Origin of the sequence: Parasphingorhabdus sp., from assembly GCF_048267785.1 — a bacterium.
In the GTDB taxonomy this organism is placed as follows: domain Bacteria; phylum Pseudomonadota; class Alphaproteobacteria; order Sphingomonadales; family Sphingomonadaceae; genus Parasphingorhabdus.
This window is the reverse complement of sequence record NZ_JBLWWU010000001.1, coordinates 171973-285617: the sequence shown is the minus strand read 5'-3', so window position 1 is coordinate 285617 and position 113645 is coordinate 171973. Positions and strand designations below refer to the sequence as shown.

The following is a 113645-nucleotide window of genomic DNA, read 5'->3' as shown; positions in this document are numbered from 1 at the left end:
GGAAACAACCCGGATCGACGATTTGACGGTTATGGCGGATCCGGTCCGGGTGGACCAAATTCTGGGTCATCTGATACAAAATGCCATCGATGCCAGCCCGGAAGGCGAGCCGATATTCATCAATGCGCGTCGCCGCGATCTCAGCGTTGCGATCGAGGTGCGGGATCAGGGTACGGGCATGTCAAGCGAGTTTATCCGCAGCCAGCTTTTCAAACCATTTGCCTCGAGCAAAAAAGGCGGGTTCGGCATTGGTGCCTATGAAGCCAGGGAGCTTGCCCGGGCGATGAACGGTCGTCTGGAGGTTGAGAGCAAGGAAGGTAGCGGAAGCCGGTTCACGCTAATCCTGCCGCTCGCCAAGCGATTGTCGGACGAAACTTCAGTAGACGAAAGGGCCGCATGATGCCGCACAAGGATCAACCAAAAAAAGAGAAGCTGCTGATTGTTGAAGATGACCCGGGTCTGCAAAAACAGCTCAAATGGGCCTATGATGACTTTGACGTCGTTGTTGCGGGCGACCGGGAATCGGCGATCGAAATGCTGCGAGCGGAAGAGCCGGATGTGGTGACGCTTGATCTTGGATTGCCACCAGACCCCGATGGTACGACCGAAGGTTTTGCGACGATGGATGCCATATTGAGCCTGAAGCCGGATACCAAGGTCATCGTTGCTTCGGGTCATGGCGAAAAAGCGAGTGCCTTGCGTGCAATTTCCGGCGGTGCCTGGGACTTTTACCAAAAGCCGGTTGATATTGATGAGCTCGGCCTGATTGTCCGGCGCGCCTTTCATGTGCGTAAACTGGAGCAGGAAAATGCCAGTCTTGCAGCGCGGAGCAACGGCGAGGGCCATATTCTCGGCCAGATTATTACCGGTGCTCCCGAAATGCTGAAAATAGCACAGATGATTGAGCGGGTGGCGAACACCAATGCATCGGTAATGCTGCTGGGAGCAAGCGGGACTGGCAAGGAATTGCTCGCCAAAGGCCTGCATGAGTCGAGCGACCGCAGCGAGAAGGCCTTTGTCGCAATAAACTGCGCGGCGATTCCGGAAAATCTGCTCGAGTCCGAATTGTTCGGACATGAAAAAGGAGCCTTTACCGGCGCGATCAAGACTACCGAAGGAAAAATCGAGCAAGCCGATGGCGGGACGCTATTCCTCGATGAAGTCGGCGATATTCCCCTGCCACTGCAGGTAAAGCTGCTGCGCTTTTTGCAGGAACGGGTGATCGAGAGGATCGGTGGGCGCAAGGCAATTGCCGTCGACACACGGATCGTATGTGCGACCCACCAGAATCTGGAAAATATGATCAAGGACAATTCGTTCCGTGAAGATCTTTACTATCGCCTGGCGGAAATCGTGATCAAGATTCCGCCGCTGTCCGGTCGTTCGGGTGATGCCAGTCTTCTCGCCCGGCATTTTCAGAAGAAATATGCTGCAGAGATCAATCCGGCGGTGAAGGGGCTCGCCCCGGATGCGCTTGCGGCGCTCGAAGCCTGGCACTGGCCCGGCAATGTCCGAGAACTGGAAAACCGGATCAAACGCGCCGTGATCATGGCCGATGGCAAGATGATTGGCGCAAAGGATCTGGATCTCGATGTGGATGAAAATGCCGCCACTGATTTGCTCAACCTGAAAGCTGCGCGTGAGGCCGCCGACCGTTCGGCAATCCTGCGGGCGATTTCGCAGACCAGCGGCAATATTTCCAATGCGGCGAAATTGCTCGGGATCAGCCGCCCGACGCTGTATGACCTGCTGAAGCAATATAAGTTGCAACAGGTCAGTTGAGCCATGGTGTTGCGCTTCGTCCAGAAATTGCGTGTTCGCAGCAAGCCGGTCATTCTCGCGGCTGGGCTTGGGCTCGGTGTGATTGGCGTTCCGACGGCAATTTATGCTGCCAGCGAAGGCAATAGTGATGCGCGGGAGGCCTTTGCAAATGCCGAGAAATTTCGGGCTAACCATGATGTGAGATCCGCCCGGATCGAACTGATGAATGCGATCAAGGCCGATCCGGAATGGATTGATGCGCGGGTGGCGCAAGCAGAAGTCTTGCTCGACCTCCACGACGGAATTGGCGCAGAGGCGGAGCTCGACCATGCGGTGGATATAGGTCTTGATCCGGCGGCGGTACGGCATCTCTATGGCCATGCCTTGTCGTTGCAGGGCAAGGCACAAAAGGCGCGTGATCAATTGCTGGCGGACGATATCCCGGCACAGCATCAAGGCTATGCAGCGCGTATCATGGGCAGGGTTGCCCTGCAAATGGGCGATGAACAGCTCGCCGGCCAGTCTTTCAACCGGGCGATGCAACTCGATCCGCGCAATCCGGACCTGTGGGTCGACATCGCCCGTTTCCGAGCCGATGCAGGGGATCAGGCGGGCGCAACAAACGCGGTCGACAAGGCTGTCAAGCTGGACCCGGACAATCTGCGCGCGCTGCAATATCGCGGCGAACTGCTGCGTTTCCAATTCGGCCTGGGCGCTGCGCTGCCCTGGTTCGAGCGTGCACTGGAGATTGATCCCAATGATGTACCATTGTTGACGGAATATGCCGCGACGCTGGGCGATATGGGACGGATGACGAAAATGCTCACGGTCGCCCGGAAAATCATCGCCCTGGATGGCCGTAACCCCCGTGCGTTTTTTATGCAGGCGGTGCTGGCAGCGCGAGCGGGGCAATATGGCCTGGCAAGAAGATTGATGCTTCAAACCGAAGGCAGGATTGACAATGTTCCGGCTGTATTGCTGGTGCAGGGCATTATCGAACATGGCGAAGGCAATTATAACGCTGCGGCGGACAAGTTTCGGCGACTGTTATCCGTCCAGCCTGATAATCGGCAGGCGCAAAATCTGCTGGCGCGTTCGCTCTATCTTGCCGGAAGTGCATTTGATGCCGTGGAAGTGCTGAAACCGCAAGTCAATCGCAGCGGAGCCGACCCTTACACCCTGTGGCTGACCGGTCGTGCGCTTGAGGCGATTGATGAGCGGGAGCAGGCAGCAGGCGTTATGAACCGTGCCGCCGTCCATGATACCGGCCAGGCAGCCGCGATTGCCGGAGAAACACCGCTTGCTGTATTGTCTGCCGAAGCACGGCGAAATGCGAATGATGCACGAGCGGTGGTTCCCTATATTCGGGCGCTCTACAACGCGGGAGATTATGCTGCTGCCTTCACCGAAGCAAAGCGGCTGCAACTGGATAATCCGGGCGCGAGCGCCGCGCATCTGTTGGTGGCCGATGTTGCTAACGCGATGGGCGATTTTGACGAGGCGCTGGATGCGTTGGAAAAAGCCCGCAGCATCCGGTTTTCCGAGCCGGTCATGTTGCGTCTGATCGAAGTATTGCGGTCCCGTGGATCGATGCAGCAGTCAGCCGAGGTTCTGGCCCAGTATCTCAACTATAATCCGAGCAATATCGCCGGGCTTCGCTGGATGGCTTATGCGCATCTCGAGACCGGGAACTGGTCGGTTGCGGCCCGTCTGCTTGAAAAACTGCGTCAGCGGATTGGCGAGAATGATGCACTGATCCTGGCCGGTTTGACACAGGCCTATACCGGCATGGGGCAGACAGAAAAAGCCATCAGCGCAGGAAGGGCCGCCTATCGCGTGCAACCATCGAGCCCGGTGGTGTCGCATTTATATGGGCTGGCCTTGATGGCGGATGGCAAGCGCGCACAAGATGCGATAGCGCTACTCGAAAAAGCGGTTGCGATCATGCCTGAGAATCCCGCCTATCGGCAAAGTCTGAAACGCGCCCGCGCTAGCCTTGGGGCAAGCCGGAGCAAGGTCACAAGCTGAAGTCCGTCAGGCTTCGCTTTTCAGCAGATCATCGATCGACAAATCCAGCCGCTTCATCTGTCGTTCTATCGGGGGCCAGACATTCTTGATGAAATCTTCCCGCTGCGACCGGCGCAGGCGATCTCTCGCGCCCGTTGCAACGAACATGCCGACGCCGCGCTTCACCGTGACCAGTCCATCCTCCTGAAAGCCCTGATAGGCTTTTGCCACGGTCAGGGGATTGGCGCCCTGATCAGCCGCAAAAACACGGACCGAAGGCAGCATGTCGCCTTCGCGATATATGCCATCCAGAATCGATTCGGAAATAATGTCTCGCAATTTCAGATAGACGGGTTTTGTTGCAATATTCATACTGCATCACTGCCATAATACAGTTATGCAGGCAAGGCAGAAGTTTGGCTTTTTCCAATATTTACAACGGTGGAAGCGCTTTTACGATTTGTCGTCGGCGTTCCATTAGGATTTGTCGTTACAATGGGCGAAAATAGCAGAAATCTGCAATAAAAAGTTGCCGCAATAGTTCTCATGCAAGAGAGATGGGTTCCCAATCAAAAAGCCGTGAAAACTGCGACGGAGTTTTTACAATTTGTCGCTTTGGGAACTTTTTGGGAACCTCAGTGCCTAAACACACGGATATGGTCTGCATTGCGAGCTATGAACATGGATGGGATCAACAAATCGCAAATTGCTTCGGTCGTTATTTCTGCCTCATCGGCACAAACTGAATACATTCGATCAATCAAAAACTGGGACAATGATAGCAAGCCCGGCATCGAGTTAGCTACTGCCAGCGCTCCCTTTTCTCCAATGTCGTATGGATCTCCGTTAGTCCGTTCCAAGAGCCTTAGGAAAGCAATTCGAGCTTCTAGTTCTGTTCGTGGCCAAGTCCTATTATAACTTACGATTTTCTCGACTAGCGTGGTTTTGAACCACTCCTGATTTTCTTCAGGGATGCTATTGCGACGCTTCCAATTTGCAATAGTTGCTGGAGTAACCCCCATAGTATCGGCGACAACCCTGTCTTTTGCTGAAGATAGTGCTTTAGCGACGGTTGCGATAAACATCGAAACACTTTCATCTTTCGCGGGCACCATAAGCGACATTAAAGATTGCAAATTAATGTTATTCATGTCATCACCCGTCATGTTTAGTAATCTCTTTAGGATGGCGACATGGTAAAAAGCAACTCTGATACAAATCATGTTGATGCTCAGATCATTGACATGAAGCGGAAAGCCAGATGCGAAACCGACAAAGAACTAGCTAAGTTTCTTGGTAAAAAACAATCTACAATCTCCCAATGGCGTCGACGTAATTCAATACCCGAAAGCGCCAAGATGCGATTAGAATTTCGTTTGGTTGCTTCGTAATGCAATCAGCAAAACACTGGCTTTCGAGTGCGGAGTTCGCGGACTTAGTTGGATATACACGGCAATCCGCAAACCGAATATTGAGAAAGGCTCTGGCCGGAAAAACTTGGAACGGCGCGAACCTCATAGTTCGAACCACAGTTGGCCGAGGCGGAGTTTCTGGAAAGCAATATGAAGTGCTTCTTAGCAGTCTCCCATGGGCCTATCAGAAGCTTCTTATCGCCCCCTCACAATCGACTGAATTGGTCGAATATACGCGCCCAGTCCCGGCATCGGACCAAGGCGAGATTATCCAGCGGCGCCTGGAAATGATTGATGAGGCGCTCGATTATCCGCCACGCTCGCCGGAACGCAAACATGAGCTGGAGCGTGCAGCCAAAAAATATCGGACGACCGTTCGCACCTTGCAGCGCTATATTCAGCGGCTGGAGGAAAGCGGTGGTGATGCAAATGCACTAGCCAACCAACGTCCTTCAAATTCAGGAGCAAAGCGCGTCCATGTATCGCGAACATTTGACCAGGCATTCGTAAAAGCCGGATATGCCAATCTGTCAAATGCCGACCTCGCCATGGTTATCCAGGCACGCGGGATATCGGACAAATCCGCTATCGCGGCGATAGTTGATTTCTTCTCACAGTCCCGTGTGAAACGAGATTTGCGGCAAGTGAACCACACTATCCGGAAATGTCAACTCTATGCGGACGGTGCGCCGGTTACCGCCGAAATCGTGAAAGATACGATCAATTCATAATCGGCAAGAAAGGTATAAGAATGTTGAATGATAAACAGAATTTTCCGGCCACTGATAACTTTGATGGGCTTTGGAATACTCTAAACGAGCTGCAAATGTCTGTTTCAGACGTACAATCACTTTCCGAGCTATGTCATCTTTTCATAATGGAACGAGACCTGTCGGAAGAGCAAAAAGCAGCATTGAGCCAAGCGATTAGTGACAAGGCTCTAGTCAGTTGGAAATTGACGAGCGACGCGTTCAAAGGTTTGTCAGATCTTCGAGAAGAAATACGTAAATCGCAAGAGGCTAAAGCCGAACCTTCCGCGCGTGCAGTGCGACCCGACCCGCAAAAGACGGCAGGCGAGATTGCCCAAGCGCAATCCCATTTGATGCAAGTGAGAACAGCAATCAATTCCATAATTCAGTTGGCCGATACGGACGAGAGCGAATTGTCATTTCAGATCACGATGCTTGCCGAACTCGTGAAAGTTGAGAACCTCAGTGCAGAGGAGCAACTTGCGGCGCTAGAAACTTCGCTATTTTCGCTCAACCAAGATGAGAAATCGGAAGTTGCGGTCGAACCGAAACAACAGACGACTTTTATCGAAAACCGCATCGCCAAAATTGAAAAGCGGGGTCAAGGCACGGGAAGAGGCAAGCCATGAACTGGAAGAAGCGCATCCAGCTCGTTCAGGTCGCCAAGCGTAAGCTTGGTTTGCCTGACGACCAATATCGGGCTGCGCTTCGTGAGTATGCCGGTGTCGAAAGTTCCACACAAATGGACGACACCGGCTTTGATCGCCTCATGGACCATTTTCGTTCGCTCGGCTTTGTCAGTGATAAGCGCAAAGCCAGTTTCAGTTCTAATGACCGGATCGGGATGGCAACCGCAGGACAGGTTAATCTCATCCGTGAATTATGGGATGAAGTTTCGGAGGGTGGAAGCGAGGCATCGCTAAATAAATGGATATCTCGTTTCGGAGTTTCGGCATTGCGATTCCTAGACGACAAGACAGCGCCAAAAGTGATTGCCGGATTAAAGGGCTGGAAGGCGCGTTTAGAAGAGCAAGGCGCCTGTGACACCTAAATCAACGGTGCCCCACCTCTTAGACCCTCTTAAAACGCTCTGAGGCAGCATTCACTGTTGTGTTGACCTATTGTGATCCGGGCTACGACAAAATCGAACAATATTTTCAACATTCGCTCGGTTCGGGAACATGTTCCCGACTGTGTCGGGAACTATTCCTGATATTTGAGTGAAATGGATTTCGACGACCTACAGGATATTTCAGACGCGCCGGTTGATGTTATCCGCCTTTGCTGCGGCGATGAACTTGCGGATACTGTCTTTGCAGAATTGCAAGGTCAGCAGGTCTATATTCCCATGCCAGACCACATCACCACCGAATGCAGGTTAGTTGGTCTGTTCGGATTTGAGAACGCCAAATCCATCAGCAAATATTTGGGTGGGGGGAGTGTTGAGTTTCCAATGCTTCGGGAAAATGCCGCAAGCCAGAGAAGGCAGCTTATCAAAATGCTCTATTTGGCTGGGACTGGGCAAAATCTAATTGCAAAGTTGGCTTCCTGTTCGCGCCGGAATGTTTCGCGGGTTATCAAATCCCTCAAACAAACTGGCGAAATTGCGGCCAACGTCAAGCCCGAAACCACCAATCGAAAATCAAAAAAAGGTAACTCCAACCATGAAACTTTCTAACGCAACTCTTCAAGCCGCAAACACTGGTTTTAACGCGGTTTTTAATAATGGCTTTGCCGCTGCGAAAACGGTGTATCAAGATATCGTGATGCAGACCAAATCGTCAGGTTCAGAGGAAGTCTATGGTTGGCTTGGCCAATTGCCAGAAATACGCGAATGGCTTGGCGACCGAGTTATCAGAAGTCTCGAATTACATGGCTTCAAAATCAAAAACCGTGAGTTTGAAAGCACGATTTCGGTAAAGCGCACCGATATGGAAGATGATAAGATCGGTGTGCTCGCGCCGCTATTCAAACATATGGGCCGAAATACCGCCGAGCATCCAGATAAATTGCTCGCTGAATTAATCGAGGCTGGTTTTACCGACAAATGCTATGATGGTCAGTATTTCTTCGACACTGACCATCCGATCAGAATTGATGAAGTTGAAACTTCCGCATCGAACTTTCAGGCGGGTTCCAGCCCAGCTTGGTTTTTGCTGGACCTTAGCCGGGATGTGCGTCCTTTTATTTACCAAGAGCGCCTTCCATTCGAAATGCAAGCTTTGGACAACTCGAATGACGAGAATGTCTTCAAGCGTGACGAATATCTCTATGGCGTCCGAGGTCGATGCAATGTCGGATTTGGTCTTTGGCAAATGGCCTATGCCTCGAAGGCAGAGCTGAACGAAGATAATTACGAACTGGCTCGAACAGCCATGGCGACGCTCCGTGGTAACAATAACAAGCTGCTGGGGGTTAAAGGCACGCATCTCCTTGTTCCGCCAGCACTGGAAGGAAAAGGCCGCAAGCTTCTTGTAAATGCGCTAGCTGAAGCCGGTGCAAGCAACAGTTGGACGGGTAGCGCCGAACTGATCGTATCGCCTTGGCTATCCTAAATTTGAAAGGTTAAAACCATGAATATCACACTACTGTTGAAAAACCCCATCACGTCCAAAAAGACCTCTGGTGGCAAACATCAAACTTTGAAGGTTTCGGCGTTCGAAGCTCGCAAGCTTGAGCCGATGGACGATAAGCCTAGTTACGATCTTGTAATGTCGGTTTCCAAGGCTTGCACGGATATCAATGGCAATTCGTTATCGCCGGAACTGCTGGCCAATTTTGATTTGGCAGAAGGGTTACGCGAAACCGTCCGCCCGTTCTTCGGGAGCTTGATCTAAGATGGCCGACACCGAGTACGTCCTGCTGCACCCTGTGACTGTCACCTTCAAAAATCAACAAGGCGAACGTGAGGAGAGCATTGATAAAGTCTCAATTCGCGAACCACGCGGCAAAGATATGCGAGCGCTAAACAACGTCCATGGGGATATAGCTATGTCGATGGAAATGGTCGAACGGCTGACCAACCTTGACCGAGTTTTTGTGGACGAAATGCACGCTGCCGACCTTGCTGGGATTGGAGAGATTATCGAGGGTTTTATGGTTCCTGGAAAGCTAACTGGCTAGATCAGGTCGGCGATATTGCCGCAGTTTTCCATTTTCCGCCAACTCAGCTTTGGAAAATGACGGCAGCCGATATCAACTATTGGCACGAACAAGCGAGAAGAATTGGGAATGACGCTCAAACTTAGTCTAGTATTGAAAGCAATCGACCAAATGAGCGGCCCGACAAAGAAAGCGGCTGGTGCTGTTTCTGGTTTGGGTAAAGTTTCAGATAGCACCACCGGAAAAATGACAAATTTAACAAAAAGTGTCAACAAATCGAACCGGTCAATTCGTTTGCTGAAAGTTTTGGCAAAGCGCCCTTCCACATTCATAGTTAGGGGCAAAATAGATCAAGGCCGATTAATCAAGCAAGCCGAGCGAGTTGGGAAGTTCGCCGGAAAGGTCATCGGAGCTGGGCTCATGGTTGGTTTGGCGGCAGTGACTGCGATTCCTGTTTTGTTTACTGGCTTGGTCAAATCAATCATTACGGCGGGTGTAGATCTGGACAAAGGATTTGGAAGAAAATTCAAAAGTCTGACTTCCAAGCTATCCAGTCAGTGGTCCGGATTTCTTCTCACTATTGGACAATCCGGCGTCTTTGATTTCGTCATTGCCAAGCTCGAGCAATTCACAAAATGGATCGACAAGCTGAAGACCAGTGGCAAACTGGATGAATGGGCGAAGCAGATTGGTGATAGCCTCGTTTCTGTGGGCGAGTGGATTGCCGGAATAAAGTGGGATGAGGTAGGTTCGCAGCTTTTGAAAATCGCCAGTGGATTGGCAGCGGTCGCCGCAATTATGAGCAAGGTCGATTTTGGAACCGTAATCGATATCGCTGTAGTGTCTGTGATCGGTAAAATTAGTTTTGGCCTCTATGGCCTCGCCACTGCTTTGGGCGTGGTATCAATTGCAGGTGCGCCAATATGGGTGGTCGTAGCAGTGATCGCTGCCGTCGCTGCAGGTGCGTATCTGGTTTACAGTAATTGGAGCAAAATAAGCGCTTGGTTTGGCGGCTTGTGGAAGTCGTTCGGGGCAAAGGTTAAGTCGGGCCTTGACGCAATTCTCGAGCATCTAAAAGGTATGTGGGAAAACGCTAAGAGGGTCTTTTCCGATAGCGTTTCGGCAATATGGAACATGTTGCCTGGTTGGATGCGTAAAGTGCTTAATGGCGGCACCTTTAGTTTCCGCGTTTTGGGAAATCTTTTTTCCGGTCAATCTTTGAGTAAATCGGTTGGTGATGCAGCTCGCGATTCCGGATTTATGAATTCTAAAAGAGCGGCACCAACGGCACGCAAATTTGCACCAGCAGTCAATAGCAACTCGAAGTATCTTTCCGGGATCGGTGCGCAAACGAAGGTCGGAGGGAAAATTGAAGTCGATATTCGAACAGATCGCGGCACGAAAGCCAGGGTCAGGCGAGTGAGAGGAACTAACAATGATGTAAGTTTAGCTGTTACATCGGGGAAATCTCTTTCGCTTGCGAGTTAGCTTTTTCTTTCGCTTCGGTTTGTCGAAAGGTCCGGTGACACGGGCCTATTGAGGCACTATGTGTTTTGTCAAAATTGGGCATAGTGCCGGATTGATCGGTGGACGGTTTCTTCATAGGCTGTCCGCCGATCATCTTTTGAAGAATTGAATTAAAATCCAGTGTACAGCCCAGCGCATAAGTGGGTTTCATCCCACGTTATCCCGGCTTATGTCACGATATCCCGGCGACAAAGTCTAATGGTAATGTCAGAATGTAAGGTCATATCTAACGGAAACAAATGCTCACTCCGGAGGTGCTGTCCAAGACGACAATATGTTTTTGAGTTCCGGTCTGGGGCGTTCGGTCAATTCTGTGCTGGATGTCCCGAGATAGAGGAAGCCTGCAATTTTTTCCGGAGCAGCGCCAAACAGATCGCGCACGTCATCGTTGAAGGCAGGCCAGCCGGTAATCCAGCCACCGACAAAACCCATGGCATGGGTGGCGTGAAGAAGGTTCATCACAAAGGCGCCGCAACTCAGTTCCTGTTCCCAGAGGGGAATCTTGGTCGATTTGACCGGAGAATATATCACAACAAGCAGGGCTGGTGCGAGGCAGGCCATGGACTCCAGCGATTCAAGTTCCAACCGACCTGCTTCCGGTCGTTCTTTCAGATAGGCATCGTGAATGCCCTTCGCGAGACGGCTACGCTGATCATCGCCAACCGCGATCACGCGCCATGGGGCTAGCTTGCCATGGTCCGGCGTGCGCAGGGCAAGGGTGACAATCTCTTCAATCTGCGCCTTGCTGGGCCCGGGTTCGATCATGTCGCGCGGTCGACCGGAACGGCGGGAGGACAGATAGGCCGCAGGGCTGCTCAGATCGTTAAATGGGTTTTCGCTCATGTTCGTCACTTTGGAATTCACGCGACCGAATGCAAGCAGATTTCGCGATAATCCGGTCTCGCTTGTAACAATCTGCTTCACTTGCGCACTTTTTCCATTAGGGTGCGATGCAACAGGGGCGTCCAGGACGGCCCAGACCAATATATCGGGGAGTTAATTTATGTCGGGTGGTTATGCAGAATCGGGTGATGCGAGAGGAACATTCCTCGGTCACCCCAAAGGTCTTTTTGTTCTGTTCTTTGCCGAAATGTGGGAGCGTTTTTCCTATTACGGCATGCGCGCGCTGCTTATTTTCTATCTAACCAAGCACTGGCTCTTTTCCGATAGCGAATCCGGCATTATTTACGGTGCCTACACGGCGCTCGTCTATATTACCCCCGTCGTCGGCGGTTATCTGGCTGACAAATATCTCGGGCAGCGAAAGGCCGTGCTGTTCGGAGCGGTGCTGCTTACATTGGGCCATTTTTTCATGGCGTTCGAAGGCGATGCCGGGGTCGGCCATGTCGACAATCCGATCATCAGTATATTCTGGTTGGCGCTCGCACTAATCATCGTCGGTTCAGGCTTTTTGAAAGCCAATATCTCGGTCATCGTCGGGCAGCTCTATCCCCGTACCGATGTACGACGCGATGGCGCCTATACTATCTTCTACATGGGCATCAATCTTGGCGCCGCTTTGGGGTCGCTGCTCTGCGGCTATATTGGTGAAACCTATGGTTGGGCATATGGTTTCGGCCTGGCCGGCATCGGCATGCTGCTCGGTCTGGTCGTCTTCATCTGGGGAAAACCGCTGTTGCTCGGTCGCGGCGAAGCCAAGGATCCGGAACTTTTGAAAAAGCCTGTTGGCGGGCTAAAGGTAGAATGGTGGATGTATATCATCGGTCTGCTATTGGTCGGAATTTGCTGGCTGGCCATTCAATTTCAGGACATGGTCGGCTATGTGCTCGGCCTTTTTGGCGGGGCACTCGTTCTCTATGTGCTGGTCACCGCCGTTACGAAATTGGCATCTGATGAACGGGATCGCATCTTTGCGGCGATGTTCCTGATCCTGACTTCGATCATATTCTGGGCTCTGTTCGAGCAGGCTGGTTCCTCGCTGAACTTGTTCACCGACCGGCATGTCGACCGGGCGGGTGTTCCGGCCTCGACCTTCCAGTCGATAAACGCAATTTACATCATCCTGCTGGCGCCCGTATTTGCCACGCTTTGGACTGTGATGGGGCGCAAGGGGATCGAACCATCCGCACCGTTTAAATTTGGTCTTGGTGTTGTCCAGGTTGGCCTCGGCTTTCTTGTTCTGGTCTGGGGCGCCCAGTCTGCGGGACTTGAAAATGCGACGCCTGTGATCTTCATTTTCCTGATCTACCTGCTGCACACAACTGGTGAACTTTGCCTGTCGCCAGTCGGTTTGTCGGCGATGAATCGTCTGGCCCCCGCGCATATGGCGAGCCTGATCATGGGAACATGGTTCTTCGCATCGGCAACGGGCAATTTTGCTGCAGGACTTATCGCTTCGGCCACTGGCGCTGAGGGTGTCGGCGAGGAAGCCGGCAAGCAGGTGGTGCTGGATGTCTATTCCACCGTCGGTTGGGTGGCGATTGCTGTCGGCATCGGCGTTCTTGTCATTTCGCCACTGATCAGAAATCTTATGCATCTTGACACGCTGAAGGACGACAATGTTGGCGATGATCTGGAAGGCCAGCGGGAAGTGGGCGAGCCGCAGGCTGCTGGTGTTCATCCAACAATCAAGCCGTGATATAAGGGGGCAAGTTATGAAATTTCGGGCTTTGCTGGCACTGTTGGCCGGCGGATCACTTATGGCCGGATGTGCGGCCACTGCAGCGGATACGAAATCCGCTAGCGCCGCTGCACCGGTCAAATCGAGCAAGTCGTCGAGAACCGCTTTTCCGTCCACTTATAAAGCCTATCCGTCCGTTCCGACTGCGGTCACGGGTGTGACTATCTTCGACGGTGAAGGCGGACGGATCGACAATGGCACGGTCTTCATGGCGAGCGGGAAAATCATCTCTGTCGGTGGCAGCGATACCGCTATCCCGGCCGACGCCACCATTGTTGACGGATCCGGCAAATATATCACGCCGGGTATTATTGATGTGCACAGCCATCTCGGTGATTATCCGACCCCGAGCGTGTCCGCGCACAGCGATGGCAATGAAGCGACCTCTCCGGTGACAGCAGAAGTCTGGGCAGAACATAGCGTATGGCCGCAGGACCCCGGCTTCTCGCGAGCAATGGCCAATGGTGGCATTACCGCGCTGCAAATCCTACCTGGTTCGGCCAATCTCTTCGGTGGCCGTTCGGTCACCCTGAAAAATGTTCCCGCCCGAACCGTGCAGGCGATGAAATTCCCGGGCGCGCCTTATGGTATGAAAATGGCCTGCGGCGAGAATCCGAAGCGCGTCTATGGCGGCCGTAACCGCATGCCATCGACCCGCATGGGCAGTCTGGCGCTCAATCGGCAAACCTGGATCGATGCGGAGGAATATCGCAGCAAGATGAAGGACGCCAAGCCACCAAAGCGCGATCTCGGCAAGGAAACGCTGGCGGGTGTTCTCGATGGCGAAATTCTCGTGCATAACCACTGTTACCGCGCCGATGAACTGAACCAGATCATCGATATGTCGAAGGAATTCGGCTATAAGGTCACCGCATTTCACCATGCGGTCGAAGCGTATAAAATTGCGGATATACTGGCCAAGGAAGAGATCTGCTCGGCTATCTGGGCCGACTGGTGGGGCTTCAAGATGGAAGCCTATGATGCGATTCCGGAAAATGCGGCGCTGCTGCAAAAGGCCGGTGCCTGTGTGATTATCCATAGCGATGATGAAAACCAGATCCAGCGGCTCAATCAGGAAGCAGCCAAGGCGCTTGCCGATGGCCGTGCAATGGGAATCGAAATCAGCGACGCCGAAGCGATTCGCTGGATCACGCTCAATCCGGCGAAAGCGATGGGCATAGATGCTATGACCGGCAGCCTGAAATCCGGCAAGATGGCTGATCTCGTGCTGTGGAACGGCAACCCGCTCAGCGTGTATTCGCGGCCCGAAAAAGTCTGGATCGATGGGGCATTGCTGTTCGACAGCGGTGATCCAAGCCGTCGACCGGTCAGTGATTTCGAACTCGGCCAGCCCGGTGAAGGAGACGTGAAATGAAGCGCTTTGCCCAATTGCTTGCCTCCGCTGCAGCCCTGATCACGGCACCTCTTGCTGCGCAGCCCATTGCGATTACCGGTGGCAAGGTCGTGATCGGTGATGGCAGTGCGCCCATTGAAGGCGGGACAGTAGTGATCAATAATGATCGCGTCGTCGCCGCCGGCGCCAATATCCCAATTCCATTTAATGCGCAGCGGATAGACGCGACTGGTAAATGGGTCACCCCGGGTATTTTTGCCGGGTTCAGCCGGATCGGTCTCGTCGAGGTCGGCGCGGTTACCCAGACCAATGACATGAACGCCAGCGGTTCGCCTTTCTCGGCGGCCCTCGATGTTCAATATGCGGTCAATCCCTTTGCATCGCCGGTGGCGGTAAATCGCGCGGCAGGGGTCACGCGGGCGGTTGTCTCCCCGAGCACTTCCCGTTCCATTTTCGGTGGCTATGGCGCTGTCGTCGATCTCGGACAGGATGAAAATCCGATCACCAAGGCGCGCGCTTTCCAGTTTGTCGAACTGGGAGAAACCGGCCACAGCCGGGCAGGGGGCAGTCGTTCTGCTTCCCATATCCATTTTCGGGCGCTGCTCAATGAAGCGCGCACCTATGCGCGCAACCCCGCTGCCTTTGACAGCGATCTGCTCAAGGCGTCCGATGCAAAGGCGTTGTTGCCGGTGATCAACGGCAGCACCAAGCTGCTCGTTCACGTCGAAAGCGCCAATGATATTTTGAAGGTTCTCGACCTGCGCAAGGATTTTCCGGCGCTGAAACTGGTCCTGGTCGGTGCCAATGAAGGCTGGCGGGTTGCCAATCATATTGCAGCAGCAAGGGTACCCGTGCTGGCCTCGGCATTGAGTGACTTGCCTTATGGATTTGAAGACCTGTCTGCCACCCAGTCGAATATTGGCAGGATGAAAGATGCGGGCGTCAAGGTCGCGATTGGTATGATCAATGACCGTGACGCGCATCAGTTGCGCTATTCGGTGCAATATGCCGGCAATCTTGTCGCTCTTAACAAGGTCCCGCGCGCTTCCGGTCTGACCTGGGATGAGGCTTTTGCCGCGATCAGTTCTGTGCCTGCCGAGATCATGGGCATGGGCGGGCAACTGGGTTCGCTGAAGGCCGGTCGTCAGGCGGACGTCGTGATCTGGACGGCGGATCCGCTGGAGCTTTCGACACAGGTCGAGACGGTGATTATCGACGGCGTCGACCAGTCGCTGAGCAATCGGCAGATGCGGCTCAGGGATCGATACCGTGATCCGGCGCCCGGCGCGTTGCCAAAGGCTTATGATCGCTAGTCGCTAGAGGCGCACCATCGACATCATCCGGTCGCCGTAGCGGAGTCCGGCGGTGCCGCCAACGGGCGCGGCTGCCTCCAGCTCGTCGAGATCTGCTTCGTTCAGTTCGATGTCGACGGCGGCCATGCTGTCTTCCAGAGTGGCCCGTCGTTTCGAACCGGGAATAGGCACGATAAAGTCGCCCTGGGCCATGAGCCAGGCGAGGGCGATTTGTGCCGGCGAGCAGTGATGCCGTTCGGCTACGATTTTTACCACGTCGACCAGTTTCATGTTCAGAGCGAAATTCTCTTCCGAATAGCGCGGGTCATTGCGGCGATAATCATCTTCCGGCAGATCGTCCCTGCTGCTGATCTGGCCGGTCAGAAAGCCCCGGCCGAGCGGGCTGTAGGGAACAAAGCCGATGCCGAGGTCCTGACAGACCGGCAGGATATCCTCCTCGATACCGCGCTCCCACAGGGAATATTCGGACTGCAAGGCGGCAATCGGATGGGTTGCGTGCGCCTTTTTCAACGTTCCGGCTCCGGCTTCCGAAAGGCCGAGATAGCGGACCTTGCCTTCTGTCACCAGTTCAGCCATCGCGCCGACCGTATCCTCGATCGGGACATTGGGATCGACGCGGTGCTGGTAGAACAGATCGATGGTATCGATACCCAGCCGGAGCAAGGATCCCTCGCAGGCCCGGCGCACATTGGCCGGGCTGGAATCGACGCCGGTCACTTGTCCGTCCTTGAAAGCAAATCCGAATTTGGTCGCGATGACCAGTCGCTCGCGACGTCCGCGGATCGCCTGTCCCAGCAATTCTTCGTTGATGAGCGGGCCATAGACTTCGGCCGTATCGAAAAAGGTCACGCCCAGTTCGATCGCCCGGTCAATCGTCGCGAGGCTTTCGGCCATGCTGGCTTCACCATACATGCCTTTGCCAATCCCGGCCATCGGCATACAGCCAAGGCCCAGTGCAGAAACTTCCAGTTCGGCACCGAGTTTGCGATATTTCATGCCATATCTCCTTCGCTTCTGGCGATTGTCGCCGTCACGGCCATATTCATGCTGACATTGGCAACCGTCCGCATGATATCAGGAAAAGTCTCTATTGCCAAAAGCAGCACCAGCGGTTCGATCGGAACGCCCATGGCGATGCAAATCGGCGCGATCGACGTGATGAAGCTGATCGAGCCGGGCAGGCTGACCGCTCCCATGGTGGTAATCGCTGCCACGACCACTCCGATTGCCAAAGCGCCGACCGACAGTTCAATACCCATCAGATGGGCCACGTAAACGGCAACCGCGAGGTTCATGCAGGGGCCAGTCGCGCGGAACAGGGCGACCGCGATCGGCAGGACAACATCGGCCGAGCGGTCACCGACACCCATGGCTTTGACGCCGTTGACCATCGCTGGCAGAGAAGCGAGCGAGCTTTGCGTGGAGATCGCGACGGCCTGAGCCCTTGCCGATGCTTTGAAAAATGCAACGGGGCCGCGCTTGCCGCCGATATAGGTAAGCACATAGCTGAACAGCCAGACCAGCGCGCCGATGCTGCTGACGATCAGGACATAGTGGAGCAAGGCGCCAAAGGCCGCCAGTCCTGCGTTGGCGCCGACGCCAAGCGCGAGAGCAAAAACGCCCAGCGGTGCCAGCGCCAATACCCACTGGATCAGGATCAGCAGGGCATCGGCAACAGCATTGAAAAACTGGTCGAGCATCACTCTTTGCCCCTCGGGCAGGCGGGTGATTGCAAAGGCAAATGCCAGGGCGAAAACCATCAACGGCAGCACGGCGTCTTCTGCGGCAGAGGCAATGGCATTGGTCGGAATGAGCGCGCGGAGGAATTCGCTGAACGGAGGCACCTCACCCGGTGGCGCTGCGCTTCCCAGCGCAGACCGCAATGCTGCCGCAGCGTCTCCGTCAAGCGGGAAGAGTTCGAGCAAGGCGGGCGTCACCAGGGCGGCCATGGCCGAAGAGCACCAGAGGATGAAAATCATGAACAATATGGCGCGAGCGGTCATCCGCCCGGCGCGGGCCATGGACGCTGCCTTGCCGATGCCGACGATCAGCAGGGTGAAAACCAGCGGAATGACGGTCATGCGCAAGGCGTTGAGCCACATATTGCCGATCACATCAGCCGCTTCGACGAGCAGCGCGTTCCTGGTGCCGACAAATAATCCGGCCAATATGCCGAGAACCAGAGCAAGCAATATGATCAATGCTTTTTTCAATATCTCAGTCCCCAGGCATGTTCCAACCCATCATCAACCATGGCGGCCAGCATCTGGCAAGCGATGATTATCGGTAAATTTCGGAATTCAGTTCATTCCTGCTTGGTTTCCGGCGGTTTGATGGGCTAGAGACGTGCCGAACAGGGCCTGACCATTTTGGAATTAAGTTTGATATGACCAAGAAATTTTTCGGTACCGATGGCATTCGCGGCCTGACCAACAAGCACCCGATGACGGCTGAAATCGCGATGAAAGTCGGGCAAGCCGCCGGACGGCATTTCCTGCGCGGAGACCACAAACATCGCGTTGTGATCGGCAAGGACACCAGGCTTTCGGGCTATATGATGGAAAATGCGCTGGTTGCCGGTTTTACCAGTGTCGGCATGGATGTCGTGCAGGTTGGACCTATGCCGACCCCTGCAGTTGCCTTGCTTACAAGGTCGATGCGCGCCGATCTCGGGGTGATGATATCGGCCAGTCATAACCCTTATCAGGACAATGGTATAAAATTATTTGGCCCCGACGGGTTCAAGCTGTCGGATGAAGACGAATTGAAAATCGAGGCCTATCTTGAGGAAGAGACCATATTGGCCCCCGCGGCTGATATTGGCCGTGCAAAGAGATTTGAAGACGCGCGCGGCCGTTATATCCACGCCGTCAAAATGTCATTGCCCGACCATATCCGTCTCGATGGGCTGAAGATCGTCTGTGATTGCGCCAATGGTGCCGCCTATCAGGTCGCGCCCTCAGCGTTCTGGGAATTGGGTGCCGAGGTGGTGTCGCTGGGGATCAGTCCCAATGGATTGAATATAAATGACAGATGTGGCTCGACCGATCTTGCGACTTTGCAGGAAACGGTCGTCGCTTCGGGCGCCGATATCGGCGTTGCACTGGACGGAGATGCCGACCGGCTGATCGTTGTCGATGAAAAAGGGCAGGTTGTTGATGGCGATCAGTTGATGGCCTTGATCGGATCGAGCTGGAATCGGGATGGTCTGCTGCGCGGGAACGGGATAGTCGCCACGGTTATGTCCAATCTCGGACTGGAACGGTTTCTGAAATCCCAGAATCTTGATCTGCTGCGGGCGAATGTCGGTGATCGCTATGTCCTCGAAGAGATGAAAAAGGGCGGTTATAATGTTGGCGGTGAGCAATCTGGGCATATGATCCTGCTGGACCACGGCACCACCGGCGATGGTACGGTCGCCGCCTTGCAGGTGTTGGGGCAGCTGGTCGAGAGCGGCAAACCGGCCAGCGAACTGCTGCACCAGTTCGATCCGGTTCCGCAATTGCTCAAGAATGTGCGATATAGTGGCGGCCAGCCGCTCGAAAGCGAAAAGGTCAAGGCTGTGATCGCTGAAGCGGAAAAGGAACTGGACGGTTCCGGTCGTCTTCTGATCCGCAAATCGGGAACCGAACCGCTGATAAGAGTGATGGCAGAGGGTGATGACGAAGTTCAGGTCAACGCTGTCGTCGACCGGATTTGCGCCGTTGTCGAGCAAGTGGCTGGCTGATGCTCGAGATGCGTCCCGATTGTGAAAGCTGTGGCAAGGATTTACCAGCCGAACAGGCGGGCGCGCTGATCTGCAGTTTTGAATGCACTTTTTGTGAAAGCTGCAACAGCGACAAATTCGACAATATATGCCCCAATTGCAGTGGCGTGTTGAAACCCCGGCCGACGCGTTCCGCAGCACTGCCGGCAAAATATCCTGCTTCTACCGAACGGAAATTTACATGTTGAGCTTTCTCGATGCGATGGATGCCCGGACGATTGTCGCGATGGGGCTGACCTTGCCGGTCCTGTTCACGCTGGTCCTGTTCTTTTTCGCGCGCGGCTTCTTCCGACGCTTCTGGATTCCGATCCTCCTGCTTGCGGGGGCGCTCGAATGGTTCCTGATCGTGCAGGTCGGGCCGCTGTTCCTGTGACCGGAAAATGTCCACGGATATTGTCGATCGCCGGTTCCGACAGCGGCGGCGGCGCGGGCATACAGGCAGATATCAAGACGATCACCATGCTGGGCGGCCACGCGATGACGGCGATCACTGCTATTACCGCGCAGAATACGCTGGGGGTTCAGGGGGTTCATCAAATACCCACCGCGATGATATTGGAGCAGATTGAATCGGTGGTCAGCGACATCGGCGTCGACGCGGTCAAGATCGGCATGATCGGCAGCGCCGAAGCGGCGCGGGCGGTGGCGCAATATCTCGACAAGCTCAGCATAGCGGTCGTATTCGATCCGGTGATGGTCGCGACCAGTGGCAGTACATTGGCCGATGTCGACACGATCGCCGCTTTTGGCGAATTGATGGACATTGCCTCTGTCGTCACGCCCAATTTGCCCGAACTGGCTGCACTGGGGGGCAAGGACGAGGTTCTGGGACATGGCTGTCATCTTGTCATCAAGGGTGGCCATGGCGAGGGGGATGTCGTTGTCGATGAATTATATTCGCCGACCGGCCTGATCAGACGGGTCGAGGGCAAGAGGCTCGATACCAGCGAGACCCATGGCACCGGCTGTACCTTTGCCAGCGCACTGGCTTGCGGACTGGGCGGCGGACTGGATCTGACGGCAGCCTTCGAACAGGCCATTTCCTTCACTCGCATAGCGATATTGGAAGCACCGGGGCTCGGCCACGGCAGTGGCCCGCTCGGCCATCAATTTGTTACCGACTTCCGGGATGATGATCGATGATCGCCGGGGTTGATGAAGTGGGCAGGGGGCCGCTCGCTGGTCCGGTCGTCGCCGCTGCGGTTATCCTCCCCGATGATCATGGCATAGCCGGGCTGGATGACAGCAAGAAACTGACGGCCAAAAAACGTGCCCGGCTGGAACTGGAAATCCTGGAATGTGGTCGCATTTCGGTAGCGCAATGTTCCGAGGTCGAGATTGATGATATCAACATATTGCAGGCGACCATGCTGGCGATGACCAGAGCGGTAGAAGGTCTGGATGTCGTGCCCCGTCACGTTCTCGTCGATGGTAACCGCTTGCCGAAATGGTCTTATTCAGCCGAAGCGGTGATTGGCGGGGACGCGCTGCATCCCTGCATTTCGGCCGCGTCCATTCTCGCCAAGGAATTTCGCGACCGGTTGATGATCGCCGCCGCCGAACAATATCCGCAATATGGCTGGGAGCGGAACAAGGGCTATGGCACGGCAGAACATCTCACGGCGCTCAGGCAATATGGTCCGACGCCACTGCACCGGAGAAGCTTTGCTCCGGTGTCGCAGATGGAATTGCTCTAGGCTTCGGCTTTCGCAGGTTTTTGCGCGATCTTGCGCTCTGCGAGAACCCATTCGCCGCTTTCGCTTTTGATATATTTGGGCTGGCGGGTGACATTCCAGACCAGTCCCATCTTCTCCAGCAACAGCAGGAGATAGCCGGCTATGTCGATTTCCCACCAGGCCATGCCCTGAAAGCTGGCACGCGGGTGCTTGTGATGGTTGTTGTGCCAGCCTTCGCCAAAGGTCAGCAGCGAGAAGATGAAGCTGTTCTTTGACGTGCCCACGCCTTTGGTATGACGCTGTGACCCGACAACATGGGCATAGCTGGAAATGCCCAGCGTGATCTGGAGGACAATGAATGTCCGGAAATAGCCGCCGATCAGGATCGTGCCGATGACATGGTCCCAGCCGCCGAAGACAAGGCCCCAGATACCGGGAAAGATAATCAGCGAGAAGACCAGCCAATACCAGCGGGTCTTGTGCAGCCAGAGCACGACATCATTGTCGGCCAGCCCCTTGCCATAGATGCTGGTGTCGGTGACGCAATCGTCCATGAACCAGCCGAAATGCGAGTGGAACATGCCTTTCAGCCTGCTGGTCGGACGACCCCGACCATCGACCCAGGGGCTGTGCACATCGCCGATTTCATCGGTATGGGCGTGGTGACGTCGGTGGTCGGTGGCCCAGCGCAATACCGAGGACTGGACAGACATTTGCGCCATCACTCCGAGTATATATTGCATCGGTACCGATGTTTCGAACGCCTTGTGCGAATAATAGCGGTGGAAACCGAGCACGATGCCGAGCATCAATATGATATATCCGGCAATGAAGGCCGACCATTCGACCCAGCCGGTATCATAGGTGAACATCCACCAGACGGCCGCGATCGAACCAAAAATCTTTGATCCGAAAACAATCGCATATTCCCGGCGTTTTTCGCGTCCGGCCTCGCCGTTGACGATCACGCCGGGATGGGGACGGGGTTCATCACTCTGCTGGGAAATGCCGTTTTCCTGCTGATATTTATCGCGAAAATTACGTGCCATCTGTTCACCGACCCCCGGACTGTTGCGCTTTGGATCTTTACTACTGATTAAGCATATAGTCCGAATGCGGCTTTTTGTGAACCAAATTTGAATTTCGATAATTTCCCGATTTTGAACAAATAAATTTTCCAAACGAGTCTTTTTCGCCACACCACTAGGGATTGAGTCTGGCTCTCCGCCATTGACTCCATATCTGGTGACGGACTCGTTTCGTTCTTTTACGCCGAGTCGCGTTAACCATTACGATACGCCTTTAACCTATATTAACGGCCTTGACCGCCGGCCATTTCGGACTCACCGTTAATGCCGTTGGAAAAAGGAATAGAGTTTCATGGGGATTATCGAGCGCATTCAGGCGCCCAAAACACGCACCGCCAAAAAAGCGGTCGAACTGCCATTGGGGCAGATATTGAAGATGGATTGCATCGAAGCGATGGCGTCACTACCCGATGCGTCAGTCGACATGGTCTTTGCCGATCCACCGTATAATCTGCAGCTTGGCGGTGATTTATACCGTCCCGAAGGTGGACAGGTGGATGCTGTGGATGATGCCTGGGACCATTTTGACAATTTTGCGGCTTATGACGCGTTCACTCGCGCCTGGCTGGCCGAAGCGCGCCGCATTCTCAAGCCCGATGGTTCGCTCTGGGTTATCGGTAGCTATCACAATATTTTCCGGGTTGGCGCTTCGCTGCAGGATCTCGGCTACTGGATCCTCAACGACATCATCTGGCGCAAGGCCAATCCGATGCCGAATTTCAAGGGAACGCGCTTCACCAATGCGCATGAGACCCTGATCTGGGCATCGAAGTCGGAGAAGGCGAAATATACGTTCAACTATCGGGCGATGAAAAATCTCAACGACGAATTGCAGATGCGCAGCGACTGGGTCATGCCGATTTGCGGCGGTCAGGAACGGCTGAAACGCAACGGCAGCAAGGCGCATCCGACGCAAAAGCCGGAAGCATTGCTCTACCGGATCATGCTGGCGACGACCAATCCCGGCGATGTCGTGCTCGATCCTTTCTTCGGCACCGGTACCACCGGAGCGGTCGCAAAGCGTTTGGGTCGCGAATGGATCGGGTGCGAGAAAGAGGACAGCTATTGCGAAGTTGCGGAACAGCGGATTGCCGAAGCATTGCCGCTCGATGAAAGCGCGCTCAAGACCATGCAGTCGCCCAAATCCAAGCCACGGGTTGCCTTTGGAACGCTGGTCGAAACCGGCTATCTGAAGCCCGGTGACGAATTGTGCAGCAAGAACCGCAAGTATAAAGTCAAAGTGCGGGCCGATGGTTCGGTGGTGTGGGATGGACAGGAAGGCTCGATCCACAAAATCGGAGCCACCGTGCAGGATGCGCCGAGCTGCAATGGCTGGACCTACTGGTATTACAAGGATGGCAAGGACCTGAAACCGATCGACAATCTGCGGCAGACCTATTTGCTCGCCACCGAACCCTGATAAGGGGGAAGGCATGGGACAATTGGAAGAATTGGAAGCATGTGGGGCGGATGCCAGGCTTTATCTGAAGCCTGTTGGACTGGTTGACTCTCCGCAATGGCACGATGGAAAAAATCAACGTTTAAACAATAGCTTAACTTGGTTTTCCCAGGTTGAATATCTGATTGTAGAAACGGGAAGGCCGAACCTCAGGGGCTTGGTAAACGTCACCCAGTGGCCGGAATGGTCAAAATCCCTTTCGGGGCCATTGGCGCAGCGGGCGGAGGAGCAATTTGCCAATCTGGTCCGCCATCACGAACCGCTGCAATGCGGAGAGCGTATCATCCGGTTCGACCAGCCGCATGTCATGGGCATATTGAATATCACGCCGGATAGTTTTTCCGACGGTGGCAAGCTTCAGGATGATCCGGAGAAGGCGGCCGAAGCGGGCCTCTCGATGGCGGTCGCCGGTGCGTCTATCCTCGATATCGGCGGGGAAAGCACCCGGCCCGGCGCGAACCCGGTATGGGAAGGCGACGAGATCAAGCGCGTGGTGCCGGTGATCGAAAGACTGGCCCATTGCGGCGCCGTACTATCGATCGACACGCGCAAGGCGGCGGTGATGGAAGCGGCGATTGCCGCCGGCGCGCATTTGATCAACGATGTTTCGGCCCTGTTGCACGACAAACGGTCGCTCGAAGTGGCCGGTGTTTCCGGCCGTCCGGTTGTGCTCATGCACGCGCCATCAAGTGGCAAAAACCCGCATAAAAGTGACGGATACGGCAATATCGTCACCGATACGCTCAATTGGCTCGAAAAAAGGATCGCCGACGTCGTCGCTGCGGGTTTCGAGCGGGAGAAGATCATCATCGATCCCGGTCTCGGCTTCGGCAAGTCGCTGGCCGACAATCTCGCCCTGATGAACAATATCGCGATGTTCCATGCATTGGGGCAGCCGCTGCTGATCGGTGCCAGTCGCAAGCGGATGATCGGGGCGTTGTCAAAGGAAGCGCCGGTCGACAAGCGCCTGGGTGGTTCGATCGCATTCGCCCATCACGCTGTCCAGCAGGGCGCGCAGATCGTCCGGGTGCACGATGTACCGGAAACGGTGCAGGCGCTGCAAATCTGGCGCGGTATGCGCGATGCTGGGGTTACCGCAACCGTTTAGACTAGACCGCGCAATATCCGGCAATCGGGCAGCGGCTTTGATTTTGTTGGATGCCTGCAATTGGGTGGGCAACGGTCATTCAAAGAGGAATTTTGCTTTATTCCTCTGCTACCGTATTATTATCGAATGGGCGCCAGCTGTGTATAAACAATCGGGGATCGGCCATACCGCCTCGCGAACCCCGGCTGAGCTCTGCTCTAATTTCTATCGGGCGATCGCGCGGGAGATTGAGACCATCGGCAAAACCGTTGACTAACGCGGTTCCACCCCAATCGAGTTTGAAGTGCAGTCCGTCAACACCTTCAGACAGCACGCCTGAATAAGTGGATAGTTCGGGACGGGTAGCGGGCGGCGAGATGCTGGCCGCTTCCTCGCGATCAAGTTCGCGCCAATCGTATATCTCGAGCAGTTCGTCGTCGTTGAACACAGCCTTGACCTCCACGAGCTGGCCCATCGGCACCCATCCGATCGTGTCATCCGGTACAACCGGGGCGTAGCGCGCGCCTTCGGTGGTTTCGAAGGTGACAGCGCGTCCGTCATGAATTTCAATCATCCGTCCGACAAAGGTCGCGAGAGGACTGACGTTGCGCAGAACCCAGCCTTCGACAGCATAAGTCCGGCCGTATTTTTTGAGCGGGCCGCGCAGATTGAAATCGGCGAGGCGGTTTTCGGCCGGTGCATCGCTTCCTTCACCAAGCTCGATATCGTAACTGCCATCAACCGTGTAAACTCTGGGGACGCCATCGTTGCGATCCAACACACCGACGACGTCGAACTGAGGAGGTTCGTATTCTGCAGAAAGGGAAGGTTCGCTTCCCACAAACCGAGGCGCTGTACTGGCCTGAGGCCGACCTCCCGCAAAGGCCGACGAGAATTCTTTAGAAAACGGACCAGCACTTTCCATTGCGAGCGATTGCAACTTTGCTGCCGCAGGCATAGCGCTGCGTTCGACGAAAAATTCTTCTTGCGAAGTGCGGAAGCCGCAGCGGGCGGCGCCGCTTTCGATGCAGGCCTTCGCAGTCTCTGTGGCGAAGAAGCCGTCACTGTCTTCCTTGAGGATATTGGCCGCGCTGAGCGCTAGCGCTGCAAGCGCGATCGTTGAACTCGTGGCCTGGTCGCGCAGAATGACCATAAGGCGGGTGCTGAAACTACCGCGTCCGAGATGGACGATTTCAATAGCTTCGAGCTCTCCCTCCGCAAATTGCGCTTCAATAAAGCGGACGAACTCGGTGCCCAGCGCAAGCGCCCGCTCTGCGCTGAGCCGACCGTTTGTCTCAATGAAAAGTTCGATCTCGGCGTCGGAAAAGGGCTGCATGGTCTCAATGTGAGCGAAAGTATCGCCACGGGCAAGGTTTTTCCTGACCCGCATTACTTATCTCGACGCCGCATTGGCGGGTGACCGGCCTTACCGTGACAGTGCGCCAATTCATTGCACCGCTTAGAATCAAATACCGGGCCGCTGCCCCATTGTTTCGCCGAGACGCACCGATCTCTCCGGTGCCCAGTCGGCTGAAAATGCGATGCTGTTCGGGCGGAACAGCATGACTACCGTAGAACCGAGCAGGAAACGTCCCATCTCCTCGCCCTTTTCGAGCGCGATATTCTGGTCGGCATAGGTCCACTGCCTAATCTTGTTCGCGGGCTTTGGCTTGACGAGGCCGTGCCAGACGGTTGCCATGCTGCCGACGATGGTCGCGCCGACCAGGACCATCGCGAATGGGCCATGCTCCGGTGATTCAAACACGCATATTACCCGCTCGTTGCGGGCGAAAAGATTGGGCACGCCGCGCGCCGTGGCGGGGTTAACGGAAAAAAGCGCGCCCGGCACGTAGCTCATGCTCTTAAGCCTGCCGTCACAAGGCATATGGATGCGATGATAATCCCTGGGCGACAGATAGACATTGGCAAAGCTGCCGTTCCGAAATTCTGCTGCCAGCGCTGTATCGCCGCCCAGCAACGCGGTTGTCGTAAACAGATGGCCCTTTGCCTGCACGATATGGTGGTCATCGATCGCCCCAAGCTGACTGATCGCGCCATCCACCGGGCAGGCGAAATCCGCTTTTGTTATCGGTCGCGCGCCAGCTTTAAGCGGGCGGGTGAAGAAGGCGTTGAAGCTGTTATAGCTGGCGATGTCCGGATTTCCGGCCTCGCTCATATCGACCACATATTTTCCAACAAACCAGCGTATCAGCCGGGTCGTCCGCGCGCCTCGTTCCGCCTCGGCAATGCGGCCTGCAAAGCTGGTAAGGCCCCGCTTCGGCAGGATGTACTGGGACGCGACTTTCAAACGTTCGAACAATTTTTCACCCGCATCAATCGCTCAATCGGCCAGTTCGACCTGCCGGACATCGTAGCCGGACTTGTTGAGCTCGGCGATCAGGCCTTCCAGCTGTTCGCGGTCCTTGGCTTCGCATTCGATATCGGTGATCAGTCCCTTGGCCGGCAGGTTGGTGAACACCCGCTGGTGATAGACTTCGATGATATTGACTTCATGCTCGGCAAATTGCTTCACGACATTGTAGAGCGCGCCGGGCTGGTCGCGCAGATGCAGGCGGAGGCGCGCGAGACGGCCCGAGCGGGCGAGATCGCGCAGCAGGACGTTGGCCAGCAGGCGGGTGTCGATATTGCCACCGCACAGGACCAGGCCGACTTTCTCGCCCCTGAATTTATCCTTGTTGCTCAGCAACGCGGCAAGACCGGCAGCGCCGGCGCCCTCGACGACTGTCTTTTCGATCTGCAGCAGCAGGCTGACCGCGCCTTCGAGCTGCGCTTCGCTGACCAGCAGAATCTCGTCGACATATTTGCGGATGATCCCGGCGGTGAATTCGGACGGATTGCGTACGGCGATGCCCTCGGCCAGCGTGTCGCCGCCGGCGGAGACAGTCTTGCCGGTCAGCTTGCCATACATGCTGGGATAGAGCGCGGCCTGCACGCCGGTCATCTTGATCCCCGGTTTGATCGCAGCCGCTGCGGTTGCCATGCCGGAAAATAATCCACCGCCACCGATCGGTATGATCAGCCGGTCGAGATCGGGCACGGCTGCGAGCATCTCGATAGCCACCGTACCCTGACCGGCCGCAACATGCGGATCATCAAAGGCGTGGATATAGGTAAGACCGCGCTGTTCGGCGAGGAGCAGCGCATGCGCATAAGCTTCATCATAATTGCCACCGAAGATGACGATTTCAGCGCCATGGCCGCGGGTCTGCTCGACCTTCACCATAGGGGTGGTGCCGGGCATGACGATTGTGGCCGGAATATCAAGATTTTTGGCGTTATAGGCGAGGCCCTGCGCATGATTGCCGGCGGAAGCGGCAATAACGCCGGCCTTGCGTTTGCTCTCGTCCATCAGCAGCAGAGCATTGAGCGCGCCGCGTTCCTTATAGGCTGCGGTAAATTGCAAATTCTCGAATTTGAGAAAAACTTCCGCTCCGCTGAGTTCTGACAGGGTGATGCTTTTCAGCGTCGGGGTGTGGACGATCCGGCCGGTGATCCGGTCGTGTGCGGCCTTCACGTCATCATAGTCGAAGGAGGGAAGGGTGGATGTCTGGTTATCGTTCATATCGTTTGTGCCCCTAACGCATCTGGTCATCAAGGGAAACAATGATTATGGCCGTTCAACTGGTTAGGGAAATCTATGGCGAATATAGCATTTATCGGGATTGGCGTGATGGGTGGGCCCATTGCAGGACATCTGGCGAAGGCGGGGCACGAACTTACCGTATATAACCGGACACGATCGAAGGCCGAAGACTGGGTGACGGAACATGGCGGGTTTGTTGCCGAAAATCCCGCCAAGGCGGCAAAAGACAAGACGATCGTAATCACCTGCGTCGGCAATGATGACGATCTGGCCTCTGTCACGATGGGGCGAGACGGCGCTTTTTCTACGATGGCGCCGGGAGCATTATTCATCGATCACACCACTGTATCCGCGCGGATTGCGCGACAATTGTCGGTCGAGGCGGAAGGCCGCGACATCGACGTTGTCGATGCTCCGGTCTCCGGTGGTCAGGCCGGGGCGGAAAACGGTACATTGTCGATCATGTGCGGCGGCAGCGAAAAGGCCTTTGCCGCGGCCGAACAGATCATGTCCGCTTATGCCGGGCGCATCGTCCATGTTGGGCAATGCGGTGCCGGGCAGACCACCAAGATGTGCAATCAAATTGCGATTGCCGGAGTATTGGAAGGTCTGTCGGAAGCGCTGCGCTTTGCCCAGGCCAGCCAGCTGGATCTGGACAAAGTCCACGAGGCGATCTCGGGCGGTGCGGCGCAAAGCTGGCAGATGGACAACCGCTGGGCGACGATGGCGCAGGATAAATTTGATTTCGGCTTTGCCGTCGACTGGATGCGCAAGGATTTGGGGCTGGCTATTGAAGAGGCCCGGACCAATGGTGCAACCCTTCCGGTGGCTGCGCTGGTCGACCAGTTTTATGCAGAAGTGCAAGCTGCAGGTGGCGGACGCAATGACACGAGTTCATTGGTCTCGCGTCTTCCGAAAAGAAAATAATCAAAGGTGGGCTATATGGTTTGTTGGACGAAAAATCGTAGCGTTGCTCTGACCGCCATCACCATGGCCTTGTTGTCCACGTCTTTTGCGGCGCGTGCCGATAGTCTCATCGAGAATGTCAACGGGATGACGCTGGACAGCGAAGGCAAGGTCATCCGCTTTGCCGCGATGGTGGTTGATGATGACGGCAGGGTTAAAAAATTGCTGGACCGGCGGGACAAACGACCGAAGGATGTCGATTTCCAGTTTGACGGCAAGGGCAAGACGCTCATTCCGGGATTTTTTGACGCCCATGGGCACGTCATGGAAATGGGCTTTGCAGCGCTGACGCTGGACCTGTCCGACACCCGAACGCTGGCCGAGGCGCTCGCAAAAATCGCACAATATGCTGCGGATAATCCGAACCGGCCATGGATACTCGGCAACGGCTGGAATCAGGAAACATGGGGGCTGGGCCGTTTCCCAACCGCTGCGGAAATTGATGCCGTGGTTCCGGATCGTCCGGTATATCTTGCGCGGGTGGACGGTCATGCGGTCTGGGTCAATGGCGCGGCGATGACCGCGGCTGGAATTTCGGCAGCGACCAAGTCACCGAGCGGTGGAACCATCGAGAAAGTTGGTGGCAAGCCGACCGGTATTTTTGTCGATGCTGCTATCGGTCTGTTCGAGCAGGCAATTCCGGTGCCGAGACCGGTGGAAAGAGATATCGCGCTGAGCAAGGCGCAGGAAATATTGTTAGCTAACGGGGTCACGTCTATTGCCGATATGGGCACTTCGATGGACGATTGGCAAAGCTTTCGCAGGGCGGGAGACAAGGGGCAGTTGAAAATCCGGATTGTTTCCTATGCCTCGGGGATTGACGAAATGATCGCCATCGGCGGCCCTGGTCCATCACCATGGCTGTATGATGATCGTCTCAAGCTGGCCGGCGTGAAGCTTTATATCGACGGTGCGTTGGGATCGCGCGGGGCGCTGCTGAAGCGGCCCTATGCCGACAAATCTGGTGAAAGCGGACTGGCCATGTTGTCTCCGGCGCAGCTCAAGAACAAGATGAGCCGGGCGGCCATGGACGGATTTCAGATTGCGGTGCATGCGATTGGAGACAAGGCGAATGATGAAGCCCTTTCTGCGGTCGAGGAATTGCGGGAGACCTATAAAGGGGATCGTCGATGGCGGGTGGAGCATGCCCAGATTATCGATCCTGCCGACCTCAACCGCTTTGCGGCATCCGGAATCATTGCGTCAATGCAACCGGTGCACCAGACGTCCGACCGGCTAATGGCAGAGGCTCGCCTTGGTCCGGACCGTTTGCGAGGGGCCTATGCTTGGAAATCCATGCTGGATTCGGGTGCAAAAGTTGCGTTCGGCACCGATGTTCCGGTCGAATCGTCCAATCCCTTTGCCGGGCTTAGCACTGCCGTTACCCGTGAAGATGCTGACGGGCAGCCATTTGGCGGATGGATGCCAGAGGAACGGCTCAACCGCGAGCAAGCCTGGCAGGCTTATACCAATGGAGCAGCTTACGCTGCTTTTGCCGAAGATCGTCTCGGTAGTCTCGAGCCCGGAAAAAGAGCGGATTTCCTGATTATTGACGGGGATATCCTTCTCGCTACACCCTCGCAAATCCGGAATGTGCAAGTTCTCCAGACCTGGCTCGCGGGCCGCCCGGTGTTTGTTCAACAGCCATAAAACTCGGTTAAATGGCTCGAAAATAAGGCAAGATGAGAATTTAAATTGGCTTGGCAGTTGTAAACTAAGATGATTTGGGTTAAGCTTATCCAGCAGAAAAGACGGATGTAATGAAGATTTTCCGCAAGACGCAAGGGTATATGAAAGATTGGTCGTCGAGCTTTCAGCCTTTGTAAATTGAATAATTGGAGTGTAATTATGAATTTTGGTAAACTGGCTGCTGGCGTTGCCGCAGTGTCTTTGATCGCGGCTCCTGTCGCGGCTCAAGCTGCAAATAGCGTAGCACCTGCTGTTGAGCGTATCGGTGGCGTTTCTTCTTCGGAAGAAAAGCTTGAAGGTAGCAATGGCATTCTGATTGCTGTTCTGGCAGCAGCAGCGGTTATCGCTGGCATCATCATCATCGCTGACGATGATGACGATCCAACAAGCCCCTGAGCTTTGACGAAACTAATTTGAAAACGGGGCGATTTTCGCCCCGTTTTTTTATAAATATGGCCTGGCCGTGCCAATATGGAAATACGTGGTAAATCACCTTTTCATTTAGTTCCCTGCATTGCATATTGCCTCTGTTGATTCTTGAAAATGTAACAAAAGGCTGGCCTTGTGACTGCACCCGTTCGCTTCCCGCGATTTTTTGTAACCAATCCCAGCCCGTGCCCTTATTTGCCGGGCAAAAGCGAACGCAAGGTCTTTACCGAACTCAACGGCCCGCATACCGAAGAATTAAATGATGCGCTCGGCCGGATCGGTTTCCGGCGGAGCCAGAATGTAGCCTATCGCCCCAGCTGTCTGGATTGCAAGGCCTGCGTCTCGGTTCGCGTTCTCGCTGACGAATTTCGCCCCAACGGAACGCAGAGAAAGCTCATTCGGCGCAATCAGGATCTGGTTGTCGAAGCCTGCGAGCCATGGGCGACAGAAGAACAATATCAACTGCTTCGCGATTATCTCGCCAAACGCCATCCCGGCGGCGGCATGGCTGAAATGGACGAGATGGACTATTCCGACATGGTCGAGCAATCGCCGGTCAAAAGCTTTGTGATTGAATATCGGGAGCCGACGCAGGACGGTAGCAAGGGGCGTCTGGTCGGCGCCTGTCTGACCGATCAGCAAGGCGATGGTCTGTCGATGATCTACAGCTTTTTCGATGCCGAGCATGGCGAACGGACCGGTCTGGGCAATTATATCATCATGGATCATATTATGCGCTCAAAGGCCGCCGGACTGCCCTATGTCTATCTGGGCTACTGGGTCGATGGATCGCCGCAGATGGAATATAAAGTCAGATATAGGCCGATAGAACAGCTTGGTCCGGACGGTTGGCAAAGATATGAACCAACCGGGCAGCTCAAGACTAAATCTCCAGTCTGACAGAATTTTCCATAAACCAAACGAAAAAAGCCTGCTGACCAAATGGGGTCAGCAGGCTTTTCTCATCTGTGATATTGTCAGTCGTACATGCAGCGTGATTGCTGGCAGCCCTTTAACGGCGCAGCTTTCGGTGCCGGTTTCCAGACTTTTTTCGCGGCCGGTTTCCACTGCTTCTTGTAGGTCGGCTTGGAATAGACGACTTCCTCTTCGATATAGGTCGTTGTCGTGGTGGTCGTAACCGGGGCGGATTGGATGACAATCGTGGTCACCACGGGTTGTGCCTGCGGATAATAATAAGTCGGAGCATATTGACCGTTCCAGCCGCTGGGATAGGCCGGATAGGTCTGCGGCGGTTGTGGTCGATGATGGTGGACCGGCGGGTGCGCAGGATATCGCGCCATATCCCGCTGGTCATAACCGTGTTGCTTGAGCAATTTGCGGCAACGATCGCTTCCCTGATCGATTGCCGCTCCGGCAACCGCGCCAAGGCTGCCGCCAATTAATGATCCACCCAAACGGTTTCCGCTGCCCGCAATACGGTTGCCGGCAAAGGCGCCAATCGCACCGCCGACAATGGCGCCGCCAATGCCGCTGCTTTTCTTGCACTGCTCGAGATAGGCCAGTTCTTCGGAGCGTTCCTGCTCAACTCTGCGATCATTCGGATAGGGAGCATAATGTTCGGGACGGGAATCCTGATCCGCGCGTGCGCCCCAATGGGGAGCCATATTCGCATCGCCGATAAATGTGCCGGAATATTCGCCCTGATAGACCCGGCCCTCGGCATCACGGTAGGTGCCTTGCCAGTCGCCCTGATAACTGCCATCTTCGCGATAGGCACCTTCCCATTCACCCTGATAGGTCGAAGGGTTGCTATTGTAGGCGGAAGGAGTGGACAGGACGCGATCATCGCCGGTGAAGACGCCGGGATCATAGGTCGCCTGACCATCGCGATAGCCGTCATGATAGCCCTGATTATAGCGATCCCAATCGACATTGTAGCGGGCATCCTGAACAACACCATAGCGGTCGGTCAGAACGGCATCGTCATAATAGCGTGACCAGCCGTAGCCGAAGCTCGGCTGGCTCAATCCGTAATAGCCGAAGTTGCCGATGAAATAGCTGGGTTGGATATAGGTCCGGGGCAGACGGAAACCGCGATGTGGCCTGCGATAGCCGTTGCCATAACCGACTCGGCCCTGGCGAACAAAGCTGCCGACATTGTGACGGGTTTTCATCTGGCCCGTATGTCTCGTGCGAGGCATGGATCGGGTTCCTTCGGCCGGGCTTGCCAGCGCCGTTGAGGAAGCGAAGGAAAGATCGATCAATGGTTGCGCAACAGCATCGGAGGGCGAGTCGATAGCGGCATTGGCCGATCCCGATGCGATTGCCAAAACACCCGCAACGCCTGCAAATAAAAGGGTCTTCATGGTTAACAACTCCCTAGTTTCGGTCATGCGCCAAGCACGGCCGATCGAATTCTGGTTAACGATCATTTACCATTTTTCGTGGGCTTTGGCCATTAGGGGCTTGTAAAATAGAGTAGATTTCCGGCGTTGTATCGAAATGGGGCATATTGGTTAGCGTGCGCTTAACCAAGACTGTTGGCAATTGCCCCGATCAGTTTGACCATTCCGGCCTCATCATCCGCATCAAAACGGTCGGGCAGTGGGCTGTCGAGGTCGAGCACAGCAATCACCGAACCGTTGTTCCATATCGGTACGACGAGCTCGCTGCGGCTGTCGGCATCGCAGGCGATATGGCCGGGAAAGGCGTCGACATCCGCCACCCGTTGCGCAAGGCCGGACGCGGCGGCGGTGCCGCATACGCCAGATCCGATCGCGATCCTGATGCAGGCGACCTTGCCCTGAAACGGACCAAGTACCAGCTCTCCATCCACCACCCGATAAAAGCCGGCCCAGTTGAGGTTCGGCATATATTGCCAGATCAATGCCGCGACATTGGCCATATTGGCAATCGCATCCGGTTCCCCGTTCACCACGGCGGCAGCAGATGACGTCAGATCGGCATAAAATTCTGCTGGCGGTTGGTCCTTGTCGATGGCGATGTCGAACATGGCTGTGCTTCCTGCCTTTCCGGCTAGTCTTCTGTTTCCGCTTTTTTTACCGGATCATATTTTGCAAACCAGCCCATGATATTGTCGACCTTGGCGATCAGCTGGCTGGGCCTGCGGGCAATCAGATGGGATGCTTCGGGCACCCTTACCAGTACGGTGTCGATGTTCTGCAGTTTCAATGCGGTATAGAATTGTTCTGCTTCCCAAGCGGGGGTGCGCCAGTCGGCTTCTCCCACCATCACCATGGTCGGGGTGGTGACATTGTTGACGATAGAGAGAGGCGAACGACGCCAATATTCCTCCGGTTGTTCCCATGGCTGGGCGCGGAACCAGTGCCGACTGACGAAGCGGGCGATATCCCCGGCAAGCGCCATGCTGGTCCAGTTGATCACCGGTTTGACGGATGCGGCTGCGGCAAAGCGGTCGGTCTTGCCGACCGCCCAGGCGGTCAGAACCCCTCCGCCCGATCCGCCGGTAATGAACAACCGGTCCTTGTTGACATAATTTTTGGCCAGAAGAGCATCGACCACGCTCATCAGATCGTCATGATCATGCCCCGGGTAATCTAGGTCAATCAGCTGTGCAAAGGCCTCTCCATAGCCGGTCGAGCCTCTTGGATTGGCGTAGACCGTAACATAGCCTTCCGCCGCATAGCGTTGTATTTCCGCACCAAAATAGGGGCCGTACATCGTGTTGGGGCCACCGTGAATCTCCAATATCATGGGAAAGGATCCATCGGGCCGAAAACCCGGGGGCAGGGCGACCCAGGCTTCAATTTCCCTGCCGTCATGGGAGGATGAAACCTTTATCTCTTCAATTCTGGCGAGATCCAGATGACCCAGCGCGTCTTCGTTCAGCCGGGTTAGCTGACGGCCATTGCCGCTACCGCGGGTCAAAGCAACTTCGGCAGGCCGGTTGGTGCTGCCCTTGGTATAGGCGATTATCGGTGAACTCCCGCCCGCTTTGCTGGCGACCGAAAAACTGCCGTCCGCATAAGGGCGACCGAGCGATGTGCCGCCGATGTCTTGAACCAGATTGCGGACATTACCCGCCAGATCGATGGATACCAGCGTCAATATGCCATCAACTTCGGCCTGGCCGATCAGCGCCTTGCTATCGGGTCGCCATGCGATGTTATCTATCGACCGGTCAAAATTGATGGTAAGGTTCTTCACGCCGCTGCCATCGGCCGCCATCAGATAGACGTCAGTCTGCTGGTAGGATTTCTGTTTGTCGTCAAAACCAAGATAAGCGATACGAGAGCCATTGGGGGCGACTTTCGGTGCGAAGTCCGGACCGTCCCGCTGGGTCAGGGGAGTTATTGCCTGGCTGGAGAGATCGACGCGATAGATTTCACTTTCTATCGGATCAAGATCCGCATCCTCGCTTTCGTTGCCGGTCACGAGGAGCGCGCCATTGCCGATCCATTGCGGGGAATCAAAACCATTACTGCCCTGGGTGACCTGCTGCGGTGTTCCGCCCTCGGTGCTCAGGGTGAAAATCTGGGTCTTTCCTTTCGGCAAATAGCCTGCGCCATCGAACCGGAAAACCAGATCATCAACAATTCTAACCGGTTTGGCCCATTCGGCCCCCTCGGGGCTCTTGGGAGGCTTTGCAAAATTCGCGGGTTCGTCGGGAACAAGCATGGAAAAGGCGATTGTCTTTCCGTCGGGTGACCAGACCGGCGCGCCGGGACCATGTTCGAGCTGTGCCAGCGAAAAGCTGTCGCCGCTGTCCTGATAGCGCAGACGCAGATCCGGTTTGCCTTTGGTCGTGGTCAGGTAAATCACCCGGTCGCCGCTGGGGGACCAGCGGACCGACGAACTGGAACCTTGCCCGCTGACCAGTGGACGTTGGCTGCCGCTGCGGGTGTCGATCATCCACAGGTCACTCACCACCTGATCGGCGAATTTGTCCATCGATTTTCGGGCATAGATGATAGTGGAACCGTCCGGCGAAATGCGCGGATCATCGGCATATTCCAGATCGAACACGCGTTCAGCCGTAAACCGGCGCACGTCATTGCTTTCGCTGGCGAAGGCCGCGGTCGCAAGGGACGGCAGGCAACAGAATGCGAGTAAATAGCGCGTTTTCATCGATATTCCCTTTTTTGGCATGATTTCTTATGCGGAAATGCGGGGCTTTGCCAACAGTAAATCAGGCAGTCGGTCGGGCTGGCAAACAGGCCCGTGGTCGCGGTCATCTAGTCCAGCCCCGGCTTTCCTCGTGTCTTCTTGATCGAGGATTTCTTCTTTTTGGATTCAACCCGACGGGCTTTGGCGGCCCTGCTCGGTCGGGTCTTGATCCTGCGGGCGTCGCGCTGATAGGCCTCTTTGATCATCTCCGCCACGCGCCGCCGTGCTTCGGCCCGGTTGGCCTCACGGGTCCGATATTCGCGAACGGTAAATACCAGTTCCCCGCCGGTCGTCATTTTTCGGCCCGCCAGATTTTTCAATTTCCGGAAAGCATAAGGCTCGAGCCTGAGCGCATAGATGTTAACGCGAATTTGTACCGCAGTGGCCACCTTGTTAACATTTTGTCCCCCGGGTCCGCTGGCAGCCAGGAATGTCTCGGTGATCGCGCTTTCGGGAATATCAACCATTCATGATGTCTAGCGGCATGCGTGTCCGCACAACAGAGCTTGTTAAGAAAGATTGGTTTTTGTCGGGTAAAATCGGATCCATTGTCGGCATTTCCGGGTAAAATCGGGTCCATTTGGGACAAAATCACATTGTTTCGGATCGAAATCAGCAAAAAGTTAATTTTTTTTGGGTGGAGTCAGGAGTCCTGAAACGACTCGTTTCTGCGGGTTTCAGAGTCATATGACTCCCCGCGACTCCTGTTGAATCCTGCCTTAGGGAAAAATTAACCTTTTACGTTCATTGATCTTATGGTTAATAAATGATCCATCGGGTCGGCACACTGGTCGATCTGGAGCGAGTAAATTGAAAAAGGGGCTGCCTGATGCGCGTGCTGCTGATTGAAGACGAACCAACGACTGCAAAAGCGATTGAGCTGATGCTGACGACCGAAGGTTTCAACGTTTATACAACAGATCTCGGCGAAGAGGGCCTCGATCTCGGCAAACTTTATGATTATGATATCATATTGCTCGACCTTAACCTGCCGGACATGCATGGTTATGATGTGCTCAAGAAGCTGCGCGTTGCGAAAGTGCAAACACCCGTTCTCATTCTTTCCGGTATCAGCGAAATGGACAGCAAGGTCCGCAGCTTTGGTTTCGGTGCCGATGATTATGTCACCAAGCCGTTCCACCGGGACGAACTGGTAGCACGTATCCATGCGGTTGTGCGTCGGTCCAAGGGCCATTCGCAGAGCGTTATCCGGACCGGCAAGCTGGCGGTCAATCTCGACGCCAAGACGGTCGAAGTTGATGGCAATCGTGTTCACCTGACCGGCAAGGAATATGCGATGCTTGAGCTGCTATCGCTCCGAAAGGGAACCACGCTTACCAAGGAAATGTTCCTCAACCATCTCTATGGCGGGATGGACGAGCCGGAACTCAAAATTATCGACGTGTTTATCTGCAAGCTGCGCAAGAAACTGTCGTTGGCCTGTGGCGGCGAAAATTATATCGAAACGGTCTGGGGCCGTGGCTATGTTCTTCGCGATATGGAAGAGGAAGTCGCTCCAACCGCTCAGGTGGCCTAAACGACGAAGCCTTCACTACCCAAAACTGGTCTGATTGACGGACCCAAAATCGGTGGATCCCAAAAGGTTCCGCCGATTTTTTTATGAGGCCGTGTCGAGATACCAGCGTTCCGGTCCCTGCAATGCCAGCGCGGTCAGCTTGTCGGAATAATAAGCCCCAGTGTCGATGCCAATGCGGGTTCCGGTCTCGACAATATCATCGTTGATCGTATGACCATATACGATGACTTTTTCGTAGGCTTCCTCAGCGGAGAGAAAATCTTCGCGGATCCAGCGGAGGTCTTTCGCGCGCTGTTCCGATAGCGGCACGCCGGGACGGATTCCGGCATGGACAAAGGCATAGTCACCGATGGTGATCTGATCCTCAAAGCCGGCAATGAAATCGATATGTTCCTGCGGGAATAGTTCGGGAATGCGCTGTGCCAATTGCGTCATATCCAGCTCCATATATTCCTTCATGGTGATGTCGTAGCTCAAGATCGTCTCGCGGCCGCCGATGCGGTTGAAGAATCGCACGGATTTCTCATCACCGGTCGCGGCCGCCAGATAGACTTCTTCGTGATTGCCCATGAGGAAACGGACATTGCCGAATATTTCTTTGGCCTGCATTGCCGTATCAATGACACCAGCACTATCGGGCCCCCGGTCAATCAGGTCACCGAGGAAGATGATCTCGCTCTCGGCACTGTCCCGCTCGCCATCGTCCTTGATAATCTTGTCGAGCAGCCGCTGCAAAAGGTCGTTGCGGCCATGTACATCACCGATTGCATAGATTCGACGTCCCTCCGGGACGGTCGCACTATCGATCGGCCGAATAGACTTTTTCTTGCGTAAAAGACGTTTCAACATGATGCTAATAAATCTGTCCTGAAAACCCCGGTTTCAAGGGTGGAGAATCATAATTTTGTTCGCATGACATTATAGCGCAAGGCGACCTGAATGGTTGCTGAGAATTTTCAGCTTTCGACGACAAAGCTGAGGCCGGCCTTGTCTTCCAGACGTTGCACCAGCTTCTTGCCCATCAGGGCACCGGGTGTCCAGACGCCGCCGCTCTTTTTGATATTGTCCTGAGCCAGACAGAGCGCGGATTCGGCGATCATCTTCGAGGTCGAGCCATAGCCGGGATCCTTGTCGCCCTTGACACAGAGCGTGGCGGTTTCGCTATCTGCGGTTTCGGCGAGAAACAAGATGTCATAATAGCCGTTTTCGCGCTGTTCCCTGGTCGGGCCTTCGCCCGGCTTGGGCGCATCATCACCGCCAAAGGGATTGGCTTTTGCCATCATTTCGGCGGCCTGCTTGCCAAGATCGCCCGGGCTGGTGACCACCATCTCGTCATATATGAAATCTTCGCCAAAGGGGAAGTCGAGCAGGAAATTGGTCCGGTGGACATTTTTCGTGTTGATCGGTGCCATGACGAAAGGAGCGACCCAGCTGTCGATCGTCTTGTCATATTTGGGGATCAGCATATTGGGCTGGTCCGGCCCTTCAAAACCGGGCGTCAGGCCAAAACTGCTCGCCAGAATTTTGACGAGGCCCGGATTTTTGGCAATCGCCTTCATCGTTTCTTTCAGGCTGGCAGCGGTTCCGCCGGAAAACGTGCCTTCCATGGCGCGAACGCGGCCTTTGATCCGGCTGGCGGGCTTGCCGTAGCGCTTGTTCATTTCCTGTTGCAGCATCAGCACCCCGAGATCGAACGGGATGGAATCGAAACCGCAGGAAAAACAAATCTGTGCGCCCGATTTCTCGGCCGCTTCCTGATGTTTGTCGATCATTTCGCGCATCCATCCGGGCTCGCCGCACAGGTCGACATAATGGGTGCCATTCCTGACGCAGGCGGCAACCAGTTCGTCGCCATACAACTGATAGGGGCCGACCGTGGTCAGCACGACCTTGGTGCGGCTCGCCATCATGTCGATTGACGCGGCGTCATCGGAATCGGCGACGACCAGCGGCGTGTCCTTGGGCGCGCTGACGAGATCGCGAACTTCTTCGAGTTTTTCGAGGCTGCGACCGGCCATCGCCCATTTCGGAGCGTCTTTGCCGACACCATATTGTTGCGCCATATATTCGGCGACCAGGCGACCGGTATAGCCGGTTGCACCATAGATGATGACATCAAATTCGCGTGTATCGGACATGGCGAGCGCTCCTGCAGATCAATTAATCGGTGGGTTAATTTTTCTTTCTATGGGCTAGAGCTTGGCGAGAGTCACACCTTTTTGCCGCATATATTTGCCCGAACGATCAGCGTAGCTTGTCTCGCAGGGTTCATTGCCCTTAAGGAACAAAAACTGGCAAGCGCCCTCATTCGCATAAACTTTGGCGGGCAGGGGACTGGTGTTGGAGAATTCCAGCGTCACATGTCCTTCCCATTCGGGTTCCAGAGGCGTGACATTGACGATGATTCCGCAGCGGGCATAGGTCGATTTGCCGAGACAGATAACCAGGACGTCGCGCGGTATACGGAAATATTCGACCGTCCGGGCGAGTGCGAAACTGTTCGGGGGAATGATGCAGCAATCGGTTTTGCGATCAACGAAGCTTTCCTCGGAAAAGTTTTTCGGATCGACTACCGCGTTGTCGACGTTGGTAAAAATCTTGAATTCATCCGACACCCGCGCATCATAGCCATAAGAGGACAGGCCATAGCTGATGCAACCCTCCCGTTTCTGGCCTTCAACAAAAGGCTCGATCATACCGGAATGTTTCGCTTCATTGCGAATCCAGCGGTCGGATAATATGCTCATTTCAAATTCCTGTTGATGGTCATGGTCGCACTACGTTCCAGTTTATCGGGCCGTCAACCCCGCTGATCCGGCGCATATCAGAAGCCCGCCACATCACCCATGGTTTGGTGGCATAATCCGGCGGGAAAAAATTGGCCTCGAGCCAGAAAGTGCGGTCGATACCACTGCTGATATTATACATTTCCTCGAACTCGCGCGATACCGCAAGGATCGCGGGTTTCTCGCTATGGGCCTCGATCTGGTTGAGAAACATATTCAGCTCGCTGAGCACCAGCGCCCGACCCGGACGGTCGCCGCAGCCATTGTCAAAGGCCAGCCGAACAGCAGGTGGCAGCATATTGTCGCCGCGCGGGACGGTGGTGACGAACATCGTCGCCTGGTCCGTCGCCAGACGACAGAGCGAGTAATTGTGGAGCGCGCCATAGCGGATTCCGGCCTCTCGCGCTCCCTTGATGTTCGCGGCAAATTTCGGGTCGCGTTTTGTCGAGCCATCGGTGGCCTGAATATAGGCGAAGTCGACGCCTGTCGCTCCCGCGACATGCCATATGATATCGCCATTGCTGGCATCCACGGAGATACCCTGTACCGGATATTGGTCGCGCGAAGGTGCCCAGCCTATCGCAATATTCCGGATAATGAAGGCGATGACCAGCAAGACCACGGCAATGGTGGCCAGGCTGATCAATGTTTTCCTAGTGTTTCGATTGGCCACTCTGGTTCCCTGATACGCAGCGGAAGTATCACTTAATTCTTGATATGCAAGACGCAGATCAATGTGAAAAGCCGCCGCGCGGTTTTGAAGTCCACCTCAATCTTCCCATCCAGTCGTTCGATCAGAAGTTCCGCACCCTGGTCGTGTACCCCGCGCCGCGCCATATCGATGGTTTCGATTTCAGCAGCGCTCGCTTTGCGGATCGCCTGATAATAGCTGTCGCAAATCGCAAAATAATCGCGGATCGGTCGCCGGAACCGGCCAAGCGCGAGGATGAGCGTTTCCAGCGGAACACCGTTTTCGCGGCCGATGGAAATGACCAGCCGGCCTTCCTGAACGCTGAGGTGGAGTTGATAGGGACCCGCATAACCGTCTTCATGCTGTTTGAGCGGTTTGAAATAATTGTCTTCGATCAGATCGAAAATCGCGATCCGCCGTTCCTGCTCGATATCGGCATTGCGCCACAGGATTGTGGCTTCGTCGAGTGCGACGGATATGATGCGTGGATCGGACATAGGGCCCTGTTGCCGCAGCGCCGGTCTCAGGACAAGGGTTTTTGCCCTGCAGCATGGCCGGCACATTTTTTTCCACAGGACTGTCCCCCGAACTTTACGAGATTTTTCGCGCGGCCTCTTGCCCTGAATCGATTCCGGGTCGATGAAGAGCCATGGCCGAATTGATGCGTTTCGAGAATGATGAACATGAAGAACAGCGTCTGCCGCGCAACGTCGAGGCAGAGGCAACGTTTCTTGGCGCGCTGCTGATCGACAACCGGGTGGCGGAAGATGTCCAGATCCGCTTGCGGCCGGAACATTTTTACGAACCATTGCATGGCCGGATATATGAACAGGCTTTAAAATTGCTCGACAAGAATATGGTGGTCACTCCGGTGACGTTGAAACCTTATTTCGAGTCGGACGAAGCGATGAAGGCGCTGGGCGGACCGTCCTATCTTGCGAAACTGACCGGCGATGGTGCCGGCCTGATCGGTGCCCGCGATTTTGCGAACCAGATTTATGATCTGGCATTGCTGCGTGAATTGGTCAGTGTCGGACGGACCCTGGTCGAAAGTGCGCTCGATACCAGCGAGACCGTCGACCCGAAAGAACAGATCGAGGAAGCGGAAACCGCCCTTTATCGCGTTTCCGAAGGCGAGGCACAGGAAGGGGGCGTCCGGTCGTTCCTGCAGGCGTCGACCGAGGCGCTGACCAATGTTGAACGGGCCTTTAACAGCGGGGGCAAAGTCTCCGGTATTACCACTGGCCTGACCGATATGAACGCAAAAATGGGCGGCCTGCACCGCAGCGATTTGCTCATATTGGCAGGGCGCCCCGGCATGGGTAAGACGTCGCTTGCCACCAATATTGCTTTCAATGCGGCCCACCGCTTTCTCCGCGATATGGAAGACGGGATCGCACCGGAAGATTCGCTTGGTGCAAAGACCGCATTTTTCAGCCTGGAAATGTCGGCCGATCAGCTCGCCACCAGAATTCTTTCTGAGCAGGCCGAGATCAGCTCGGAAAAGCTGCGTATGGGGGCGATCAGCCGTGACGATATGCACCGGCTCGCACTGGCTTCGCGAGAATTGCAGGATTTGCCGTTGTTCATCGACGATACGCCGGGGCTGACCATCGCTGCGCTTCGAACGCGCGCGCGGCGGTTGCAGCGGCGTCAGGGCATCGGACTGATCGTGGTCGATTATCTGCAGCTGCTGCAGGGTTCGGGCCGAGCCAATGATAACCGGGTCAATGAAATTTCGGAAATCAGCCGTGGCCTGAAGACGCTGGCGAAGGAATTGCAGGTTCCGGTGATCGCGCTGTCGCAATTGAGCCGGCAGGTGGAAAGTCGCGAGGACAAGCGGCCGCAGCTTTCCGACTTGCGTGAATCCGGTTCGATCGAGCAGGACGCGGATATCGTGATGTTCATTTTCCGCGACGAATATTATCATCTTGCGATCAGGCCGGACCAGCCCGACGGCAATTCAACGCCGGAACAGATTGCCAAATATTCCGCCTGGGAAGCCGATCATCAGAGCAAGGTCAACAAGGCGACCGTGATCGTCGCCAAAAACCGTCAGGGCTCGACCGGCAACATCAATCTCAGTTTCATCAGCGAGTTTACCAAATTCGGGGATCTGGCTTATGAAGAAGGGCCCGAGGAATATTAGGCACAGAGTGATTGTCTGACCGCAACCGACCTTTGCAGAAAGCTTGATCAGAAAATCGGGTCGTTCGCGCCACTGTCATCGGTTTTGGGTGCAGACGTCACATCTTCATGAATACCACATTCGGACTTGTCCCAGCCTCTCCAGCGTCCGGCGCGCGGGTCTTCGCCGGGCTTCACCTTCGAGGTGCAGGGCGCGCAGCCGACCGAGAGATAGCCTTCGGCCTCCAACGGATGGCGCGGCAGATCATGCTCTTCGAAATAGGCTTCCAGATCGTCCTTGATCCAGTCGCCGAGCGGATTGATTTTCAGCCGACCATCGTCAATTTCGAACCGCGGGATATTGTTGCGGGTTACCGACTGGAACGCCTTGCGTCCGGAAATCCAGCTGTTGAGGGAGGCTTTGGCACGCGCCAGCGGTTCGACCTTGCGAATTTCGCAGCAGCCATCAGGGTCATAAGACCAGCGGAGGCCATTTTCGTCTTTCTCTGCCAGGACTGCGACATCGGGTTCGACAACATGGCTATTCTTGATACCCAGTGTCCGGACCAGCATGTCACGATATTCCAGTGTTTCCGGGAACATCTTCAGCGTATCGACGAAGGTTACCGGAACGGTCGGATCAACGGTCGCAACCAGATGGAGCAGGACCGCGCTCTCGGTACCGAAGGACGATACCACGGCGACTTCGCCCAACTGCCCTTCATCGAATAATGTCTTGAGCATTTCAGACGTGCCAACGCCTGCGAAACGCTGGTTCAGCGCATCGGCGTCGGCCTGGATGAAATCCGGGCGAACGTCGATCGTGTCGATTTTGCGAGCTGGTTCAGCCATGACGCAATTTCCAGATCGGAACGGCATCATCAGCAGCTGGCTGATAGACATGCTCGTAGCGATTCAAAGATTCTTCCACGACCTTTTGGTCGAGAGGGCTGTTCGGCGCAAAACTGTCGAAACCGCAGCGCCGCATGTGCCAGATCTGGTCGACGAGAACGTCTCCAATCGCACGAATCTCGCCTTTATAGCCGGCTTCGCGCAAAATGCGTGCTGAACTATATCCACGACCGTCGCGGAAACGGGGAAAATCGATGACCGCCAGCTTCAAGCGGTCGAGATGAGGCAGCAGTTCGCGGACATCGTCGCCCGCTTCGATAAGAACCGCGCTCGAATTGCTCTGATCCGCAAAGGAAGAGATCGTGACGACCGGTTCCATCGGCGCGTCGTCATCCCGGTATCGCAAAATATCAGTCATAAAGCGCCTCCTTGAACGGGGCCATCCCGACACGGCGATAGGTGTCGAGAAAACGCTCCCCGTCTTCCCGTAATTCCTTATATTTCGAAACCGTTGTTTCCACGGCATCAACAATGCCGTCCTCATCGAAGCCGGGGCCGGTTATTTTGCCCAGGCTGGCATCTTCGGCCCCCGAACCGCCAAGCAACAGCTGATAGTTCTCGGTGCCTTTACGGTCGACGCCCAAAATACCGATATGGCCGGAATGGTGATGACCGCAGGCGTTGATGCAGCCGGAAATTTTCAGCTTCAACTCGCCCAGATCACGCTGCCCTTCGGCATCGGAAAAGCGCTCGGCTATTTTCTGGGCCACGGGAATCGAGCGCGCATTGGCGAGACTGCAATAGTCCAGTCCGGGGCAGGCGATGATATCGCTGATCAGATCAAGATTGGCCGGAGCAAGTCCTGCTGCGTCAAGCTTTTGCCAAAGCGCGTAAAGGTCCGACTTTTTGACATGGGCGAACACGATATTCTGGGCATGGGTGACGCGCAGTTCATCAAAACTATATTGCTCCGCCAGATCGGCCATCAGATCAATCTGATCGGCCGAAGCGTCGCCGGGAATGCCTTTCGCAGGCTTCAGACTGATATTCGCAATAGCATAGCCTGGATGCTTGTGCGGTTTGACATTCTGGTCAACCCAGATTTTGAAATCCGGATCGCTGAGATCAATGTCTTCCGCTGCATTGTCGTCAAACGCGGGGCCCTCGAAATAGGCGGCGATCCGCTCCAGTTCCTTGTGCGGAATATCCGAAGCGTTGGGCAGAATTTCCTGCCATTCTGCTTCGATCTTTTCCTTCATTTTTTCAGCGCCCCATTGGTGGACGAGAATTTTGATGCGTTGCTTGTGGATATTGTCGCGCCGCGCCCAGCGGTTCCAGACCCGCAGTACGGCCTCGGTATAACTGAACATATGGTCGACCGGCAGAAAGTCGCGGATCAGCGGCGAGACAAAGGGGGTCCGGCCCATGCCGCCGCCGACAAAGACTTCGAAGCCCAGTTCCCCTTTGTCATTGCGGACCAGCTTGAAGCCGAGATCGTGCAGCCGCATCGCCGCGCGGTCTTCGTCGCTGGCGATGACCGCAATCTTGAATTTGCGGGGCATATAGCTGAATTCGGGATGGAAGCTGGTTGCCTGACGAATCAGTTCTGCATAGGGGCGCGGGTCGACGATCTCGTCGGCGGTCGCACCGGCATATTGATCCGAGGACACGTTGCGGATGCTTTCGCCGCTGGTTTGGATCGCATGCATCTCGACGGTTGAAAGATCCGCGAGAATATCAGCGGCCTGTTCCAGCTTGATCCAGTTATACTGGATATTCTGCCGGGTGGTGAAATGGGCATAGCCGCGGTCATATTTCCGGGCGATGGTTGCGAGCATCCGCATCTGGCGTGAATTGAGCGTGCCATAAGGAATGGCGACGCGCAGCATATAGGCGTGCAGTTGCAGATAGAGACCGTTTTTCAGCCGCAGTGGCTTGAACTGGTCTTCGGTCATTTCGCCGGCGATCCGGCGGTTCGCCTGGTCGCGAAACTCTTCAACCCGGGCATCGACCATTTTCTGGTCATATTTATCATATTGATACATAGTTATATTATCCAGTTTCCAGCCTCGGGGTCGGCAGGTTTTAATGTGAGATCCGGTCGGACGGTGGGGCCCAGCGCCCGGACGCGGTCCTTAATATGGGCAGGGCGGGGGCCATCCTCGGTCACCTCGCCATCAATCGCATAGGGTGTGTTGACCCGGCGTGCGGCTTCTTCCTGGTGCAAAAGTGCTTCGAAATTTTCGCCAACGTCGACCGCGTCTTCGATATGCCGCGACCAGTCGCTACCCGTCCACCAGATGACCTCGCCTGTTTTGAGGTCATTTCCCGTTAATATCTTCAAGATTCCACTCCTGCCATTTGAGCAAATTGCCGAAACTTGTCCTCGGCATCGCCATATCTTGCGACTTCCCCAACGACGAGCAACGCGGGGCTTTGAATATTTTCGCGACGGACAAGGTCGCCCAGGTCGGTCAGCAGAGTACGGAGCGCTCGGAAATTGTTGCGTGTTCCGTTCTCCAGCACCGCAACCGGAAGGTCGGGCGCGGCACCGTCAGCGATCAGTTTCTCGACAATGCCTTCGGCATTGGCGACGCCCATATAAATGACCAGTGTGCGCCCTTTGCCGGCGAGACCAGACCAGTTCTGGTCGGAGAGGCCCTTGCACTGGCCAGCCACGAAGGACACCGCACTGGAGGCATCGCGGTGGGTGAGGGGCATACGGGCCTGGGCGGAGCAGCCGAGAGCAGCGCTGATGCCCGGCACAACTTCAACGCCGACACCAGCTGCGATACAATCGTCTGCCTCTTCGCCGCCGCGTCCGAAAATGAAGGGATCACCGCCCTTGAGGCGGACAACCAAATGACCCTTGCCCGCTTCTTCGATCAGAATATTGTTGATCTGGTCTTGCGATACGCTGTGCAGGGAGCGTTTCTTGGCAACCGAAATGCGTCGTGCAGATGAAGGTGCCATAGCCAGAATTTCCTCGCTGACCAGGCCGTCGTGAATGATGACATCGGCCCGCGCCAGCAGTTTTGCGGCTTTCAGGGTCATCAGGTCGGGGTCGCCCGGACCGGCGCCGACGAGATAGACTTTGCCCGCAGAGGGCGTACCGTTCATTATTTTTTCCATCGGAACAATATGCCCGCATCGACCGGATTGTTCAAAACAGAAGTTTTTGGGGTAGCCTAAGCTTAGCTATTTGGCGGCAGCCGGTTTGATTGCGTCAACAGCTATTCGTCCTTCAGCCCGATGCCGATCGATGCCTTTAACTTGTCGGCTTCCAGCGAAACGACCGGATAGGCACAATAATCGGCAGCATAATAAGCGCTCGGCCGATGATTGCCCGATAGGCCGATGCCGCCAAATGGCGCTTCGGATGAAGCGCCTACGGTCATCTTGTTCCAGTTCACGATCCCGGCCCGGCTATTGGACCAATATTGACCATATTGTTCCGCTGTGCCGCCGATCAGGGAGGAGGACAGTCCATAGCGGGTGTTATTGGCTTCCGCGATGGCTTCCTCGAAATCATTGACGCGGATGACCTGCAGGATTGGTCCGAACAATTCGATATCCGGTCGTTCCGGAAGGTCGGTAACGTCAACAATTCCCGGGGTAAGAAACGGACGGCCGTCCACCGGTCTGGCCATATGTTTGATCGGCTTTCCGCCATGGCTCATCAGGGCAAGAAAGCTTTCGGTGAGTCCATCTGCGGTCTCATTGTCGATCACCGGTCCCATGAAGGGCGCGGGCTTGGCAAAGGGCTCGTCAATAATCAGGCGATCCGCGATCCGCTTCACTTCCCGGACGATAGGATCGTAGATCGTGTCTTTGACGATCAGTCGGCTAGCGGCGGAGCAGCGCTGGCCGGCGGTCAAAAAAGCGGATTGAACGATCAGCACCGCTGCGCTGTGGATGTCGTCGGTGTCCCAGGCGATGATCGGATTGTTCCCGCCCATCTCCAGAGCCAGTATCTTGTCCGGTCGGGAGGCAAACTGGCGATTGAGGGCAATGCCGGTCTGGGCTGACCCGGTGAACAGGACGCCGTCCAGTCCCTCATTGGCGGTCAACTGCTTGCCGGTTTGCGGGCCGCCTTGCAAAATATTGACAACGCCGGCGGGCAGTCCTGCCTTGGCAAATGCGTCGACCAGATATTGACCAACCGCGGGCGTCTTTTCCGATGGCTTGAACACGATCGTGTTGCCGGCGATCAAGGCAGGGACAATATGGCCGTTGGGCAGATGGGCCGGGAAATTATAGGGACCGAGCACGGCGAGAACGCCATGTGGCTTGTGCCGCAAGGCTGTGCGCGTGTTGGTCTGGCTGGCCAACTGGCGTTGGGGTGTCCGCTCGGCAAAGGCGGTCACCGAAATGTCGATTTTCTTGACGACAGAATCCACTTCCGTCCGCGCTTCCCACATCGGTTTGCCGGTTTCGCGGGAAATCAATTCAGCCAGTTCATCGCCTTTATTGCGGATCTGGTTGGCGTAGCGCCTCACAGCCTCGATACGTTTGACCAAAGCTGTCGCGGCCCATCCGGGCCATGCTTCACGTGCACTGGCAACCGCCGCATCAGCGTCTCCGCTGGTACCGGTCCACAAGGTGGCCCCGGTTGCCGGTTCTGTTGATATCAGGTCGCTCAAAATTACCTCTATTTTCTACGCATATCGTGCTCAAGAGATGGTTATATGGACATCTCTAGTGATAGATCATAGTCCAAAAAATGCACAATTCTTATGCTTGTTTTATATGTTACTTTCTTGACCGGTATAAAGCTTGTCAACCGTCGCGCAAGCCAGTGCTCATGTCACGGATATCCTGAATTTTTTGTGATAATAATGTCCAGTCATCATTGGTGGCAATGGCCGCCCAGATTGATTCAACCTCCTCTATATGCATCGAACAGGGGGTCGGCTTTTGCCAATATGCGCTGACCGGCTGCCGTGTGCGGGCACGACTGGCCATCAAGGTTCGAAATTCGGAAAATTCCGGTGCGTCGTCTTCTGGGTTGGCGAGATTTTCCATTCTGCCCCAATCGAAGAAAAACCGGTCAATCTCGATCGTTTTTTTTACCAGTCCCTTTTCCGCCGCGACGACAAGATCGCGGTCCTTTTCGAAACCTTCGGATTCGACACCAAGCCGCCAGCAGAAATGTTCTGTAAAGGCGGTGCCATAGGCCTTTGGAAAGGCTTCCAATGTTGCAACCAGCGGATCGCTTTCCGCAACCAGCCGGAGAGCACTGGCAAATTGGGCGAGGTTCCAGTGCAGCGCTTCGGGCTGCCGGGCAAAACAATATAGCCCCTCATGGTCAAAATAGGCGGCGGTAAAGCCGGGTTCCCAATAAGGCGTGAAACGCCAGGGGCCGTAATCGAAACTTTCGCCGGTGATGTTGATATTATCAGTGTTGAGCACGCCATGGACAAAGCCGGCTGTCATATAGGCGCCGGCCAGCTTGGCGGCTTCCCGGGCGACATGGGCGAATAATTCGGATGGCGGATCATCGGTCTGCACGCCGCCATAATAATGTTTGAGGCAATATTCTACCAGTTGCAGCATCAGAGGTTCGTTCTTCTCGTAGGCGATGCGCTGGAAGGTACCGATCCGGATATGGCTGTGGCTCAATCTGGTCATCACGGCCGAACGGGTGGGGGAGGGCTCGTCGCCGCGAGATAGTTTCTCGCCAGTCTCCACGACCGAGAATGTTTTTGAGGTATTGACCCCCAGTGCTTCGAGCATTTCCGTCGCCAGAATTTCCCGAACCGCACCTTTCAGGGTGAGCCGACCATCGCCGGTCCGGCTCCACGGCGTTGTGCCCGAACCCTTCGTACCCAGATCCATGAGCCGTTGCCGGTCATCCCGCAGTTGCGCGAACAGAAAGCCGCGGCCATCGCCGATCTCGGGATTATAATTGCGGAACTGATGCCCGTGATAGCGCAGCGCCAGGGGCGGATCGAGATTGTCGGGGAGCGGTTCGAACCGACCGAAATGGGATAGCCATTCATCGGCATTCAGATGGTCCAGGCCGACGCTCTGGTCCCAGCGATCATTCCTAAATCGCAATATATGATCGGGGAAGTCTGCGGCTTTCGCGGGGTCGCCAATCTTGTCCCCCAATCGGGTGATCTGGACATCGGGTTGATAGACGGTCTTGCCGGGTTCTGGTTGCGGTTTATATGGCATTATTCGACAGTGGCGGCTAATCGGTTGCGCAGCAAGCAGGAACACGAGGCCAATCGCAGCATGACCGAAAAAAAATCTTATCAGGATATCTATTGGGAATCCGATGACGGGCTGAAATTGCACGCCTATGACTATCCTTCGGACAGCGGCAAGACACCGGTGATATGCGTGCCCGGCCTGACCCGAAACGCTCGCGATTTCAGACATCTCGGGACGGAACTTCATGGCCAGCGGCGGGTCATCATGGTCGATTTGCGGGGCCGCGGCCTGAGTGAATATGCCAAGGACAGCAGCAGCTATAATCCGAAGCAATATATTTCGGATATCATCATGTTGATGGACGAGCAGAAGATAGAAAAAGCGGTGTTCTTCGGAACGTCACTCGGCGGTGTCGTTACGATGATCATGGCCAAAATGCATCCAGGACGGGTTGCCGGTGCGTTGCTGAATGATATCGGGCCGGAACTGGACCAGAAAGGTCTCGACCGGATTGCCGATCATGTAGGACAGGGGCGAAGTTTTGACACATGGGCCCATGCCGGACGCGATATGGCTGAGACGGGTCGGGATATTTTCCCCGATTTCATGCTGAAGGACTGGATCGAATTTGCCAAGAAGGTCTACCGGATGAACAGTTCCGGCAGGATCAAGCTCGACTATGACATGAAGATTGCCGAGCCGTTTGACAGCAAGGGTGGTGGCAGCGGCGCCATGTGGAACGCGCTGGAAAATATGAAAAACATACCGACCCTCATTTTGCGGGGAGAATTGTCCGACCTGTTCAGCGAACCGGTGGCAGCCAAAATGCTCGAAATACTGGATGAGGGTGAACTGGTTACGATCCCGCGCGTGGGCCACGCGCCAACGCTGGAGGAACCGGCCTCGCTTGACGCAATCCACCAATTGCTCCACCGCATTGACTGAATCATTTTAGACAGCCGAGCATGAGTTCCGCATGAAGCCAGCAAAGATCCTGCATCTCCACAGTACGTTCAATCTGGGCGGCAAGGAAGCGCGCGCCGTCAGATTGATGAATCATTTCGGATCTGCCGCGCAACATGTGATATTGTCGGCAGAACCCGACAGCCTGTCCGCTCGCGATGCTATCGATTCCGGGATAAAAGTCGAATTTCCCAGAAATGCACCGTCGCTGGCGGGGAAGCCGGCGCTGAAGCGTTACCGCGAGTTCGTTACCTATTTCCGTCAGTTTGATCTGATCCTGTCCTATAATTGGGGCTCGATGGACGGGGTGATGGCGCGAACATTGTTCTCGCGTGTCGGCGGACTGCCGCCGCTGATCCATCATGAAGACGGGTTCAACGAGGACGAGCAGGAAAAACTCAATTGGAAGAGGAACTGGTTTCGCAAATTTGCGCTTGGCGATTCACTGGCACTGGTCGTGCCGTCTGACCAATTGGCCCGGATAGCCAAAGATGTCTGGAAGCAGCCAGAGCAGAAAATTCAGCGTATTCCCAATGGTATAGATGTACAGCGCTTCAACAAAAAACCGCAACGCGGCACTTTGCCCGGCTTCACAAAGCGGGAAGGCGAAGTTGTCGTAGGAACGGTGGCCGGGCTGCGGGCGATCAAGAATTTGCCGCGACTGGTCCGCGCCTGTGCGCTCGCCGGTGACAATGTCCGACTGGTGATTGTCGGCGAGGGACCGGAAAAAGAGGCAATAATGGCTGAAGCCGCCCGGGTTGGCATGGGTGATCGTTTGTTGATGCCCGGGTTCCTAGCCGATCCGGCGCGCTATATCGGTCTGTTCGATATTTTTGCCCTGTCATCGGACAGCGAACAATTTCCGATTTCGCTGATAGAGGCGATGGCCGCCGGTCTGCCCGTCGCGGCTACCGATGTTGGTGATATCAAATCGATGGTATCACAGGCCAATCAGGGATTTATCAAGCCGCTCGCAGACGAATCCAAATTTCAGGAATCTCTGACGACCCTGGTCCAGCATCAGCAATTGCGGGAAGATCTGGGCATGCAAAACCGGCTCAAGGCGCAGGCTGAATTTAATGAAAGCAAAATGCTGGGCCGCTATGCCCTGCTTTATGGCCATGCGCTGGGACGCGCCAATTTTGGGGCCGTTAAATAACATAAGTCAGACCAGAGATTTTTCGAGCATTTTTGGCGGCCTCCGTCTATATTGATTTTTGGGAAAATAGGAGATTTCATTGTTCAAAGGCTTAAAGCCCATCCAGTATAACGGTCAGGAAGTATGGCCGTTGATCGAGGGTGGAAAAGGTGTCGCAGCCACCAATCATGCCAGTTCGGGCGCCTGGGCTGCTGCAGGCGGTATTGGCACGGTATCAGCGGTCAATGCGGACAGCTACGACGAGCATGGCAACGTCATTCCGCAAATCTATCATGGCCGGAAACGCGAAGAACGGCATCAGGAACTGATCCAATATGCGATCGACGGGGCGGTCACGCAGGTCAAACAGGCTTACGAGATTTCCGAGGGCAAGGGCGCGATCAATATCAACGTCCTGTGGGAAATGGGCGGCGCGCAGCAGGTGCTGGAAGGCGTGCTCGAACAGACCAAGGGCATGGTTGCAGGGGTCACCTGCGGTGCCGGCATGCCCTATAAACTGTCGGAAATTGCCCAGCAATATGGGGTGAATTATCTGCCGATCATCAGCTCCGCCCGTGCCTTTCGCGCGCTGTGGAAGCGGGCCTACAAGAAGGTCCCGGATCTGATGGCCGCTGTGGTCTATGAAGATCCGTGGCTGGCGGGCGGTCATAACGGCCTGTCAAACGCGGAAGATCCGAGAAAACCCGAAGATCCCTATCCGCGGGTCAAGGCGTTGCGCGACACCATGCGCGGCGAAGGCATTGCCGACAGCGTGCCGATCATCATGGCCGGCGGTGTCTGGCATTTGCGGGACTGGAACGACTGGATCGACAGTGAAGAACTCGGCCAGATTGCCTTCCAGTTTGGCACGCGGCCCTTGCTGACCAAGGAAAGCCCGATTCCGGAAAGCTGGAAGAGCGAGCTGACCAAGATCAAGGAAGGCGATATTCTCCTCCACAAATTCTCGCCGACGGGCTTCTACAGTTCTGCGGTGCGCAACGAATTTCTGCGCAGTCTGGAAGCACGGTCGGAACGGCAGATTCCCTATTCAACCGAGAAAGCGGGGGAGCATACCCACCAGCTGGATGTCGGCATCAAGGGCAAGAATTTCTGGGTGACCCGCAATGATCTGTTGCGCGCGCGCGAATGGGATGGGCTCGGCTTTACCATGGCGATGAAGACGCCGGACAATACTCTGGTATTTGCGACGCCCGAAGAGTCGAAAATGATCCGCAAGGATCAGGCGGACTGCATGGGGTGCCTGTCGCATTGCGGCTTTTCGGCCTGGAAGGACCATGACAATTTCAGCACCGGACGGCTCGCTGATCCGCGCAGTTTCTGTATCCAGAAAAGCCTGCAGGAAATCGTTCATGGCGCGCCGGTCGAGGAACATCTGATGTTTGCCGGCCATGGCGCTTATAATTTCGGAACCGATCCCTTTTATTCCAACGGCTTTGTGCCCACGGTGAAGCAACTGGTCGATCGTATCCTGACCGGCGACTGAGTTGGAAATCCGGCTCGACGATCTGGGTGGCCAGCAGGTTCGGAACTTGCTGGCTGCGCATCTCGCCGGGATGCAGGAAAATTCGCCGCCGGAAAGCGTCTATGCGCTCGACCTTTCGGGTTTACAGGCAGCGGGTGTTTCCGTCTGGACCGCATGGGATGGCGACGACTTGATGGGCATTGGCGCGCTCAAACAGCTTTCGTCATCAACGGGCGAAATCAAGTCGATGCGTACCGATCCCCGGCATCTGCGCAAGGGCGTTGGGCTGGCTATGCTAGATCATATTATCGCTGCAGCACGGGAACGCGGTTATCGGCGTTTGAGTCTCGAGACTGGTTCCGGAGCAGAATTTGAAGCAGCGCTGACCCTGTATCGCAAGCGTGGGTTCGCCAATGGTAAACCATTCGGTGCCTACAGGCCGACTGAATTCAACCAGTTTCTCCATCTGGAACTATGACACGCAATCAGATTGCTGACGCCTGATCCTTCCCCATCAAGGGAGAAGTATCTCAATTCCTCAATCGAAATCCCACGCCCGTTCGCCATGGTTGGAAATGTCCAGACCATCGCGTTCGTCGTCTTCGCTGACCCGCATCGGCAGGATGAAGCTGATACCGAATCCGAGAATTGCCGTGGCAACCGCCGACCAGATGGCCACTGCGCCAACACCGATCAACTGCGCAACGAACTGGCTGCCAAAGGCCATGCCTTCGGAATAGCCGGTGCCACCGAAACCGGTGCCGATGAAGAGCGCCAGCATCAGGCTGCCGAGGATTCCGCCGATTCCGTGGACCGCGAATACATCAAGGCTATCGTCGATCTTGAAGCCATTCTTGACCAAGCCAACAGCCATGAAGCACACGGTTGACGCCGCTGCGCCAATGATGATCGATGCGCCGGGTCCGACAAATCCGGCTGCCGGGGTGATCGTGGCGAGGCCTGCGATTGCGCCGGTAGCGACGCCGACCGCAGTTGGTTTTCCGACCTTGAATTTTTCGATCAATATCCAGACCAAAGCGGCCATCGATGCGGCAATATGGGTGTTGATGATCGCTGCTGCTGCATCGTCGGTCGCGGTCAGTGCGGACCCGCCGTTGAAGCCGAACCAGCCGACCCAGAGCATGGCAGCGCCGGCAACCGTCAGGGCAGGGCTGTGCGGCAACATAAGGGTTCTGGGCCAGCCCAGGCGTTTTCCAAGCATGATCGCGACGACCAATGCGGAAACGCCGGCCGTGGTGTGAACAACGATGCCACCGGCAAAATCAAGCACGCCGAGCTGGCTGAGCCAGCCGCCACCCCAGACCCAATGCGCCACCGGTGCATAGACGACGAGCAACCAGAGCGCACAAAATGCAACCACCCAGCCAAAGCGCGCGCGTTCGACCCAGGCGCCGATCATTAGCGCAGGGGTGATAACCGCGAAGGTCATCTGGAACATCGCAAAGGCGGATTCGGGAACGGCGGTGCCTTCCCGGACATTTCCCAGATTGCCGAGCATCCAGTTGAGCCCGTTGCCGAGAAATCCGTTGGTGACGCCACCAAAAGCCAGCGTGTAACCGACAACAATCCAGAGAACCGAGCAAATGCCGGCTACGGCCATGCACTGGATAAGCACCGACAGAAAATTCTTGGCGCGCACGAGGCCGCCATAAAATAGTGCGAGGCCGGGCAGGGTCATCAGCAGAACCAGCGCACTGGATGTCAATATCCAGGCGGTATCGCCGCTATTGGCAACATCGGCGATGGCAGGATCGAAAGTCTGTTGTGCGTTGAGCGGGGAAATCGCCCAGCCGGCTGCCAATAGCAATCCCAAGGTCTTGACTGGATATTTCATGATGCGCCCCGTCCCCCATTTTTTATAATGTCTGTTCGTTCCCGCGAATCAGACGGTAGAAAATCTCTAGTCGAGAGCAAGAGGGGACTCAACGGAAAGCTTAAACCCAACCTTCCAACACCTGATCCGGCGGGCGATGACCGTCCGCCCATACCCGAATATTGGTAATCACCCGTTCACCCGCTGCCTCTCGGCCTTCAAAGGTCGCGCTGCCCATATGCGGCAGCAATATGGTATTCTTGAGCTTCAGAAAACGCGGATCGATATCCGGTTCATTCTGATAAACGTCCAGTCCTGCACCACCAATTTTCTCATTCTGCAACGCGTCGATCAATGCATCCTCGTTCACCAGATCACCGCGCGCGGTGTTGATAAGATAGGTGGAAGCCTTCATCATGGCGACCCGTTCGGCATTGATCATTTCATGGGTTTCCGCAGTATGCGGACAATGTAGCGTGATGATGTCGGATGTGCGAATCAGATCATCGAGATCGGCAACATAGTTTGCGCGCAATGATTCTTCGACCGCCGGCGGCAATTGACGGCGATTGTGATAGATGATCGAAAGGCCGAAGCCGGAAGCCCGGCGGGCTACGGCCTGTCCTATGCGGCCCATGCCGATGATGCCGAGCTTCTTGCCGCCGATGCAATGGCCGAGCATCCGGGATGGTTTCCAGCCTTCCCATTGACCGGACCGGATTAGTTTCTCGCCATCCGAGAGACGGCGTGGTGTGGACAGGATCAGCGCCATGGTCATATCGGCAGTGTCTTCGGTAAAAACCCCAGGCGTATTGGTCACCAGAATTTTTCTGGCGCGGGCAGCTGCAAGGTCAATATGATCGATGCCGGCTCCAAAGCTGGCAATCATACGCAGCCGCTCTGGCGCATTGGCGATCATTTCAGCATCAATCTGGTCCGTCACGGTCGGTACCAGAACGTCGCAATCCGCCATTGCGGCAATCAGGTCGTCGCGCGAAAACGGTTTGTCGGTATAATTTGGTACGGCATCGAACAGTTCACACATCCGTTTCTGATTGGCATCGGCCAATTCACTGGTGATGATGACGCGAGGATTGGTTGGGCGAGCTGAGTCTGGCATAGGCCAATCGCTATGCCTGAAATTTGCGGCAGGTCAAGCAGGCGCCTCTTGAAGACGGTCGGACTTTCGGGTTATGATCAGGGCAATCGGGGAATGAGTAACCAAACATTATGCGTATTCTGGCTTTCATGCTCATTGCGGTTTTTGGCACGTTCCTGGCGGTACCCGCCATGGCCCAGCAAGAGCCACCTTATTGGGCATCGATTGACGAACCCGAAGCGCGGATGCGGACCGGTCCCAGCACCGAATATCCGACGATGTGGATATATAAGCGCGAGAAACTGCCGGTAAAGATCCTCGCCCGTTACAAGGCCTGGCGAAAAATCGAGGATCATGAAGGCACGCAGGGATGGATGCACGCCCGCCTGCTCAGCGCGTCGCGGACTGGACTGGTGCTTGCGACCAGCGGTAAGCCGGTCGCTATGCGGGCAATGCCGAACGAGCGAGCCAAGATCACCTGGCTCGCTGAGCCCGGTGTGGTCGGCAGTCTGAGCCAATGTGAAAATGGCTGGTGTCTGTTCGACGTTACCGGGCGTCAGGGATATATCAGTGCCGCCGATATTTGGGGTGACGAACCGCTGAAATAGATCAGTCGATCAATTCCAGTGCGACCGCCGTGGCCTCTCCGCCACCGATGCAAAGCGCCGCAACGCCCTTTTTCAGACCGCGTTTTTTCAACGCCGCGACCAGCGTAACCATGATACGCGCACCGCTGGCACCGATCGGGTGGCCGAGAGCGGTGGCACCGCCGTTGACGTTCAACTTGTCGCGGGTGATGCCGATATCCTGCATCGCGAACATGGCAACACAGGCGAATGCCTCGTTCACTTCCCATAGATCGACATCGGCCACGGACCAGCCAGTCTTGTCGAGCAGCTTCTGGATCGCACTCACCGGAGCCGTTGTAAATTTCGAAGGGGCATGGGCGTGGGCGGCATGGCCCACGATCCGGGCAACCGGCTTCAGGCCCTTGGCTTCTGCTACGCTTTCGCGCGTGAGGACCATTGCTGCTGCGCCATCGGAAATGGAGGATGCATTGGCTGCTGTGATCGTGCCATCCTTGGCAAAGGCAGGGCGAAGCTGGGGGATTTTGTCGGGGTTGCCCTTGAGCGGCTGTTCGTCTTTGTCGACGGTTACGCTGCCCTTGCGGGTTTTAACTTCAACCGAGACGACTTCGTCGTCAAAGGCATCACCTTCCACTGCGGACTTGGCACGGGCAAGTGATTCGATCGAATATTCATCCTGCGCTTCGCGGGTCAGCTGATATTCGCCAACGGTTTCTTCGGCAAAGCTGCCCATTGCCCGACCCGATTCATAGGCATCTTCCAGACCGTCGAGAAACATGTGGTCCTTGGCTTCGGTGTGACCGAGGCGCGCGCCACTGCGCATCTTGGGCAACAGATAGGGTGCATTGGTCATGCTTTCCATGCCGCCGGTCACGATGATATCGACCGATCCTGCCACAAGGGCGTCTGCGCCCATGATAGCAGCCTGCATGCCCGAACCACACATTTTGTTGACGGTGGTCGCTTCGACGGATTGCGGCAGCCCTGCATAAATGGCCGCCTGACGGGCAGGGGCCTGACCCTGGCCAGCGGACAGGACATTGCCCATATAGATGCGTTCGACATCGGATCCTTCAACCCCGGCGCGTTCGACCGCTGCCTTGACCGCAACAGCACCGAGATGGGATGCGCTGACATCGCTGAGCGCCCCTTGCATGGCACCCATCGGTGTGCGGGCATAAGAGAGAATGACAATCGGATCGGAATTGGACATGAATTGGCCTTTCTGAGTTGAATGTACCGCCGGGGCTAAGCACGAATCCTGGAATGCACATAGGCGTCACATTTCGATTTTTCAATTGCCCCATTGTTCGGCGTGGCTGGCCGTGCCAATCAATCACAAACATCTTCTCTGGAGCGTCTGTTGCCCATCATTTTCTTTCCGGTTGCCGGGGTCCTGCTCGGCCTGATCATCGGGAGTTTTCTGGCGACGCTGATAGTCCGATGGCCGGACAGCCGTTCGGTCATCGCCGGTCGCTCCGCCTGTGACCATTGTGGGCATCAGCTGCGTAGTTGGGAATTGATTCCGGTGATGAGCTTCATTCTTCAGGCGGGGAAATGCAGGCAATGCGGTGAAGCGATCGCAACCGATCATCTGGCGATAGAGATTGCTGCGGCGTTGATTGGCGGACTTGCCCTGTTCGTGGCGCCCAATGCCGTGGGGTTGGCGGGCGCGGTTTTCGGCTGGATATTATTGACGCTTGCCGCCCTCGATCGGAAGCACCACTGGTTGCCTGACCGGTTGACCGCAATATTGGCCGTTTCGGGATTGCTCGCCGGTTTTCTGGCAGATTTTCCAGGATTTCCAGACCGGCTTGTCGGCGGCTTGACGGGTTTCCTGTCGCTGACAATTGTAGCGGCAATCTATAAACAGATGCGCGGACGAGAGGGACTGGGCGGAGGCGACCCCAAGATGCTTGCCGGAATCGGCTGCTGGTTGGGCTGGTCGGCGTTGCCGATGGTTATCCTTGGTGCGAGTCTGGCTGGTATTCTGGTTGCCATATCCTGGCGATTGCGGGGTAAGGAGGTCACAGCTGATAGCATGCTGCCGCTGGGCAGTTTAATGGCCGTAGCTGCTTTCCCGCTCTGGCTTTACCAGACCGCGAGTACTGGCTTTAACTATTGAGTAGCAGATGCTCGTGCGGTCATGTGAAAAAGCCGTTGCCAGCGCATGGCCTCTTCGCTAACAGAGCCTCGATTTCGCTGATCGTCGTTTGACGCAGCCAGAGTGCCCCTGTGGTGGAATTGGTAGACGCGCTGCACTCAAAATGCAGTTCCGCAAGGAGTGCCCGTTCGAGTCGGGCCAGGGGCACCATTTTTTGCGGAGCATAGTCGCTCTGGATGATCGACGACCACACAGATTTCGCGGTGCAATCGAGGGCTGCTCTCACCATTGCTGCCATTTTTACCTCTTATATTGCCAATACTCACGATTAGACTTGAAATCATGACTGTGGCTAACCCTTGATGAGGTTCATCGATATTTGACCTTTTCGGCCTACTATGGCCGGATGCCCATAAGCCGCAATATAATCTTGATATTGACACTCGCGACAATCCCTGTCGGACAAGTCGCAGCCCATGGAGGTCGGACGGCTGCCGACGGCTGTCACAATGATAGCAAAAATGGCGGCAGGCACTGTCACGGCGGTGGTACCACTGCGCCGCAACCAGCTCGTCCAACGGGCACACGGGACTATTATCCAAATTGCACAGCAGCCCGAGCCGCTGGACCTACACCGATATATCGGGGCCAGCGCGGCTATGACAGGCATCTCGACCGGGATGGCGACGGAAAGGCTTGTGAATAACCTGATGTGCCGTTTCTGGTGACAAAAAAGCCCCGCCAGTTTCCTGGCAGGGCTTCTTCATTGCATATATGCTTCAGATCAGAACTTGAAGCCGGCACCGATGCCGTAGCGACGCGGCTCGAGCGTGAAGACATTGGTGTACAGACCCGATGATTGATCCGTCACATAAAGTCCGGTTTCCGAGTTGCTGTCGAACAGATTCTGGACAAATCCGCGCACATACCAGCGGTCATCCGTGCCGTTCAGCTGGATTTGTGCGTTTGCCTGCGCATAGCCTTTGATCCGGTTGACATTGCCGTTGAAGATGCTGCCGTAGCTTTCACCCGTATAAGCAATATCGACACGCGGGACGAGGCTCATGCCATTGTCAAAGTTCATCGTATATTGCACGCCAGCGGAGAATTTCAGCTTCGGCGCTTGCGGCAACTGGTTGCCCTTGATGTTTTTGGGCACACCTGCGGCAAAATATTCAATCCCGCCGAAGGCCGCTGGATCAACACCACCACCGATGAATGCACCGGCAGCCGCAGCTTCCAAAACACTACAAAGGCCGAATGCGCCGGTCGAGGCAATATTGCCATCGGCCGGAAAGGCCGTGGTCGGCTGAAGATTGGCACCAGCCGCGACACCGGGTACCAGGCCGGCATTGATCACCGTATTGATCGTATTGACGAAGGCGTTCACTCCTGCTGCGTTTCCGGATGTAGAGCCCACCGCACAATTGGATGCATTGGTGATATCCTTGATGATCACCGCGTCCGAACGGCCACCGCCAAAGTCGCGTGGATCGCTGTTAAACGTATCTCCCTTGACCTCGGTATGCAGATAACTGAAGCCCATATTGATCATCCAGTCCGGATCAGGACGAATGATCGCCTCGACTTCTGCACCATAGATGTCGGCATCAACATTCCCGTTGACCGCGGTCCGGGCAACAATCTTGCTGAGCTGCAAATCCTTGTATTTATAGTAGAATGCAGTCAGGTTGAGTTGCAGCGCCCCATCACCAAAGGTGTTTTTCGATCCGATTTCAAACGCATCCACCTGCTCTGGAAGGAAGGATTCCGGAACCGCAAAAATCGGCTGCAATGGCGGGTTAATACCACCTGACTTATATCCTCGCGAATAGGATGCATAGAGCAGATTATCGTCGGTGATTTTATAGTCAATCACCGCCCGTCCCGTGATTTCATTGAATTTCACTTCCCGATTCTGGAAAATCTGGTTGCCAGCGGTACCAGGGTCGGCATCAAAAGATCCAACAAACGGAGATTCAAATGCATTGGCTGTCTGGCCATAAGGAACAAGGAAGCTGGCCAAAGTCGAACGCGCTTGCACATTCTTCTTGTCATTGTTGTAACGCAAACCACCCGTCAGCTTCAGCTTGTCGCTGATGTCGAAATATACTTCGCCGAAGAGACCGTAGGATTTAACTTTCAAATCATCCGTATTGTTGCGGAAATATGGTGTGCCAAGAAAGGACGGCGGCAATGGAGCGGGATTGCCCATCGCATCCTGATTGCCAAGCGCGGTGAAACTGCCGAGCAGCCCTGCGACATAGTCAATCGCGAAGGCGTTTACATAATAGCTGTTCTCGGTGAGATGATAGTCAGCGTAGATACCGCCGACCAGGAAGTTGAACGGCCCGTCAAGGTCGCTCGAGATGATCGCTTCTGCCGACCAGCTGCTGTTATACTGGTTCGAACGGTCATATTGCAGCGGAGTTGTCGCACAATTGCTGTTTCCGCCAAATGCCCCGAGACCGATAGTATCAGTATCCGAAGTACACAGCACGCCGTCCGGACCATTAGGAATGATCGCGGCGGCAATTGGCGCAAAATAGGCCGCGGGCAAGCCGGGAACGAGGCCTGCAGCCGCTGCCGCAAGCGTGTTCAAAGCCGGTGCATATATGTCTCGACGACCGATATTGTTGTTATAATCCTGCCGAGAATCCAGTTTCACCTTCTGATAGGTACCGGTAAGCTGCGCGCTGATCGGACCGAAATCATGTTCGATCTTGCCCTGAAAGGTTAGCTCGCTGGTAAAATATTCCGGCGTAAAGGCTGTATTGACGGTGCGAGAATCTGCGGGGATATCGATACCCGCATATTGGTCGGGACCATAGAGGCTGCCAAGCGCAAATGCGGTCGGTATCCCGCGAATAGCAAGAAATTCCTGCGATGACAAAGCGGCCGTAAAGGTGGAATTTGCGTTGAACGATTCTGCATCGCGAGAATTGTTCAGACAACCCAGAATACCTGTAGGGTCTCGTTGACAATATTGTTTCTGGATCCGCATCCGATTGTCATCTTCACGGAAATAGGAAGCGTAGAGGTCGATGGTAGTATCGGGCGTAGGCTCGAAGCGCAGCGAACCGCGCACCGAATAGAGTTCCCGATCATCCAGATCCGGACCACCGTTGAGATTTGTCGTATAGCCGTCCCGCTTTACAAAAACGCCAGCACCGCGAAAGGCGACATTTTCACCGATGGGAACGTTGATCATGCCCTTGAGTTTCATCGCATTATAATTGCCATATTCGGCATCACCCGAAGCCTCGAACACGCCCATTTTCGGTTTAGCGGTCACGACATTGACCACGCCAGCGGTTGCGTTCCGTCCGAACAATGTGCCTTGCGGACCACGCAACACTTCGACTCGTTCAAGATCGAAAAACTCTGTTTCAAACAATCGGGTGGAGAATAATGGTGAATCATTGAGGTGGATAGCGGTCGCCTGATCGCAGGACGTACCCACACACAGATCGCCAATTCCTCGGATCGTGAAACTGGAACTGGTAAAGTTGGTTTTGGTAAAAGTGATGTTCGGAAGTGTCAGCTGAAGATCGGAACTATTCTCGATCTGCTGTGCTTCCAGAGCTGCCCCGGAAAAGGCGGAAACCGCAATTGGTACATCCTGGGCACTTTGTGCCTGCCGTTGTGCGGTTACGATAATGACATTATCATCCATGACACCATCGTCACGATCCTGTGCTATGGCAGGTGCCGAAATTGTCGATATAGCGGTGGCGGCTAACAATAGCGATTTACGCATTTCTCTCTCTCCCAAATCCCAACGTTATTATCGGAGAGTGTAGCTTTTTACTCATCCCCCCAATGACCCAACATTCAACTAATCGCTCGATTAAGTCCAGCCTGAAATGAGAAAATTGCATCATCGAGTTCTATTTTTGCATCAAAGAGAGGAAATTTGGTGCAATTTGGATACAAAAAAGGCCCCGCCAGTTCTCTGGCAGGGCCTGATTTTCGAATTTTGGGTCAGTTTTAGAACGTATAGCGTGCAGTCACACCATAGGTCCGGGGCTGATTGGGATAGCCGGTATAGCTGCCATCCTGGCCAACGGCCGGAAATACCGTTGTCAAATATTGCGCATCCGTAAGATTGCGGCCCCAGATCGTGAACTTCATATTTTCATCATAGGTCAATGTTGCCGAAGCGTTCAGCGCATTGACTTCACGAGTGAAGTTGATCGACGTTGGATCTGACGGATTGTCGTCAATCAGATTAACCTTCGACTCATAATGATAGTCGGCACGAAGATTCAGGCCCAGCATGTCGCTGAGGTCGATATCATAGTCGACACCCAATGTCGTAGACAGGGCGGGAATGGAATTCGGGGTCGTTCCCGAAATATCGCCGTAGACGCTATTCACGAAACTGTCGTAGACCGGATCCAGATAAACCACCGCGACGTTAAATTTCAGACCGTCAATCGGCTCGACATTACCGTCAAATTCAAAACCCTTGGTGGTTTGCTTCCCGGCATTGGCCAGTTCAAAACCGGTTCCGTTGAAGACGTTCGATTGGAAGCCTTTGATCGACTGGGTGAAGAAGGTCAGGTTGAAGGCAGCAACATCCCACTGACCCTTGATACCGATTTCATAGACTGTCGCATTTTCCGGTGCAGCAAAGCGAGAACCAAAAGTCTGGTTTGCCTGCAACAGTCCGGCAGCTCCCAGCGCAGCTGCGTCAGATGCGAAAGGACGACTATCCCGTGACAGGTTGATCGAACTTGCTTTGAAGCCCGTAGCGTAGCTTGCATAGACATTCAGGCTTGGCGCAATCTCATAGGCCAAACGAGCCGTATAGGTCAGCTTGTCATCACTTGTACGACCGTCTTCCACCGCGTTTGGCAGATTGACGAACGGCGGGAAGAATTGCAACGCGGCCAATCCTGCGAGCGGATTAGCGCTTGAACCATCCGGTAATGTAATGGTTGGATTGGCTGCCAGAAAGGCGGCCGTACCAGCGTCCACACCGGCACCGAGCAACAGCTGCTCGCGAAACGCCGCATATTGCGGTGCATCGAAATCGATCGCCGAGAACGCTTCTGTCGCAACCAGATTACCGGAGAATCTCTTCTTGTCGTTGGTGTAATTGAGGCCGCCGGTCAGAACCAAGCCATCGGTCAGTTCAAAATCAACCGTGCCGAAAAACGAGAAAGCTTCGTTCTTGAAAGTATAGACCTCGTCATAGCCCGAGCCGTTGGCGAAAAACTGGTTGGCGTAAACCGCTGGCGATGCCGCCAGACCGGCTGCAAAATCACTGCCGCCAAATGCAGCTTCAAGCGTATTGAAGTTCAAGGCTCCACCGGTAGCCGCACCAATTAACGCGTCGCCATAGGCCCGGAAATCGCTGCCAAATTCAATGTCATTCGCGATATCGATATTCTCGTTGAAATAATAACCACCCAACAGGAAATTTATCGGACCGTCAAAATCCGATGCGACGCGGAATTCCTGAGTGAATGTCCGGATATCGGTGTCATTGGAATTCTTCCTGAGCAAGTCGGCGGCGGTGAAATCCGAATCTTGATTGCTGTAGGAATCGACTCCGCGATAAGCCGTAATCGAGGTCAGGCTCAACGCGCCCAGATCGTAATCGACCTGCGCCGAACCACCGTAATTTTTGATCCGGTTCTCGGAAGGAAGGTTGGTGTAAACATTATAGGAGAACGGATTTTCTGCATCAAGACCGATGCCGCCCGCCAACGCATTTACGATAGCACCAGTCGGCCCGTTGACGACATTGCCCGCAACGCAGCAATCTTCGTCGATATTGTCATAGTCAGCGATCAGACGAATCGTCAGATCATCGGAAGGCTCGATCAGCAACTGTCCGCGAAAACCGTAACGATTGCGTTCGTTGACTTTGGTGCCGAGGTTCAGGTCGCTTGCATAACCGTCGCGCTTGTTGATATTCCCCGCGAGGCTGAAGGCGATGGTGTCGCTGATCGGTCCGGTAATATCAGCCTTTGCAATGATCGCGTCATAGTTGCCGTAGCTGATCTCTGCAGAACCGCCGAAATCAAACTGTGGCTTCTGGGTGACGATGCTGATCACGCCGGCAGATGCGTTTTTGCCGAAAAGGGTCGATTGCGGACCGCGCAAAACTTCGACTCGTTCCAAGTTCGGAAGATCGCCAATTTGCGCTGCAGAGCGCGAACGATAAACACCGTCTATGAATACGCCAACCGAGGGTTCGATTCCGGCGTTATTTGCACCATTGCCGAAGCCGCGAATGATGAAATTGGTGTTCGCGGAGCTTTGCAACTGGTTGACGCGCAAGGTTGGCGCGAGTGTTTGAAGATCGTTCAGATCGCGGACCTGTGCCTTGGCAATATCTTCTGCACCGGTCACGGTAACCGCCACTGGAATTTCCTGAAGCGTTTGTTCGCGCTTCGTGGCAGTCACGATGATGACATTGCTATCAAACGTTTCTTCTTCCTGCACATCCTGCGCATAGGCAGGTGAAACGGCAAACACGCTACCGAGAGCAGTAGCGGTCAAAAATTTGGCGATATTCATTGGAATCTCCTGCGCCCCAACCGTTATATTCGGGGGGCTTGAATTAGGGGGCGTCAAACAAATGGAGCGGATTGCCCGTTCCGGTGCCGGGCACTGGTTCAAATATCAGATATAGTCCAGTCGATTTGCCCGAAAAAGGCTGCATTACTGCGCTTTACTGCGGAGCATTCAAATATCGTTGCAACTAAGCCACAATATTTGAATGTTCGGTAATGGTGCTCCATAGACTTTAAAGATGGGCAATCGAATCACTGGAGAATTTCGGTCGACCATGGTTAAAGGTTAACCGGACACAGCTTTGGGAAGAGGCAAACTTCCAACCGCGAGCTTTCGTGTGCCCCTCGCTACCTGCATTTGGTGGGTTCCGCTGACCTTTACCGAGCGAGCAATACGTGAGGGAATGAATAGCCATTCGTTCGAAATATGGTCGGTCTGCACATCGAGCACCATATAGCCCCGCTGGCTTGTATCACACCATGCGAGATCGGGACTGGCATCGACGAACCGCTCCGCGATGGCAATCGGATCACCGTGGAAGCGCTTGTCCATTCCAAGCGAAGACACGCCTTGCACGGCCAGTTCCACGCCCACGGGCTGACCGCCATGTTCGAGGTTGAACGCCCAGGCATTGTGACTGTCGCCGCTGAGAACCACGAGATCCGCATTTGCCTCTTGCGAAGCTTGCAGCAATCGCCGCCGTGCCGCAGGATAGCCTTCCCATCGGTCCATATGGTACGGCACATCGATGGCGGAAAGGCGTGCGGAGACCTTCATTTCTTCGAGTTTCTTTGCGCTTATCCGATCATCCGGGCCAAAGAAGGCCGAGAAATCTGCGGGCATGCGGGACTGACCCATGATGACCTGCTGCGCCAGAATTTGCCATTTCCGGCCAGATGCGGTGGATGCGGTGAGACCGTCCGCGAGCCACTGTTCCTGTTCGGCTCCCATCATCGTGCGTGCCGGATCATTCAGTGGCCCATCGCGAAATGCTATGGCAGCGGCAGCGACATCCTTTTCACCGCCACTGATGGCGTCCCGCAGATCGAGCTGCTCCGAACGCCCAATCAGCCGGGTTTCCAAACGGAACAATGTGGCAAGATCACCAAGCTGATATTGGGTATAGGGCTTGCTGCGCATCGGCAGCCACTCCTGAAAGGCCTGCACGCCAGCCGCCATCCGGTCCCTCCAGCGTCCTTCTGTGGCCGGATCGTGGTTGGCCGCTCCGTCGGTCCAGCTGTTGTTTACGGTTTCATGGTCGTCCCACATCACAATGATCGGGAACCGACGGTGCAATTCCTGCAAACCCGGGTCGGCGCGATAACTGGCGTAGCGCTTGCGATAATCGGAAAGACTGACCGCTTCGTGCGCGGGCTCTATTCCCCGAAGCTCTGCCATGCCCTCGAGCGCATCGGAGCGGTCCAGCTTGGATTCGTAAATATAGTCACCCAAATGAACCAGCAGGTCGAGATCATCGCGGGCCGCAGCATGGGCATAGGCATTGAACCAGCCCGATGTCGCATTGGCGCAGGAAAAGATGCCGATCCGGAATTGGTTCAACGGACCTTCCGGCAAAGTGCGTGTGCGTCCGGTGGGAGAAACCTCGCCCGTGTCGGCCCGGAAGCGATAATAATACCAGTTCCCCGGCTGGAGATTGTCCGGCCGGACATGAACGCAGTAATCCTTGCCCGGCACTGACAGGGCGGAAGTGCGTGAAACGATCCGTTCGAACTGCTCATCCTCTGCAACTTCGACCTGCAACCAGGCGGGCTCTGCATCGGGTGACACATATCTTGTCCACAGTGTAATGCTTCGCTGCTCGGGATCGCCGCTGGCGACCGAGTGGGTAAAAGCCGGTTGTGGGGCCGCTCTTAGCGAACTGGCCATGAACAGGGTGGGGCTGATTGCCGATGCCCGCAGGAGCGAACGCCGCGAAACGGCGGGCAATGGCGAGGACGGCAGCGTAAATTTTTTCTTGGTCATGGCCGCCGGCTAATGCGCTGGTGTGACACATTAATTAAACGTCCGAACTATTTAAAAACCGACCAATAACTTTCACATTTAATACATGTTACAGCAATCAGGCCGTCATTCCCGACCGCTAGCGGACGCCCCACAACTGGTTCACTCAAAAATGGGGTTTATAAAATGGGTCGTGAAATTCTTAACCGTAAAGGCCGCCGCACACGCTTGCTCCGTGCAGCAATTCTGGCTTCTGTCACCTTGCCTGGAACAGCAATTGCCGGTGACGTCGTCGGGACAATCAGCAGTGCTTCGCTGGATCGTCCAGCGCGCGGAGTGACGGTAATGATCGAAGAAACCGGTCAATCGGTCGGCACTGACCAAAACGGACGCTATTCGATGCTCGGCCTTGATGCGGGCACCTACACGCTGCTCATTGTGCAGCCGGGTTATAAAGACCAGAGAATCACAGTCACGGTACCGCAGGAAGGTTCGGTAACTGCCGATGCCAGTATCGAGCTAGTTGGGGACGCCTCAGATGGCGCCATCGTCGTCACAGGCGCACGCACGTCGCGCCTGCTGGCGATTGAACGCAAGCGGTCCTTGCCCGTCATTGCGGACATTGTATCCTCTGATGGTATTGGCAAGCTGCCCGACTATAACACCGCCGAAGCATTGCAGCGGCTTCCGGGAATCTCGGTCGAAATTGATCAAGGCGAACCACGCTATGTCGTCATTCGCGGCGTTGATCCCAACCTGAATCAGGTGACTATCGACGGCAATATTGTCGGTATCCCCGAGGCGGAAGGCCGACGTGTGGCGCTCGATACTATTCCCTCGGATCTGGTCGCTGCCATCGAGGTGGTGAAGACCGTTACCCCCGATTATGATGCCAATGCGATCGGCGGTTCGATCAATATCGTCACGCCGACGGCGTTCGACCAGAACAAGCCGTTCACCTATCTGTCCGGTCGGGGCATTTATAACGGTGCGTCTGACAAGCTCGGTTTCGCTGCCAGCGCGATGCACGGACAAAAGATCGGGCCGGATGAGAGCTTCGGTATTGTTGCCGGTATAAGCTATTCGAAGCGGTTCATCGACAGCCAACTGGTTGATCCGTTGGGCTGGACCGAAGTTTCAGACGGTTTCTTCGCCCCTACCGGCATGCGCTATTTTGATTATTCGATCATGCGGGAACGCATTGGCGCAATCCTGAATCTGGACTGGCGGCCAAGCGATACCGTCCATCTTTATGTTCGCAATATCTACAATGAATTTACCGACGTGGAAGGACGCGACCAGTTTGATTATGATATGGATCGCGGCGACATCACGTTTCCGGCCCCCAACCAGGTCACCTATTCATCGGGCAGGGCAACCCGTGAGTTTCGCCAGAACGAACAGACCCAGAAGCTCTATAATATCTCGCCGGGTGCGGACTTCAGCTTCGGCAATGTCGATCTTGCCCTGAACTATACCTATGCGCACGCGCAGGAACATACACCGGTGCGCGACGATATCGAATATCGCTCGGGGAGCGTCGCGGTCTCGACCATTCTTGTCGAAGGCGAAATGCCCACGTTCGTTGACGTCGATGAAGTCTTGTTCGATCCGGCATCTTTTCCACTGCGCCGCATTCGCCTTCGTCGCGAGACAATCGACGAGGACCTGCACGCCATCAAGGCTGACATAAAGGTCAACTTTGCCGACGTGAGCGACAGTTTCCTCAAATTTGGTGTAAAATATACGGACCGGACCAAGGACCGTGACAATTATCAGGAACTCTGGGAACCGGCCGCCGCCGTCACTTTTGCTGACACCGGCACGGCCCTACCAGAAATCAGCAATTTTTATGATGGTGATTACCGCTTTGGACCGGCGATGGATTATGCCGCGACCCTGGACTATTTTTTCCAGCAGAATCCCGGCTCGCTGGTCCTCGATGAAGAGACAACCGGTTTCAACGACCGTGCATCGGATTATCGCGTCAATGAAAAAATCTATGCCGGTTATGTGATGGCCAGTATGGAGTTGGGCGATCTGACCGCAATTGGTGGCGTGCGGATTGAGCGGACCGAGGGTACTTATGATGCATTCGCCATCCGCGATACCGATGGCAACGGCTCAATTACCGTGTCTGATATCACGCCCCTAAGCTTTGATCAGACCTATACCCACGTGCTGCCAAGCTTGGCGCTAAATTATCGCCCAATGCCGAATGTCGCCATTCGGGCAGCCTGGACCAATACCATCGGCCGCCCCAACTATAGCGATGTCGTGCCAACATTCGAGGAAGAGGATGGCGAAGGCGCAGCAGGTAATCCCGGACTGGAACCTTATACATCGATGGGACTGGATTTCTCGGCCGAATATTATCCCGATGCAGAGAGCATTTTCTCGCTCGCCATGTTCTACAAGAATATCAAGAACCCGGTTTACACGCAGCGTCTGGTCGACACCAGCTTTGCGGGGATTGATCTGCTTGGCCTGTCACAGCCCCAGAATGCAACGGATGGAGAATTGTTCGGGATTGAAGCCAATGCGGTTCGGCGGTTGACGTTCCTACCCGCTCCGCTTGACGGTCTCGGAATTTCGGCCAATGTTACCTTTGTCGACAGCAATGTGAATGTCCCGGGACGGACAGACGACCTGCCGTTCTTCCGCCAGTCCAAATGGATTGCCGGCGGGGCGCTTTTTTATGAGAAAGGCCCGATCGAGGCAAGGGTAGCGCTAAGTTACCGGGATGCCTATCTCACCTCCGTTGGCGGAACCAGCGCAAGTGATGGCTATGCAGCAGGGCGCACCGTATTGGATGCCCGTCTTTCCTATCGTGTCATGAAGGGAGTGGAGTTTTTTGGCTCTGTTTCCAATATCACCGAGGAACCGTCGATCGGCTATCAAGCAATACGCAATCAGATAACGGCCCGTGAAGCTTATGGCGTCAATGTCGATTTCGGGTTCAGCGCCAGTTTCTGATCCAGAAGCATCGAGCATCCCTTTTGTGTGGCGGGCGGTCAAAATGATCGCTCGCCACTGACCGGCTCTCCAGTTTTATTCCTGTAAGCAAAGGATCCTATTGTGATCAAAGCCTCGCGATTGTTCATGCTGTTCGCGTTCCTGTCCGTATCTGCTACCGCAGCTGGCCCGAGCCTTGGCGAACCGGTCCTGCGTCAGCATGATGGTAAAGGCACTCCGACACCGGTCCTGCTCGAAGCGAAGACGCTGAACGTATATAATGCCGCGGAAGCCGATCAGGGGGCCGCGGCGGACGAGCGCCACTTCTATGCCATCGATAACAGCGCTATCGGCAAATATATGCTGGCTGACGGTTCGCCTGTTGCCCAGTGGAGTGATCTGCCTTCGCCCGGCATCGAGCATCTCAACAGCTGCTATGTAGAGGCAGCGCAGCTGTGGTGCGCAAATTCCAATTATCCTGCCGCACCAATGGGCTCATCCATCGAAATTTTCGATACGGAAACCATGGAGCACCGTGCCACCCACAGCCTGGGCATGATGGAGGAAGGATCGCTGACCTGGTTCGCGGCCACGGAAGACGGTTTTCTTGCATCCTTTGCCCATTATGACCGACGCGGGGTTCCCTATAAGGACCATCGCTATTCCAGTGTCGTGACTTTTGACAAGCAGTGGCGGCGCACAGGCGGATGGCTGTTCCCGAAAGCGATAACCGATCTCATGGCTCCCTACGCCGCATCTGGCGGTGCGATCGGCCCCGATGGCAGACTATATATATCCGGCCACGACCGACCCGAGATCTATGTTCTCGAAGCGCCCGTCAGCGGGCCCTATCTGACACATGTGGCGACCATTTCACTCGAGATCGAGGGCCAAGCCTTTTCGTTTGCGCCAGACAATAGTCAGATAATCTATGCGGTGGATCGTAAATTGGGTCTCGTGAAAGCGATAGAGCTGCCCAAACTTCCATAGTGCCGTGGATTGAGTAGAGCAAAGTTGCGCACTGCCATTTGTTGGCCAGAGCTTTTTTACATAGCGCGTTCACCATATATCCGCAGTCACAACAGCACCTGAAGGACCGGTCCTAAATTGGTGCCCGTCCTTGGCTGCTCTGCCTCCGCAAGAATGGCGGTTTTCCGACCAATATCTGAAATGGTGCCGAATATCCGACTCGAACGGATGACCTACCGCTTACAAGGCGGTTGCTCTACCAGCTGAGCTAATTCGGCATGCACTGGATTTGCTGGGCGCTATTAGCGTCAAACCACGCCAAAGGTCCAGCCCTCTTTTTGCGCGATTTCATCGGTCAGAGCGGGCGGGTGCCAGAGCGCTCGATTACCGGCGACCTGCTTCATCCAGGCGGCGGTGATCAGGGCATCGGTGCTGTGGTCGTCATAGCGTGGCAGTCTTGCCGGGATTGGCGTATCCAGCCGTGTCAGCGCTTGCTTGAGGCCGGCACGATCCCGTACCTTGCTGCGTCCTTTAGGCTGACCTGCGGCCAGCGCGGCAACGGTTGTATATATCTCCACAATGGCGGGACCGGAATCGGGAACCGAATCAAAAGGCCAGACCGGAATTACACCACCAAGCCGATGCAGCAGTCGCATGCCGGTGAGACTCGATTTTCCAACCTGGGCCGCACCGACTAGATTGAAGCAGCTGGCACTGTTCGCCTGTCCGGTTTCGCGCTGATAGCGTTCGACTTCACGCAAGCGCCCGGTCCCGCCGGTGAAAAGATCACCAACCCGGCCCCCGCCATGACGAAAATGGCGGCTTGTTTCTTGGTGGTTCAGTAAGTTGGTGACATTCAAATACGGCTCATCACTGCACATCGTATCGACTTCGCTCCACAGTGCCTTCGCATGGTCGGGGCTATCGGACCATCCGGGGAAAAAGGCACCGTGATCGATAAAGGGCAGCGACATCGACAGGTCGAAGCCGATCAAGATATCCCGCTTCTCTTTCGCGAGGTGCAAAAGCCAGGCGAGAACATCTTCTCTGGACCAGCGCGGCTTTGGAGATATCAGGGCAGGGGGACCGTCCGGACCGATAATTGCGACCGCAATGCCTTGTGGACGTTCTGTCTTGGCGCCCGACCAGTCGATGCAGGCAAAATGGGAGAAGCTTCGCACGCTGGTCGTTTAGCGCATCATGGTGACAAAAGAAAAGGGCAGGCCCATCGGACCCGCCCTTGTTCTTTTGCTTATCGACCGAAGTCTATTTTTTAACGACCGTTTTCCTGGCCGGAGCTTTCCGTGCCACTGGTTTTTTTGCAACAGGTGCTTTCGGTTTCGGCGGATTGGCGTAGAGATCTTCCAATAGTTTGCCAGCCACATTGCGGCCACCCCAGCCAAAGGCCAATGCTGCAGCAGCTGCCCCACCGATCACCAGTGCCGTGAATGCTGTTTGTACGATTTCCTGTCCGACACCCATAAACTGCAGGCCCATGAAGGTGAACAATATGATCGTCGCATAGCGGATAATGTTTCCAGCCAACTTGCCTTCATCTGCACTGCTCATCACGCGAGCGAGCAGATTGGCAATAAGGAAACCGGCCATTATCACTACGCCCCCGAATAATACCCGACCACCCAGTTCAAGAATCTGGTCCAAAATCTGAGTCAATTCAGGGAATCCGAGCAGGCGCGTCGCAGCGATTGCAGCGAATAACATGATGCCGATCTGGGCAATCCGAGCGAGAATAGACGTCAGAGACGTGCTTTCTGGCAATATACCGATCGCAGCGGCGGATTGGTCTACACCGAGGCCTGGCAGGATATCCTTGATGATCTGAACCATAAATTTGCTGATCAAATAGCCAAGGCCCAAGGTAATAGCAGCAGCGAAAATCGCAGGGAGGGCTTGGAAAATCATGCGTAACATTTCGCTGGCCGGGCCAGAGATAGACTCGATATTCAAAATATCGAGAGCAAAAATTGCTACAAAGATGACCGTCAGCGCGTAAACAATCGATCCGATTGTAGACGAAATCTGGCTATTTCCGGTTGCCGTATCGATGCCGCCGCGATTTGCCCATTTGTCGAAGTCGAATGTTTGCAGAGCTGTCACTACCAGATCACGCAGGATATCTGCTATTTTCAGGCCAACGAAAAAGACGACCACGGCCATTACGATGCCCGGCAGAGCCTGCATAACGGTGTTAAGCAAACCTTCTATCGGTTGTACTACACCACCAAGGCCGAAGACCGTCAGAACAGCAATCAAGCCGAACAGCCAGATCAAGAGACTGGCGATCTTGCCCAATGATTGACCCAGTGAGGTGCCAGATCCCGTATCACGTCGAAGGAAGCCTATGTTGTCGACCAGTTTGGCAAAAGCCCATTTTGCGGCCTTTGCCAAAGCCCAAGTGACAAAAAGAATAACGATTGCAAGGCCGATTTTCTGGCCTATTTCTATCGCAAGCTCCGTGTCCAGAGCATAATTGCCTATTCGCATGCCATCCATATAGCTTCCCCTAGTTGAAAAATTGTATCGTCTGAAACCGTGTTACCATATTTCAGGAAGGATAGACAGTTATCAATCGAATGACTGCGGAGCGAAAGCGTAAATACTCGTAAAGATCAAGTGATTGGGATCATCTCTACTACAACCCGACCAATGGCTTCGCGCCTTTCCAGCACGGTCAGGGCCTTGGCTGTATCGGCCAGAGTAACGCGATGGGAGATATGCGGTCGCATCGCTCCCTGTGCCGCCAATTCTTTGAGTGCGGCGCTCTGCCGTTTGGCGAGTTCCGGATCGCGCCGGGGCCCTTCTCCGGCGCGCACGCCAATCAGGCTATAGGTCTTGATCAATGCATGATTTGCCGGGAAGGCCGGAATTTTACCGCTCGCAAAGCCGACAATGAGATAACGTCCGTTCCAGGCAATGGCGCGCGTCGCGATCAGCGCGAGGTCACCGCCAACCGGATCGTAAATGACGTCAACACCCTTGCCGTCGGTGAGTGCTTTGATCTTGGCGGCCAAATCCTCGTCAGCCGGGTCGAGCACATGATCAGCGCCTGCTTCTTCTATCGCCTGACGTTTGGCATCACTGGAACCCGTGCCGATAACTATTGCACCGATATCCCTGGCCATTTTGACTGCTGCCATACCGACGCCGCCACTCGCGCCCAGAACAAGAATGGATTCTCCTGCTTGCAGATGCCCCCGCTCGACCAGTGCATGCCATGCCGTCGATGCGCCGGTTTGCCAGCAGGCGCCTTCGGCAAATGACAGTGCAAGGGGCAGGGGAGAGATGGCCGCCTTGTTGACGATCCATTGTTCTGCCAGAGCGCCCCCCTTGCCGCCAGCCATGACTCGGTCGCCAGGCTTGAAGCTGTCCACATCGGGTGCGACTTCAATCACCTCTCCCGCTGCTTCCAATCCGGGGACGAACGGCGGATCGGGACGGAATTGGTATTTACCCTGGGTCATCAACAGGTCGGGGAAGTTCAGCCCTGCTGCATGGACCTGTATCCGTATTTCTCCGGCTTTTAGCGGCTCCGCCTTTCGTTTCACGATCTCGATCGATGAAGGGCCGGTGAGAGCGGTGCAAAGAGCGGCATGATATGTAGCTGTCATCCCTCTACGCCCGCAACGATATCTCTGGTAAAGGCTTCGATATCAAATTGGTTATCGCTGGTGTCATAGCCGCGTCGAACAATCACGAGATCAAGCGAGGGAATGATCACCAGATATTGTCCGCGATTGCCAAAGCCGGCTAACGTATCTTCCGGGATGCCGTCTGACTTGTTCATTAGCCAGAATGTCGCGCCATAACCGAAATTGCGGCCTTCGGGCTGCGGTCCCGATGGTGTGCTGACATATGCACGCCAGCTCTCCGGCAGCAGGCGCTCACCGTTCCACAGACCGTTGTTGAGATAGAGCATGCCAAGCCGCCCAAGATCACGGGCCGTCGTCCACACCTGACTGGATAAAATGTAATTATCCTGCCAGTCGGTCTCGACATAGGTCCGCGTCATCCCGAGTTTCTGGAAGAAGGTAAAGGGATCAAAATCATGCTGGTCGGGCAAATCATTCCCAAGCTTATGCTTCTGATCCAGATGCTGTGCGCGTGCGGCATGTACGGCAAGCAGCGTATCATTATTGGCATAGCGAAACCGTGAGCCCGGAGCGTAGAGCAAGGGCCAGGCCGTCGCCCGCTCGGTTACGCTTGCACCGCCCATATAAAGAGGATCGGTGCGATTACCGGCGGTGTCGCTGACCAGCCCGCTGCTCATACGCATCAGATTGTCGATGGTCAGCGACGCACGGGGATCACCGAATTTCTGCCATTCCGGAATTTGTACCGGGGCATTGACGTCGACCATTTTTCGCTCGACAGAATGACCGATCAGCGTTCCGGCAAGGGATTTTGCGACCGACCACGTTCGCTGTCCGGTATGGAGGTTATGGCCCTGCTTGTATTTTTCCGTCTGGATTTTCCCATCCTTGATCACCAGTACCGCGCTGGTTTTTCCGCCATAGATATTGGGACGAAAGGCGCGATCGGCGATATTTCCAAAATCGGATGATGGAGAAACAGCATTTTGATCGCCCATTGGCCATGGCTGGTCATCAACAAAATTGCGCTCGATTACCGGTGCCCCTATTTTCAGGCCACCGAAGCTGATCGGCATGGAGGTGCAGCCGCTCTTGCGGTTCCAGATTGCGACCCGAGGGGGGGCGTCATCCGCAAAGCGAACGCGGACCTGTCGCTCTGACTCGTCAATTTCCTCAGTCAGCGCCGGTACGATATTGGCAATCCGGTCATAGATGCCGGTCAATTCATCGGATTTGATGTCAGCCAGTGATTTTCCGCCATTCCACAAGCCCGAACAGATGAACTGTGCTTTATAGCCAGCAGCCAGAGCGCGATCATAGCGCCTCGATTCTTCCTCCTGGGCGAATGCACCCTGGGAAAACAATACTCCCGCTATGTAAAGACTAGCCAGTTTTTTCAGCACGCAATTTCTCCCAATAGTCCAACCGTTCGCGGATTTTATGCTCAAAGCCCCGATCTACAGGCTGGTAGAAATGCTGCGGTTGCATCTCATCCGGCCAGTAATTGTCGCCCGAAAAACCGTCATCACTTTCATGATCATAGCTATAGCCCGAGCCATAGCCGATTTCCTTCATCAGCTTGGTCGGAGCGTTGAGGATATTCTGAGGCGGCATCAGCGAGCCTGTGTCCCTGGCTGATTTCCAAGCCGCCTTTTGCGCTTTATAGGCAGCGTTGGATTTAGGAGCAGTCGCGCAATAGAGGCATGCCTGAACAACCGCCAGTTCGCCTTCCGGGCTACCGAGAAATTCAAAAGCCTGCTTTGCGGCGAGGGCCTGCACCAGCGCTTGCGGATCGGCCATGCCAATGTCTTCGCTAGCAAAACGCACGATCCGCCGCAGCAGAAAAAGAGGTTGTTCTCCTGCCACCAGCATTCGCGCCAGATAATATAAAGCTGCCTGAGGGTCCGATCCCCGCAAAGCTTTGTGCAGTGCCGAGATCAGATTATAATGACCCTCGCGATCCTTGTCATAGACCGCCATCCGGCGATGCAGGACCTTTGCAAGCCCGGAAGAGTCCAACAGGTCTTTGATATCCAGTGAAAAGAGCGTCTCCGCCTGATTGAGCAAAAACCGGCCGTCGCCGCCCGCGCTGGCGATCAGCGCCTCTCTTGCATCATCGGTGAGGGGGAGGGGTTTCTCTTCAAGCCTTTCCGCTTTTTCCAGAAGCAGGCCGAGGGCGGCGGCATCAAGCCGATTGAGGATAAGCACCTGAGTGCGGCTGAGCAACGCGGCGTTGAGTTCGAAGGACGGGTTTTCGGTTGTGGCTCCGACCAGCACCACTGTTCCCCGCTCGACATAGGGCAGGAAACTATCCTGCTGCGACCGATTGAAGCGATGAATCTCGTCTACGAACAGGAGGGTTGCCTTGCCGGATTGAAACCGCATTTCTGCTTCGGCAAAGACTTGCTTCAGTTCCGCAACCCCGGAAAAGACCGCTGATATCGCTTTGAAATGCAATGCCGTCTGATTGGCCAACAACCGTGCGAGACTGGTTTTCCCCGTCCCCGGAGGCCCCCAAAGGATGATAGAGGACAGCCGTCCTGCGGCGATCATCCGGCCAAGGGTGCCTTCGCTGCCGACCACGTGATCCTGCCCGACGATATCGGTCAGCTGGCGCGGTCGCAACCGGTCGGCCAGCGGAGCCTCGTGCGTGTTGTCCAATTCGCTATGCTGATCCTCTTTATCGTCAAACAGCCCTTGCATGGTCAGCGGACGGCAACCTGCTTGATCGGACCATGACCGGCCTGTCGCTGACGCACCAGCCGGAGATAGGTTTGCGCAACGGCATTGTTGATCTGGTCCCAGCTATATTCTTCTGCTCTTTTTTCTCCGGCCGAACCGTGCGCGCTGCGCAGATCAATATTTTCGCAATAGAGTTGCAATGCATCAGCAAATTCACGAATCGCACCGGGTCGGATGAGCTTGCCGGAATCATTATGTTTGACCAGGCTCTGGCTGCCGGTGGCCTTTGCCGCGACCACCGGTAGCCCGCAGGCCATTGCTTCGAGCGTTACGTTGCCGAAAGTCTCGGTGACAGAAGGGTTGAACAGCATGTCCATGCTGGCAACCGCGCGGCCGAGGTCCTCGCCTTGCTGGAACCCGGCAAAAACGGCCCCGGGAATTCTTTCTTCGAACCATTGCTGGGCCGGCCCTTCCCCAATGACGAGAATCTTATGTTTCACTTTGCGGCGTTTGAGTTCATCGATCGTGTCAGAAAAGACATCAAGACCCTTTTCCATCACCAACCGGCCGAGAAATCCGATGACCGGTTCATCGTCCGTAATGCCGAGTGACTGGCGCCATGCCAGATCCCGTTTGTCGGAATTGAATATCTCGCGGTCAACGCCACGTGACCAGATGCCGACGTCATAATTCATCCGTTGGTCGCGGAGGACCTGAGCCATCGATTCGGACGGCGCCACCAGCGCATCGCATCGCCGATAAAGGCGACGCAGAATCGCTTCGATCACCGGTTCCAGAAAGGCGAGATTATAATAGCGGGGATAGGTTTCAAAACGGGTGTGCACGGAAGCGAGGACAGGAATATTCTGGCGGCGCGCCCAGGCGACCATCTTGTGGCCTACCCGGTCCGGACTCGATATCTGCATGATATTGGGGTTGAATTGCTCGAGATCCTTGCGCACGTCGCTGGAAATGCGGGTTGGAAAGCGATATTCTCCCCGTCCGGGAAAGGCAACGGACGGGACGCTGATCAGATCACCGGTGGGTTCAAACGCCGGAGTGTCGGTGGTCGGCGAATAGACCCGAACGGCTGCGCCCTGACGCAGCAGATAGTCTACCAGCCGATTGAGTGCCTGATTGGCGCCATCGCGTACGAAATTATAATTGCCGCTATACAGAGCAATGCGAAGGTCACTGATTTCCATAGCCGCCTTCAAGCATAGTCAGGGGAGAATTGCCAATATGAACTTGCTCGGCTAGCAAGCTGTTATGATACGGACCCGGCTTGCACATTTGTTGATTGGCACTCCTAAAGCCTTTGGCGAGAATGGAGAAGCAAGCGCAATTGCAAAAGATACAGTGGATTCCCCGCTCATGTTGGGCTTTGACGGGTTGGTTGGCAATCAGGTTGCCGACACTGTGCATCATGGTGGGCCTGACAAGGCCGTGCATCTTTATTCGCTCGAGCATTATGCCTTTTGGCGAGAAAAATATCCCGATGTGCCTGTGTTGAAGCATCCGGGAGCGTTTGGCGAAAATTTCAGTTGCTCGGGCCTGACTGAGGAACAGCTTTGTCTGGGTGATATTTTCAGGGTGGGAGAAGCGTTGATCGAATGCAGTCATGCGCGCCAGCCTTGCTGGAAGCTCAACCACCGGTTCGGTAAAGCGGATGTGCTGCAAACCGTGGTCAGGACCGGAAAATCAGGCAGTTATTTTCGCGTACTGGAAGAAGGTCTGGTACGGGCGGGTGATCAACTGGTCCAACAGGCGAGACCCTATCCGGAATGGCCGCTCGAACGGCTGTTCGGGATGCTTATCGGCGGTCAGCACAAGGGACAGGATGCAGAGCTTGTTGCGCTATCGAATAATCCGGCGCTCGGCAAAACCTGGCGCCTTCGAGCCGCACAGCTGGCGGGTAAATAAACCCGCTATCCATGATCCTGTTCTGGCGGGTGCAAGCGCAATTTGGTCACCCGGCGATCATCGGCTTCGGTGATTTCCAATATCCAGCCGCTGGGATGTTCCAGCCTTTCCCCCACCGCAGGAATATGGCCCGCCAGCACGAAGCACAGGCCGCCGATCGTATCGACATCCTCATCAATTTCTGCAAGCGCCGGATCGATGGTTTTTCCGACCTCATCCAGTTCCGCTCTGGCATCCGCGTCCCAAAATCCATTGTCGAGCTTTACCAGCATCGGCACTGGTTCCTCATCATGCTCATCTTCGATCTCGCCGGTGATTTCTTCGACAATATCCTCGATCGTGACGAGGCCTTCAGTGCCATTATACTCGTCAAAAATAATCGCCAGATGGGTGCGAGTGGCACGCATTTCGGCCAGCAGATCGAGCACGCCCATCGATTCCGGGACAAAGCGCGGTTGTCGAAGATATGGCGTAATATCATCAGGATATTTATCACCCTTGGCAACGATTGCGAAGATATCCTTGATATGGATCATGCCGATAATATTGTCGAGATTATCTCGATAGACCGGAATCCGACTGTGCCCGTGTTCGGAGAAAATATCGACCACGTCGCTGAACGGTGAGTCCACCTCGATCGCGATCATATCGGCACGGGGTACAGCGATATCATCGACCCGTTTGTCACTGAAATGCAGCATGTTGCGGAGCATTTCCAGTTCCAGAGACGATATGTCCTGTTGTCCACGGGGATCGGATTCGGCTTCGCTTTCGTGATCGTCAATTACTTCTTCGATCTGCGCCCGCAAGCTATTATCCTCGGTATTTCCGAATAGCAGAGCCTTCAGGCTCCGCCATATTCGCCCGGGTTCGTCGTCCTCCTTGGATTGGCCGTTGCTGCGAACCACGCCCGTTCCACTTTCCTTGTCTGCGTCACTCATAGTATTTTTTGAACACCTGCTTTACGTCTGGCCCGCGTAGGGACTGGCAATACCCAGTGTTGCCAGCGCACTGATTTCGCAATTTTCCATCATCCCCGCATCGATCTCGTTTTCGTGATCATAGCCTAGCAAATGCAGAGACCCGTGCACAATCAAATGTGCAACATGGTCGGAAAAGGAAATCTCTTTGGCGGCAGCCTCCTCACGACAGGTCTCGTAAGCCAGGATGATATCCCCGAGCAAAGCCTCCCCGTCATCGGTATTGGCGAGCGCTTCGAGCAGGTCTGGCTGGATCTGGGGAAAGGACAGGACATTGGTCGGCTTGTCCTTGCCGCGATAGGCCTTATTAAGTGCGTGTACTTCGGCGTTGTCGGACAGCTTGACGCTCAACTCCATTTCAAAATTGCGGGACAAGAGGTCGGCATGGGAGGATGCAGCGATGCCGGCGTTGGCCGCTCGCGCTGCCAATTCCGTCCAATCCTGTTCATTCCCCCATTTGGAAGATGCAATCAGTTCAGTCTGCAGCATCTTTGCCTTCATAGGCTTCGACTATTTTCCCGACCAGCGGGTGGCGGACCACATCGCTCGCCCCAAATTCGACCATGCTGACTCTCTCGATATCCTTCAACTTGGATACGGCATCGGCTAGTCCGGAAACGGCCTCCTTCGGTAGATCAACCTGTTTTGGATCGCCGCAAATCACCATCCGGCTGTTCATGCCAAAACGGGTCAGAAACATCTTCATTTGTGCTGCTGTCGTGTTCTGGGCTTCGTCGAGAATGACAAAGGCGTCGGAAAGCGTCCGTCCGCGCATGAAAGCAATCGGTGCGATCTCGATTTCCCCGCTCTCGATGCGCCTTTCTACCTGCTCAGCAGGAAGCGTGTCATACAAGGCATCATAAAGTGGACGCAGAAACGGATCGACCTTTTCCTTCAAATCTCCGGGCAGAAAGCCGATCTTCTCGCCTGCTTCGACCGCAGGCCGGGAAAGAATAAGACGGTCCACGGAGCCGGCAACCAGTTGGGAAACGGCCTGTGCCACCGCGAGATAGGTTTTGCCGGTACCCGCAGGACCGAGGGCGAAAATCATGTCGTCGCGGGCGAGGGCTTCCATATAATGAGCCTGCCGAACGGAACGCGGGAAAATGGTTTTCTTGCGCGTGCGGATCATCACCTTTGGCGCATCCGCTACGTCATTTTTCGCCACTTTTTCGGGTTTGGCTTTGCCACCTGATCCCGATTGTTTTGCCGTTTTCGCGACGCGGGGATCGGCTGCCATGGCGATAATCGCCTCGACCGCTCCGGTATCGATTTCCTGTCCCTGTTCCAGCCGATTGTATATTCCGTTTAGCACTGCGCCTGCCTGCGAAACAGCTTCTTCTTCGCCTTCGATTTTCAATTTGGTTCCGCGCGCTGCAATATAGACCCCAAGCCGGTTTTCAATCGCCACAATATTGCGGTCATATTCCCCGAAAAGATCGCCCAAAATCTGCGGATCGTCAAATTCCAGATCCAGTTTGACGATATTGCTGACCGTACCGGCCTTTGTTTTCTGGACCATCAGGCGGCCATTCTTTCTTTGATCTCGCCGGTGAGGCTATTGGGGCCGGCCTGGGTTACTTCCACCTCAACCAGATCGCCGATTTTCAAATCGGGTGAAATAATATGCAATGATTGCAGCCACGGCGTTTTGCCGATCAGTTGGCCATCAAGCTTGCCTTGACGTTCGAGCAATATGTCGGTGGTCCGGCCCACGGTCTGTTGATTAAACGCATATTGTTGCTCGTTCAGCAATGTCTGCAAACGCTGTAGCCGTTCGTCCATCACTTCTGGCGCTATCTGATCCTCCAGCGTGGCCGCGGGCGTGCCGGGACGGGGCGAATATTTGAAGGAAAATGCCTGAGAATAATTTGCATCGCGGACGATCTGCAATGTGTCTTCGAAATCCTGATCGCTTTCGCCCGGGAATCCGACAATGAAGTCCCCCGACAGCGCCATATCCGGGCGTATTTTTCGCATCTTCTGGAGAATATCGAGATAGCTTTGCACGCTATGGGAACGGTTCATTGCCTTGAGGATACGGTCGCTGCCCGATTGGACTGGCAAATGGAGGAATGGCATGAGCTTGGCAACGTCGCCGTGCGCGGCGATCAGGCCTTCTGTCATGTCATTGGGATGGCTTGTCATATAGCGAATGCGTTGCAATCCGGAAATCTTGTCCAGTGCCCGGATCAAGCCATCGAGACCCTGGTGTTGCCCCTTGTCATCTTCGCCGGTCCAGGCGTTCACATTCTGTCCAAGCAGCGTGATTTCGCGCGCGCCGCCGTCGACCAGAGCCTTCGCCTCGTTGACCAGATCCAGCCAAGGGCGGGAGATTTCTGCACCGCGGGTATAAGGGACTACGCAATAGGTGCAAAATTTATCGCAACCTTCCTGAACCGTCAGGAAGGCATTTGGCCGCACCTGTTTGCCGCGCGAAGGCAAGATGTCGAATTTGGAGATGGCGGGCATATCCGTGTCGAGGGCCTTCTTGCCGGATTTGGCGGTTTCCATTAGTTCCGGCAGCCGGTGATAGGCCTGTGGACCGACAACAATATCTACGCTGGGTGCGCGGCGGGAAATTTCCTTCCCCTCTGCTTGTGCAACGCATCCGGCAACCGCGATCATCGGACTGGTTCCGTCTTTTCTGCGCAACCGTCCGATGTCGGAATAGACCTTGTCGACTGCCTTTTCGCGAATGTGGCAGGTGTTGAGCACGACCAGATCCGCTTCTTCGCCATTTTCGGCGGCGCTCATGCCCTGATCAACGAGCAATTCGGACATGCGCTCCCCGTCATAGACGTTCATCTGGCAGCCAAAGGATTTGATATGGAATTTTTTGGGATCGGCTGTGGTCATAGCTGGTGCCTATACAATGGGTTTGCCGCCCAGGGAAGCTGAAAGCGGTTCGGCAATCCGTCGCCGGGCCTCCGCTGCAATATCCTTTCTCGAGGAATAATGATCCGGATCGAAGGGTTCCAGAAAATGGACTTCAACCAGAAAACTCCTGCGCCGGGTCAGCAATCGCCAAGCATTCAAAGGCGCGCTTTCTTCGCCGGTCCAGCTGATTTCATGCGCATGGTCTCCGTAGTTGAGAAAAATCGGTTGCACCATAATGCCTGGTGGCGGTGGTTCCAATACTTTCAGCAGCGGGGCTTTGAAGGGGAGCAGCATCGATCCGTCCGTGGTCGTGCCCTCGGGGAAAATCGTGATAGCCCAGGTTTCTTCCAGAGCATCCCGTAACTGGTTAATTTGCTGGGCGATACCCATGCGATCGGATCGCGAAACGAAGACCGTGTCATTGAGTCGACACAGCCAGCCAATGATCGGCCATTTTCCGATCTCCTCCTTTGAGACAAAGGCAGTACCGCTGTGGCCACCGAGTATCGCAATATCCACCCAGGACAGATGATTGGAAATGAAGAATACGTCCCGCCTGATCGGGGTGCCGACTATATCGACCCGCGCTCCGCAAGCAAATGCTGCGATTTTGAGAAATGTTCGCGGCCACGGGTTGGACAAGCGCAAGATGCGCCAGATATAGTAGAAAGGAATGCAGAATATCAAAGCGGTAACCAGCAGGGCCAACCGTAGTGCGAATCTCAAATAACCCATTGGCGAGGCTCCGTCCCACAGCTGATAGGCCATTGGCTGGGTGTCGTAAGGTCGAGCCTCAGGATCGTGGTGACGCACGTTATTTTTTTCTGGCGAGAGATACGCCATATAGCTCCATACGGTGATCAACCAGACGATAGCCTAGTTTTTCCGCGATCTGCTTTTGCAACGCTTCGAGCTCCGGATCGACAAATTCGATAACTTTCCCGGTTTCAACATCAATCAGATGATCATGGTGCGATTCAGGAACGGCCTCATAGCGTGCGCGACCATCACCAAAATCGTGACGGTCCAATATGCCGGCCTCTTCAAACAGGCGAACCGTTCGATAAACCGTTGCGATCGATATACGGGAATCCACGGCCGCCGCCCGTTCATGCAAGGTTTCGACGTCCGGATGATCCTCGGCATCGGAAATCACGCGCGCGATTACACGGCGTTGATCGGTGATCCGCAGTCCTTTTTCTGCACATAGTGCTTCAAGATCAATTTTTTGTGGCATGAACCTTTTTCATCGTCTTTAGTGAAGACTCTATGCTGTGTGCAGTATATTGCAAAGCGAAAATTGCGGCAACCATGCCGCAATTTTCTAAAAACGTGGCAAATAGGGATGTGATCTATTTCTTAGATCCCTTTTTCTTGCCCAGGCCGATAGCTTTGGCCAGCTGTCGGCGCTTTTCGGCATAATTGGGGGCAACCATGGGATAGTCATTGGGCAGACCCCATTTGGCGCGATAATCTTCCGGTGTCATGCCATAGTGAGTCATGAGGTGGCGTTTCAGCATTTTGAGCTTTTTGCCATCTTCCAGACAGATAACATAGTCGGGTTTAATGGATGATTTGATAGGAACCGCAGGATCCGGTCTGGCTTGCTCGGCAGCTTTGCCTGAAAGTCCCGCGAGAGCGCCATGAACACTGCTGATGATAAGCGGTAAATCTGATACCGCGACGCTGTTGTTGCTGACATGTGCAGCAACAATGTCTGAAGTAAGCGTAATTAGAGTCTCATTCAGAGCGATTTCTTCCTCTGTCATAATATAGTACCTTTTTGCGACCATTTTTATTATATTGCAGTTATTGCGCGGCGTTGTTTACACAACTCAACGTAAGCTGCAACAGTCAAACTGGCCGGATCATTGCACTTTTGTTCAATTGTTGAACGTGGTCTTATAAGTGATAGCGTTGAATTTTTTCTTATTCGGACCGGTGTAATAGTCTCTGCGCAATCCGATCTCGCGGAATCCAAATTTTGCATAGAGTTTGGCAGCTGGATTGCCACTCCGCATTTCCAAAAAAACGGCCGCGACCTGATCTTTGCGCGCGATCAGCAACATTTGCTCGAGCAGCAGATATCCAATGCCCTGGCTTTGGCATTCCGGTGAAACCGCGATCATGAGCAGTTCTTCTTCGTCTGCTGCCTGTCGGCTGATCACAAAGCCGCAGATATTGTCTCGCTGTCGTGCAACCAGAAGCTTCGCGCTGGGCATCAAAAGCATAGATCGACATTGATGATGATTCCATCCCTCTCCATAGGTTTCGGGAAAGGCCGTATCCATGACGCGCATTACGTTGGGCAAATCGCTGAGATCACCCGGCTGGACGGTGACCGGGGGAGAAGCGCGACCTTCGCATGGCAATCGGCGACTGGCCATCGATCAGGAGGCATCCGCTGGCTGGGCGTCCGGTTTGCGACCATATATGGGTTGGGGGGGCATTGTTATCATATCATCGCGCACTAAAGAGATTTGCGAGGCATTTGGCAATATCGCAAAATGATCAATCCTGTTGGCCAAGGTGGCAAGCTCTGCCGCTGCTGATCCGGCAATGTAATCGGCGTTGATCTGTTCTGTAGCCTGATCTGGTGTCAGGGAGGCAAGCGGGCTCATCGGTTCACCGTCAGCGGAAAAATTCTGCAGAAAATATTCACCATGGCCCGCAAGCATCGCCACGCAGACGGGGTGCGGCGTTTCCAATCGATCCAGGGCCTGCGCCGCAACCAGAGCGAGGCAGGAATAGCCGCGAATTTCGGCGTTCCACGCCAAAGCCAGAGCCTTCGCCGCGGAGAGGCCGATACGGACGCCGGTAAAGCTTCCGGGGCCGCAATTGACCAGGATTTTGTCCGCTTTGCCGCGGTTTGGCAATTTTGCAATTGCCGGGATCAGCTTTTCCGCATGCCCGCGCCCGATTTCGGCATAATCAGCGGCGATTAGCGCGCCGTCCTCAAACAAGGCAACGGAACATGCAATGGTGGCGGTATCAATCGCGAGAAGGCGGAGACCCATAGATGCGTCAGATCACGCTGTTGAATTTTTCGAATTCTGGTCGCGGGCTGCGCTCAAATATGGTTGCTGGATCGCCATAGCCGAGTGTCGAGATGAAATTGGATTTAACATTTGGCTGATCGCCAAAAAACTCCTTGTCGACGCCATCATTATCAAAACCGGACATCGGGCCAGTGTCGAGGCCGACCGCGCGGGCTGCTAGAATGAAATAACCGCCCTGTAGCGAACTGTTCCGCATAGCATGTACTTTTCGCGCTTCGGGATCACCGGCAAACCAGCTTTTTGCGTCAGCATGGGGAAAAAGCTCCGGGAGATGTTCGTGAAAATCCAGGTCCATGCCGATGATGACGGCGACGGGAGCCTTGCGGATTTTCTCCTGATTGCCTTCTGCTGACAGATCGGCAAGGCGGTTACGCGCCTCTTGGCTGTGGCACCAGACAAGACGGGCAGGCAGCATGTTCGCGCTGGTGGGCCCCATTTTCATCAAATTCCAGATGGCATGCAATTGGTCTACCGACACCGGCTTGTCGGAATAGCCGTTATAGGTACGAGCTTCGAGAAACAGCTGGTCCAGCGCCGCTTTGTCCAATGGAGCGTTCATTGATCTGCCTTTGTGTTAATATGGAAACTTATGCCGCGCGGACTTCGGTAACCTCAGGAACATAATGTTTCAACAAAGACTCGATGCCATGTTTCAGCGTCGCCGATGACGACGGACATCCCGCGCAGGCACCCTGCATTTTCAGGAAGACGGTGCCTTTGTTGAAGCCGCGATAAATGATGTCACCGCCGTCGCTGGCAACGGCCGGGCGAACCCGGGTCTCGATCAATTCCTTGATTTGTGCTACGATATCCGCATCCTCGGGATCGTCATGTACAACTTCTTCGGGCGGTACCGTGATATCTCCGGCGCTGCCAGGCTTGAACAAGGGCAATCCGGCGGAAAAATGGTCGAGCAATATGCTGAGCACCTGGGGCTTCTGATCACTCCAATCGGCGCCGGGGCCGCAAGTGACCGAGATAAAATCAGAACCGAAAAAAACGCCAGTCACGTCGCCGAGCGTGAATAACGCCTCGGCAAGCGGCGATATTTCGGCATCTTCCGGCGACGCGAAGTCGCGCGTTCCGTCCGTCATGACCGGCTGATCGACCAGAAATTTAAGGGTCGAGGGGTTTGGCGTTTTTTCGGTTTCTATAAGCATGTTTCTTATCTGGCGATTATTGACGGCGCTATCAAGAGCTAACCGCTTTGCGGGCACCCTATTTGACCCGAATGTTTGGAATATTCACTGGCCAGTAATATTGGCCCTGCTTATACCAAGGCCATGAACCCAATATCTTCCGGTCTGATCCGATGTTTTTCTTTTTCCTGTCTCGCCATATGCCTGCTTGTGCTGCCCGGCGTGGCAACGGCTCAGAGCGCGACCGCGCAGGCCGAAAGCGCGGAAACGCAACCGTGGCTATATAAAAACAGCGATGTTCCGGTCGACAAGAGCTGGGTCTTTGGCGAACTGGACAATGGCTTACGCTATGCGGTCAAACATAACGGAGTCCCGCCAGGACAGGTGTCGATCCGGTTGCGGATGGATGTTGGCTCTTTGATGGAGACCGATCAGGAGCTTGGATTCGCCCATTTCATGGAGCATCTGACCTTTCGCGGATCAACCCACGTGCCCGATGGCGAAGCGAAGCGGGTGTGGCAGCGACTGGGCGCGACATTTGGAAGTGATAGCAATGCCGAAACGACGCCGACGCAAACCGTTTACAAGCTGGACCTGCCGAATGCCAGCAGGAGCAGCCTCGATGAAAGCCTGAAAATATTATCGGGGATGATGAGTTCTCCTGGTTTGAGCGTGACCTCGATCAATGCGGAGCGTCCGGTCGTGCTGGCCGAGTTGCGCGAACGCGCCGGGCCACAGTCCAAAGTGCAGAATGCGACCCGGGAATTATTCTTTGCGGAACAACGTCTGGCCAACCGCGCTCCGATCGGGACACCAGAAACTCTAGGCGCTGCAACGCCTCAAATGCTGCAGCTTTTTCATCAACGCTGGTATCGTCCAGAGCATGCAGTGATTGTTATCGCCGGAGATGGTGATCCGGCACTATTCGAAGAATTGATAAGAGAGCATTTCTCAAAATGGCGGGGAAAAGGTGCCGCGGGGGAGATTCCCGATTTTGGCAAGCCGGGGGATACGGACGATATCAGCCGGGTGGTTGTCGAGCCTACTTTGCCCCGGTTTATTTCGATGGTCATTGCCCGGCCATGGGAGCAGGTTGCGGATACGATCGTATACAACCAGCAAATTCTCATCGACTTGCTCGCAATGCAGATGATCAACCGCCGTCTGGAAGCGCGCGCACGCGCTGGCGGGAGCTTTCTGCAGGCCAGCGTAGGGCAGGATGATGTTAGCCGCTCGCTCGACGGGACATTTATCAGCATCGTTCCACTCGGTGATGACTGGAAAGCTGCTCTCGACGATGTCCGGGCGGTGATCGCCGATGCGACCACGATTGCCCCTTCGGAATCCGATATTGCTCGTGAAATTGCAGAATTTGATGCAGCGCTGGCTATCGGCGTCGAAAGCTACCAGACCGAATCGGCACGCAAACAGGCTGATGATATCGTCAACGCTGTCGACATCCGTGAGACTGTCGCCACACCGCAGGTCGCACTGGATGTTTTCCGTGCAATGCGGGATTTGTACACGCCCGAAAGGCTGCTTGATTCCACACGCAACCTGTTCACCGGTGTTTCCACGCGCGCTTTGATGACATCGCCCAGTCCTATTGAAGATGGGAAGATCAAACTCGCCCGGGCGTTGCGAAATGACGTGGATGCGGCGAGCGACGTCCGGGTCACGCAATCCGACATCGGGTTTGAAGCGCTACAGAAAATCGGGAAAAAGGGCGCCATCAAATCGTCACGGGAAATTGAGCGTTTCGGTGTAGAGGCTCTGGAACTCGAGAATGGTGTGCGAGTATTGATGTTCCCGAATAATTCCGAACGCAACAAGATCATGGTCAACGCGCGGTTCGGGAAAGGCTATAGCGGCCTGTCTCCCCATCAAGAATCACTGGCATGGTCGGGCGCATTGGCTTTGATGGCCAGCGGTGTCGGCGATCTGGGCCAGGAGGAACTCGATAAAATTACAACCGGCCGGAGGATAGGACTTGGCTTCGGGATCGATAATGATGCGTTTGAGATCAGGGCTGATACGAGACCGTCCGACCTTGAGGACCAATTACATTTGATCGCTGCAAAATTGGCCTATCCGCGATGGGATCCAGCGCCGGTTATCCGCAGCAAAGCTGCATCGCTGATCGGCTACGACAGTTTCTCGGCGTCACCGCAGGCCGTTATGGAACGGGATCTTGAATGGCTGTTGCACGGAAAAGATCCGCGCTGGAAGACCCCGGACAAGGAAGATTTCGAACAACTTGATGCCCAGAATTTCAGACGATTCTGGGAACCGATCCTTGCAAGCGGTCAGATTGAGCTGATGCTGTTTGGCGATTTTGACCGGGATCAGGCTGTCGAGTCCATCCTCAAGACCTTCGGTGCAATGAAAAAGCGAAAACCAGTTGCGGTTCAGCCCGATGCATTGTCACCGCAATTGCCGGCTCCGCAGGCCGGTCCGGAAATTCTGGTTCATAAAGGTGATCAGGATCGGGCCGCTGCGATGGTGGCCTGGCCCACCGGTGGCGGACTTGAAAATATCCGTGAAAGCCGAAAACTGGAAGTGCTGGTTTCCATTTTTAACGATCGGCTGTTTGAAATTCTCCGCTCTCAGCAGGGCGCAAGCTATAGTCCGCAAGTCGTCAACAGTTGGCCGCCGGAGTTTCAGTCAGGAGGCTATATCGGTGCGCAGAGTCAGTTGACCCCCGATAATATCGATCGCTTTTACAATGTTGTTGATTTGATTGCCAAAGATCTACGGCAAACGCCGGTCAGTGCGGATGAACTGCAGCGCGTGGTGGAACCCTTGCGCCAGCTTATTGCCCGGGCGAGTAGCGGCAACAGCTTCTGGATGAGCCAGATGGAGGGCGCGAGTTTCAATCCGGAGAAATTTGTCGCCCTGCAGACTCTGCTCAGTGACTATACCGTCATAACCCCTGAAGAAGTGCAGGGATTGGCCGTCAAATATCTTGATGATAGCAAAAAATGGAAGCTCGCAGTCCTGCCGGAATCGAACGAGGTCGCGACCAACGACAACGAACCAGAGGCGCGGTCAGAAGAGCGCGCGGCTAGCAACTAGATTGAGTCGACCAGCGCCAATATCTGTTCGTTGGTAGGGCGCTTCTTGAAATCACCGGATACGGATTTCGTGATAATCTTGCCCTTCTGGTCAATCACGAAAACCGAGGCATAAGGGACGCCAACGGCGCGACCTTCGGTATATTGCGGGTCACGCAAGCCAAAGGCATCGATGACCGCCGACGGTTGATCGGACAGCATCTGATATTGCAACATCTGGTTTCCCGAGAAGCGGTCCTGACTGTCGGGGCTGTCATACGAAAGCCCGTAAAGATTATAGCCGCGCTCCTTCAGGTCATCGACAATCGCGTTGATCGATTTCAATTGCGTCTGGCAATAGGGGCACCATTCGACCGACCTGGTAAAGACAATGAGGGCAGGCCCGTTTTCGAGAATTTCCCCGAGGGTAGACTCGCCATCTCTGGTCTGCAGCCGGGCCGCAAGCGGTGCCTGTTCTCCCACCGCCAGACCGGCCTCGATACTTTCCGCCTCGGTGATTGGAGCTACGACCTTTTCCCGGTTCTTTTCAACCTGCCCGGAGGTTTCCGCGTCCTTGTCGGAAGCGGGTTCGGAACAGGCCGACAGGGAGACTGCCGCGATCGATGAAAACAGCAGGGCGGTTCGCTTCATGATAGTCTCCATCTTGATGGTCTTTGTAACCATTCGCGTCTCACAGCGATATTGTTACAGCTGCCAAACTATGTCCATGCGGGGTAAATGTCACCTGAAAATCCCGGTGGCCGCAATGCGGGGTCGATCGACAAGGGCGATCCATCGATATGACGCTCTCTCGGGATCGGCACATCGTCACAGGATATATTTGGACAGATCGGTATCTTTGGCCACATCCGAAAGCTGTTTGTCTACATAGGCTGCGTCGACGATAATTTCTTCACCGACACGGTCTTCCGCATTGAAGCTGATGTCTTCGAGTAGTTTTTCCATCACGGTCTGGAGGCGGCGAGCGCCGATATTCTCAACCGTCTCGTTCACATCTGCCGCGATTTTGGCCAGCGTGCTTATGGCATCTTCAGTGATGTTGATCGTGACATCTTCCGTGCCGAGAAGAGCGATATATTGTTCGGTTAAATTGGCTCTGGTTTCGGTCAATATCCGGACGAAATCCTCTTCGGTCAAGGCCCGCAATTCAACCCGGATCGGCAAGCGGCCCTGTAGTTCGGGCAGCATGTCGCTGGGTTTGGATACGGAAAAGGCACCCGAAGCGATGAACAGGATATGGTCCGTTTTCATCGGGCCATATTTGGTTGCCACCGTCGTTCCCTCGATCAGCGGCAGAAGATCGCGCTGAACGCCTTCCCGACTGACCGATCCGCCGCGCACATCGCTCACCGCGATCTTGTCGATCTCGTCGAGGAATACAATGCCATTGGACTCCGCATCGGTGATCGCGGCGCGCGAAATGTCATCGTCGTCCAGACGCTTGTCGGATTCTTCCTCGATCAGCTTATCCCAGGCATCGGCTACGCGCATTTTTCTGCGCTTCAGACGACTTTGATTGAAGGCCTTGCCCATCATGTCGGACAAGTTGATCATGCCAACCTGTCCTCCCATGCCGGGAATATCCATCGGCATATTCGGGGTGTCTTCGACTTCAATCTCGATTTCGGTATCGTTCATGTGATTGTCGACCACCCGTTGGCGAAAGCTTTCCCGGGTCGCTTCGCTGGCGCTCTCACCACATAGAACATCAAGCAGCCGTTTCATGGCCGCTTCTGCGGCCGCATCGTGAACTGCAAGACGTCGACGCTCGCGTTCCAGCCGCACCGCCTCTTCGGCGAGATCGCGGGCAATTTGTTCGACATCACGGCCGACATAGCCGACTTCCGTAAATTTGGTGGCCTCGACCTTGATAAATGGCGCGTCGGCGAGTTTTGCCAGACGCCTCGAAATTTCGGTTTTGCCGCAACCGGTGGGCCCGATCATCAGGATGTTTTTCGGAGTCACTTCGTCGCGCAGTTCCGCAGGCAGTCTCTGCCGGCGCCAGCGGTTACGCAAAGCGACGGCGACAGCGCGTTTTGCTTCCTTCTGTCCGATAATATGTTCATCCAACGCCTTGACAATGGCTTTGGGGGTCAGGTTCGCCTGCATGCTATACTCTCTTCATTCTTGGTTGTTGGCGGTCCGACAGAAATCAGCTGTCGCTCTTGAGCGTTTCAATCGTGACCTGATCATTGGTGTAGACACAGATTTCTGCAGCGATTTCCATGGCCTTTTTGGCCAGTTTCTCTGCGTCTTTCTCATAATCCATCAATGCACGAGCCGCCGAGAGCGCAAAATTACCTCCGGAGCCAATTGCCGCAATGCCTTCTACCGGCTCAAGCACGTCGCCGTTGCCGGTAAGGATCAGTGTCACATCCTTGTCAGCCACGATCATCAAGGCTTCCAGGTTGCGCAGATATTTGTCGGTCCGCCAGTCCTTTGCCAGCTCGACAGCAGCGCGCATCAATTGGCCATTGTGGCGTTCAAGCTTAGCCTCTAGCCGTTCGAACAAGGTAAAAGCATCTGCGGTCGCGCCGGCAAAGCCGCCGATGACCGATCCGTCGTGTAATTGCCGAACCTTGCGGGCGTTCGGCTTCATCACGGTATTACCCATCGATACCTGACCGTCGCCGATGACGACGACCTTGCCATTTCTGCGCACCGATAAGATTGTTGTGCCATGCCATTGTTGCAGGCCATGTTGCTGATTTTCTGTCATGAAAAGAGATATGGGTAATTGATCCCCGATGTGCAACCAAAGGCTTGATATCCAGTCATTGCGATATCGATTTTGTTGCCAGATATCTGCCTCTCGGTTTGCAGAGGGCAAAAAAAAATGGCGACCGAATGGCCGCCATTTCTAAATTCCGTGTCTGAATGAATTCAGGGGCTGGTTGGGGTATCGTCGCTGCCGTCGGCTGCGATGATGATGCCGCCGATCACTGCTGCTGCTGCGAGCAGAGCAATGATGATTCCTGAGCTGCCTTCCATGTTGTTCTCATTTTCAACAGTTGCACTTGTGCGTGCAACGGAAGAAACAGGCTGTACAGCCTGTGCAAGAACGGGCGCGCTTACAAGCGACGCGGCTGCTGCTGCAGCCATTCCAATTTTACCGAAACGCATAATTTGCTCCTTCAGGGTTTCGCATTTCACTTAATACGAAGGGCGCATTGGCATAAGAGGCCGTTGAAATCAACAATGTTATCGCTCGAATTGGTGATTTGGGGAATTAGTTGCAAAGATCACACAGGTTGCAATTTCCCAATCGCTGGTTTGAATAAGCTAGGCAGAAACACAGATGGTTAACGCCGTCGATGAGTGGTTCTGCAAATCCCCGCATTTTTGGGACTGTTCCAATACAAGACGTTAACCATAAGCGCAGAATTCCTGCTGGAAAATATGGATAACAAATTGTTAACTGCCCGACATGGACAGAGAGAAGTTATTGATTTTGGCTTCGCGCAACGATGGCATAGGGCATCCCTTTCGCCAAAGTCTGCCGATTGAAAAGACCCATATCACGAGAAAAGCGGAGATTCCGGGAGAACCCGCGACGTCCAAAAGACGGCTTGGAGAAGATACCAGCCTGTTCCTGCTAAGCTTCCTTGCCTTTTTTACAGCTTTTTATACGTTCATATTCTGATCCGCCGTCGGGCAGCGCCTCAATCGCACGCCCGATGAAGTTGCTGACCAAGCCAGGCAGCCACCAGACACATGGCTGCGACCAGCAAAAGCTGTTCCGTCGTTGAAACGCCCAGCATGCTGAGCCCCATTGCCGCGAGTGCGCCCAATACCATGCAGCCAGAGTTGACCACATTGTTGGCGGCGATGGTTCGGGCGGTCTGGCTGATATCGACGGTGGTGGTCAGAAAGGCATATAGGGGAACGACGAACATGCCCCCAAATATCGAAACGCCGGCGAGGGTCGCGAGCAGAGACCATGCGCCGTCGTGGATGATGAATGTCTGAAATGTGTAAAGCTGTCCGTTCGGCAAACCGTCCCAACTGCGTGTTATGAAATAGAGAATCAGGACAAATACGCCCATTATTATGACGCTCACCGGCGCAAAACGCGCCGAAACCTGGCTTTTAAGCAATCGATTCACCAGGACCGATCCGATTGCGATTCCGATGGAGAATACGCCCAAAAAGAGGCTTGCGACTTGCGGCGTCGCTGTCAGTACATTTTCCACCAGCGGTGGGAACTGGATGATCAGAACCGATCCGATCGTCCAGAAAAAGCTGATTGCGATAATCGCCAGAAATAATTTGCGAACATGCAAAGTCGCAGAGATAAGCTGTATCGACGAACGGACAAAGTTAAAGTCGATTTTCTCCACCTCCTTTTGCGCAGGAGCCGACGGCATGAACTGGGCGGCGATGCGGCCAATCACCGCCACCAGGAAAACCGTGACGACAGCTATCTCGACGCCATTTCCGTTGCGGTCAATGATAATGCCTCCCAAAATGGTGCCGGCCAGAATAGCAATATAGGTTCCGGCTTCGACAAGCCCGGTTCCGCCCAGAACTTCGTCTTTTTGCAAATGTTGCGGTAGCACCGCATATTTGATCGGGCCAAAAAAAGTGGATTGCAGACCGAGAAGGAACAAAGCGGCCAGCATCACCGGAATGGAATGCAACCAAAGTCCGATCCCGCCGATCACGGCAATGCATATCTCCAATGATTTTACCAGCCGTGTGATCCGCGCCTTGTCATAATTGTCGGCCAATTGACCGGCGAGAGATGAAAAGAGGAAAAACGGCAGAATGAACAGACCGGAGGCGAGGGCATTGAAGGCAAAATCCTCCGATTCACTTTCGTAGATGCCGTAAGTCACCAATATGACCATCGAGAATTTGAAGAGATTGTCGTTAAACGCCCCCAGCAACTGCGTCAGGAAGAGTGGTAAGAACCGTCTTGTCCGCAGCAAATGCGCAGTATTTTGCATCAAATGGAAATCTCTTCTTGAGCGAAAAAGTGAACGTCATCTTGTCCTTAGCCCACTGAGCCGCCGCGTCAAAGTGAATGACGGGTCAATGCACCATCTATTTCCCTGCCAAAGGGTTGAAACGATTTTCATTTGGAGAAAATCTGTTTATGCGATGAGTGCGATGCTGAATTTACCCAATATATTGACGCTCTCACGCATATTTGCGGTGCCGATACTGGTTTTTCTGCTCTGGCCAAATTTTGCAGTGCAGCGATCGCAGCCCCTGCCAATCGACTATCTGCTGGCCTTCGGGCTATATTGTCTTATGGCGATCACCGACTATTTCGATGGCTATCTGGCCCGGTCACAAGGAACAGTATCCAAGCTCGGGATCTTCCTCGATCCCATCGCCGACAAAATCATGGTCGCGGCAGTTGTGCTGATGCTGATATTTACCCGCGATATTAACGGCTGGCATACAATAGCGGCCATCGTGATATTGCTGCGCGAAATCATGGTATCTGGCCTGCGCGAGTTTCTTGCCGGGTTGCAGGTCAGCGTCCCTGTTTCCCAACTGGCCAAATGGAAAACCGGGTTTCAGATGATTTCCCTGGGTGCCCTGATACTGGCGGGTGGAATGCCGCATTTTCCGATCGTACAGACCGTTGGTCTATGGACTCTCTGGGCCGCCGCTATTCTGACCCTGATCACCGGATGGGATTATCTCCGCGTCGGTTTGAAGCACATGGACTGATGAGCCGTTCGATTAACCTTGTTTATTTCGCGTGGGTGCGGGAACGGCTTGGTCTCGACCAAGAGATGATTTCGCTGCGCGACGAGGTCGAGACAATTGGCGATGTCGTGGCGACCCTCAAGGCGCGCGGCGCTGCCTATGCAGAAGTGCTGTCCGATAGCGAAAAATTGCGTTTCGCGCTTGATCAGGACTACGCCACCGTGGAATCAACGATCGGTTCGGCGAAGGAACTGGCAATTTTCCCGCCGGTCACCGGGGGATGATAAAGGTTGGACGATGATAAAGATTGAAGTCGGGCCTGCCGATTTTGATGTCGGTAGCGAGACGCAATATGTTGCAAGACACGGTGGTGGGGCGATCGCCAGTTTTATCGGACAGGTCCGGGACGACAGCAATCTGGAAACGCTGGAACTGGAACATTATCCTGCCATGACGCAGAAGGCACTGCAGGAAATTGCCGAGACCGCGCGATCCGATTGGTCGCTCCATGCTGTGACGATCATCCATCGCATCGGCAAGCTATCCGTGGGTGAGAATATCGTGCTCGTCGTTACCGGATCCGATCATCGGGAAGCCGCAATAGAATCCTGTTCTTTCATCATGGACCGGTTGAAAACCGTAGCGCCGTTCTGGAAGAAAGAAACGCGCGCCGGTGGCGCCACAAAATGGATCGAAGAGCGTGAATCGGACCTCGCGGCAGCGGAGAAATGGAAAAAATAGTTATCTCGTCTAGGATTGGGCTTTGGACGCCCAGCTCTGCGCGCCCTTCATGATTTCTGCCAGCAACTGAAACTCGCTGCGCCGCGGACTGTTGGTCCGCCACACCAGGGCGATGTCGCGTGTTGCATTGTCGGACTTCAAGGGTCTAGCCACGATATCCGTGTGATTCAAAATGCCGGCGTCGATCGCCATTTTGGGCAGAAGAGTCAGACCGAGCCCGTTGTCCACCATCTGGACAAGCGTATGAAGCGAGGTTCCCATCATCCGGGCAGAAGCTCTCAGTTCCGGGCGATTACAGGCCGCCAGCGCATGGTCCTTCAGACAATGTCCATCCTCCAGCAGCAGCAGCCGTGTCTCGTCAATAGCAGCAGGGTCAACCTGCTTAGGGGGATCGCGCGGGTCATCTTTGGGAAAAGCCACGAATATTTCGTCGGCAAAGAGTACTTCACTTTCGACATCGCCGCACGGGAAGGGCAGCGCCAAAAGGACACAATCGGCATGTCCATGGTGCAGGGAATCGCAGGCAGCCTGACTGGTTTCTTCCTTCAGATATAATTTGAGCTCCGGTCGCTCCTTGCGCAATTGCGGTAACAGGCGGGGCAGCAGGAAAGGTGCGATTGTCGGAATGACGCTCATCCGGATGTCGCCAGCCAGCGGTTTGCCAGCGGAACGGGCCATTTCGGAAAGCTCTTCTGCCTCGCGCAGGATACGATAGGCCTTCTCCACCATCTGGTTACCCAGCTCCGTGAAACGGACAACCCGGCGCGTGCGCTCCACCAATACGATATCGAGCAGTGCCTCCAGTTCCTTTATCCCGGCAGACAAGGTCGACTGGGTGACAAAGCAGGATTCAGCCGCTTTGCCGAAATGACCATGTTCCTTTAGCGCCACCAGATATTGCAATTGCTTGAGCGTGGGGAGATATGCCGACATTATCGAGACTTTCGATCAGTTTTCAATCTTTGATCTAGTATAGTAATTATTGGCAATATTGAAAGTCCCCACAAACATCAGTTTCAAGAAAAGACTGGAAATCCCGCCATGGCGTGCCTATTTTGCAATCTTCGTAATATCCGGAGAATATATCTATGTTTCGGGAACTGGGCGCATATCTGGATTCCATAAAAGTGCGCGATCCGGCCCCGCGTTCGCGCTGGGAAGTTCTGCTATATCCGGGCGTTCTGGCTATCGGCCTGCATCGTCTGGCGCATTGGCTGTTCAAGGGTGAACTCTATTTCTTTGCCCGGTTAATCAACCATATCTCCCGATTTTTTACCGCCATCGACATTCATCCCGGCGCCAAAATCGGTCGCCATCTGTTTATCGATCACGGCTTCACCGTCATCGGCGAAACCGCAGAAATCGGGGATAATGTGACGATCTACCAATGTGTTACTCTCGGCGGAACAAATCCCACCAACGGTGTTGGCGGGAAGCGGCACCCGACCATTGAAGACGATGTCATTTTGGGTTCGGGAGCGCAGGTCCTGGGCCCGATCACGGTCGGCAAACGGGCGCGGGTAGGGGCCAATGCGGTAGTGACCCAGGACGTACCGGAAGGTGCCACCATGGTTGGCGTCCGCGCTCGACCGACATTGGTTGAGGCAAAGGACTATCAGAAAGACTTTGTTCCCTACGGAACGCCCTGCAGCGAGATTTTCGACCAATCGACGCAAAAACTGGAAATTCTGCAATGCGAAATGGAGCAGTTGCAAAAACGCATCGCCGCGTTCGCCGACGAACGGAAAACGGATGGCAAAAAGACCGCGACAAAGGGGCGTGATCGCGCTTGATGCGTTCTACCGGATCCAATATTTCAGCTTTTCCGCAGCGCGACGCTGCGGCTCAGGTCGGTTTTGAGCGCCGGGAACTGGAACGGATTCTCAATCTATATGGTCGGATGGTAGCCGCTGGTCACTGGAAAGATTATGCCATGGACATGCGCCGTGATGTCGCGATATTCGCTGCCTTCCGCCGCGCATCGGAAAGACCGCAGATACGGATCGAGAAACGGCCGGCGGACCGTAACCGTCAGGGAATCTGGTCTTTGCACGGAGAGCAGGGGCAGGTCTTGAAACGTGGTCACGACCTGACCGGCGTGTTGGCGCCGGTCGAGCGCAAACTGATGAAGCTGGTTGCCGAATAGAAAACCGGGGCCGATGCAATGCATCAGATTGGCAAAAACCTAAGCCGCTATAGCATCAGTATCGAGGGCATAGCCCGCTGATCGAACAGTGCGAATGATATCGGCGCCGCCATTGGCGTTGAGCGCTTTGCGCAGCCTTCTGATATGGACATCGACTGTGCGCAATTCGATATCACTGTCCTGACCCCAAACGCTGTCGAGCAACCGCTCGCGAGAGAAGACCCAGTTCGGATGCTCCAGAAAATGGCGGAGCAGGCGGAATTCGGTCGGACCAAGTGAGATAGTATCACCGTCGCGTTTAACCCGGTGTCCCACGGTATCCATCTCCAGATCGCCAAAGGTCAATTTTTCGCCAGCCAGAGCAGGGCGAACACGGCGCAATACAGCCTTGACCCGCGCGATCAGCTCCCGCGGACTGAACGGCTTGGTAATATAGTCGTCCGCTCCGGTTTCCAGTCCGCGGATCTTGTCTTCCTCTTCACCACGGGCGGTGAGCATGATAATCGGAATATTGGCCGTATCCGAAGATCGTCGCAGGCGTCTGCAGACTTCGATCCCGGACAGGCTTTCCAGCATCCAGTCGAGCAGGATTACATCGGGACGATGTTCCTGCACCAGCAAAAGCGCTTCCTCGCCATCGCTTGTGTGGATGACATCATATTCTTCCTTTTTGAAATTCCAGGACAGGAGCTCCGCCAGGGCGGCGTCATCCTCTACGAGCAATAATTTGGCATTAACCATCAGTCGGCCTCATCATCTAGGACTTCATCAAGTGCGGTTTCCGGTTCTTCTCCGCGGGTACGTTCCGGCATTGGTTCCCCGGTCGCCGCAAAATAGACCATCTCGGCAACATTGGTGGCGTGATCGCCAATGCGTTCGAGATTTTTTGCGATGAACAGGAGATGGGCTGCTTCGCCAATGTCCTTGGGGTTTTCGATCATGTGGGTGATTACCGCGCGAAAGATGCTGGTGTAGAAATCATCGACGATCTGGTCTCGCCGGTTGACCTCCATCGCCAGATCCGCATCGCGCCGGGCAAAAGCATCAAGCGCGTCACGGACCAGTTCACTGGCAATTTTCGACATCGATGGAAGCAACGAAATTGGCGTCAGCCGCCGGGTTTGGGTGACAATCGGAACGCGCTTCGCGATATTTTTTGCATAGTCTCCGATACGCTCGACGACGCCGGATATTTTGAATGTTGCAATCAATTCACGCAGGTCATCGGCCATAGGCGCACGCAACGCGATCGTCTGGAAGGTCAGTTCATCGATCCGCTTCTCCAGCTCGTCGATCAATTTGTCTTCCCGGACAACTTCGGCAGCCAGTTCCAGATCGCTGTTTTCCAGTGCCTGCATCGCCTTGGTGATTGCCTGTTCGCTGCGTCCGCCAATCTCGGCAACCATGCCCCGCAGCTGGTTTATATCGGAATCAAACGCTTTGACGGTATGTTCTGTGCCACTGTTAGCCATGTCTTGTTCCTAATTTTCTGCCGGTCAACCGTAACGGCCGGTGATATAATCCCGCGTTTTTTCTTCGCGAGGATTTGTGAATATCTCTGTCGTTTCTCCATATTCTACCAGAGTTCCCAAATGGAAAAAGGCAGTTTTTTGGGAAACCCGTGCCGCTTGCTGCATATTGTGGGTGACGATCACGATAGCATATTTGCCGCGCAGCTCGTGGATCAGTTCTTCGATTTTCGCGGTGGCGATCGGATCAAGAGCCGAACAGGGTTCGTCCATAAGGATTACTTCGGGATCGACAGCAATTGCACGCGCAATGCACAGTCGCTGTTGCTGGCCACCGGACAAAGCCGTGCCGCTGTCCTGCAGCCGGTCCTTCACTTCGCCCCACAGGCCGGCGCGCTGCAACGAGGATTCGACAATATGGTCGAGTTCGTCATTGCTTGTGGCCAAGCCATGAATGCGCGGGCCATAAGCAATATTGTCATAGATGGATTTGGGGAAGGGGTTAGGTTTCTGAAACACCATACCGACCCGCGCGCGCAACTGGACCACATCCATGTGCGGGGCATAAATGTCGTCGCCTTCCAGCTTGATCTCACCGGTAACCCGAGCAATCGGGATGGTGTCGTTCATTCGGTTCATACAACGCAAAAAGGTTGATTTTCCGCAGCCGGACGGGCCGATAAAGGCAGTGACATTATCCATGCTCACATCAATCGATACATTCTTGATTGCCTGTTTCTCGCCATAGAAGACATCGACATTACGCGCTGTCATCTTGGGGGCGCTCGTTGCGCCGGGCATGTCTGTCGTCGCCGAATCGGTCATATCTACGCTTTCACTAGGTTCTTGCATTTTCAGATCGTCATTCATCGGGACACCTACCAACGGGTTTCAAAGCGATTGCGCAGGTAAATGGCCAGCGCGTTCATCATCAGGAGGAACAGCAACAGCACAATGATTGCCGCCGATGTTTTCTCGACAAACCCACGGTCGACTTCGTCGGACCATAGGAAGATCTGGACCGGCAATACGGTGGCCGGATCGGTTATGCCACTTGGGGGGGTGGCGATAAAGGCCCGCATGCCGATCATCAGCAAAGGAGCGGTTTCACCCAAAGCCCTGGCCATTCCGATGATCGTGCCGGTCAATATACCGGGAAGCGCGAGCGGCAGAACATGATGAAACACGACTTGCAAAGGGCTCGCACCGATGCCCAGGGCTGCCTCGCGGATCGACGGGGGCACGGCTTTGACCGCATTTCGCCCGGAAATGACAATCACCGGCATGGTCATCAAGGCGAGGGTCAGGCCGCCCACCAGCGCGCCGGATCGGGGCATGCCGAAAAAGTTCAGGAATACCGCAAGGCCAAGCAGACCGAAGATGATCGAGGGAACCGCCGCAAGATTGTTGATGGAAACCTCGATGAGATCGGTCAAACGGTTGGTCGGCGCATATTCCTCAAGATAGAGGGCGGTCAGAACGCCAATCGGGAAGGCCAGCAACAGGGTCACGATCATCGTGATGAGCGACCCTTTAAAGGCACCCCATATGCCCACCTGCATGGGATCGGTTGCATCCGAATTGCTCAGGAAGTTCCAGTTAAATCCGGTCGAAAACTGGTCCGAATATTTGGCGACTTTCGCTTCGGCCTCGGCGTTACCGGAATCCTTGTAAGCGACGTCGATATCCGAAGTGACAGGGAGATCAAAGGTCACTTTCTGCTCGACGATTTTCGGGTCGGCCAGAATCATGGCACTGACCGTGGTCCAGCCACCGGGCGAAAACAGTTCGATGCCATCCGCACCATATTGGATTTCGATGCTGCTATTGACGATGTCGCGCAAACCCAAGGCCTGCAAATTCGCATTCCCGTTCGGGCCTTCAAACTCGCTTGGTGACACGCCGCCCGTCGCCGCCGGAAAATCAATCACCAGGGGCAGTTCGGTCTGGGTGAAACCGCGGAAACCGTTGCCGACCATTACCACCAGCAAAAAGGCAAGAAACCCGGCAGACAGAAAAATCGCCCCGAAACCCATCGCCTTGAAACGGCGCTCGGCCGCATAACGCCGCGCGATACGTTTCTGCATAGCGGGGCCCTGCCAGTCGGTCGGTTGGCGTTTCGCTTCGGTGAGACTATTCATAAGCTTCCCGATATTTTTTGACCACCCGCAAGGCGATCAGATTGAGCAACAAGGTCACGACGAACAGAACCAGTCCGAGAGCAAAGGCAGCGAGTGTCTTGGGGCTGTCAAATTCCTGATCGCCGGTTAACAACTGGACGATCTGCGTGGTGACGGTGGTGACGCTGGAAAAGGGGTTGGCCGTCATATTGGCGGCAAGGCCGGCCGCCATAACCACGATCATCGTCTCGCCAATGGCGCGGCTTACTGCCAGCAGAACGCCACCAACCACGCCAGGGAGAGCGGCAGGGATCAGGACCTTCTTGATGGTTTCACTTTGCGTGGCTCCCATTGCCAGTGATCCGTCGCGCATCGCGCTGGGGACGGCAGCGATACTGTCATCGGCCATGGAGGATACGAACGGAATGATCATGATCCCCATCACCACGCCGGCCGCCAGAGCCGATTCCGACGAGGCACCGGAAATGCCAATAGAAACGGCAAAATCACGCAGGGCAGGGGCGACGGTCAGGGCGGCAAAATATCCATAGACAACCGTCGGCACCCCAGCCAGCACTTCGAGAATAGGCTTCATCCACGAGCGAAATTTTGCTGGCGCATATTGGGTGAGATAGATGGCGCTCAACAGCCCCAGCGGAATGGCAACGATCATTGCGATGATCGCGCCGATGAATACCGTACCCCAAAACAGCGGAATGGCGCCAAATCCGGTTTCACCGCGCGGTCCGGCGACCGCCTTGGGATTCCATTCGGTACCGAACAGGAAATCAATCGGGGAAACCATCGAGAAAAAGCGCGCCGATTCAAACACCAGGGACAGGAAAATCCCCACCGTCGTGACGATGGCGATCAGGGATGCGAGCAGCAGAACGAGCATCGTCACCCGCTCGATTTTGGTACGCGCCCTGAGATCCGGTTTGATCCGCAGCCACGCATAGACACCGCAGGCAAAGACCAGCAGTAACGCGGCAACCGTCCCGATCATCTGATAATAGGAGATCGCGTCGCGATAGGGTTCAACCATCGACTGTGACAGGGGATTAAACGCGTTGACCTGATAACCGTATGCAATAGCGCGGGCTTCGGATAAAATGGCGGCACGCGAAAAACTGTCTTGCGGCAATTGCGCTGCGGCTGAACTGGTCAGCGCGGCATCGGTGATCATGGCGGGGCTGACAAAGTTCCAGACGGTCAAGAAAATGGCCGCTGGGACAATCGCCCACAAGGCAACATACCAGCCATGATATGTAGGCAGCGAATGCAGGGCCGACCGCGATGTCTTGCCGCTCGTTTGCAGGCTGGCCGCTTTCAGGCGACCAAAAAACCACGCGACGAGGCCGAGGCCCAGGATGAGAAAAAGAAGCGTCGTGCTAGTCACAATATCTGGTTCCGCCCCTGCATCAAAATCATCTGAAAACTACGCTCTTGGAAGCGCGCTTATTTAAGTTCGTCCATCTTCAGCGGCGTCATGTCGCGGACCACTTCGACCATTTTTGTCCGGACCGCGTCAGGCGAAGCAATCAGTCCGGTTTTTACCAGATAGCCGTCGCGGGTTCCGGCATTGAGAAACTCGGTTATATATTCGGTTAGTCCCGGGATAACCCCGACATGCTGTTTTTTTACATAGATATAGAGAGGCCTGGCACCCGGATATTCGCCCGAGGCAATGGCTTCATAGGTTGGGTTTACGCCAGAGACCGGAATGCCGCGCACACTGTCGAGATTCTCTTCGAGAAAACTGAAACCGAAAATGCCCACGCTGTTGGGATTGGCCTTCAGCTTCTGGACGATCAGATTGTCATTCTCGCCAGCATCAATATAGGCACCGTCTGCTCTTATCTCGTGACAAATTGCGGCAAATTCTGCTTGGTCGCTCTCCTTGAGCGCCTTGGTCGCCGGGTCCGTCAGGCAGCCAACTTCCATGATCAATTCCGTGAGAGCATCACGGGTACCCGATGTTGACGGCGGGCCATATACGCTAATCGCAAATTCCGGCAGAGAAGGATCAATGTCGGACCAAGTTTTTGCGGTATTTTCTTTTCCGAAAGGGCGTTCTGCGATCGCTTTGTAAATCTGTACCGGCGTCAGCGAAAACGGGCTGCCCTCATTCGCCTGCGCCACTGCAATCCCGTCGATGCCAATTTGCACTTCGATGACGTCGGTGACACCGTTGCTCTGACACAGTTCCAGTTCGGAAGCCTTCATGCGGCGCGACGCGTTCTCGATATCGGGCGTGCCTGCGCCAACACCGGAGCAGAAAAGATTCATCCCGGCACCCGTTCCGGTGGACTCGAGTATCGGGGACGGATTCGCGCCACTGATGGCAAATCGTTCGGCTACAGCTTTGGCAAAGGGGAAAACGGTAGAGGAACCGACGATCCGAATCTCCGTCCGGGTTCCGCCCTGACCGCCGGATGCCTGATCCTGGCAGCCGGATATCGCAAGAGCAGCAATGGTCAGCAAAGCAATTTTTCGTAACATAAAATTCCCCAGATATCGGCGTTATTCCGCTCGCCAGCGAGGCGTAAATAATGAATCACCGACTTGATAGGCGGGCTTTTAGGGAGCCGCAAAGACCTAATGATTACAGTTTTATTACAAATTTGTGACAGCGATCCGGAGCGGAGTTATCGTGCCAGATCATCATCCACGGAAATAGCCTCATACGGGTTCCTTCTGTTCTGCACCTGCGACCGGTATTTCGTCTACGATCGGCAGCAAAACAGAAACCGTTGTTCCTTTGCCGAGTTCGCTGGAGATTTCCATCCGTCCGCCGTGCCGTTCGGAAATATGCTTGACGATCGCAAGCCCCAGTCCGGTTCCGCCGATCGACTTGCTTCGGCCCTTGTCGACGCGATAAAAGCGTTCGGAAAGCCGCGGAAGATGCTCAGGAGATATGCCGTCACCTTCATCACTGACGGAAAGATAAAGCATGGTTCCGGACTTGTTCGGTGCCACATTTATCCTGACCGGCGTCCCCTTTTTCCCATATTTGAAAGCATTGCTCAGCAGATTGCTCACAACCTGCGACAATTGTGCCCGATCGCCATGGATGAGCGGCATATCGGTTGGCAGATTGACCGGAATGTCCTGCTCTTTTTTGCCCCGGCTGTTGATGTAGAAATCGCGTGCTTCAGCGATCAGGCCGCGAAGATCGACCGGATCGGACGGAAGCCGAAATTTATCTGCTTCGATCCGCGAAAGCGACATGAGGTCTTCGATCAGGCGTTGCATGCGGTCGGCTTCGTCATACATTATTTTCAGGAAACGCACACGGGTCGCATCATCCTTGCCGGCCAAGGGGTCTTCCAGTGTTTCGATAAAACCCTTGATCGCCGCCAGAGGTGTCCGCAGTTCATGGCTGGCGTTGGCGACAAAGTCCGTGCGCATCCTTTCGGCTGCATAGCTGCTGCTTTGATCCGAAAGCTGGACAAGTTTAAGACCGTCTTCCAGCGTATGAATCCGTAACTCCCATCGTTGATCCATATTGCCCACGCCGACCAGAAGAATCGGTTCCCCTGTGTGCTTGGCCTCCGGGTTGGCAAGCCGGTCGGCGGCGGCGGGATGACGAATGGCGATACGGACATCCTCACCGACAATATGATCACCGAGAACTTTGGCCGCTGCGGGATTGGCCGCTGCAACTCTGGCGTTGCGCACCAGCAAAAGTGGATCAGTAATCGGATCAATTATATCCTGATAGGCTTCCCACCGGCCTTGATGGAGAATATGTTTGCGCTGGCGCTCCTGTGCGGCAGGATCTGGAGATAGCGGCACAGATGGGCTTTGCAGAACCGTGAAGAGTGCGATCGCACCGCTGCAGATGATAATGATGATCTGAGGCTCCGATTGCGAAATCTGGCTTGCCAATATCGCGCCGCCGATGATGAACGACAGCGCAATCAGCAAGCGGATCGGTGAAATAGTGGTCATCGCTTGGGTTCCGGCATGATCATATCATCCATCTAAACGGTGGAGAGGGACAACGGCAATGACAATGTTTCTTATCGTGGGCCTGGCCCAGAGCAGCCTATTGGTAATATTAACGAATGGCATGTCTGTGTCCCGAATATGGACGCGGTTTGCTACCGCAGACTGTTTACTCGCTTTTTACACGATTTCTGCTAATGCGCGCATATCTTGAGCAAGAGCAAATATGGACAGAAATTCGATGAATGATGACCTTCCATCTGGACCGTCGGTCGATAGAGACCAGAAGAGTGGAATCGTAACCCGCCGCCGCGCCTTGATGATGGGTGCGGTAACGGCTTCGGCGGTGGTCAGCATCAAACCTGCATTGGCGCAAACCGCCGGTTCGGTGCTCAATTGTGAAATTCCCGTCCCCGGCAATCACGCGCCCGGCGGCTATATTGCGCCAGACGGAAAGGTCGTTACAGCGGACACGCCTGGCGCATTTCCTGCGGCAGGCCGGAATTTCACCGGCGAAGAAGTGCGCCGCGCGATGAATGGACGGACTCTTCCGGGCACGTCCCGGGACCAATCTCAGGCCTATGTAAATTATATCCGCCGGCTGCAATCCGGGCAGAGCGGATTTACATGCTATGCCTCGCTGCAAATGCCGCGCTGATAATACCAACCAATTTTAACATTTGCCTGCTATCAGACCGCTATGTCGTTCCAGAATCGCAGGTAATCCATCATGAGCCAGAAATATCGGGCCGCGGCGAAAGATGACCTGATCTGGCATGATCTGGACAGCATGACGCTGCTATATCATCGACCATCCGGGATCACCCACATGCTGGTCGATCCCGCCCCTGCGATATTGGAAGTGATGGGAGGTGCCTCTCTGTCGGCAATCGAAATTGCGGAACGGCTGTCTGCGGGGTTCGACCTCGAATCAAATATTGATACAGAAAATATTGTTCTTGCCCGACTCGAAGAGCTTTCGGGACTGGGACTGGTCTCCCGGGTGCCGGCTTGATGGGAACAATGCACGAGATCTTGCTCAAAATCGGGCCTGCTGCTTTCCGGATTGTCTCGGCGTGGCGCCGACCGCTCGATCAATTGACAGATTTGTACCAGGCCTATCCGGCACCGACTGGTGAGACCGTGGATTTTACCGTCCGGCTCGAACCGGAAAAACCCTGGCGTCGCTTCGTCCGGCCATCGGTCCATATTGGCGGTGATTTCTGGTTGCCTGATGCCGCACCTTTGCCGCTCGAACAGGGCTTGCTCGGTGCTGAAATGGGCATGAACCTGCAGATGGCGCTGGGCTGGCGGCGGCATTTGCTGCTTCATGCCAGCAGCGTCGAGAAAGACGGCAAGGCATTGGTCATGACTGGCCTGTCGGGCTCGGGCAAATCGACCTTGTCGGCGATGCTGGCGGAAAGAGGCTGGCGCTTCATGGGCGATGAATTCGCGTTGCTCAGTCTCGATTCCGGCGAAATCATTCCGTTCCCTCGGCTGATCAGTCTGAAGAACAAGGCCATTGCTGCGATGCAGGATATTGCCTGTGAAGAGCGGTTCGGGCCCGAGATGAAGGCCACGCCCAAGGGAGATATCCGGCATCTTGTGCCGCCGCGGAATGCGATTGCGCGAATGGATCAACCCGCCAGACCTGCACTATTACTTTTTCCCCGCTTTGGTCATGCGCCTGAACTGCGGGATATGGGACAGGCAGAAATTTTTGTCCGGCTGACCCAGGCGTCCACCAATTATGTTGCGCTGGGAGAAGACGGGTTCCGGTCGCTTACGCGGTTTGTTGACGAGGTGCCGGTCAAGGCAATGGATTATCAATCGATTGATCAGGCCGAAGAATTGATCGATGGCCTGTGGAGCGAATTGCGATGATGCGTGATGCGCGCACCCTGGTCCGTGCTTTGCGGGATCCGTCCAGCGTGGAGGTGTTGAACAGCGGGCAGTGGACCGAATTGATCAGTGTGGCGCGTGCGGAATCGCTGATCGGTTCGCTTGCCCACCGGGTCAAGGATGTCACCGTACCAGAACGCGTCCGTGCGGTGTTACAGGATGCCGTGGAAGCGCATGATCTGGCGCGCCAACAGGCTTTATGGGAAGCAGATTGTGCCCGCCGCGCGCTTGCCGGCTACCCAGGAAAAATTCTTCTGATGAAGGGCACAGCCTATGTTGCCGCAAATCTCGATGCGGGGGTCGGTCGCAGTATAGGCGATCTCGATATCATGGTGGCCCGGAAAGACTTGCCGGTTGTCGAAGCCGCCTTGCTTGATGCCGGATGGGAATGGGTGAAGCCCGACCCTTATGATGATCAATATTATCGTGAACATATGCACGAATTGCCGCCATTGATTCATCGGGAACGCGACCGGATGATTGACGTGCATCATACGATATTGCCACTGACTGCCCGCCCGACGCCTGATGTGCAGGCGATACTGGATGCAGCTGTTGCGCTTGAAGACGGGCTTTACGTCATGGCACCAGCGGATATGCTGATCCATTCGATCGCCCATTTGTTTGCAGACGGCGATCTGTCTGGCGGGTTGCGGAACCTGTGGGATATCAATTTGCTGATCCGATATTGTACCGGGACGGATCCGGAATTCTGGATCAAACTCGGAATGCGTGCAGAAATCCATGGGCTGGTCAGTGAACTGGAGCGGGCGCTGCGTTTGGCGGAACGTCTATACGCAACGCCGGTCTGCAAAGACCGCGCCGGAAAGAGGAAATTTTCGGATTGTTTTTATGTTCGCCGTTTGCTCGCTCGCGACGGATATGGTCGTGAAACCCGCAAAATCACGCGCTTCGCTTTCTATGTCCGCTCCCACTGGCTGCGTATGCCGCCGGTGATGCTGGCACGGCATTTGTGGACCAAATGGCGCAAAGGTGGAAAATCATCGGATTGAACCCGCCATTAGGTAAATAAACAGGCTGGCCTAAGCCCGCTTTGCGTGGCATTAGCCGCTGCAAATGGCCGCATTCAGGCCCCGATTGACCAACTTGTTCCGGAGTGTACCGACCGATGACCGACCGCCCGTTAGCCGCAATCATATTGGCCGCCGGACAAGGCACGCGCATGAATTCGGAAAAGCACAAGGTGCTGCATCCTATAGCGGGCAAACCGATGCTTCATCATTTGCTCGACACCGTCGATTCCATCGGAGTTGAACGCATAGTTGTGATTGTCGGGGCGCGCCGGGAGCAGATTGAGGCGAGCGTCGAGGGACGCAATGTTACGATCGCGGTGCAGGAAGAGCAGCTTGGCACAGGCCATGCCGTCGCCCAGGCTCATGATGCACTCAAGGGTTTCGCGGGGGATGTGCTGATATTATATGGCGATGTTCCGATGGTCAGCGCCGATACGATGCGCGACATGATATTCCGTCTGAACAACGGCTCCGACCCGCGTGCGGTTGTGCTTGGATTCCGTCCGGATGATGCAGGTGCCTATGGCCGGATCATCGCCGATGAGCAGGGCGAGATCGAGAAAATGGTCGAGTATAAGGACGCCAACGATGCCGAACGCGCGGTCAATCTGTGCAACAGCGGCCTGATGGCGGCGCGTTCTACCGATCTGTTCATATTGCTCGACAAGATCAGCAACGACAATGCAGCTGGCGAATATTATCTGCCGGATATTGTGATGCTGCCGGGGCAGACGAGCGCGGTGATCGAGGTCGATGACCCCGCCGAAGTTGCTGGCGTCAATAGCCGTGCCGAACTCGCGGCAGTCGAAGGCGAATGGCAGGCGCGTCGCCGGTCCCAGGCGATGGTAGACGGTGTCAGCCTGATCGCGCCTGAAACCGTGTGGTTCTCGTATGATACAAAGATTTCTTCAGATGTCGTTGTAGAACCAAATGTGATTTTTGGTCCTGGCGTGTCGGTGGCGTCCGGCGCAAAAATATACGGCCATAGCCATATTGAAGGGGCGACCATTGGCCCGAACACCAATGTCGGTCCTTTCGCCCGCCTGCGGCCCGGTTCGGTGATGGAGGAAGGCTCCAAGGTCGGAAATTTCGTCGAGATGAAAAAGACCGTTCTTGGCAAGGGCGCCAAGGCCAATCACCTCACCTATCTCGGCGATGCCGAAGTGGGCGAGGGGGCAAATATCGGCGCAGGCACGATAACCTGCAATTATGATGGCCATTTCAAATATCGGACGGTGATCGGTAAAGGTGCATTTATCGGATCGAACAGCGCGCTGGTGGCGCCGGTTACCATTGGTGATGGAGCGATTGTCGGGGCAGGGGCGACGCTGACGAAAGAGGTGGCTGCCGGAGACCTGGCTCTGGTGCGTGCCGAGCAGACCGTGAAGGCTGGCTGGGCGACGCGATTCAATGAAGTGAGTGCGAAGAAAAAGGCAGGTAAATGACGGAAACGACGCTATTCCGATGATCGGAAAAAAATGGACTGCTCCGCTGTTATGCGGGACATCCGGATAACCTCTAGCCTTTAGCAGAAAGCCCGAAATACAATGTGCGGAATTATTGGAATAGTTGGCAAGGAAGCCGTCTCGGATCGTCTCGTCGATGGACTGAAACGGATGGAATATCGTGGCTATGACAGCGCCGGTGTTTGCACTGTGCAGGACGGTCAGTTGATCCGCCGCCGGGCGGAGGGCAAGCTTGCCAATCTTGTATCCGTATTGAAAACCGATGATGCCGCCGGCGATATCGGTATTGCGCACACCCGCTGGGCGACCCACGGTGCGCCGACGACAAGCAATGCTCATCCCCATGCTACCGGCGAAGTGGCGCTGGTCCACAACGGCATAATCGAGAATTTCAAGAATCTGCGTGACGAACTGAGCGCGCGTGGCCGTTCGTTCGAAAGCGAGACCGATACCGAGGTTGTTGCCCATCTCGTCAGTGAACAGGTCGAAACCGGTAAAAGCCCGCAAGAATCCGTCAAAGCCGTTCTGCCGCTTTTGCGCGGGGCCTTCGCGCTGGCCATTGCCTTCCGTTCGCAGCCCGACTTGTTGATCGGTGCACGATTGGGGTCACCTCTGGTGGTGGGCTATGGCGAGGGCGAGACATTTCTTGGTTCCGACGCGCTTGCTCTTGCACCGCTTACCCAGAAAATTGCCTATCTTGAAGAGGGTGACTGGGTGGTGATTACACGCGACGGGGCTGTGATCTATGACGAGAATAATGTTCCGGTAGAGCGTGAAATTACAACCTCTGGCGTGTCTGCGGCGACGATTGAAAAGGGCAATTATCGCCATTTCATGCAGAAGGAAATTTTCGAGCAACCGACCGTGGTTGCGCAAACCCTGCAAAGCTACATCCGCCCGCTGGAGCAGCAGGTGGCGCTGCCGCAAATGGATTTCGATCTGCGCGATATCAAGCGGATTACGATCGTCGCCTGCGGGACAAGCTATTATGCCGGGATGGTCGCGAAATACTGGTTTGAAACCTTTGCCCGGGTGCCGGTGGACCTCGATTTTGCATCGGAATTTCGCTATCGCGATCCGGTGCTGGAGCCCGGCGGGCTGGCATTGTTCATTTCCCAGTCGGGCGAAACGGCTGATACATTGGCCGCTCTTCGCCATAGCAAGAAAAACGGTCAGAAAATCGCCGTGGTGGTCAATGTTCCGACCAGTTCGATGGCGCGGGAGGCTGATTTGTTGCTGCCGACTCATGCCGGGCCGGAAATTGGCGTGGCTTCGACCAAGGCCTTTA

The 113645-nt window shown here is 54.9% G+C and carries 112 protein-coding genes and 2 tRNA genes (2 of these 114 only partly in view); 52 read left to right on the top strand and 62 right to left on the bottom strand.

Annotation, left to right across the window (positions count from 1 at the left end):
- The 3 genes in view from prsK to ACN0VD_RS01355 are tightly spaced (at most 3 nt apart) and all read left to right on the top strand, a layout consistent with a single transcriptional unit that may run on beyond the window.
- A protein-coding gene (gene prsK / locus ACN0VD_RS01365) for an XrtA/PEP-CTERM system histidine kinase PrsK (protein ID WP_417590803.1) crosses the window boundary here: on the top strand, positions 1-400 show its 3' portion. The gene continues 1697 nt to the left of window position 1, outside the view; only the last 400 of its 2097 coding nucleotides appear in the window; its start codon lies beyond the left edge, outside the window; its stop codon occupies positions 398-400.
- Positions 397-1782 carry a PEP-CTERM-box response regulator transcription factor gene (gene prsR, locus ACN0VD_RS01360; protein ID WP_417590801.1) on the top strand — a complete coding sequence of 462 codons (1386 nt, stop codon included), beginning with the start codon at positions 397-399 and terminating at the stop codon, positions 1780-1782. Before prsK ends, prsR begins: the two co-directional genes overlap by 4 nt.
- A 3-nt stretch (positions 1783-1785) precedes the next feature.
- On the top strand, positions 1786-3789 hold the full coding sequence (locus tag ACN0VD_RS01355; protein ID WP_417590799.1) for a tetratricopeptide repeat protein: 2004 nt from the start codon (positions 1786-1788) through the stop codon (positions 3787-3789).
- Between the two features lie 6 nt (positions 3790-3795).
- Here ACN0VD_RS01355 and ACN0VD_RS01350 read toward each other — a convergent pair whose 3' ends face one another.
- Both ACN0VD_RS01350 and ACN0VD_RS01345 read right to left on the bottom strand, forming a co-directional pair.
- Positions 3796-4140 (bottom strand): GntR family transcriptional regulator, encoded by a 345-nt coding sequence (locus tag ACN0VD_RS01350; protein WP_417590797.1) that lies wholly within the window; start codon positions 4138-4140, stop codon positions 3796-3798.
- A gap of 263 nt (positions 4141-4403) precedes the next feature.
- Positions 4404-4934 carry a hypothetical protein gene (locus ACN0VD_RS01345; RefSeq protein WP_417590795.1) on the bottom strand — a complete coding sequence of 177 codons (531 nt, stop codon included), beginning with the start codon at positions 4932-4934 and terminating at the stop codon, positions 4404-4406.
- A gap of 27 nt (positions 4935-4961) precedes the next feature.
- Between ACN0VD_RS01345 and ACN0VD_RS01340 the strand changes: the two genes are divergently transcribed.
- The 10 genes from ACN0VD_RS01340 (at position 4962) to ACN0VD_RS01295 (ending at position 10519) form a co-directional block, all read left to right on the top strand.
- Complete coding sequence (locus ACN0VD_RS01340; protein ID WP_417590793.1) at positions 4962-5159, top strand: helix-turn-helix domain-containing protein; 198 nt, start codon at positions 4962-4964, stop codon at positions 5157-5159.
- A 176-nt stretch (positions 5160-5335) separates the two neighbouring features.
- A complete protein-coding gene (locus tag ACN0VD_RS01335) occupies positions 5336-5911 on the top strand; it encodes a hypothetical protein (RefSeq protein ID WP_417590791.1) in 576 nt (191 codons plus the stop codon).
- A 20-nt stretch (positions 5912-5931) separates the two neighbouring features.
- Complete coding sequence (locus ACN0VD_RS01330; RefSeq protein ID WP_417590789.1) at positions 5932-6558, top strand: hypothetical protein; 627 nt, start codon at positions 5932-5934, stop codon at positions 6556-6558.
- Positions 6555-6980, top strand: a complete 426-nt coding sequence (locus tag ACN0VD_RS01325) for a regulatory protein GemA (protein ID WP_417590787.1) — start codon at positions 6555-6557, stop codon at positions 6978-6980. The genes ACN0VD_RS01330 and ACN0VD_RS01325 overlap by 4 nt, the downstream gene beginning before the upstream one ends.
- 165 nt (positions 6981-7145) lie before the next feature.
- Positions 7146-7607 carry a hypothetical protein gene (locus ACN0VD_RS01320; protein ID WP_417590785.1) on the top strand — a complete coding sequence of 154 codons (462 nt, stop codon included), beginning with the start codon at positions 7146-7148 and terminating at the stop codon, positions 7605-7607.
- Positions 7594-8484 carry a Mu-like prophage major head subunit gpT family protein gene (locus ACN0VD_RS01315; RefSeq protein ID WP_417590783.1) on the top strand — a complete coding sequence of 297 codons (891 nt, stop codon included), beginning with the start codon at positions 7594-7596 and terminating at the stop codon, positions 8482-8484. The genes ACN0VD_RS01320 and ACN0VD_RS01315 overlap by 14 nt, the downstream gene beginning before the upstream one ends.
- An 18-nt stretch (positions 8485-8502) precedes the next feature.
- Positions 8503-8766 (top strand): hypothetical protein, encoded by a 264-nt coding sequence (locus tag ACN0VD_RS01310; protein ID WP_417590781.1) that lies wholly within the window; start codon positions 8503-8505, stop codon positions 8764-8766.
- A gap of 1 nt (position 8767) precedes the next feature.
- Positions 8768-9052 (top strand): phage tail assembly protein, encoded by a 285-nt coding sequence (locus tag ACN0VD_RS01305; protein WP_417590779.1) that lies wholly within the window; start codon positions 8768-8770, stop codon positions 9050-9052.
- Positions 9053-9066: 14 nt separating this feature from the next.
- The gene (locus tag ACN0VD_RS01300) at positions 9067-9177 is read left to right on the top strand and encodes a GpE family phage tail protein (RefSeq protein ID WP_417591079.1); all 111 of its coding nucleotides are present in this window, start codon (positions 9067-9069) and stop codon (positions 9175-9177) included.
- Positions 9161-10519, top strand: coding sequence for a hypothetical protein (locus tag ACN0VD_RS01295; RefSeq protein ID WP_417590777.1), 1359 nt, complete (start codon positions 9161-9163; stop codon positions 10517-10519). Before ACN0VD_RS01300 ends, ACN0VD_RS01295 begins: the two co-directional genes overlap by 17 nt.
- 282 nt (positions 10520-10801) lie before the next feature.
- Here ACN0VD_RS01295 and ACN0VD_RS01290 read toward each other — a convergent pair whose 3' ends face one another.
- Positions 10802-11401 carry a nitroreductase gene (locus ACN0VD_RS01290; RefSeq protein ID WP_417590775.1) on the bottom strand — a complete coding sequence of 200 codons (600 nt, stop codon included), beginning with the start codon at positions 11399-11401 and terminating at the stop codon, positions 10802-10804.
- 160 nt (positions 11402-11561) lie between these two features.
- Here ACN0VD_RS01290 and ACN0VD_RS01285 point away from each other — a divergent pair, with 160 nt between their 5' ends.
- The 3 genes from ACN0VD_RS01285 to ACN0VD_RS01275 are packed head-to-tail and all read left to right on the top strand — an operon-like array spanning position 11562 to position 15866.
- Positions 11562-13157, top strand: coding sequence for a peptide MFS transporter (locus ACN0VD_RS01285; protein ID WP_417590773.1), 1596 nt, complete (start codon positions 11562-11564; stop codon positions 13155-13157).
- 16 nt (positions 13158-13173) lie between these two features.
- On the top strand, positions 13174-14574 hold the full coding sequence (locus ACN0VD_RS01280) for an amidohydrolase (RefSeq protein WP_417590771.1): 1401 nt from the start codon (positions 13174-13176) through the stop codon (positions 14572-14574).
- Positions 14571-15866: an amidohydrolase family protein gene (locus ACN0VD_RS01275; protein WP_417590769.1), complete on the top strand. Its 1296-nt coding sequence runs from the start codon at positions 14571-14573 to the stop codon at positions 15864-15866. Before ACN0VD_RS01280 ends, ACN0VD_RS01275 begins: the two co-directional genes overlap by 4 nt.
- A 3-nt stretch (positions 15867-15869) precedes the next feature.
- Here the strand turns inward: ACN0VD_RS01275 and ACN0VD_RS01270 are convergent, their stop codons facing one another.
- A complete protein-coding gene (locus tag ACN0VD_RS01270) occupies positions 15870-16862 on the bottom strand; it encodes an aldo/keto reductase (protein WP_417590767.1) in 993 nt (330 codons plus the stop codon).
- On the bottom strand, positions 16859-18079 hold the full coding sequence (locus tag ACN0VD_RS01265; RefSeq protein WP_417590765.1) for a dicarboxylate/amino acid:cation symporter: 1221 nt from the start codon (positions 18077-18079) through the stop codon (positions 16859-16861). The genes ACN0VD_RS01270 and ACN0VD_RS01265 overlap by 4 nt, the downstream gene beginning before the upstream one ends.
- Before the next feature lie 173 nt (positions 18080-18252).
- Here ACN0VD_RS01265 and glmM point away from each other — a divergent pair, with 173 nt between their 5' ends.
- From glmM to ACN0VD_RS01240, 5 genes are read left to right on the top strand one after another with little or no spacing between them, the layout of a single operon-like run.
- Positions 18253-19593, top strand: a complete 1341-nt coding sequence (gene glmM, locus ACN0VD_RS01260; protein WP_417590763.1) for a phosphoglucosamine mutase — start codon at positions 18253-18255, stop codon at positions 19591-19593.
- The gene (locus ACN0VD_RS01255) at positions 19593-19820 is read left to right on the top strand and encodes a DUF1272 domain-containing protein (RefSeq protein WP_417590761.1); all 228 of its coding nucleotides are present in this window, start codon (positions 19593-19595) and stop codon (positions 19818-19820) included. Before glmM ends, ACN0VD_RS01255 begins: the two co-directional genes overlap by 1 nt.
- Positions 19814-20005, top strand: coding sequence for a hypothetical protein (locus ACN0VD_RS01250; RefSeq protein ID WP_417590759.1), 192 nt, complete (start codon positions 19814-19816; stop codon positions 20003-20005). The genes ACN0VD_RS01255 and ACN0VD_RS01250 overlap by 7 nt, the downstream gene beginning before the upstream one ends.
- Positions 19966-20775, top strand: coding sequence for a bifunctional hydroxymethylpyrimidine kinase/phosphomethylpyrimidine kinase (gene thiD, locus ACN0VD_RS01245; protein WP_417590757.1), 810 nt, complete (start codon positions 19966-19968; stop codon positions 20773-20775). The genes ACN0VD_RS01250 and thiD overlap by 40 nt, the downstream gene beginning before the upstream one ends.
- Complete coding sequence (locus tag ACN0VD_RS01240; protein ID WP_417590755.1) at positions 20772-21329, top strand: ribonuclease HII; 558 nt, start codon at positions 20772-20774, stop codon at positions 21327-21329. Before thiD ends, ACN0VD_RS01240 begins: the two co-directional genes overlap by 4 nt.
- On the opposite strand, the gene ACN0VD_RS01235 is transcribed toward ACN0VD_RS01240, so the two are convergent.
- On the bottom strand, positions 21326-22357 hold the full coding sequence (locus tag ACN0VD_RS01235; RefSeq protein WP_417590753.1) for an acyl-CoA desaturase: 1032 nt from the start codon (positions 22355-22357) through the stop codon (positions 21326-21328). The genes ACN0VD_RS01240 and ACN0VD_RS01235 overlap by 4 nt on opposite strands.
- Positions 22358-22688: 331 nt before the next feature.
- Between ACN0VD_RS01235 and ACN0VD_RS01230 the strand changes: the two genes are divergently transcribed.
- Both ACN0VD_RS01230 and folP read left to right on the top strand, forming a co-directional pair.
- Positions 22689-23816 carry a site-specific DNA-methyltransferase gene (locus ACN0VD_RS01230; RefSeq protein ID WP_417590751.1) on the top strand — a complete coding sequence of 376 codons (1128 nt, stop codon included), beginning with the start codon at positions 22689-22691 and terminating at the stop codon, positions 23814-23816.
- Between the two features lie 13 nt (positions 23817-23829).
- Entirely contained in the window at positions 23830-24963 is a 1134-nt protein-coding gene (folP, locus tag ACN0VD_RS01225; protein WP_417590749.1) for a dihydropteroate synthase, read from the top strand.
- Between the two features lie 97 nt (positions 24964-25060).
- Here folP and ACN0VD_RS01220 read toward each other — a convergent pair whose 3' ends face one another.
- From ACN0VD_RS01220 to ACN0VD_RS01210, 3 genes are all read right to left on the bottom strand, one after another.
- Positions 25061-26332 (bottom strand): hypothetical protein, encoded by a 1272-nt coding sequence (locus ACN0VD_RS01220; RefSeq protein ID WP_417590747.1) that lies wholly within the window; start codon positions 26330-26332, stop codon positions 25061-25063.
- A gap of 75 nt (positions 26333-26407) precedes the next feature.
- Positions 26408-27262 (bottom strand): archaetidylserine decarboxylase, encoded by an 855-nt coding sequence (asd, locus tag ACN0VD_RS01215; RefSeq protein WP_417590745.1) that lies wholly within the window; start codon positions 27260-27262, stop codon positions 26408-26410.
- A gap of 21 nt (positions 27263-27283) precedes the next feature.
- Positions 27284-28525 carry a threonine ammonia-lyase gene (locus ACN0VD_RS01210; RefSeq protein WP_417590743.1) on the bottom strand — a complete coding sequence of 414 codons (1242 nt, stop codon included), beginning with the start codon at positions 28523-28525 and terminating at the stop codon, positions 27284-27286.
- Positions 28526-28600: 75 nt separating this feature from the next.
- Here ACN0VD_RS01210 and ACN0VD_RS01205 point away from each other — a divergent pair, with 75 nt between their 5' ends.
- From ACN0VD_RS01205 to ACN0VD_RS01190, 4 genes are all read left to right on the top strand, one after another.
- The gene (locus tag ACN0VD_RS01205; protein WP_417590741.1) at positions 28601-29473 is read left to right on the top strand and encodes an NAD(P)-dependent oxidoreductase; all 873 of its coding nucleotides are present in this window, start codon (positions 28601-28603) and stop codon (positions 29471-29473) included.
- 15 nt (positions 29474-29488) lie between these two features.
- Positions 29489-31162, top strand: a complete 1674-nt coding sequence (locus ACN0VD_RS01200) for an amidohydrolase (protein WP_417590739.1) — start codon at positions 29489-29491, stop codon at positions 31160-31162.
- Between the two features lie 198 nt (positions 31163-31360).
- Entirely contained in the window at positions 31361-31597 is a 237-nt protein-coding gene (locus tag ACN0VD_RS01195) for a hypothetical protein (protein WP_417590737.1), read from the top strand.
- 168 nt (positions 31598-31765) lie between these two features.
- A complete protein-coding gene (locus ACN0VD_RS01190; protein WP_417590735.1) occupies positions 31766-32530 on the top strand; it encodes an arginyltransferase in 765 nt (254 codons plus the stop codon).
- Between the two features lie 77 nt (positions 32531-32607).
- On the opposite strand, the gene ACN0VD_RS01185 is transcribed toward ACN0VD_RS01190, so the two are convergent.
- The 4 genes from ACN0VD_RS01185 to arfB form a co-directional block, all read right to left on the bottom strand.
- The gene (locus ACN0VD_RS01185) at positions 32608-33957 is read right to left on the bottom strand and encodes an RcnB family protein (protein ID WP_417590733.1); all 1350 of its coding nucleotides are present in this window, start codon (positions 33955-33957) and stop codon (positions 32608-32610) included.
- A 161-nt stretch (positions 33958-34118) separates the two neighbouring features.
- A complete protein-coding gene (locus tag ACN0VD_RS01180; RefSeq protein ID WP_417590731.1) occupies positions 34119-34604 on the bottom strand; it encodes a GAF domain-containing protein in 486 nt (161 codons plus the stop codon).
- Positions 34605-34627: 23 nt separating this feature from the next.
- Positions 34628-36700, bottom strand: a complete 2073-nt coding sequence (locus ACN0VD_RS01175; protein WP_417590729.1) for a S9 family peptidase — start codon at positions 36698-36700, stop codon at positions 34628-34630.
- A 107-nt stretch (positions 36701-36807) separates the two neighbouring features.
- Positions 36808-37206, bottom strand: coding sequence for an alternative ribosome rescue aminoacyl-tRNA hydrolase ArfB (gene arfB / locus ACN0VD_RS01170; RefSeq protein ID WP_417590727.1), 399 nt, complete (start codon positions 37204-37206; stop codon positions 36808-36810).
- Positions 37207-37568: 362 nt separating this feature from the next.
- On the opposite strand from arfB, the gene ctrA reads away from it, so the two are divergent.
- Positions 37569-38276 carry a response regulator transcription factor CtrA gene (ctrA, locus tag ACN0VD_RS01165; RefSeq protein WP_417590725.1) on the top strand — a complete coding sequence of 236 codons (708 nt, stop codon included), beginning with the start codon at positions 37569-37571 and terminating at the stop codon, positions 38274-38276.
- 81 nt (positions 38277-38357) lie between these two features.
- Here ctrA and ACN0VD_RS01160 read toward each other — a convergent pair whose 3' ends face one another.
- The 5 genes from ACN0VD_RS01160 to ACN0VD_RS01140 all read right to left on the bottom strand — a co-directional run bounded on the left by ACN0VD_RS01160 (position 38358) and on the right by ACN0VD_RS01140 (position 42250).
- Complete coding sequence (locus ACN0VD_RS01160) at positions 38358-39125, bottom strand: metallophosphoesterase family protein (RefSeq protein WP_417590723.1); 768 nt, start codon at positions 39123-39125, stop codon at positions 38358-38360.
- A gap of 107 nt (positions 39126-39232) precedes the next feature.
- On the bottom strand, positions 39233-40414 hold the full coding sequence (locus ACN0VD_RS01155) for a saccharopine dehydrogenase family protein (protein WP_417590721.1): 1182 nt from the start codon (positions 40412-40414) through the stop codon (positions 39233-39235).
- Positions 40415-40468: 54 nt separating this feature from the next.
- On the bottom strand, positions 40469-41023 hold the full coding sequence (gene dcd, locus ACN0VD_RS01150) for a dCTP deaminase (protein ID WP_417590719.1): 555 nt from the start codon (positions 41021-41023) through the stop codon (positions 40469-40471).
- A 19-nt stretch (positions 41024-41042) separates the two neighbouring features.
- Positions 41043-41735, bottom strand: a complete 693-nt coding sequence (locus ACN0VD_RS01145) for a glycoside hydrolase family 25 protein (protein WP_417590717.1) — start codon at positions 41733-41735, stop codon at positions 41043-41045.
- Positions 41736-41767: 32 nt separating this feature from the next.
- A complete protein-coding gene (locus ACN0VD_RS01140) occupies positions 41768-42250 on the bottom strand; it encodes a UPF0262 family protein (protein ID WP_417590715.1) in 483 nt (160 codons plus the stop codon).
- A gap of 152 nt (positions 42251-42402) precedes the next feature.
- Between ACN0VD_RS01140 and ACN0VD_RS01135 the strand changes: the two genes are divergently transcribed.
- Positions 42403-43902 carry a replicative DNA helicase gene (locus ACN0VD_RS01135; RefSeq protein ID WP_417590713.1) on the top strand — a complete coding sequence of 500 codons (1500 nt, stop codon included), beginning with the start codon at positions 42403-42405 and terminating at the stop codon, positions 43900-43902.
- Between the two features lie 47 nt (positions 43903-43949).
- On the opposite strand, the gene ACN0VD_RS01130 is transcribed toward ACN0VD_RS01135, so the two are convergent.
- The 7 genes from ACN0VD_RS01130 to ACN0VD_RS01100 form a co-directional block, all read right to left on the bottom strand.
- Positions 43950-44732: a phosphoadenylyl-sulfate reductase gene (locus ACN0VD_RS01130; RefSeq protein WP_417590711.1), complete on the bottom strand. Its 783-nt coding sequence runs from the start codon at positions 44730-44732 to the stop codon at positions 43950-43952.
- On the bottom strand, positions 44725-45150 hold the full coding sequence (locus ACN0VD_RS01125; RefSeq protein ID WP_417590709.1) for a DUF934 domain-containing protein: 426 nt from the start codon (positions 45148-45150) through the stop codon (positions 44725-44727). The genes ACN0VD_RS01130 and ACN0VD_RS01125 overlap by 8 nt, the downstream gene beginning before the upstream one ends.
- Complete coding sequence (locus ACN0VD_RS01120) at positions 45143-46777, bottom strand: nitrite/sulfite reductase (protein WP_417590707.1); 1635 nt, start codon at positions 46775-46777, stop codon at positions 45143-45145. Before ACN0VD_RS01120 ends, ACN0VD_RS01125 begins: the two co-directional genes overlap by 8 nt.
- A gap of 2 nt (positions 46778-46779) precedes the next feature.
- Positions 46780-47076, bottom strand: a complete 297-nt coding sequence (locus ACN0VD_RS01115) for a DUF2849 domain-containing protein (RefSeq protein ID WP_417590705.1) — start codon at positions 47074-47076, stop codon at positions 46780-46782.
- The gene (gene cobA / locus ACN0VD_RS01110; RefSeq protein ID WP_417590703.1) at positions 47073-47852 is read right to left on the bottom strand and encodes a uroporphyrinogen-III C-methyltransferase; all 780 of its coding nucleotides are present in this window, start codon (positions 47850-47852) and stop codon (positions 47073-47075) included. Before cobA ends, ACN0VD_RS01115 begins: the two co-directional genes overlap by 4 nt.
- A 113-nt stretch (positions 47853-47965) precedes the next feature.
- Positions 47966-49378, bottom strand: a complete 1413-nt coding sequence (gene astD / locus ACN0VD_RS01105; protein ID WP_417591077.1) for a succinylglutamate-semialdehyde dehydrogenase — start codon at positions 49376-49378, stop codon at positions 47966-47968.
- Positions 49379-49511: 133 nt separating this feature from the next.
- Positions 49512-50912 (bottom strand): protein adenylyltransferase SelO family protein, encoded by a 1401-nt coding sequence (locus ACN0VD_RS01100; RefSeq protein WP_417590701.1) that lies wholly within the window; start codon positions 50910-50912, stop codon positions 49512-49514.
- Positions 50913-50972: 60 nt separating this feature from the next.
- On the opposite strand from ACN0VD_RS01100, the gene ACN0VD_RS01095 reads away from it, so the two are divergent.
- From ACN0VD_RS01095 to ACN0VD_RS01080, 4 genes are all read left to right on the top strand, one after another.
- Positions 50973-51836 (top strand): alpha/beta fold hydrolase, encoded by an 864-nt coding sequence (locus ACN0VD_RS01095; protein WP_417590699.1) that lies wholly within the window; start codon positions 50973-50975, stop codon positions 51834-51836.
- 31 nt (positions 51837-51867) lie between these two features.
- On the top strand, positions 51868-53013 hold the full coding sequence (locus tag ACN0VD_RS01090; RefSeq protein WP_417590697.1) for a glycosyltransferase: 1146 nt from the start codon (positions 51868-51870) through the stop codon (positions 53011-53013).
- A 79-nt stretch (positions 53014-53092) separates the two neighbouring features.
- Positions 53093-54496 carry an NAD(P)H-dependent flavin oxidoreductase gene (locus tag ACN0VD_RS01085; RefSeq protein WP_417590695.1) on the top strand — a complete coding sequence of 468 codons (1404 nt, stop codon included), beginning with the start codon at positions 53093-53095 and terminating at the stop codon, positions 54494-54496.
- A gap of 1 nt (position 54497) precedes the next feature.
- Positions 54498-54953 (top strand): GNAT family N-acetyltransferase, encoded by a 456-nt coding sequence (locus ACN0VD_RS01080; protein WP_417590693.1) that lies wholly within the window; start codon positions 54498-54500, stop codon positions 54951-54953.
- 60 nt (positions 54954-55013) lie between these two features.
- On the opposite strand, the gene ACN0VD_RS01075 is transcribed toward ACN0VD_RS01080, so the two are convergent.
- Both ACN0VD_RS01075 and ACN0VD_RS01070 read right to left on the bottom strand, forming a co-directional pair.
- On the bottom strand, positions 55014-56330 hold the full coding sequence (locus tag ACN0VD_RS01075; RefSeq protein ID WP_417590691.1) for an ammonium transporter: 1317 nt from the start codon (positions 56328-56330) through the stop codon (positions 55014-55016).
- A 100-nt stretch (positions 56331-56430) separates the two neighbouring features.
- The gene (locus ACN0VD_RS01070; protein ID WP_417590689.1) at positions 56431-57429 is read right to left on the bottom strand and encodes a 2-hydroxyacid dehydrogenase; all 999 of its coding nucleotides are present in this window, start codon (positions 57427-57429) and stop codon (positions 56431-56433) included.
- A gap of 110 nt (positions 57430-57539) precedes the next feature.
- Here ACN0VD_RS01070 and ACN0VD_RS01065 point away from each other — a divergent pair, with 110 nt between their 5' ends.
- Positions 57540-58016, top strand: a complete 477-nt coding sequence (locus ACN0VD_RS01065; RefSeq protein ID WP_417590687.1) for an SH3 domain-containing protein — start codon at positions 57540-57542, stop codon at positions 58014-58016.
- Position 58017: 1 nt separating this feature from the next.
- Here the strand turns inward: ACN0VD_RS01065 and ACN0VD_RS01060 are convergent, their stop codons facing one another.
- Complete coding sequence (locus tag ACN0VD_RS01060; protein ID WP_417590685.1) at positions 58018-59208, bottom strand: acetyl-CoA C-acyltransferase; 1191 nt, start codon at positions 59206-59208, stop codon at positions 58018-58020.
- 150 nt (positions 59209-59358) lie between these two features.
- On the opposite strand from ACN0VD_RS01060, the gene ACN0VD_RS01055 reads away from it, so the two are divergent.
- The 3 genes from ACN0VD_RS01055 (at position 59359) to ACN0VD_RS01045 (ending at position 60805) form a co-directional block, all read left to right on the top strand.
- The gene (locus ACN0VD_RS01055; RefSeq protein ID WP_417590683.1) at positions 59359-60120 is read left to right on the top strand and encodes a prepilin peptidase; all 762 of its coding nucleotides are present in this window, start codon (positions 59359-59361) and stop codon (positions 60118-60120) included.
- 104 nt (positions 60121-60224) lie between these two features.
- Positions 60225-60309 (top strand) — tRNA-Leu (locus tag ACN0VD_RS01050).
- 196 nt (positions 60310-60505) lie between these two features.
- On the top strand, positions 60506-60805 hold the full coding sequence (locus ACN0VD_RS01045) for an excalibur calcium-binding domain-containing protein (protein WP_417591075.1): 300 nt from the start codon (positions 60506-60508) through the stop codon (positions 60803-60805).
- 78 nt (positions 60806-60883) lie between these two features.
- Here ACN0VD_RS01045 and ACN0VD_RS01040 read toward each other — a convergent pair whose 3' ends face one another.
- The 3 genes from ACN0VD_RS01040 to ACN0VD_RS01030 form a co-directional block, all read right to left on the bottom strand.
- Positions 60884-63859, bottom strand: a complete 2976-nt coding sequence (locus ACN0VD_RS01040) for a TonB-dependent receptor (RefSeq protein ID WP_417590681.1) — start codon at positions 63857-63859, stop codon at positions 60884-60886.
- A gap of 230 nt (positions 63860-64089) precedes the next feature.
- Complete coding sequence (locus ACN0VD_RS01035) at positions 64090-66633, bottom strand: TonB-dependent receptor (RefSeq protein ID WP_417590679.1); 2544 nt, start codon at positions 66631-66633, stop codon at positions 64090-64092.
- A 282-nt stretch (positions 66634-66915) separates the two neighbouring features.
- Positions 66916-68613 (bottom strand): alkaline phosphatase D family protein, encoded by a 1698-nt coding sequence (locus ACN0VD_RS01030; RefSeq protein ID WP_417590677.1) that lies wholly within the window; start codon positions 68611-68613, stop codon positions 66916-66918.
- A 165-nt stretch (positions 68614-68778) separates the two neighbouring features.
- Between ACN0VD_RS01030 and ACN0VD_RS01025 the strand changes: the two genes are divergently transcribed.
- Entirely contained in the window at positions 68779-71568 is a 2790-nt protein-coding gene (locus ACN0VD_RS01025; RefSeq protein ID WP_417590675.1) for a TonB-dependent receptor, read from the top strand.
- A 102-nt stretch (positions 71569-71670) separates the two neighbouring features.
- Positions 71671-72537 (top strand): hypothetical protein, encoded by an 867-nt coding sequence (locus ACN0VD_RS01020; RefSeq protein WP_417590673.1) that lies wholly within the window; start codon positions 71671-71673, stop codon positions 72535-72537.
- A 181-nt stretch (positions 72538-72718) separates the two neighbouring features.
- Here the strand turns inward: ACN0VD_RS01020 and ACN0VD_RS01015 are convergent.
- The 7 genes from ACN0VD_RS01015 to ACN0VD_RS00985 form a co-directional block, all read right to left on the bottom strand.
- Positions 72719-72794 (bottom strand) — tRNA-Thr (locus ACN0VD_RS01015).
- Between the two features lie 30 nt (positions 72795-72824).
- On the bottom strand, positions 72825-73697 hold the full coding sequence (locus tag ACN0VD_RS01010) for a hypothetical protein (RefSeq protein WP_417590671.1): 873 nt from the start codon (positions 73695-73697) through the stop codon (positions 72825-72827).
- Between the two features lie 85 nt (positions 73698-73782).
- Positions 73783-75021, bottom strand: coding sequence for a mechanosensitive ion channel (locus tag ACN0VD_RS01005; protein WP_417590669.1), 1239 nt, complete (start codon positions 75019-75021; stop codon positions 73783-73785).
- 125 nt (positions 75022-75146) lie between these two features.
- On the bottom strand, positions 75147-76145 hold the full coding sequence (locus tag ACN0VD_RS01000) for an NADPH:quinone oxidoreductase family protein (RefSeq protein ID WP_417590667.1): 999 nt from the start codon (positions 76143-76145) through the stop codon (positions 75147-75149).
- Positions 76142-77530, bottom strand: a complete 1389-nt coding sequence (locus ACN0VD_RS00995; protein ID WP_417590665.1) for a serine hydrolase domain-containing protein — start codon at positions 77528-77530, stop codon at positions 76142-76144. Before ACN0VD_RS00995 ends, ACN0VD_RS01000 begins: the two co-directional genes overlap by 4 nt.
- Positions 77511-78830 carry a replication-associated recombination protein A gene (locus tag ACN0VD_RS00990; RefSeq protein ID WP_417590663.1) on the bottom strand — a complete coding sequence of 440 codons (1320 nt, stop codon included), beginning with the start codon at positions 78828-78830 and terminating at the stop codon, positions 77511-77513. Before ACN0VD_RS00990 ends, ACN0VD_RS00995 begins: the two co-directional genes overlap by 20 nt.
- 2 nt (positions 78831-78832) lie before the next feature.
- Positions 78833-80014 (bottom strand): glycosyltransferase family 4 protein, encoded by a 1182-nt coding sequence (locus ACN0VD_RS00985; RefSeq protein ID WP_417590661.1) that lies wholly within the window; start codon positions 80012-80014, stop codon positions 78833-78835.
- Positions 80015-80078: 64 nt separating this feature from the next.
- On the opposite strand from ACN0VD_RS00985, the gene ACN0VD_RS00980 reads away from it, so the two are divergent.
- Positions 80079-80732, top strand: a complete 654-nt coding sequence (locus ACN0VD_RS00980) for an MOSC domain-containing protein (protein WP_417590659.1) — start codon at positions 80079-80081, stop codon at positions 80730-80732.
- Positions 80733-80737: 5 nt separating this feature from the next.
- Here the strand turns inward: ACN0VD_RS00980 and ACN0VD_RS00975 are convergent, their stop codons facing one another.
- The 11 genes from ACN0VD_RS00975 to ACN0VD_RS00925 form a co-directional block, all read right to left on the bottom strand.
- Positions 80738-81673, bottom strand: a complete 936-nt coding sequence (locus tag ACN0VD_RS00975; RefSeq protein WP_417590657.1) for a hemolysin family protein — start codon at positions 81671-81673, stop codon at positions 80738-80740.
- A 21-nt stretch (positions 81674-81694) separates the two neighbouring features.
- Positions 81695-82201, bottom strand: coding sequence for an rRNA maturation RNase YbeY (gene ybeY, locus ACN0VD_RS00970; protein WP_417590655.1), 507 nt, complete (start codon positions 82199-82201; stop codon positions 81695-81697).
- Positions 82188-83234, bottom strand: coding sequence for a PhoH family protein (locus ACN0VD_RS00965; protein ID WP_417590653.1), 1047 nt, complete (start codon positions 83232-83234; stop codon positions 82188-82190). Before ACN0VD_RS00965 ends, ybeY begins: the two co-directional genes overlap by 14 nt.
- Positions 83234-84571, bottom strand: coding sequence for a tRNA (N6-isopentenyl adenosine(37)-C2)-methylthiotransferase MiaB (miaB, locus tag ACN0VD_RS00960; RefSeq protein WP_417590651.1), 1338 nt, complete (start codon positions 84569-84571; stop codon positions 83234-83236). The genes ACN0VD_RS00965 and miaB overlap by 1 nt, the downstream gene beginning before the upstream one ends.
- A 9-nt stretch (positions 84572-84580) precedes the next feature.
- Positions 84581-85327, bottom strand: a complete 747-nt coding sequence (locus ACN0VD_RS00955) for a lysophospholipid acyltransferase family protein (protein ID WP_417590649.1) — start codon at positions 85325-85327, stop codon at positions 84581-84583.
- Between the two features lie 79 nt (positions 85328-85406).
- Positions 85407-85829, bottom strand: coding sequence for a Fur family transcriptional regulator (locus tag ACN0VD_RS00950; protein ID WP_417590647.1), 423 nt, complete (start codon positions 85827-85829; stop codon positions 85407-85409).
- Positions 85830-85944: 115 nt separating this feature from the next.
- Positions 85945-86361: a MucR family transcriptional regulator gene (locus ACN0VD_RS00945; RefSeq protein WP_417590645.1), complete on the bottom strand. Its 417-nt coding sequence runs from the start codon at positions 86359-86361 to the stop codon at positions 85945-85947.
- A 114-nt stretch (positions 86362-86475) separates the two neighbouring features.
- Positions 86476-86979, bottom strand: coding sequence for a ribosomal protein S18-alanine N-acetyltransferase (gene rimI / locus ACN0VD_RS00940; protein ID WP_417590643.1), 504 nt, complete (start codon positions 86977-86979; stop codon positions 86476-86478).
- 3 nt (positions 86980-86982) lie between these two features.
- Complete coding sequence (gene tsaB / locus ACN0VD_RS00935; RefSeq protein WP_417590641.1) at positions 86983-87609, bottom strand: tRNA (adenosine(37)-N6)-threonylcarbamoyltransferase complex dimerization subunit type 1 TsaB; 627 nt, start codon at positions 87607-87609, stop codon at positions 86983-86985.
- Positions 87610-87616: 7 nt separating this feature from the next.
- Positions 87617-88210 carry a malonic semialdehyde reductase gene (locus ACN0VD_RS00930; RefSeq protein WP_417590639.1) on the bottom strand — a complete coding sequence of 198 codons (594 nt, stop codon included), beginning with the start codon at positions 88208-88210 and terminating at the stop codon, positions 87617-87619.
- Between the two features lie 28 nt (positions 88211-88238).
- The gene (locus ACN0VD_RS00925) at positions 88239-88811 is read right to left on the bottom strand and encodes a NifU family protein (RefSeq protein ID WP_417590637.1); all 573 of its coding nucleotides are present in this window, start codon (positions 88809-88811) and stop codon (positions 88239-88241) included.
- Between the two features lie 123 nt (positions 88812-88934).
- On the opposite strand from ACN0VD_RS00925, the gene ACN0VD_RS00920 reads away from it, so the two are divergent.
- Positions 88935-91865, top strand: a complete 2931-nt coding sequence (locus ACN0VD_RS00920; RefSeq protein ID WP_417590635.1) for a M16 family metallopeptidase — start codon at positions 88935-88937, stop codon at positions 91863-91865.
- Here the strand turns inward: ACN0VD_RS00920 and ACN0VD_RS00915 are convergent.
- The 5 genes from ACN0VD_RS00915 to ACN0VD_RS00895 all read right to left on the bottom strand — a co-directional run bounded on the left by ACN0VD_RS00915 (position 91862) and on the right by ACN0VD_RS00895 (position 96813).
- The gene (locus tag ACN0VD_RS00915; RefSeq protein WP_417590633.1) at positions 91862-92494 is read right to left on the bottom strand and encodes a peroxiredoxin family protein; all 633 of its coding nucleotides are present in this window, start codon (positions 92492-92494) and stop codon (positions 91862-91864) included. The two genes, ACN0VD_RS00920 and ACN0VD_RS00915, sit on opposite strands and share 4 nt — an antisense overlap.
- Positions 92495-92671: 177 nt before the next feature.
- The gene (hslU, locus tag ACN0VD_RS00910) at positions 92672-93973 is read right to left on the bottom strand and encodes an ATP-dependent protease ATPase subunit HslU (RefSeq protein ID WP_417590631.1); all 1302 of its coding nucleotides are present in this window, start codon (positions 93971-93973) and stop codon (positions 92672-92674) included.
- A 43-nt stretch (positions 93974-94016) separates the two neighbouring features.
- Complete coding sequence (gene hslV / locus ACN0VD_RS00905; RefSeq protein ID WP_417590629.1) at positions 94017-94583, bottom strand: ATP-dependent protease subunit HslV; 567 nt, start codon at positions 94581-94583, stop codon at positions 94017-94019.
- A gap of 164 nt (positions 94584-94747) precedes the next feature.
- Positions 94748-94987: a hypothetical protein gene (locus tag ACN0VD_RS00900; protein ID WP_417590627.1), complete on the bottom strand. Its 240-nt coding sequence runs from the start codon at positions 94985-94987 to the stop codon at positions 94748-94750.
- A 539-nt stretch (positions 94988-95526) separates the two neighbouring features.
- Complete coding sequence (locus ACN0VD_RS00895; RefSeq protein ID WP_417591073.1) at positions 95527-96813, bottom strand: MFS transporter; 1287 nt, start codon at positions 96811-96813, stop codon at positions 95527-95529.
- Positions 96814-96976: 163 nt separating this feature from the next.
- Here ACN0VD_RS00895 and pgsA point away from each other — a divergent pair, with 163 nt between their 5' ends.
- Genes pgsA through ACN0VD_RS00880 form a run of 3 tightly spaced genes read left to right on the top strand, consistent with a single transcriptional unit; the run spans position 96977 to position 98269 of the window.
- Entirely contained in the window at positions 96977-97549 is a 573-nt protein-coding gene (pgsA, locus tag ACN0VD_RS00890) for a CDP-diacylglycerol--glycerol-3-phosphate 3-phosphatidyltransferase (protein ID WP_417590625.1), read from the top strand.
- Positions 97549-97812: a molybdopterin converting factor subunit 1 gene (gene moaD / locus ACN0VD_RS00885; protein ID WP_417590623.1), complete on the top strand. Its 264-nt coding sequence runs from the start codon at positions 97549-97551 to the stop codon at positions 97810-97812. The genes pgsA and moaD overlap by 1 nt, the downstream gene beginning before the upstream one ends.
- A 13-nt stretch (positions 97813-97825) precedes the next feature.
- A complete protein-coding gene (locus ACN0VD_RS00880) occupies positions 97826-98269 on the top strand; it encodes a molybdenum cofactor biosynthesis protein MoaE (protein WP_417590621.1) in 444 nt (147 codons plus the stop codon).
- 9 nt (positions 98270-98278) lie between these two features.
- On the opposite strand, the gene ACN0VD_RS00875 is transcribed toward ACN0VD_RS00880, so the two are convergent.
- On the bottom strand, positions 98279-99202 hold the full coding sequence (locus ACN0VD_RS00875) for a hydrogen peroxide-inducible genes activator (RefSeq protein ID WP_417590619.1): 924 nt from the start codon (positions 99200-99202) through the stop codon (positions 98279-98281).
- A gap of 155 nt (positions 99203-99357) precedes the next feature.
- On the opposite strand from ACN0VD_RS00875, the gene epsC reads away from it, so the two are divergent.
- Both epsC and ACN0VD_RS00865 read left to right on the top strand, forming a co-directional pair.
- On the top strand, positions 99358-100062 hold the full coding sequence (epsC, locus tag ACN0VD_RS00870) for a serine O-acetyltransferase EpsC (RefSeq protein WP_417590617.1): 705 nt from the start codon (positions 99358-99360) through the stop codon (positions 100060-100062).
- Entirely contained in the window at positions 100062-100415 is a 354-nt protein-coding gene (locus tag ACN0VD_RS00865; protein WP_417591071.1) for a DUF2794 domain-containing protein, read from the top strand. The genes epsC and ACN0VD_RS00865 overlap by 1 nt, the downstream gene beginning before the upstream one ends.
- 39 nt (positions 100416-100454) lie before the next feature.
- Here the strand turns inward: ACN0VD_RS00865 and phoB are convergent, their stop codons facing one another.
- The 7 genes from phoB to ACN0VD_RS00830 all read right to left on the bottom strand — a co-directional run bounded on the left by phoB (position 100455) and on the right by ACN0VD_RS00830 (position 107958).
- Positions 100455-101156, bottom strand: coding sequence for a phosphate regulon transcriptional regulator PhoB (gene phoB / locus ACN0VD_RS00860; protein ID WP_417590615.1), 702 nt, complete (start codon positions 101154-101156; stop codon positions 100455-100457).
- Positions 101156-101887 carry a phosphate signaling complex protein PhoU gene (gene phoU / locus ACN0VD_RS00855; RefSeq protein ID WP_417590613.1) on the bottom strand — a complete coding sequence of 244 codons (732 nt, stop codon included), beginning with the start codon at positions 101885-101887 and terminating at the stop codon, positions 101156-101158. Before phoU ends, phoB begins: the two co-directional genes overlap by 1 nt.
- A 24-nt stretch (positions 101888-101911) precedes the next feature.
- Complete coding sequence (gene pstB, locus ACN0VD_RS00850) at positions 101912-102709, bottom strand: phosphate ABC transporter ATP-binding protein PstB (RefSeq protein WP_417590611.1); 798 nt, start codon at positions 102707-102709, stop codon at positions 101912-101914.
- A gap of 53 nt (positions 102710-102762) precedes the next feature.
- Positions 102763-104025, bottom strand: coding sequence for a phosphate ABC transporter permease PstA (pstA, locus tag ACN0VD_RS00845; RefSeq protein ID WP_417590609.1), 1263 nt, complete (start codon positions 104023-104025; stop codon positions 102763-102765).
- The gene (gene pstC, locus ACN0VD_RS00840; protein ID WP_417590607.1) at positions 104018-105403 is read right to left on the bottom strand and encodes a phosphate ABC transporter permease subunit PstC; all 1386 of its coding nucleotides are present in this window, start codon (positions 105401-105403) and stop codon (positions 104018-104020) included. The genes pstA and pstC overlap by 8 nt, the downstream gene beginning before the upstream one ends.
- Before the next feature lie 59 nt (positions 105404-105462).
- Positions 105463-106506, bottom strand: a complete 1044-nt coding sequence (locus ACN0VD_RS00835) for a substrate-binding domain-containing protein (protein WP_417590605.1) — start codon at positions 106504-106506, stop codon at positions 105463-105465.
- A 180-nt stretch (positions 106507-106686) separates the two neighbouring features.
- Positions 106687-107958, bottom strand: a complete 1272-nt coding sequence (locus tag ACN0VD_RS00830; protein WP_417590603.1) for a sensor histidine kinase — start codon at positions 107956-107958, stop codon at positions 106687-106689.
- Positions 107959-108274: 316 nt separating this feature from the next.
- Here ACN0VD_RS00830 and ACN0VD_RS00825 point away from each other — a divergent pair, with 316 nt between their 5' ends.
- The 6 genes from ACN0VD_RS00825 to glmS all read left to right on the top strand — a co-directional run.
- Complete coding sequence (locus tag ACN0VD_RS00825) at positions 108275-108613, top strand: hypothetical protein (protein ID WP_417591069.1); 339 nt, start codon at positions 108275-108277, stop codon at positions 108611-108613.
- 72 nt (positions 108614-108685) lie between these two features.
- A complete protein-coding gene (locus ACN0VD_RS00820; RefSeq protein WP_417590601.1) occupies positions 108686-108970 on the top strand; it encodes an HPr-rel-A system PqqD family peptide chaperone in 285 nt (94 codons plus the stop codon).
- 8 nt (positions 108971-108978) lie between these two features.
- Positions 108979-109839, top strand: coding sequence for an HprK-related kinase A (locus tag ACN0VD_RS00815; protein WP_417590599.1), 861 nt, complete (start codon positions 108979-108981; stop codon positions 109837-109839).
- Positions 109839-110870, top strand: a complete 1032-nt coding sequence (locus tag ACN0VD_RS00810) for a nucleotidyltransferase family protein (RefSeq protein ID WP_417591067.1) — start codon at positions 109839-109841, stop codon at positions 110868-110870. Before ACN0VD_RS00815 ends, ACN0VD_RS00810 begins: the two co-directional genes overlap by 1 nt.
- A gap of 116 nt (positions 110871-110986) precedes the next feature.
- Entirely contained in the window at positions 110987-112336 is a 1350-nt protein-coding gene (gene glmU / locus ACN0VD_RS00805) for a bifunctional UDP-N-acetylglucosamine diphosphorylase/glucosamine-1-phosphate N-acetyltransferase GlmU (RefSeq protein WP_417590597.1), read from the top strand.
- 102 nt (positions 112337-112438) lie between these two features.
- Positions 112439-113645 carry the 5' portion of a glutamine--fructose-6-phosphate transaminase (isomerizing) gene (glmS, locus tag ACN0VD_RS00800; RefSeq protein ID WP_417590595.1) on the top strand. 617 nt of this gene lie beyond the right edge of the window, so 1207 of the gene's 1824 nt are visible here — the first part of the coding sequence; it begins with the start codon at positions 112439-112441; the stop codon falls past the right edge of the window.

Excerpts from the sequence above, each read along its gene's own strand:
- ACN0VD_RS01060 (WP_417590685.1), bottom strand. The coding sequence starts at position 59,208 with ATGTCCAATTCCGATCCGATTGTCATTCTCTCTTATGCCCGCACACCG.
- ACN0VD_RS01005 (WP_417590669.1), bottom strand. The coding sequence starts at position 75,021 with ATGCGAATAGGCAATTATGCTCTGGACACGGAGCTTGCGATAGAAATA.
- ACN0VD_RS00895 (WP_417591073.1), bottom strand. The coding sequence starts at position 96,813 with ATGCAAAATACTGCGCATTTGCTGCGGACAAGACGGTTCTTACCACTC.
- ACN0VD_RS01030 (WP_417590677.1), bottom strand. The coding sequence starts at position 68,613 with ATGACCAAGAAAAAATTTACGCTGCCGTCCTCGCCATTGCCCGCCGTT.
- ACN0VD_RS00830 (WP_417590603.1), bottom strand. The coding sequence starts at position 107,958 with ATGACCACTATTTCACCGATCCGCTTGCTGATTGCGCTGTCGTTCATC.
- ACN0VD_RS01070 (WP_417590689.1), bottom strand. The coding sequence starts at position 57,429 with ATGCCAGACTCAGCTCGCCCAACCAATCCTCGCGTCATCATCACCAGT.
- ACN0VD_RS01275 (WP_417590769.1), top strand. The coding sequence starts at position 14,571 with ATGAAGCGCTTTGCCCAATTGCTTGCCTCCGCTGCAGCCCTGATCACG.
- ACN0VD_RS01205 (WP_417590741.1), top strand. The coding sequence starts at position 28,601 with ATGGCGAATATAGCATTTATCGGGATTGGCGTGATGGGTGGGCCCATT.
- ACN0VD_RS00865 (WP_417591071.1), top strand. The coding sequence starts at position 100,062 with ATGCGTTCTACCGGATCCAATATTTCAGCTTTTCCGCAGCGCGACGCT.
- ACN0VD_RS01295 (WP_417590777.1), top strand. The coding sequence starts at position 9,161 with ATGACGCTCAAACTTAGTCTAGTATTGAAAGCAATCGACCAAATGAGC.
- ACN0VD_RS00900 (WP_417590627.1), bottom strand. The coding sequence starts at position 94,987 with ATGCGTTTCGGTAAAATTGGAATGGCTGCAGCAGCAGCCGCGTCGCTT.
- ACN0VD_RS01035 (WP_417590679.1), bottom strand. The coding sequence starts at position 66,633 with ATGAATATCGCCAAATTTTTGACCGCTACTGCTCTCGGTAGCGTGTTT.
- ACN0VD_RS00965 (WP_417590653.1), bottom strand. The coding sequence starts at position 83,234 with ATGGTCCAGAAAACAAAGGCCGGTACGGTCAGCAATATCGTCAAACTG.
- ACN0VD_RS00930 (WP_417590639.1), bottom strand. The coding sequence starts at position 88,210 with ATGAACGCTCCATTGGACAAAGCGGCGCTGGACCAGCTGTTTCTCGAA.
- ACN0VD_RS00825 (WP_417591069.1), top strand. The coding sequence starts at position 108,275 with ATGATGGGTGCGGTAACGGCTTCGGCGGTGGTCAGCATCAAACCTGCA.
- ACN0VD_RS01240 (WP_417590755.1), top strand. The coding sequence starts at position 20,772 with ATGATCGCCGGGGTTGATGAAGTGGGCAGGGGGCCGCTCGCTGGTCCG.
- ACN0VD_RS01025 (WP_417590675.1), top strand. The coding sequence starts at position 68,779 with ATGGGTCGTGAAATTCTTAACCGTAAAGGCCGCCGCACACGCTTGCTC.
- ACN0VD_RS01230 (WP_417590751.1), top strand. The coding sequence starts at position 22,689 with ATGGGGATTATCGAGCGCATTCAGGCGCCCAAAACACGCACCGCCAAA.
- phoB (WP_417590615.1), bottom strand. The coding sequence starts at position 101,156 with ATGGTTAATGCCAAATTATTGCTCGTAGAGGATGACGCCGCCCTGGCG.
- ACN0VD_RS01180 (WP_417590731.1), bottom strand. The coding sequence starts at position 34,604 with ATGTTCGACATCGCCATCGACAAGGACCAACCGCCAGCAGAATTTTAT.
- ACN0VD_RS01255 (WP_417590761.1), top strand. The coding sequence starts at position 19,593 with ATGCTCGAGATGCGTCCCGATTGTGAAAGCTGTGGCAAGGATTTACCA.
- dcd (WP_417590719.1), bottom strand. The coding sequence starts at position 41,023 with ATGAGCATATTATCCGACCGCTGGATTCGCAATGAAGCGAAACATTCC.
- ACN0VD_RS00820 (WP_417590601.1), top strand. The coding sequence starts at position 108,686 with ATGAGCCAGAAATATCGGGCCGCGGCGAAAGATGACCTGATCTGGCAT.
- ACN0VD_RS01325 (WP_417590787.1), top strand. The coding sequence starts at position 6,555 with ATGAACTGGAAGAAGCGCATCCAGCTCGTTCAGGTCGCCAAGCGTAAG.
- cobA (WP_417590703.1), bottom strand. The coding sequence starts at position 47,852 with ATGAACGGTACGCCCTCTGCGGGCAAAGTCTATCTCGTCGGCGCCGGT.
- ACN0VD_RS01210 (WP_417590743.1), bottom strand. The coding sequence starts at position 28,525 with ATGAACGATAACCAGACATCCACCCTTCCCTCCTTCGACTATGATGAC.
- ACN0VD_RS01095 (WP_417590699.1), top strand. The coding sequence starts at position 50,973 with ATGACCGAAAAAAAATCTTATCAGGATATCTATTGGGAATCCGATGAC.
- ACN0VD_RS01045 (WP_417591075.1), top strand. The coding sequence starts at position 60,506 with ATGCCCATAAGCCGCAATATAATCTTGATATTGACACTCGCGACAATC.
- ACN0VD_RS00925 (WP_417590637.1), bottom strand. The coding sequence starts at position 88,811 with ATGCTTATAGAAACCGAAAAAACGCCAAACCCCTCGACCCTTAAATTT.
- ACN0VD_RS01200 (WP_417590739.1), top strand. The coding sequence starts at position 29,489 with ATGGTTTGTTGGACGAAAAATCGTAGCGTTGCTCTGACCGCCATCACC.
- glmU (WP_417590597.1), top strand. The coding sequence starts at position 110,987 with ATGACCGACCGCCCGTTAGCCGCAATCATATTGGCCGCCGGACAAGGC.
- ACN0VD_RS01155 (WP_417590721.1), bottom strand. The coding sequence starts at position 40,414 with ATGTCCGATACACGCGAATTTGATGTCATCATCTATGGTGCAACCGGC.
- ACN0VD_RS01305 (WP_417590779.1), top strand. The coding sequence starts at position 8,768 with ATGGCCGACACCGAGTACGTCCTGCTGCACCCTGTGACTGTCACCTTC.
- glmM (WP_417590763.1), top strand. The coding sequence starts at position 18,253 with ATGACCAAGAAATTTTTCGGTACCGATGGCATTCGCGGCCTGACCAAC.
- ACN0VD_RS01090 (WP_417590697.1), top strand. The coding sequence starts at position 51,868 with ATGAAGCCAGCAAAGATCCTGCATCTCCACAGTACGTTCAATCTGGGC.
- ACN0VD_RS01075 (WP_417590691.1), bottom strand. The coding sequence starts at position 56,330 with ATGAAATATCCAGTCAAGACCTTGGGATTGCTATTGGCAGCCGGCTGG.
- ACN0VD_RS01220 (WP_417590747.1), bottom strand. The coding sequence starts at position 26,332 with ATGCGGGTCAGGAAAAACCTTGCCCGTGGCGATACTTTCGCTCACATT.
- tsaB (WP_417590641.1), bottom strand. The coding sequence starts at position 87,609 with ATGGGTCTCCGCCTTCTCGCGATTGATACCGCCACCATTGCATGTTCC.
- ACN0VD_RS01290 (WP_417590775.1), bottom strand. The coding sequence starts at position 11,401 with ATGAGCGAAAACCCATTTAACGATCTGAGCAGCCCTGCGGCCTATCTG.
- ACN0VD_RS01250 (WP_417590759.1), top strand. The coding sequence starts at position 19,814 with ATGTTGAGCTTTCTCGATGCGATGGATGCCCGGACGATTGTCGCGATG.
- ACN0VD_RS01345 (WP_417590795.1), bottom strand. The coding sequence starts at position 4,934 with ATGACGGGTGATGACATGAATAACATTAATTTGCAATCTTTAATGTCG.
- ACN0VD_RS00955 (WP_417590649.1), bottom strand. The coding sequence starts at position 85,327 with ATGGGTTATTTGAGATTCGCACTACGGTTGGCCCTGCTGGTTACCGCT.
- ACN0VD_RS01040 (WP_417590681.1), bottom strand. The coding sequence starts at position 63,859 with ATGCGTAAATCGCTATTGTTAGCCGCCACCGCTATATCGACAATTTCG.
- ACN0VD_RS00920 (WP_417590635.1), top strand. The coding sequence starts at position 88,935 with ATGAACCCAATATCTTCCGGTCTGATCCGATGTTTTTCTTTTTCCTGT.
- ACN0VD_RS01195 (WP_417590737.1), top strand. The coding sequence starts at position 31,361 with ATGAATTTTGGTAAACTGGCTGCTGGCGTTGCCGCAGTGTCTTTGATC.
- epsC (WP_417590617.1), top strand. The coding sequence starts at position 99,358 with ATGTTTCGGGAACTGGGCGCATATCTGGATTCCATAAAAGTGCGCGAT.
- ACN0VD_RS01140 (WP_417590715.1), bottom strand. The coding sequence starts at position 42,250 with ATGTCCGATCCACGCATCATATCCGTCGCACTCGACGAAGCCACAATC.
- ACN0VD_RS00880 (WP_417590621.1), top strand. The coding sequence starts at position 97,826 with ATGATAAAGATTGAAGTCGGGCCTGCCGATTTTGATGTCGGTAGCGAG.
- ACN0VD_RS00875 (WP_417590619.1), bottom strand. The coding sequence starts at position 99,202 with ATGTCGGCATATCTCCCCACGCTCAAGCAATTGCAATATCTGGTGGCG.
- pstA (WP_417590609.1), bottom strand. The coding sequence starts at position 104,025 with ATGAATAGTCTCACCGAAGCGAAACGCCAACCGACCGACTGGCAGGGC.
- ACN0VD_RS01125 (WP_417590709.1), bottom strand. The coding sequence starts at position 45,150 with ATGACTGATATTTTGCGATACCGGGATGACGACGCGCCGATGGAACCG.
- ACN0VD_RS01065 (WP_417590687.1), top strand. The coding sequence starts at position 57,540 with ATGCGTATTCTGGCTTTCATGCTCATTGCGGTTTTTGGCACGTTCCTG.
- arfB (WP_417590727.1), bottom strand. The coding sequence starts at position 37,206 with ATGGTTGATATTCCCGAAAGCGCGATCACCGAGACATTCCTGGCTGCC.
- ACN0VD_RS01330 (WP_417590789.1), top strand. The coding sequence starts at position 5,932 with ATGTTGAATGATAAACAGAATTTTCCGGCCACTGATAACTTTGATGGG.
- ACN0VD_RS00815 (WP_417590599.1), top strand. The coding sequence starts at position 108,979 with ATGCACGAGATCTTGCTCAAAATCGGGCCTGCTGCTTTCCGGATTGTC.
- moaD (WP_417590623.1), top strand. The coding sequence starts at position 97,549 with ATGAGCCGTTCGATTAACCTTGTTTATTTCGCGTGGGTGCGGGAACGG.
- hslU (WP_417590631.1), bottom strand. The coding sequence starts at position 93,973 with ATGCAGGCGAACCTGACCCCCAAAGCCATTGTCAAGGCGTTGGATGAA.
- ACN0VD_RS01285 (WP_417590773.1), top strand. The coding sequence starts at position 11,562 with ATGTCGGGTGGTTATGCAGAATCGGGTGATGCGAGAGGAACATTCCTC.
- ACN0VD_RS01315 (WP_417590783.1), top strand. The coding sequence starts at position 7,594 with ATGAAACTTTCTAACGCAACTCTTCAAGCCGCAAACACTGGTTTTAAC.
- ACN0VD_RS01350 (WP_417590797.1), bottom strand. The coding sequence starts at position 4,140 with ATGAATATTGCAACAAAACCCGTCTATCTGAAATTGCGAGACATTATT.
- ACN0VD_RS00945 (WP_417590645.1), bottom strand. The coding sequence starts at position 86,361 with ATGACAGAGGAAGAAATCGCTCTGAATGAGACTCTAATTACGCTTACT.
- ACN0VD_RS01235 (WP_417590753.1), bottom strand. The coding sequence starts at position 22,357 with ATGGCACGTAATTTTCGCGATAAATATCAGCAGGAAAACGGCATTTCC.
- phoU (WP_417590613.1), bottom strand. The coding sequence starts at position 101,887 with ATGGCTAACAGTGGCACAGAACATACCGTCAAAGCGTTTGATTCCGAT.
- ACN0VD_RS00975 (WP_417590657.1), bottom strand. The coding sequence starts at position 81,673 with ATGAGTGACGCAGACAAGGAAAGTGGAACGGGCGTGGTTCGCAGCAAC.
- ACN0VD_RS00990 (WP_417590663.1), bottom strand. The coding sequence starts at position 78,830 with ATGCAAGGGCTGTTTGACGATAAAGAGGATCAGCATAGCGAATTGGAC.
- ybeY (WP_417590655.1), bottom strand. The coding sequence starts at position 82,201 with ATGCTGCAGACTGAACTGATTGCATCTTCCAAATGGGGGAATGAACAG.
- ACN0VD_RS01100 (WP_417590701.1), bottom strand. The coding sequence starts at position 50,912 with ATGCCATATAAACCGCAACCAGAACCCGGCAAGACCGTCTATCAACCC.
- ACN0VD_RS00985 (WP_417590661.1), bottom strand. The coding sequence starts at position 80,014 with ATGGAAATCAGTGACCTTCGCATTGCTCTGTATAGCGGCAATTATAAT.
- rimI (WP_417590643.1), bottom strand. The coding sequence starts at position 86,979 with ATGGCCAGTCGCCGATTGCCATGCGAAGGTCGCGCTTCTCCCCCGGTC.
- pstB (WP_417590611.1), bottom strand. The coding sequence starts at position 102,709 with ATGACCGATTCGGCGACGACAGACATGCCCGGCGCAACGAGCGCCCCC.
- thiD (WP_417590757.1), top strand. The coding sequence starts at position 19,966 with ATGGTTCCTGATCGTGCAGGTCGGGCCGCTGTTCCTGTGACCGGAAAA.
- ACN0VD_RS01280 (WP_417590771.1), top strand. The coding sequence starts at position 13,174 with ATGAAATTTCGGGCTTTGCTGGCACTGTTGGCCGGCGGATCACTTATG.
- miaB (WP_417590651.1), bottom strand. The coding sequence starts at position 84,571 with ATGACCACAGCCGATCCCAAAAAATTCCATATCAAATCCTTTGGCTGC.
- hslV (WP_417590629.1), bottom strand. The coding sequence starts at position 94,583 with ATGACAGAAAATCAGCAACATGGCCTGCAACAATGGCATGGCACAACA.
- ACN0VD_RS01270 (WP_417590767.1), bottom strand. The coding sequence starts at position 16,862 with ATGAAATATCGCAAACTCGGTGCCGAACTGGAAGTTTCTGCACTGGGC.
- ACN0VD_RS00915 (WP_417590633.1), bottom strand. The coding sequence starts at position 92,494 with ATGAAGCGAACCGCCCTGCTGTTTTCATCGATCGCGGCAGTCTCCCTG.
- ACN0VD_RS01310 (WP_417590781.1), top strand. The coding sequence starts at position 8,503 with ATGAATATCACACTACTGTTGAAAAACCCCATCACGTCCAAAAAGACC.
- ACN0VD_RS01130 (WP_417590711.1), bottom strand. The coding sequence starts at position 44,732 with ATGGCTGAACCAGCTCGCAAAATCGACACGATCGACGTTCGCCCGGAT.
- ACN0VD_RS01120 (WP_417590707.1), bottom strand. The coding sequence starts at position 46,777 with ATGTATCAATATGATAAATATGACCAGAAAATGGTCGATGCCCGGGTT.
- prsR (WP_417590801.1), top strand. The coding sequence starts at position 397 with ATGATGCCGCACAAGGATCAACCAAAAAAAGAGAAGCTGCTGATTGTT.
- ACN0VD_RS01355 (WP_417590799.1), top strand. The coding sequence starts at position 1,786 with ATGGTGTTGCGCTTCGTCCAGAAATTGCGTGTTCGCAGCAAGCCGGTC.
- folP (WP_417590749.1), top strand. The coding sequence starts at position 23,830 with ATGGGACAATTGGAAGAATTGGAAGCATGTGGGGCGGATGCCAGGCTT.
- ACN0VD_RS01135 (WP_417590713.1), top strand. The coding sequence starts at position 42,403 with ATGGCCGAATTGATGCGTTTCGAGAATGATGAACATGAAGAACAGCGT.
- ACN0VD_RS00835 (WP_417590605.1), bottom strand. The coding sequence starts at position 106,506 with ATGTTACGAAAAATTGCTTTGCTGACCATTGCTGCTCTTGCGATATCC.
- pgsA (WP_417590625.1), top strand. The coding sequence starts at position 96,977 with ATGCTGAATTTACCCAATATATTGACGCTCTCACGCATATTTGCGGTG.
- ACN0VD_RS00980 (WP_417590659.1), top strand. The coding sequence starts at position 80,079 with ATGATACGGACCCGGCTTGCACATTTGTTGATTGGCACTCCTAAAGCC.
- ACN0VD_RS00810 (WP_417591067.1), top strand. The coding sequence starts at position 109,839 with ATGCGTGATGCGCGCACCCTGGTCCGTGCTTTGCGGGATCCGTCCAGC.
- ACN0VD_RS01160 (WP_417590723.1), bottom strand. The coding sequence starts at position 39,125 with ATGTTGAAACGTCTTTTACGCAAGAAAAAGTCTATTCGGCCGATCGAT.
- ACN0VD_RS01340 (WP_417590793.1), top strand. The coding sequence starts at position 4,962 with ATGGTAAAAAGCAACTCTGATACAAATCATGTTGATGCTCAGATCATT.
- ACN0VD_RS01175 (WP_417590729.1), bottom strand. The coding sequence starts at position 36,700 with ATGAAAACGCGCTATTTACTCGCATTCTGTTGCCTGCCGTCCCTTGCG.
- ACN0VD_RS00950 (WP_417590647.1), bottom strand. The coding sequence starts at position 85,829 with ATGCCACAAAAAATTGATCTTGAAGCACTATGTGCAGAAAAAGGACTG.
- ACN0VD_RS01185 (WP_417590733.1), bottom strand. The coding sequence starts at position 33,957 with ATGAAGACCCTTTTATTTGCAGGCGTTGCGGGTGTTTTGGCAATCGCA.
- ctrA (WP_417590725.1), top strand. The coding sequence starts at position 37,569 with ATGCGCGTGCTGCTGATTGAAGACGAACCAACGACTGCAAAAGCGATT.
- ACN0VD_RS01000 (WP_417590667.1), bottom strand. The coding sequence starts at position 76,145 with ATGACAGCTACATATCATGCCGCTCTTTGCACCGCTCTCACCGGCCCT.